We start from the raw sequence: 83,850 nt of genomic DNA, 5'->3' as shown, positions 1-83,850 counted from the left end.
GCCTTGGCGCCGCCGCCGGCGATGGCCGCCTTCACGTCCTTCTCGACGATGCGGCCATGCGGCCCGGAGCCCTGGATGGCACCGAGGTCGAGGCCGGCCTCCTTGGCGAGGCGCTTGGCCAGAGGCGAAGCGAAGATCCGCGCACCGGCCTGGGCCGGAGCCGTTACAGGCGCCGAAGCAGGAGCGGCGGCTGGCGCAGGAGCACTCGAAGCGGCAGGAACCGGAGCAGCAGATGCCTCAGCAGCAGGAGCCTGAGCAGTCGCCTTGGGAGCCGGGGCACCGCCGGCGGCAGCAACCGCCTTGGCGTCCTCGCCCTCGCCGGCAATCACCGCGATGAGTTCGTTGACCGGCACGTCGGCGGTACCCTCCGGCACCACGATCTTGGCCAGCACGCCCTCGTCGACGGCCTCGACTTCCATCGTCGCCTTATCGGTCTCGATTTCGGCCAGCACGTCACCGGACTTGATGGTGTCGCCTTCCTTCTTCAACCATTTGGCCAGGTTGCCCTTCTCCATCGTGGGAGACAGAGCCGGCATCAATACATTCACGGGCATCGGCAACTCCTCAGCGATAGAGAACGGCTTTGGCCGCTCCGACGACTTCGGCCACGCTCGGCAGAGCCAGCTTTTCGAGGTTGGCGGCATAAGGCATCGGCACGTCCTTGCCCGAGACGCGCAGGACCGGCGCGTCGAGATAGTCGAAGGCCTGCTCGTTGACGCGGGCCGCGATCTCCGACCCCACGCCCGACTGCTGCCAGCCCTCCTCGACCACCACGCAGCGGCCCGTCTTCTGCACCGAGGCGATCACCGTGGCGGTGTCGAGCGGGCGCAGCGAGCGCATGTCGATGATCTCGGCATCGATCCCCTCACCCGCCAGCGCCTCGGCCGCCTTCAGCACATAGGTCATGCCGATCGACCAGGCGACCAGGGTGATGTCCTTGCCCGGCTTGACCACCTTGGCCTTGCCGATCGGCAGGACGAAGTCGTCGAGCTTGGGCACGGGATGGCTGTGGCCGTAGAGGATCTCGTTCTCGAGGAAGATCACCGGATTGGGATCGCGGATGGCGGCCTTGAGCAGGCCCTTGGCATCGGCGGCCGAATAGGGCGCCACCACCTTCAGGCCGGGCACATGCGAATACCACGAACCGTAGTCCTGGCTGTGCTGGGCACCCACGCGCGCCGCGGCGCCGTTGGGGCCGCGGAACACGATCGGGCAGCCCATCTGGCCGCCGGACATATAGAGCGTCTTGGCGGCGGAATTGATGAGGTGGTCGATCGCCTGCATGGCGAAGTTGAAGGTCATGAACTCCACGATCGGCCGCAGGCCCGTCATGGCCGCGCCGACGGCAATGCCGGCGAAGCCATGTTCGGTGATCGGCGTATCGACCACGCGGCGGGCGCTGAACTCCTGCAGCAACCCTTGCGTGATCTTGTAGGCGCCCTGATATTCGGCGACTTCCTCGCCGATCACGAACACGCTCTCGTCGCGACGCATTTCCTCGGCCATCGCGTCGCGCAACGCTTCGCGCACGGTCTGGGTGACGAATTCGGTGCCGGCCGGAACCTCCCCGGAAGCGTCGTGGGCATCCACCGGTGCTGGAGCCGACTGCGCCACGGCGGGTGCGGCGATGGCGGGAGCCGCCACGGGCGCGGCGGCCGGCTGGGCCGGTGCCGAGGCTGCCGGGGCGGCGGCTTCGCCTTCACCCTGGATGAAGGCGATCTTGGTGTTCACGGCGACATTGTCGGTGCCTTCGGGCACCAGGATCTGGGTGAGCACGCCCTCATCGACGGCTTCGACTTCCATCGTCGCCTTGTCCGTCTCGATCTCGGCGATCACGTCGCCGGACTTGATGGTATCGCCTTCCTTTTTGAGCCATTTGGAGAGCTTGCCCTGCTCCATGGTGGGAGAGAGGGCCGGCATCAGGATATCAGGCATGGGTGCCTCGAAGTCTGGAGAATGGGATTTACGCGAGCAGGCCGGGACGGCCGACCGTCACTTCAGGACGTCGGTCCACAGCTCCGAGGGATCGGGCTCGGGATCGTTGGTGGCGAAATCGGCGGAATCGTTGACGATGTCGCGGATCTCGGAATCGATCTTCTTCAATTCTTCCTCGCTGATGCCGTGCTCGCCGAGCAGGCGTGCGCGGCTCTGCTCGATCGGATCATGCTCGGTCCGCATCTTCTGGACTTCGTCCTTCGTGCGGTACTTCGCCGGGTCCGACATCGAGTGGCCGCGATAGCGGTAGGTCAGCATCTCCAGGATATAGGGGCCCTTGCCGGAGCGGGCATATTCGATCGCCTTCTGGCCCGCCGCATAGATGGCGCGCACATCCATGCCGTCGACCTGCTCGCCGGGGATGTTGAAGGACAGGCCGCGACGGGAGAAATCGGTCTGGGCCGAGGCGCGGTTGACCGAGGTGCCCATGGCATATTTGTTGTTCTCGATCACATAGACGACCGGCAGCTTCCACAGGGCCGCCATGTTGAAGCTCTCATAGACCTGGCCCTGATTGGCGGCGCCGTCGCCGAAATAGGTCAGGCTCACCTTGCCGTCGGAGCGATAGGCATTGGCAAAGGCCAGGCCCGTGCCAAGCGACACCTGGCCGCCGACGATGCCATGCCCGCCATAGAAGGCCTTCTCCACCGAGAACATGTGCATGGAGCCGCCCTTGCCGTGCGAATAGCCGCCCCGGCGTCCCGTCAGCTCGGCCATGACGCCGCGGGGAGCCATGCCGGCCGCGATCATGTGCCCATGGTCACGATAGCCGGTAATGACCTGGTCGCCTTCGCGCGAAGCCATCTGCAGCCCGACCACGACGGCCTCCTGCCCTATATAGAGATGGCAGAAACCACCGATCAGGCCCATGCCGTACATCTGCCCCGCCTTCTCCTCGAAGCGGCGGATCAGCAGCATCTCGCGATAAGCGTTGAGCTCCTGTTCGCGGGAGAACGACGATGCCGTCTTGGTTGCCCCCGCTGCCTTGCCCGAGCGGGCGGCAGTCTTCGAAGCCTTGCTAGCGGTAGCAGCGGCCTTTGCGGCTGTAGCGGCCATGAACCCTCCGATTATTGGTGGCTAAGCTGAGGAAGTGCTAGCGCATCCAATATCAAAAAGCGAGAGCCACACCCAAATGCTGCAGTGCAACATATTGAACATGCAACACAATTATGAATTAACTTAAATTCAGTTCATTCAATAATGAACTCAATTCCTGTTATTCTTTTACACATTTTCGTCAAACTTCGGGACGGACAAATAGCCGCCGCGAAACAGAAATCGATTTAGCGGCGGGAAGCCGCAACAAGTGGAAAGCCGCCTCTACTTGGTCAGCAAGACTACTTCGTCATTGGGGTGAACGAGGCCCAGCACGTCACGCGCTTTCTCGTCCAGCATGTCCGGATCGATCGCCTGCGACCTGAGCAGGTTCACACGCCGATCGAGAGCAGCATGCTCCTTCTGCAACAGAACCAGTTCGTTGCCCAGATCCTGCTTCTGCTGGTCGAATTGGTGCTGTGCCTGGATGCCATGCTCGCCATTGAAGGCCTGATAGGAGAAATAAGCGATGGCTGCGGCCGCTCCCGCCAGGAGCGCGAGCTGGTTCAGGATGGCGCGGATGCGTGTGCGAATGACCATGAGGGCATGGTTAAGTCCGGATGGTTGATATTCCGTTGACGCCGCTTGCTGCAGCGCAAAATCTACGGCGTTTCGTCCCCTTCCGCATGCTGGGCCGGCAGGACCGCCATGCAAAAATGCGGCCCAAATAAAAAGCCGGGGAGCGGAAGCCCCCCGGCTTTCGTTTTTACATCGCGTGAATCGGCCTCAGGCGAGTGCCTTCAGGGCAGCGCGGCCGCCATAGAGCGCCTGGGTGCCAAGGGCCTCTTCGATGCGCAGGAGCTGGTTGTACTTGGCCGTACGATCCGAGCGGGCCAGCGAGCCCGTCTTGATCTGCCCGCAATTGGTGGCGACGGCGAGGTCGGCGATGGTGGAATCCTCGGTCTCGCCGGAGCGGTGTGACATCACGGCGCGATAGCCGGCCTTGTGGGCCATTTCCACGGCGGCGAGCGTCTCGGTCAGGGTGCCGATCTGGTTGACCTTGACCAGGATCGCATTGCCCAGGCCCTTCTTGATGCCCATGGACAGGCGCTCGGTGTTGGTCACGAACAAGTCGTCGCCGACGAGCTGCACCTTGGAGCCTACCTTGTCGGTGAGCAGCTTCCAGCCCTCGAAATCGTCCTCGGACAGCCCGTCTTCGATCGACACGATCGGATAGTCCGCCGTCAGCTGGGCGAGATAGTCCGCCTGTTCTGCGATGGAGCGCTTCACGCCCTCGCCGCTGTAATCATAGACGCCGTCCTTGAAGAACTCGGTGGCGGCGCAGTCGAGGGCGAGCATCACGTCCTCGCCCGGCTTGTAGCCGGCCTTCTCGATGGCGCTCATCACGAAATCGAGCGCAGCCTTGGCCGACGGCAGGTTGGGGGCGAAACCGCCCTCATCGCCGACATTGGTGTTGTGGCCGGCATCCTTCAGGCCCTTCTTCAGGGTGTGGAAGATCTCGGCACCCATGCGCAGGCCTTCGGCGAAGGTCGGAGCACCGACCGGCATCACCATGAATTCCTGGAAGTCGATGGGATTGTCGGCATGCACGCCGCCATTGACGATGTTCATCATCGGCACCGGCAGGACGCGCGCGGCGGGACCGCCGACATAGCGCCACAGCGGCAGGCCAGCCGACTGGGCCGCCGCCTTGGCGACGGCGAGGGAGACGCCGAGAATGGCGTTAGCGCCGAGACGCGACTTGTTCGGCGTGCCGTCGAGATCGATCATGGCCTGGTCGATCTGGATCTGGTCTTCGGCGTCCAGACCGCCGAGCGCCTCATAGATTTCGCCATTCACGGCTTCGACCGCCTTTTCGACGCCCTTGCCGCCATAGCGCTTGCCGCCATCGCGCAACTCGACCGCCTCATGTGCACCGGTCGAGGCACCGGAAGGCACGGCCGCACGGCCCGTCGAACCGTCCTCCAGCAAGACATCGACCTCGACCGTCGGATTGCCACGGCTGTCCAGAATTTCGCGGGCGATGATGTCGCTGATGGCGGTCATGGGGCTGCTCCTGTTTGCGATGACGGATTGTTCGTCGCGCTCATAGCGGATGAACGGCCATGGCGAAAGAGCAAAACAACGTCACCAAACTGCCATCTCAGACACGCGCGGCCTTGGACGGCAATAGACGGGCCTGTACTTCGTCGAGCATTTCCTGCCGCGTCGGTGTCATACCGCCTGCAGCTTCGGCTACCTTATGCATGAGATCGATCAGATCCTTGCGCTCGTCTGCCGCAAGCTGTTTGTCGAAGAGCGGCGCCAATTCACGGACAGCACCGAGAAGCTCGGGGTGTTGCGGGCGACATATTCCGCAAAGGTGCGATGTTCGACCAGCTTATCGCCATAACCGAACACAGTGCGGGCGGCTTCGTCGATCAGCTTTTCCGCAGCTGGCAGCACAGCGTGATCGACGCTGCCCAGCTTGATCAGCAGGGCGAGAGCGCCATCGCGCGCTTCCGTTACGGAGCGCACCGCCGCCTTTGCTTCCGCATCCCGAGCCCGCTGCAAGCGTCGCTGGCGCGCCGCCGCGCTGAAATAGGAGGCGATGACTTCATGCCCGTCAAAGCGGATCAGCCAAAAGACGAACCAGCCCATGAAGGCACTCAGGATCAAAGCAATGACCGGCATAGTATTCCCCAGCGTTAGTATGAAGGTCTTGCCACGAAATAGTCACATTGTCACGACAGCCGACATTGAGCCGCGCAAAGCATGTTCGCGCAGGAACACCTGTTTGCGCTCACAGCCTGTTTCGGCCTGCCTTCATGATCCTTGTCGATGACGGCAAATCGCAAAATGCCCTGGGAAACAGCTTGCATGGCTGTTGAAAATCGCCGATTGGCGAGCCGATTATCCGCGCATGGGAGACAGACATGCCCAGTTTCGACCCTTCCACGCTGCAGCTTGGCAGCGAAAGCAAGATCCCCGCCTCGCCCGAGGAAGCCCGGCTCGACAGAGTTCCCAATCCGCAGGCCGATACGCTCTATCTCGCCCGCTTCACTTGTCCTGAATTCACCTCGTTGTGCCCGGTGACGGGGCAGCCCGATTTCGCCCATCTCGTCATCGACTATGCGCCGAAGGACTGGCTGGTCGAGTCCAAGTCGCTCAAGCTCTATCTCACCAGCTTCCGCAATCACGGAGCCTTCCACGAGGATTGCACCGTGGCCGTCGGCCGCCGCCTCGTCGAACTGTTGGAGCCGCGCTGGCTGCGCATAGGCGGTTATTGGTATCCGCGCGGCGGCATTCCCATCGACGTGTTCTGGCAGACCGGCAAGCCGCCCGAAGAACTCTGGCTGCCCGACCAGGGCGTACCGACCTATCGCGGCCGGGGCTGAATCCGGGGCCGCCGGCCCGTCGGCCGGCTCTTCCTCGCAGGCAAGCACCGCGTTTCCAAGAGCCGACCGGGAGGCCGGAGGCCCGGCCCCTCAGCCCTTGGCGATCGCGTCGAACTGCTTCAGGCGTGCCAGCAGCGCCTCGAGCTGGTCGAGCGGCACCATGTTGGGACCGTCGGACGGCGCGTGATCGGGATCCTGGTGGGTCTCGATGAAGACAGCGGCCACACCGACTGCCACGGCGGCGCGGGCGAGCACCGGCACGAATTCGCGCTGGCCACCGGTCGAGGTCCCCTGCCCGCCCGGCTGCTGCACCGAATGGGTGGCATCAAACACCACCGGCGCACCGATCTGCTCGGCCATGATCGGCAGCGCGCGCATGTCGGTCACCAGCGTATTGTAGCCAAAGGAGGCGCCGCGCTCGGTCACCAGCACGTTGGGATTGCCGGCCTCGGTGATCTTGGCGACGACGTTCTTCATGTCCCACGGCGCCAGGAACTGCCCCTTCTTGACGTTGACGACCCGGCCGGTACGGGCGGCCGCCACCAGGAGATCGGTCTGGCGCGAGAGGAAGGCTGGAATCTGCAGCACGTCGACGACCTCGGCGACCTTGGCGCATTGGTCGTTCTCATGGACGTCGGTAATGACGGGCACGCCGAACTTCTCGCGGATCTCAGCAAAGATCGGCAACGCCTTGTCCAGGCCGACGCCGCGAGCCCCCTTGGCCGAGGTGCGGTTGGCCTTGTCGAAAGAGCTCTTGTAGATCAGGCCCATGCCGAGCCTGTCGGTGATCGCCTTGATGCCGGTCGCCATTTCCATGGCGTGGTCGCGGCTCTCCATCTGGCAGGGGCCTGCGATCACGGTGAGCGGCAGCGCGTTACCGATGCGGAGCTTGCCAAGGGAAACGACGGAGTGGGCGACGGTCATGGGCGATCCTGGAACTGAGAGGTCATGCCGGAGATAAGGCTGCAGGCGCGCGAAGGCAAGTTCGACTCCCCTCGTGGAGCGGTTCTCTCTCCGCTCAGGCCCTGAGCTCTTCGAAAATCAGGGCTGTGCCGAAATTGTCGGCGGCCGCTACTGCCAGGTGCTTGCGATGGCGGACGAAGGGGATGCCTGCCTGATCGAGGCGGGCAGCCATGCCATCGAGGGGCGCCGTCACCTTGAAAGCGGCAAGGCGCGGACCATCGGCCAGCGATAGCGTCGGCTCAAGGCCGAGCACGTCACGGTAGCAGTCGGGCGACATTGCCTCCACCGTCCCGCGGGGCGTGACGATCGCCATGTTCCGGGCGCTGGCGCAGACCGCCCTCGATCCGGTGAAGGCTTCGAAGAAGGGCACGGTTGCCGCCGGTTCGGCGGCCAGCATGACGATGCCTCCAAGCTTGACGGTCCCGTTTGCATGGCGCTGGAAGTCGGGATTCCAGAAATTCTGCGGCTCGTGCTGCTGCGTGGCAAAAAAGCCTGACGCCGGCATGGCTGCGTCGGCGGCGAAGGCGAGCGTGAAGGCGACGCGGACCTCCGAACCATCCGGCCGCCTCGCCTGGCGTTCGAAAAAGAACGGCTCGAAACCACCGATACCGGCCTCGTCGAAGGCCAGCCTGTCGGCAGCGGCATCCTGCGCCTCGACCACCAGCATGGCGAAGCCGTCGCCATAGCGATCAAGATAATCTCGGGAGAAGGTGGCAAAACGCGAGCGATCGGCCCAGACAGCATCGGTGATGCCTTCGCTGCCGACCGTGATCAGCTCCAGGAAAGTGCCCGGGAACTGCACCACATGGTTCTCGGTGCCCCAGGGGTGGCGGTTGCGGGCGCCGACCGTGAAGCCAAGCGCCCGGTAATGCGAGGCAGCGGCCTCGAGGTCGCGAACGGCAAGAACGAGATGGTCGAGACCGCGTGACATGGCGCAACTCCGGATGGGGAGCGGGTCTTCAGACCCGCTTGGAAACGAACCGGCCCATCAGGCGGGTCTGAAGACCCGCCCCCCCGATCACACCAGGCGGCTCTGTTCGACGGCGGCCGCGATGAAGCTCGAGAACAAGGGATGCGGCTCGAAGGGACGCGACTTCAGTTCGGGATGGTACTGCACGCCGATGAACCAGGGGTGGTCGGCATATTCGATCGTCTCCGGCAGCAGGCCGTCCGGCGAGGTGCCGCAGAACACCATGCCCTTGTCTTCCAGGCGCTCGCGATAGCTCATATTCACTTCGTAGCGATGGCGATGGCGCTCGGAGATCGAGACATTGTCATAGATACCGGCGATCTTGGAGCCCGGCTTCAGCGTCGCCTGATAGGCGCCGAGCCGCATGGTGCCGCCGAGATCGCCGCCCTGAGCGCGCTGCTCGAGTTCGTTGCCCTTCATCCACTCCGTCATCAGGCCGACGACCGGCTCCTTCGTTGCGCCGAACTCGGTCGAATTGGCATTCTTGATGCCGGCGAGCGAACGGGCGCCCTCGATCACCGCCATCTGCATGCCGAAGCAGATGCCGAAATAAGGCACCTTGCGCTCGCGGGCGAAGGTCACCGCCTTGATCTTGCCCTCGGCGCCGCGCTGGCCGAAGCCACCGGGCACCAGGATGCCATGGACGTGCTCCAGATGCGGAGCCGGATCATCCTGCTCGAAGATCTCGCTCTCGATCCAGTCCAGCTTGACCTTGACGCCATTGGCGATGCCGCCATGGGTCAGCGCCTCGGTAAGCGACTTATAGGCATCCTTCAGGCCGGTATATTTGCCGACGATGGCGATGGTAACCTCGCCCTCGGGATTGTGGATGGTCTGGGAGATCTTGCGCCAGCGCGACAGGTCCGGCTTGGGCGCATCCTCGATGCCAAAGGCGGCCAGCACCTCGGTGTCCAGCCCCTGCTCGTGATAGGCGATCGGCACGTCATAGATCGACGCGACGTCGCGCGCCTCGATCACCGCGGTCTCGCGCACATTGCAGAACAGAGCAAGCTTGCGGCGCTCTTCCTTGGGGATCTCCCGGTCGGAACGGCAGAGCAGAATGTCGGGCTGGATGCCGATCGAGCGCAGTTCGGCCACCGAATGCTGCGTCGGCTTGGTCTTGAGCTCGCCGGCCGAGGGAATGAAGGGCAGCAGCGTCAGATGGGTGTAGATGCAGGCGCCGCGCGGCAAATCGGACTTGATCTGACGGATCGCCTCGAAGAAGGGCAGCCCCTCGATGTCGCCGACGGTGCCGCCGATCTCGACCAGCACGAAATCCACGCCGTCATTGCCCTTGAGGACGAAGTCCTTGATGGCATTGGTCACATGCGGGATGACCTGGATGGTGGCGCCGAGATAGTCGCCGCGCCGTTCCTTGGTGATGATGTCGAGATAGATCCGGCCTGTGGTGATGTTGTCGTCCTTGGAGGCCGGACGCCCGGTGAAGCGCTCGTAATGGCCAAGGTCGAGGTCGGTTTCGGCCCCGTCGTCGGTGACGAAGACCTCGCCATGCTCATACGGGCTCATCGTGCCCGGATCGACATTGAGATAGGGATCGAGTTTGCGAAGGCGGACTTTGTAGCCGCGCGCCTGCAAGAGGGCGCCGAGGGCGGCTGAAGCCAACCCTTTTCCAAGCGAGGAGACCACGCCGCCGGTGATGAAAATGTACCGCGTCATGGACCCCCACTTAGACAAAAACACAATGATTCGACGAGCGGGCAATCGCTGCCCGCAGGATTATTTTCAAGTGACGCAAAGCGTTTTGCGATTTGGTGGAATCACCAAGAATCGCAAAGACGCGTCGGAACAATGAGTTAGAGCAAATAAGCGTTCGAGCTTGAACGCGCTTTGCTCTAGGACGCTACAGTCCCAAGCCCGACAATCACGCTGCCGGGCTGTTCATTACGGCTTGGCCGGTGCAGCCGGTTCGCCACCGCCCTGCAGCTGGTCGAACACCGATCCGCCATTGGACGGGGCCGGAGCCGGAGCCGCCGGTGCGGGCTGGGCAGGCGTGGCCGGCTGGCTGGTCGGCGCGGCCGGACGATATTGGTCGAGCAGCGAACCACCCGGACGGCTCTGCTGATTGGCAAGAATCGTCAAGAGCAGGCTGGTGATGAAGAAGGCAGCCGCGAGGCCCGCCGTCGTCCGCGTCAGCAGATTCGCCTGGCCGCGTCCGGTCATGAAACCGCCCGAGCCGCCGCCGATGCCGAGCCCCCCGCCTTCGGAGCGCTGCAACAGCACCACAACAACAAGGGCCAGGACCACCATCAGGTGGATCGAGATGAGAACGGTTTGCATGGACTGATCCGGAAAGAATTCGGGCGCGTTCCTACACGAAGCGAGGGCCGCTGACTACCCCTGTCATATGGGAAGCTGGCATGAGTTGCGCCAGCCCCCCGTTCTTGAAGCTCAGGCGGGCTACCTGGCGGCGACAAACGCCTCGTGCTCGCGCACGAGTTCGCCCGACAGCGCCTTGGCAATCAGGGTCCGTGTCTCCGGGATACCGTAGATCGCCGCAAAGGAGCCGAAGCGCGGACCGCGCTGCTCGCCCAGGAGAATGCGATAGAGCGTGTTGAACCACTCCAACGAGACGCCGGGGCGCTCGGGCGTGGCGCCCTTGGCCTTGAAGTCCTGATAGGGCGGCAAGCTGCGGCCGACATCATAGACCTTGTCCTGTATCATCGCCGCATCGGCATCGGCCGGCAGCTCGCCGAGGGCGTCGGACAGCGCCATGAGGGCGGCGCGCTCGGCGTCATCAGGCACCGAATACTGCTTGGCCGGCTTCACGAAGTCCCGGAAATAGCGGATCGCGTACTCGACCAGCCTGTCGAGCTGCGGGTGGGTCTGCGGCGATGCGTCCGGCGCATGGCGGCGCAGGAAGCCCCACAGCACGTCCTTGTTCTCCGCATTGGCGACGGCAACCAGATTGAGCAGCAGCGCGAAATTGATCGTAGTCCGCGCGCCTTCCTGGCCGATCGTCTCTGGGGCCGGTGGATTTCCGCCGTGAATATGCCAAACCGGGTTGCCGAGCTGGTTCTTGGCATCCTGTCGCCCGAATCCGCCCAGAAACTGCAGATACTCGTCGACGGCTCGCGGAATGACGTCGAAATGCAGCTTCTTGGCCGAGCGTGGCGACTGGTACATGTACAATGCCAGGCTCTCCGGCGTGGCATAGGTCAGCCATTCGTCGATGGTCAGGCCGTTGCCCTTCGACTTCGAGATCTTCTGGCCGTGCTGGTCGAGGAAGAGCTCGTAGACATAGTGCTCCGGGGCGGTACCGCCGAGGATCTCGCAAATGGCATCATAAACAGGCGCGTTGGTCTGGTGGTCCTTGCCGAACATCTCGAAGTCGACATCGAGCGCCGCCCAGCGCGCGCCGAAATCCGGCTTCCATTGCAGCTTCACCTTGCCGCCGGTGACCGGCAGCGTCTTGTCGACACCGTCCTCATCGGTGAAGGTAATGGTACCCGCCTTGGCATTCACATCCTTGAGCGGCACATAGAGCACCCGCCCGCTGCTCGGAGAGATCGGCAGGAACGGCGAATAGGTCGCCTGCCGCTCCTCGCCGAGGGTCGGCAGCATGACGGCCATGATCTCGTCGTACTTTTCGGCAGCCTTCAGCAGCACGGCATCGAGCTTGCCGGATGCGTAATATTCCGTCGCGCTGGCGAATTCGTAGTCGAACCCGAACGTATCGAGGAAGCGGCGGAGCATGGCGTTGTTGTGATCGCCGAAGCTCTTGTAGTCGCCGCCAAACGGGTTGGGAACACGGGTCAGCGGCATCTGCAAATAGGGCTTGAGCGCTTCGGGATCCGGCACATTGTCCGGGATCTTGCGCATGCCGTCCATATCGTCGGAGAAGCAGAGCAGCCGGGTCGGGACGCGATCTTCCGTCAGCAGGCGAAACGCATTGCGCACCATGGTGGTCCGCGCGACCTCGCCGAAGGTGCCGATATGCGGCAGGCCCGAGGGACCATAGCCGGTCTCGAACAGGACCTCTTTCTTGTCGCCGGACCGCTTCTGCAGACGGGCGACGAGCTTCCTCGCCTCCTCGAATGGCCAGGCGGCGGAGACATTGGCGGCCGCGACGAGCTCGGCCGGATAGAGATTTGACATGTTCGATCCGATTTTTTCTGCTGCTTGTGGAGGGGAAGCCAGGCGGCGTGCGAGACGGCTTGATTTCCCTCGACCGCAAGCGGAAGGCACAGCCATATTCAGGCTGGGCCGCAGCGTCAATCTTGGCGCGAGCAAATGATCGATCGAGGGGCTTCATGACGCCGCTTCTGGACTATCTGACAGCCGCTCTCGTCACCCTGCTCGTGGTGGTCGATCCGCCCGGCCTCGGCCCGATCTTCCTGGGTGTCACGCGCGGCATGAACAAGGAGCAGCAGCATTCGGTCGGCTGGCGCGCCAGCGTGATCGGCTTCGGCGTGCTCGCCTTCTTCGCCATTGCCGGCGAACCCTTCCTCAGGCTGCTCGGCATCACCACCCCGGCCTTCCGCATCGCCGGTGGCCTCCTGCTATTCGCTATCGCCTATGAAATGGTGTTCGACCGCTCCAACGTTCGCAAAAACGAAACCGCGGAGACCGCCATCACCAAGGATTTCATCTCCAATGTCGCCGCCTTTCCGCTGGCGATCCCGCTGATCGCCGGCCCCGGCGCCATCACCGCTGTGATGCTGCTCTCCGCCCAGGCCCATGGCGAGCCCGCCAAATTCGCCTCGCTGTTTCTCGTCATCGCCTTCGTCACGGCCTGCTGCTACGTCTCGTTCCGGCTGGCAGGGGTGATCAACAAGCTCCTCGGGATCACCGGCAATGTCGTGCTGACACGGCTTCTCGGCATCGTGTTGTCGGCCCTGGCGGTACAGTTCATCGTCGACGGGGTCAGGGCGATCGTGGCCGGATAGCGGGCCCGCAGCGCGTTCGGCTTCTTTTCCGTCACCGGGGCGGCGTGATGATCGCGCTTCCTGACGCGCCCGACAGCAAAACGCCGGCCACAGGACGTGACCGGCGCTTCGGATAGCCTGTCGATGGGCCTCGTCCGATTTCAGAACGGGATGTCGTCATCCATGTCGGCCGAGGAGAACTTGCTCGAGCCGGCCGGTGCCGGGCGACGTTCCATCGGGCTCGACGAGCCGAAATCGTTGCCCTGATAGTCCCGGCCGCCATCGCCCTGCCCGCCGCCACGCGAATCCAGGAGGGTCATCTCGCCGCGATAGCGCTGCAGCACGATCTCGGTGGAATATTTCTCCACGCCCGAGGCATCGTTGTATTTGCGGGTCTGGAGCTGGCCCTCGAGATAAACCTTGGAGCCCTTCTTCAGATATTGCTCTGCGATGCGCGCCAGCCCTTCATTGAAGATGACCACGCTGTGCCACTCGGTCTTCTCCTTGCGCTCGCCGGTGGCCTTGTCACGCCAGCTCTCCGTCGTGGCAATACGCAGGTTGACAACCGGTTCGCCCGAATTGAGCCGCCGCACTTCCGGATCGCGGCCGAGATTACCGACCAGAATGACCTTGTTCACCGAGCCCGACATCGAGGCTTCCTTCCTTCGCTTCACAGCCTGCCGGCCTAACCGGCCCGCACGCCCCATGGCGCCCCGAGGGGCGCCTCCATCATTCCTGCTCTAGCATGCTCCCGGCGCCGCACCCGCAAGGGATTTGGCTTCATGCACAATTAGTTTGTTCCACATTTGTTCGCACAATGCAAGCGCCTGACCTTAACTATCCGCTTACCAAACCGCGCCAAAGGCCCTGCCATGTCGAACTTGGCCATTTCGCCTCGAATCATGTGGGAATCTGCAGTATCCGGCCAAGAAAACCTTGCCTTTGCCCGATAACTTGCCCAACAAGCAGGTCGAAAATCCGAGCCGCGCTTTCCGTCATCGCTCTTTCGCCACATTGGGCGTGCAGGGGAGCCGCACACTTCAATTCTTAGTTCCATACGAGGGCAGCAACATGGCAGGACCAGGACAACAGCGCGAAGCGAGCGACGGGGCCAACACGGTAGCGGCTCTGGGTTTGCGGCGCGCCGCTTTGCGCGGCATGCTCGCTTCCCCGATCATCGATGCCGACGACCAGAAGGGCCTGCGCGACGAACTCGTCGCCGAACTGCGCTCCATCGCCAATTCGATCTCCCGCGCTCCCGCCAAGAACGCGGTCGAGCTCTGCGCCAAGCTCGACGTGCTCGGTGAGGAATATCGTCCCGACGGCGACAGCGGTTCCATTCGCGAACTGATCGCCTCGATCCGCCGCGACGTCGTCAGCCTGACCGGCCGCCCTGCGGCCCAGGAGCGCGCCTCCTTCCAGACGATCCGCCCGCTGCACAATGCCCGCGCCGCCGAAACGACCCAGCAGCCGGCTGCGGCCGAAGCAGCTGGCGAAGCCAAGGCTGACTAAGCCTTTCTTCGTCGCCGGAAACATCGCCCCCGCGGAGCGATCCGCGGGGGTTTTTCTTTGACTTCCGCCCTCCCCCTCTGGAACTGCCGGGAGCAAGGCGCGTCCGGTCGATTTCGCCTCGTGGCGCAACGCCTCGCCCCAAACGAAAGGGGCAGGCTCGCGCCTGCCCCTTCATCACATCGGCATCCGGACCGACAAGCGCCCTTATTGAGCGTTGTCGCCCTCGCCTTCGTCGTCGCTGCTGCCGCCTTCGTCGCCACCACCGGCACCGCCGCCGCTGCCAGCGCTGAGCACCTGGCCGTTGACGCTCACCGCCTTGGTCGCCGCGTCGAAATCGACATCCCAGACAGCCTTGCCGTCAGCACCGGTCTTGGCCAGTCCCTTGATCAGGGCGATGCCCATCAGGGCCGATTCCTTGTTGGGAACCTGCGCGGCGTTCACGGCCGCGATGATCTGGTCGAGATTGGTGGCCGAAATCGTCACCTTGCCCTTCTGGCTCGGCATGACGCTCATCTTGCCTTCAGCGCTCACGGCGCCGGCCGGGGCGGTGAAGGTGCTGGGCGCCAGGGTCACATGCGGCTGTCCGGCCATGAAGAGGGCCAGGAATTGCGGCGTCAGCTCGTTGGGGATCGGCGGATCCTTGCTCGCATCGAAATTCTCGATCGCCAGCTTGGTGATGGCCTCGAGATCGACGCCCTCGAACTTCACATCGATATTGCCCTGGCCCGGAACCAGCGGAGCCACCCAGCCTGGGATGACCGGAGACTGCGGCAGCACCAGCCCATCATATTTAATGTCGATGCCGTAGGAGGCATCCTTGACCGCACCGGTCATGCCGACGCCGTAGCTGAGGCTGCCAAGCTTGACCGGACCGACAGGCGTGTCGATGGTGACTTCATTCAGCTTGGTGGTGCCGGACAGGTTGTTCCACAGCGGCAGGGCTGCAGTCAGCTTCTGCTTGATCTCGGCCTGCTTGGCGATCAGTTCCTTGGGATCCTTGGAATTGGCGGCCATGCCAATGAATTCCAGCACCGTGGAAAGCTGGAAATTGTCGATCTTGCCATCGGTGGTCAGCGACTTGGCCGCGACCTTGATGGTCAGGGGCTTGGTCTTGCCGACGATGTTCTCGACGAAATCGGTGGCCGAACCGGTGGTGCTGACGTCGACGCCCCCACCGCTGCCGGCGGCTCCGGTCAGCTTGGAGGTGATCGCGCCCATGCTCGCGGTCACGGTGCTCTCCGCATCGTCCATGTCCATCGACATCGAGGCGCAGGTCGCTTCATAGCTCGAGAAGGTCGAGATCTTGGGATCGAACACGCCCGTCGACTTGCAAGGCGCCGTAACCTTCATCGCGAAAGGCTTGTCACCCTGGGTGCCGCTGAAATTGTAGTTGATCGGCGAATCGCTGGTCACCGCATAGGTGCCGTCCGAATTGGGCGTGGCCAGATAGGTGATCGGATCGAAGCTCGCAGTGACGCCGGCTCCCTTGAGCTGGGCCAGGGTGGAGCTGAGGTCGAGCTTCACGGCATAGGCACTGCCCTGCGGGGTGATCGACAGGATGCCCTTCTCGAAAAGGCCGCTGCCGAGCGTCTTGGCGAGGCTGTCCTGCAGTTGCTTGGCGCCATCCGCCGATACGCCCTGCGCAAAGGCGGGAGCGCTCAGCAGCGTCGCGGCCAGCAGCGTGCTCCGAAAAGCCAGCCTGGCGGCGGGACTGCGGCGTTTCATGCGAAGAAGTTGCATGGAGTTTCCTTCAGTGGGTGGTAAGCCGTTTCGCGGCGCACTCTTAACGCATAATCATGAGGTGCGCACGCCTGGGTCGATGAAAGAGCGGTGGACGTTCAGAACCGGCTTTGAACCGGTACAGCAGCACTAGGCCCCGTCGCGATCGGAAACGAGGTGCCGAAACGCACATGACACATTCGATAGTCTCCGTGACGGGAGCGTTTATCACGCTGCAGGTGGATCATCCTGAGGCTGTTATGGATTATGGATGAGGCAACGGACAGTTCCGCACGTCACAAACCTTCCTCGATACAGACAACGACGCGCGAGCGCCGCCGAGTAGCCATGCGGCGGTCACCACCCAGGGTAGCATCCTAGCACCAGCCCTCAATCGATACATGACAAGAGGTCAAAAAAACGGCGAGAACCGCGATTGCCAGCATGAAACGTTTACGGTTTCGCAGCATTATGCGATGAAAACAAAAGTGCCCTCGGTAATGGTTCGGTGTTAGACCTACATCGCTGCCGTCCGAAAAAATGGAAGCGACAATGACAATTCTGAAGATCCTCACCGCCGTTTTCGTCCTGGCCGGCCTGGCAGCCTGCGCCAGCGACTATGGTCAGGCCGACCGCCGTCCGGCTTACGTCGTCGGTCCGGATACGCCGTTCCCGCGCTGAGCCCTGCGGCCGTAACAAACGCCTTGCCGGTCATTCGTACGGGTCGAGGTTGTTCATCTATGGCGCTGTAAAATTCGGGCTACAGCCCCTATCAGGTTTTTCAGCCTGCACGAACGCCCTGCCGATCCGGTAGGGTTTTCTTTTGGTAGAAGCATCAGCCCGGCACGTTTTTCCCCAACACAGTGAAGCTCATCAGCAACCGCGCCCCTTCTGATCAAGACATGGGGTGGTGCAGCACCATGGGTACGTCCGCTGCTTGAGAGAGGCCCCCGACGGGAAGGATCCTGAGCCAAACTTGGCGCAGCCACGGCGAGGAGCTGCCCGCCAGCCTCTCAAAAGAAAAAACCCGGCGCGCATCGACGGCCGGGTATTCAGTTACATGACAATGAGTACGCCGGTCAGAAGGGGGACTGCCGACCGTCGCACTGAATTATCGGACGAGCCGGCAGGAAGCTGCAACCGGTGGACACGGGCGGCACAGGGATTGTGGAAAGACAACAAAGGACTGGCAGCACGCGATCGCCTGGCGCCCCCATACCAAGGTATGGATTGTTGGGAACCGAGCCGGTCTCTACGATCCAAGGGCTTCTTTGGAAATGGAAGCTGGAGGCCCGGGTCTTTAATCAGACAGCCCCCCAGCCCTAAGCCGGGCCTCCTATTTTACCTCCCCCTCATCAAGCCGATCCGGTCAAGCCAGCGTGCCAATTCAGCGGCGCTCGCTGCTCCGGCAGGCTGTCTAGGTCCCACGAACCAAAGGCGATCTCACCGAGCCCAACCTTGTTCCCGGTGAAGCGAATCCTTTTCGTCGGCCAAAGAAAACCCGACGCTGTCGGACGCCGGGCCAAGGTGGTTGCCTGCGGCACCTTATTGCACCGCAAGGTGAATTGTGGAGGTTCGGCATAATTCGAACGTGATATTGCACCGCACGGACAGTGGCGCCCTTGCCCCTCCGGAACCCGAGGTACCTTGGGCACCATATACCTTCGGTTGAGTGGGCGGCAAATGCCACAATCTGAACAAGAAGTGATAGCACCTGACTTCGAGGGAGGAATTGGGGGGCGTCATGGAGAACCACATGCGCTTCATTCGCAATACCTCAACCCTGACAAAGGCCCTGTCCGCCGCCCTCCTTGGCGCTTCCCTGTTCGCGACTCCCGTTCTCGCCAACAATGGCAAGGGAGGTGGTGACGGTGGTGGCAATGGCGGTGGCCACGGTAATGGGAATGGTTCGGCTCATTCCTCCAGCGCCTCTGCTGGAGACAGCGACCAGGGAAGCACATCAGACCTTTCGGCAAGCCAGCTTGGTAAGTTGAACGGCTTTCTTCATGCTTCGCCATCTGCTCTCAAGCATGCGTCGCCGAAGTCGGCTATCGGGAAGGTCGTGGCCTATGGCGGCTTGCTGGAGGGCTATCTTTCTCCCCAGCAGGGCACGACGGCTCCGACCCTCGCTCAACTGGCGGCAGCCCTTGCGGCAGCGACCAACAAGCCTCTCACTCCGGCTGTGATCGAAGCTATAAACGCCAAACTGGCCGCGACCAGTCCGACGTTGGCCACGGCAATTTCCGGATATAGCGGCGGCGCATCCGGCCTGGCCAAGGATATTTCCAACGCGGCGTAGCACACGCCGCACTCGATAAGTCAGCGTGCCAATTCACCATCGGTCGCTGGCTCCAGCCCGGTCGGGCGCCATTCAAACACCCGATCGGGCTACCCAAAGAAAAACCGCAGCGATGACAAGCAGGCAAATTGGGCTGTCGCGCAAGGCAGTCTGAGGGGCTTCTGAAACAAAGGCCGGTTGCCAGGCCAATACAGACATGAATGCCGGGATCTTCCGTTCTTGCCCGCCAGAGGCAGCCTTCCACAATGCGGGCCGCCCATTCAACCCATCCGGGAAGATGGCGCAATATCGACGTCGATGAGGGAAGTGGCGGAGACGCAGGGATTCGAACCCTGGATACCCTTGTGGGGTATGCTCATTTAGCAAACGAGTGCCTTCAGCCTCTCGGCCACGTCTCCATTGCCACCCGGATAGACAATCCCGGTCTGGCAATCAAGGTAAAATCGCAACCACCCCCAAGCTTTGTGACGGACACCGTCACGGACGCGGCCCAGCGTCCCGCACGGCAGGGCATGGCGGGAGAACAAGCCGACCTTGGATGTCGCAGGCGATCTTGCGATGGGCGAGTTCGCGAGATTGCAAATCGGCTCGATGAAGCGCCTGGGACGAGCCAGCATTTCCACTGACACGCAGTTTGTTCTAGGAAGCGTCAAGGAGAGACAGCATGAACAGCACTGCCAAGTCCCAAGCCGCCATTCCCAGCTCCGCGATCACGCCCAGCCGAGATATCGAGCGCCTGCTCGAGATCATGGCGGCCTTGAGAACTCCCCGCACCGGCTGCCCCTGGGACCTCGAGCAGGATTTTGCCAGCATCGCCCCCTATACGATCGAAGAGGCCTATGAGGTGGCCGATGCCATCCAGCGTGGCGACATGGCCGATCTCACCGACGAGCTCGGCGACCTCCTGCTGCAGGTGGTTTTTCATGCCCAGATGGCGCGCGAAGAAGGTCTGTTCGATTTCGGCAGTGTCGTCGAGGCGATCACCACCAAGCTGATCCGCCGCCACCCGCATGTCTTCGGCGAGGCCAGGAACCTGCCGCCGGCTGAGGTGAAGAAACTCTGGGCTGAGATCAAGGCGCAGGAAAAAGCCGAACGCGCCCGCCGTCATCCCCCAGCCGGCCCGGAAAGCGCCCTCGAAGGCGTGCCTGCCGCCATGCCGGCGCTGACGCGAGCCGTCAAGCTTCAAGAGAAAGCGGGCAAGGTGGGCTTCGACTGGAACGACATCCGCATGGTGCTTGCCAAGGTACGCGAAGAAGCGGACGAGATCGAAGCCGCACTCGATGAAGGGGCCGACAAGGACGCACTGACGGCGGAAATCGGCGATCTGCTTTTCGCCGTCGCCAACATCGCCCGCCATGCCCATGTCGATGCGGAAGGCGCCCTGCGTGGTGCCAATGCCAAGTTCGAGAGGCGCTTTCACTTCATCGAAGCCCGCTTGAGCGAGAAGGGCACGACACCGGCCCAGTCGAGCCTGGACGAGATGGATGGCTTGTGGAACGAGGCCAAGCGAGCCGGGCTGTAACCCCCTCTCCTTCTCCCGTGAGCATCGCTTTCCCAGCGAGTTCGATGGCACTTCCAGCCGTCGCACAGCCTCGCTGGCCGTGCGCGGCATTCCGTGCGACAACCCCGGACGCACCCGCATTCCTCGTCCCGCGTGATCCGCCATGTCGTCCAGCCTCCCCCCTGCCGATGCATCCGCCGCCCTCAGCGTGGAGGAACGGCGCGAGGCCATCGTCAATCTGGTGCGTCAGCACGGCTTCGTCGGCGTCGAAATGCTGGCCAGTCGATTCGGCGTTACCGTCCAGACCATCCGGCGTGATCTCAACGATCTGAGCGGCGAAGGACGGCTGGCCCGCTATCGCGGCGGCGGCGGCCTGCCTTCGAGCGTCGCCAATATCGACTACAGCGCTCGCCAGATCATGAACCAGGCGGAAAAGGAGCAGATCGCCAAGCTGGTGGCGCGTCACGTCCCCGATCACGCTTCCATCTTCATGAATATCGGCACCACCACGGAGGCCGTGGCCGCCGCGTTGATCCACCATCAGGATCTGCGGGTGATCACCAACAATCTCAACGTGGCGACGATTCTCTCGCGGCACACCGATTTCGAGATCACCATCACCGGCGGCTCCGTGCGCAACCGGGATGGCGGCGTGCTCGGCCCGGCCTGCGTGGACATGATCAGCCAGTTCCGAGTCGATATCGGCATCATCGGCATCAGCGGCATCGACAGCGACGGCACACTGCTCGATTTCGACTATGACGAGATTCGCGCCGCCCAGACCATCCTGCGCAACGCCCGCAAGACCTATCTCGTCACCGACCACACCAAGTTCCAGCGCAGACCCCTGCTGCGCATGGCGTCGATCACCGAAGTGAGCGCCGTCTTCGTCGACCAGACTCCCCCTCAGGCACTTGCCGAATTGCTGGCGAGCAGCGGCACGGAGCTTCACATCGCCAACCTCTGATTGCGCAACACCGCCTCGACGAGAATTGTGACACTGTTTGTCACCTAAAATTCGCCGCCACGTCATTTTCGAATCCCTGCATTCCGAAAATGACGCATTGAAGCGCAAGCGACATTCTACATCTATGCTCGGCTCATCTTTCTCGCCGCCCCGCAAAATCGCGTTACCATGGTACCGCGATTTATAAAACCACCAAATAACCCCAGTGTTTTCGACGAACCGACGACTGGTTCATTCATGTTGCAGCGCAACCTGGGTGCCTGCAATGTCGTTTCTGAATAAATCAACCTCGACCAAAAATGTTCGTTTCTATGAAAACGAAAGAAAAAACTTTCTGTTGCGAAAACAAGAAAGCGCGACAACATTGCCGCCGAAACAAGCGCCTTCATCAATGAAGGATCGAAATACAGGGAGACGGAACGCCATGGTCCACGCCACCTCGCCATGCTCGACCGCCGTCCCCGCCACTGCCCTGCCGCGGAGTGACACCCCATGAATCAACAGGCTTCCGCAAATGAGATTTTCGACGTCTTCGTGATCGGCGGGGGCGTCAATGGATGCGGCATTGCCAGGGACGCCGTTGGTCGTGGCTATTCTGTGTATCTGGCCGAGATGAACGATCTGGCCAGCGGCACGTCGTCCAAGGCTACCAAGCTGATCCATGGCGGCCTGCGCTATCTCGAATATTACGAGTTCCGCCTGGTGCGGGAAGCCCTCACCGAACGTGAGATCGTCTGGCACAACGCACCCCATCTCGTCCACCCGCTGCGTTTCGTGCTGCCCTATTTCAAGGGCCTGCGGCCAGCCTGGATGCTGCGGATCGGCCTGTTCCTCTACGATTATATCGGCGGCCGCAAGAAGTTGCCGCCCACCCGGACGCTCGATCTGCGGCGCGACGAAGCCGGCAAATCGCTGAAGCCGATCTTCTCGAAAGCTTTCGAATATTCCGACTGCTGGGTGAACGATGCCCGCTTCGTGGCCCTCAATGCCCGCGATGCCGCCGACCGCGGCGCCATCGTCCGCACTCGCTGCAAGGTCGTCTCGGCGCGCCGCGACGCCGGCCTGTGGCACATCCGGCTGCGGGACCAGATCAATGGCACGGAAAACGAGGTCACGGCCCGTCTCCTCGTCAACGCCGCCGGTCCCTGGGTCGACACCGTGCTGGCGGATGTCGTCGCGCACAAGGAGCCGAACCAGGTGCGCCTGGTCCAGGGCAGCCACATCATCGTGCCCAAGCTCTTCGACCACGACCGCTGCTACATCTTCCAGAACCCGGACGGGCGCATCATCTTCGCCATTCCCTATGAAGATGAATTCACCCTGATCGGCACGACCGACCAGGACTACAAGGATGATCCGGCCAAGGTCGCGATCACGTCCGGCGAGACGGAGTATCTGTGCAAGGCGGCAAGCGAGTATTTCGCCAAGGAAATCAAGCCAGCCGACATCGTCTGGACCTATTCCGGCGTGCGGCCTCTCTATGACGATCACGCCACCGCCGCCCAGGCAGCCACCCGCGACTATGTCATCAAGGAAGAGTTGATCGACGGCGCGCCGCTGATCAACATCTTCGGCGGCAAGATCACCACCTATCGCCGCCTGTCGGAATCGATCCTCGAGCATATCGAGAAGACCTTGGGTGCCAAGGGCAAGCCCTGGACCGCCGATGCCCCCCTGCCGGGCGGTGACATGCCCAATGCCGATCTCGATGCCTTCATCCGCTCGCTGATGGCGCGCAAACCCTTCCTGTCCCCCGCCCTCGCCCGGCGCCTGGCCAAGGCTTACGGTACGCGCGCCTTCAAGTTCCTGGACAGCGCCAACGGCATGGCCGATCTCGGCCGGGATTTCGGCATGGGCCTCACCGCTGCCGAGATCGACTATCTCGTCGACCAGGAATGGGCCGTGACCGCCGAGGACATCCTCTGGCGCCGCTCCAAGCTTGGCCTGCATCTGCCGCCCGAGGCGGCCGGTGACATCTCCGCCTATCTCGCCGCCAGGCAGAAGGCGCCCGTTCCCCACTGAACTCGTTCCCAGATCCAACCGGACTGCAAGAACATATCGAGGAGGAAAGCATGACCAAATATGTCGGGTCCATCGACCAAGGCACGACCAGTACCCGCTTCATCATCTTCGACCGGCGCGGTGAAATCATCTCCGTCGACCAGAAGGAACACGAGCAGATCTATCCCAAGCCCGGCTGGGTCGAGCATGATCCCGCCGAGATCTGGCGCAACACCCAGAGCGTGATCGCCGGTGCCCTGAAGAAGAAGGGACTGACCACGGCCAACCTGGTCTCCGTGGGCATCACCAACCAGCGCGAGACGGCAGTCCTGTGGAACCGCAAGACCGGCGCAGCCGTGCACAACGCTCTGGTCTGGATGGACACCCGTACCGACAAGCTCGTGGCCAAATTCGCCAAGGAGGGCGGCCAGGATCGCCTGCGCGCCAAGACCGGCCTGCCGCTTGCCACCTATTTCTCCGGCCTGAAGCTGCGCTGGCTGCTCGACAACGTTCCCGGCGCCCAGAAGGCGGCCGAGGCCGGTGACCTTCTCTTCGGCAATCTCGACACCTGGCTGGTGTGGAACCTGACCGGCGGCACCAAGGGCGGCCTGCACCTGACCGACGTCACCAACGCCTCGCGTACCCAGATGATGGACCTGGAGACGCTGGACTGGGATGCCGACATTCTCAACCTGTTCGATATTCCGCGCGCCTGCCTGCCGCAGATCCGCTCTTCCAGCGAAGTCTATGGCACCTGCACGGGCGTGCTGGCTGACGTTCCGGTGGCCGGCATTCTCGGCGACCAGCAGGCAGCCCTGTTCGGCCAGGCCTGCCTGCAGCCGGGCGAAGCCAAGAACACCTACGGCACCGGTTGCTTCATGCTGATGAACACCGGCGACAAGCCCTTCCACTCCACGGCCGGCCTGCTGACCACGCTCGGCTACAAGCTCGGCGACAACAAGCCCATCTACGCCCTGGAAGGCTCGATCGCCATCGCCGGTGCGCTGGTGCAATGGCTGCGCGACAACCTCAATCTGGTGAAGACCGCGCCGGAGATCGAGGCCCTCGCCAATACCGTGAAGGACAATGGCGACGTCTATTTCGTGCCGGCCTTCTCCGGCCTCTACGCGCCGCACTGGAAGGAAAGCGCCCGCGGCGTGATCGCCGGCCTGACGCGCTTCGCCAACAAGGGCCATATCGCGCGTGCCGCCCTGGAGGCGACCGCCTATCAGACCCGCGAAGTGCTCGATGCCATGACCAAGGATTCGGGCGTGCAGATCAAGGAATTGCGGACCGACGGCGGCATGGTCGTCAACGAGCTGCTGATGCAGTTCCAGTCCGACATCCTCAACGTTCCCGTGGTGCGCCCCAAGGTCATCGAGACGACCGCCCTCGGCTCGGCCTACGCGGCCGGCCTGGCGACGGGGTACTGGAACTCCACCAAGGACATCTCGGAAAACTGGGGCGTCGACAAGCGCTGGCACCCGATGATGAAGGAAGAGCAGCGCAGCAAGCTCTTCAGCGCCTGGAACAAGGCCGTCAGCCGCTCGCTCGACTGGGCCGTCTGACCATCACGAACCAAGCAGGGCCGCACCCGGGGGGTGACGGCCCCACAACACAGGGAAGAAAAACATGGCAGTTGGGTTTGTTGGTGAGCTGATGGGCACGGCCACGCTCATCCTGTTCGGGGACGGTGTCGTGGCCAACGTATTGCTGGCCAAGAACAAGGGCCAGAATTCGGGCTGGATCGTCATCACCGCCGGCTGGGCTTTCGCGGTGCTCTGCGGCGTGCTCGTCGCCGTCGCGGCGGGTGCCCCGGGTCATCTCAATCCGGCGGTGACCCTGGCCTTCGCGACCGCGACCGGCGATTGGAGCAATGTCGTCCCGTTCATCGCGGCCCAGTTCATCGGCGCCTTCATCGGAGCCATCCTGGTGTGGCTCGCGCATCTGCTGCACTGGGGTGAGACCGAAGACCAGGGCCTCAAGCTCGCGGTGTTCTGCACCGGCCCCGCCATCCGCAACTACGGCGCCAATCTGGTGACGGAAATCATCGGCGGCTTCGCCCTGCTCTTCGTCGTCGCCGCCATCGGTTCGAAGGGCGTGGCGACGCCGGGCTATCTCGCGCCTTTCATCGTCGGCATGGTGGTCTGGGGCATCGGCGTCTCGCTCGGTGGTCCCACCGGCTATGCCATCAATCCTGCCCGTGACCTCGGCCCGCGCATTGCTCACGCCGTGCTGCCGATCGCCGGCAAGGGCGGTTCGGACTGGGGCTATTCCTGGGTGCCGGTCGTCGGCCCGGTGATCGGCGGCATCGTCGCCCTCATGCTGGCGAAGGCGACGGGCATGATGTAACGGGCATGCCCGCAAGAGACCAAGATGCCCCACTCTTGAAAATGGCCGGCTCGTCCGGCCATTTTTATTGCTGTTACCGCCGTTGTCGCGTCGAGCCCGACGTGACAGTTATACCAATGGTCATGAGCCGGCCCGTCGGATTGTTTTCGGAGCAAGACAGCGATGAAACGCATCCTGATCACCGGCATGTCCGGAACCGGCAAGACGTCCGTGATCCGCGAATTGCTCGCCCGTGGCCACCAAGCCCATGACCTCGATACGCCGGAATGGTCGCATTGGGTTCCGGCCGCCCCGGGAGATAACCTGACACCCGGCCAGGGCGAGGACTGGGTCTGGCAACTCGACAAGGTCGAGGGCCTGCTGTCGCGATCACCCCCCGGGCCTTTCTTCGTCAGCGGCTGTGCCGAGAATATGGCTGAGGTCTTTCCCTTGATCGATGCCATCGTCCTGCTCTCGGCTCCCCTTCCCACCATCATGGCGCGGCTCGCCGCCCGAACGGGTTGGGGCTATGGCCATGCCGAGGAAGAGCGTCGCAAGGTCGCCGAACTGATCATGGCGGTCGAGCCGCTCCTGCGCCGTTCGGCCGATTTCGAGATCGACACCCGTCAATCGGTGCAAGCAACCGTCGACGCGCTATTTCGGTTTATCGGATCTCGCTGACGTCTGTGCTGCCATCCGCGATAACGGCGCCATCACGCCCATCCCCGTACCGTGGAGAAACGATCGCATGCGGGGGGCTGCCATGTCACGTATGGGCGTTGTCAGGACGGAGCGATCAGGCGCGCGGCATGCCGGGAGCCGAGCAAGCCTGTGCGCCGTCGTTTTCGGCCTTGCAATGGCTGCAGGAGCGGCCGAAGCCGCACCGGCCATCCAGTGGGAAGTTGCCAATCGCTTTCCCCTGTTTCGCAATGAGGACCATTTCCGTGCCCTCGCCGGCCTCTATGCCGGCCTGCCCTTGGCCGATCGCCAGAACCAGCCCGTGATGGCGCTCGAGGTCGAACTGGAAAAGCGCGCCGATGCCAGGCAACTCGGCAAGGCTTTCGGCGATCCCGCGACGATCTGGCGTTTCGGCTGGGCCTCGGCCCTTGCCCGCAGCACTTGCTTCAGCGCCACCAATCGCGGGCATTGGGGCTGCAAGCTGGCCAATGGCGAGGACTATGTCGGCGCCCGCAAGAGCGACATCCTCGCAAGCATCACCGAAGCCCCTGCGGGTCGCCAGTGCCAATGGCTGGTCAATGGCTCGGTGGCCGCTACGGCAGCTTGCGACACTGCGCAGATACGCCTGACCGACATCCCCATCGGCACCGCCTTCACCCTGGCCGTCAAGGCCGACGGCTCGGCCCTGGCCGAAGCGCCGGACCAGACGATCCGACCGATCACCATCCTCGGCATGGGTGATTCCTTCGCCTCCGGCGAGGGGAACCCCGACAAGGCCGCGGTGCTCGGCACCGACGTCAACAATTTCCAGGAATCGTCGCATCTGCCGGGTGAATCGGGATGGCGTGGCAGGCTGCGCCTCTACCCCCTCCGCTACAAGCACAATTTCGACAAGAGCTTCGGGATCGGTGCCCTGTGGATCAACCAGCAATGCCATCGCTCGCTCTATTCGCACCAGCTCAAGGCGGCCCTGGCGCTCGCACTGGAAGCGCCACATGCGAGCGTGACCTATCTGGGCTATGGCTGCACCGGCGCCGAAGTCTTCGAGGGCCTGCTCGGCTACTGGGTCGCCCGCGACGACGTCCCCAAGGACAGGCCGGGCAAAGCCGGGCAGTACGATGCCTCGCCGCAGGTCATGCGGGCCTTGCGTGACCTCTGTCCCCTGCCCCTCACGGGCTATAATCGCTTCTCGCCGCCGGCGCATTTTTCCTGGGACATAGATCTCAAGCGCTGCGCTGCCTTCAAGCGCAAACCCGACATCCTCCTGCTCAGCATCGGCGGGAACGATATCGGCTTTTCCCGGGTCATAGCCGGCGAGGCCCTGGCCGCCAGCAGCAATTTCCTGTCGCTTAGACGAACCGCCGAAAGGCTTTGGATCAAGGGGGCCGGTCCCATCACCTTTCAGGATGCCACGGCTGCGGAGAGTTCGCTGGCCGAGCGCTATCGCGTCCTGGCCCAGGCCTTCGAACGGCTCCTGGGCCTGACGGCCTCCCAGGTCATCCAGACCGGCTACCCGCAAATGCTGCACACGGGTAGCGGCACCTGTCCGCATGCCCCCAGCGGCGAAGCCGGAACGGCCGGAATGGATCTTCACGAGATCTTCCGGATCAACAAGCCGACCACGGGCCCGGAATCGGTCACCTTCGTCGACGGTCTCAACGCCAAGATCCCGACCCTGGTCGGATGGCAGGTGGTCAGCGACTTCGCTGCAGCCTTCAAGGGCCACGCCTTGTGCCAGCCTGGCATGGCAGACGGCAGCAATGCCCCGGACGGGCTTCGCTTTCCGATCAGCAATCCAACCGGAGAACGCTGGACGCCGTTTTCGCCGCCGGCCTGGCAGGCCTATCGCCCGCGGCAACGCTGGTTTGTCACACCGAACGATGCCTTTCTCGCCGCCAATACCATGCGTACGCTGGCGGGCAGTGGCGGCGATCCGCACATGAACGGTCGCGCCCAGCCAGTGCTGGCCGCCACCCTCAGCGGCTCCTTCCATCCCAATGCGCTTGGTCAGGCGGCCATGGGGGACGGGGTACTGAAGGCTCTGCGCCAGAAGCTGGGATTGCCCGCACCCACCGCCCCAGCGCCGTAGCGACCGCCCGTGCCGAAAGGGCAATCTCGAACGGGCTCCAAGATTAACCATGTCGCGAGAATGCCGGCCGCCTGGTGATCTCCCCGAAGATCAGGAAAAACGCTCGTTTTCCTCTCGATCGACGTCATTTCGGCCAGTAAAACGACCTTGAACACTATCAGAGCGAATCGCAATTAATATATTGGGCCAAATCTTGTCTGACTGGGCCTTGCTTCCGTCCGATTCAAGACCAAAAGTTAATTTTCAGTAAATGAGCCATTCATCGTAGCGTAGCGTAAGGATGCTCAACCATGAAGAGACTTCCGGGTCTGATCCTGATCACCGGCCTTGCCGTCAGCACGGCCTCCTGCAGTTCGAGCCCGGCCGGGCGAGCCTTCAACGGCGCCCTGATCGGCGGCACCAGCGGCGCCATCGTCGGCAGTCTCGTCGCTCGCCAGCCGACCACCGGCGCGCTGGTCGGTGGTGCCATCGGAGCAACCACCGGCGCTGTCGTCGGTCTCGTCACGACGCCGGAGCCCGCCCGAACCAGCTGGTTCTGAAGTCCAGCGCTCCAAGCCCCAAGGAAGCAGGGTCCGTTGCGCCAGACGGACAGCCAGGGCAACGCCGACTGGCTCCAGTTCACCTCTCGATTTGACGCTCGACACCGCCAAGCGCCATAGTCGTGCTGTCGTCGCACGCCGTGTGTGGAGGGCCTTCGATGTCGAGACCGGTCGCGGGTTCGGCGGGAACCATCATTCTGACGATCTGCCTGGCTCTACCGGCGCTCTCGTCGGAGCTGGCGCCGTGGCCCCCTCGCGATCCCGGACAGCCCGAAACGAACGTCGCCATGACGAGGGGCTGGATCACCACCTTGCGAGAAATCCGTGACTTCGCCAGCCTGCAGAAGGCGGCCGGCTCCGGTGGCAAGCTTCTTGCCGTCGAAACCGATCTGGAAACACCCCGAGCAATCTATGGCTGGAAGGGACTGGACGGCCGCGGGCAGATGAAGGTCTTTCTCTATCGCACCGGAGATTTCGGTATCACCGCCACGCCTGCAGACGGGGCGGGTGACATCACCATGAACAACTCGGGGGCCTTCGTCTGCCCTTCCTGCTCGCCGCCGGTCGATGCCTGCGGGCGGCGTCCCTCATGGGTGTCGCACAGTGTCCATTGGGATGGATCCGATTGCCATTGCACTATCACCGGTCCGCAGACATTGCGGCCTGGCCCGTGTTGAAGGCAGGTTCGGACTAGGCAAAACCCGCAACCAGGATGAGCTCCCGGCTACCCGCCTCTACGGGCTGACGATCCCAATCGCCGTACCAGATCTGGCGAGAAAATCCGGCCTTCTCGGCAAGAGCAGAAATCGTCGCCTGGGACGCGAAGCGCAAGGTGCTGCGGCTGGAGACCTCCGTTCCATCATCGAAGCGATAGATGGAACGAAAAGATACCAGCTCGCCCTGTTTCTCGATATCGACATGCGCCGTTTCGGTGGCCCCCGCCACGGAACTCCCCACCAGCGGCTTCGCCCATTCTTCCCAGATCCGCGCGTCGGGATTGCGCGTCTCGAACGCGAAGCGCCCGCCCGGCGACAGCCTTTGTTTCACGGCCCGCAGGAAGGCCAGCGTGGTCTCGTCGTCGAGCAGAACCTGGAACGCGTGCCCGGTCATCACGGCGAGGTCGAAACTTCCCTGGACCTCTCCGACCAGTCCGTGAACCCACCGCACCAGTTGCCCCTGCGGACGCGACCGTGCCACGTCCAGCATGGCTGCGGCCGGGTCGACAGCGGTGACTGCATGCCCCTGCCGGGCAAAGGCTGTCGCCATCATCCCGGTTCCGCATCCGATATCGAGGATGGCGAGCGCCGGTCTACCTGCCAAGGCGAGGTAGAAGTCGCTGTCCGGTCCCCACGGGTTCTGCATGTCGTAGAGATCCACCAGGCGCGGATCGGTGTAATGCGCACTCAGCTCATTCAACGGCTGCGATCCCGAACCGCCGCCTGACCTGGTCGGCGCGTTCCGGGGCCACGCGCACGGAGACATGGGTGACGCCATCCTCGTCGGTCTCGCGGGCCAGCACGTCGGTGTTGGCATGCAGCCAGGCAAGGCCTGCTCCATCCGCGGGAGGGATGTCGATGGCGAGTGTCAGCCGTCCGGCGGCAACCACCGCCTCGACCCGGTCGAGCAGCGCCGGCAGCCCTTCCCCGGTCACGGCCGAGACCACCACGGGCCGATTCCCGCCTTCGCGCCGGGAGGCCGTCAGCAACGCGTCGCGCGCCGGCTCTTCGAGGAGATCGACCTTGTTCCAGACCTCGATCACCGTCTGCCTCGTCCCCTCCTCGATGCCGAGGCTGTGCAGGATGGAGCGCACGTCGCCCGCCTGGGCTTCGGTGTCGCCATGGGAGATGTCGCGCACATGCAGGATGACATCCGCCTCCAACACCTCTTCCAGCGTGGCGCGGAAGGCCGCCACCAGCATGGTCGGCAATTCGGAGATGAACCCCACCGTATCGGACAGGATAGCCTTGGTGCCATGCGGCAGCTTGAGTGCCCGTAGCGTCGGATCCAGCGTGGCGAACAGCATGTCCTCGGCCAGCACCTCGGCGCGGGTCAGCCGGTTGAACAGGGTCGACTTGCCGGCATTGGTATAGCCGACGAGCGCCACGATCGGATAAGGCACCTTGCGCCGGCTGATGCGATGCAGGGAACGGGTGCGTTTCACCTGCTCGAGCTCGCGCTCCAGCTTCACGATGCGATCCTGCAGCAGGCGCCTGTCGGATTCGATCTGGGTTTCACCCGGACCGCCGAGGAAGCCGCCGCCGCCGCGCTGGCGTTCGAGATGGGTCCAGGATCGGACCAGGCGACCCTTCTGATAGTTGAGATGGGCGAGCTCGACCTGCAGCGTACCTTCCTTGGTGCGCGCGCGCCGGCCGAAGATTTCGAGGATGAGGCCGGTGCGGTCGATCACCTTGGCGCCCCAGGCCTTTTCCAGATTGCGCTGCTGCACGGGCGACAGGGCGCAATCCATCAGCACGAGGGTGATATCCTCAGCCTCGACGACCGCCTTGATCTCCTCGACCTTGCCTTTGCCGATATAGGTCGAGGGCCTGATTTCGCCGAGCGCGACCACGACGGCACCGACCACATTGAGATCGATGGCGCCAGCAAGGCCGACGGCCTCTTCGAGCTTGGCTTCGGGTGATCGCACGAAGTCGTTCTCGCTCCGGCGCGACAGCACCGGGGCGACGACATAAGTTCTTGTGCCGGAAGCAACTTCCAGCTCATGCGCATCGATGCGATGCGCCGGATCCTTGAGAGTATTTGCTGTCAAACGTCAACTTTCGGGCGGGGTTGCCCCCGCCACCGCCGGTACGGCAAGAATCAAAGCTTGTCCGCGCCCTCGATCTCACCGCCTTCGAAGAGTTGGACGGGATGGCCCGGCATGATCGTCGAAATCGCGTGCTTGTAGACCAGCTGGGAATGACCGTCGCGGCGCAAAAGCACGCAAAAATTGTCAAACCAGGTCACAACGCCTTGCAACTTCACACCATTCACCAGGAAGATCGTGAGCGGGATCTTGTTCTTGCGGACATTGTTGAGAAACGTGTCCTGTAGATTTTGGGTGCGCTCCGCCGCCATAATACCCCCGAAACTCCTTGACCGCGGTTGGTCCGCGGACATTCACAAGCAAAATCAGCCAACGCTGACGCGCCTGCCTTTCATGCAATCATCCTACATAGTCGACGGGGATGCTGCGTCGCGCAAGCAAAAGTTTGCAATCGCCACGCGTCATTCCGCCCAATCTGTCGGAATGATCGCAGATGGGCCCCAAGCCATCATCTGTCAAGCAACAATGGTATACCATAAACTAAAGTGAATGCTCGGCCACCTCATGGAACCGTGCGCGCAAACGCGTGGTGAGAGCCCCCGGCTTACCGTCACCGATCACCGTATCGTCAATACGCACGACCGGCATGATCAATGCCGTCGCCGCGGTCACGAAGGCTTCCTTCGCGGCCTTGGCTTCCGCCAGCGTGAAGGGCCGTTCGCTGATCAGCAGATTATCGCGCCGGGCGAGGTCCAACAGCGTGGTTCGGGTCACGCCCCGCAGAATGCCGCTCTCGGCCGGGCGGGTCAGCAGCGTATTTTCGCGGGTGATGATCCAGGCATTGCTGGCCGCCCCCTCGGTGACATAGCCGTCCTTGTCGACGAACCAGGCCTCCTTGGCGCCGCGCTCCTTGGCCCGTTGCCGTGCCAGCGCATTGGGCAAAAGGCCCGTGGACTTGATGTCGACCCGTTCCCAGCGATTATCCGGCAGGCTGATTACCGAAATGCCGTTGGCAGCACCCGCCTCGGCCTTGCTGCGGTCGACGGAACGGGCGGTCACCACCAAAGTAGGCGGCGTATCAGCTGCCGGAAACACGAAATCGCGTCTGGCCGCTCCGCGCGTGACCTGGAGATAGACTAGGCCGTCGCGGACACGGTTGCGCCGGACGGTCTCGCGCAGGATCACCTTGAGCGCCCCCTCCCCGACAGGCATGCCGATGCCCAGCTCCGAGAGGGACCGCTTGAGCCGGGCAAGATGCCGGGTCTCGTCGATGAGCCGGCCGCCGAAAACCTCGCAGACCTCATAGACCCCGTCGGCAAACTGGAAGCCACGATCCTCGACATGCACGCAGGCGTCGCGCAGCGGCACATAGACCCCGTTCACATAGGCGGTGCGGCTCATGATGGCCTCAGGCAAGCTTCGACCGGGATTGGGCGGCAAGGGCTGCCGCCAAGACTCGGCCAAGATTTGGCAACCCAGACGGTGTGCCGCAGATTGAGGCCAGTGACAACCCGCGATCAGCCGTCACGCCAGCCAGAAGGGCGCGCCCTGGGCAAAACGCTTCCAGAGCTTGTGCAGCGAACCGGCAGCGACTTCCTTGTCGCGAGCCTGCCAGCCGGTGACCAGGCCGGCGCCACGATGCAGGGCGGCATCCTGCGCTTCGTCCGTGAGCACGGCCAGCAGACCGCCCGTCGTCGCCGCATCATTGGCCAGACCGAGCCCTTCCTGGAGGTCAGCCAGCCGGGCAAGATAACGCTGCGCCTCTTCCTTGGTGTCAAAGACACCCCGGAAGAACTCGGCACCGTAACGCAGCTTCTTGAGCACGAGCCGCAACTCATGCTGAGCCACCGGCTCAAGCCGCCTGAAATGCTTTCCCCCTTTCAGGGCACGGCGATGCAGCCGTTCCAGCGCCTGGCGAGCGAATTGCTCGGCGGTCTCCGCCAGGATGCCAAGCGAGCCGCTGGCGATATCATTGCGCCAGGCGCGCCTTTCGACGGTGCGCCCGAGCGTCAGCAGGAAACGGTTGTAGCGGGCACCGGCGAACAGTTCGCGCAGATGCTGATAGCCATGCAGCCGCCTCGGCTCGACATGAGCCCGCATCGCCGCAAAGGCCTTCTCGTCGGGGCAATGTGTCTCGATGCCGGGAATGGTATCCACCACCAGCACGTCCCAATTGCGCACGGGCCCGAGCGTCGACGCCAGCCACTTGGCCTCCACCGCCAGCAGCGCGAGCGTCGGTGAGCCGATCTGGCGCTGGAGAATCGAAATGGCGGTGCGCATGCGTCGCAACGCCACCCGCATCTGGTGCACACCTTCCGGCGTCCTGCCCTCCTCCACCACGGCCTGATTGGCGACCATGTGGCGCTGGCAGTCACCGAGCAGCTTGGCGACGATCTCGTCGACATTGTCGGCGGCGCCGATGCTGCCCTTGGCAGCCCGCACGCCCTCGGCCGGCGGATCATAGGCGAGCTTATAGCCACGATCGGCCTTGGCCAGCGTACCTACGCGAAGGGGCGCGACATCGAGCAGGGCCAGGGCGACGTCATAGAGGGCACCCGCGTCTCCGCCCTTGAGCTCCAGTTCGAGCTCGCTGATGGCCTCGCGGCGCTCACCGGCCCGAATCTCACCCTGATCGAAGGCAAGTTCCAGTTTGGCGGCCGGCAGGTCGAGCGCCTGGATACGCCGGCGGAACTTGGTGACGAAGACGGCCTCGAGCACGCCGTTGCCGACGCCGTCCATGCCGATCTCCAGGGCTTCGGGCGGCAAGAGGGCCAGATCCGGCTCCAGGCTCGGTACGGGCACTTCCCATTCATGGCGCGCCAGGGGATTGGTGCCGTCGGCCGGGCGTTTGAGCGTCTGGATAAAGCTCTTGCCGCTCTTGCGTACCCTGAGGGCGATCTTGTTGCGATAGAGCTGGCGATCGGGCGTATCGTAATAGGCGTTCTCGAAATTGCGAAAGACGCCGCGATTGCGGGCATGCTGGGCAATGACGGGAACCGCAGCGAGAGAATCGAAGCTGTCGGCGGGGGCCAGCAGCTTGAGTTCGATTTCCCGATTGGCAGCCGGGGCCGGCAAGGTCGGTGCGGGCACTGCCGGTGCGGGTCTACTGCCTGTTTCCACGTCTTTACTCCGAGCAATGTCGTCACCGGACCGACGCGCCCGTTTTGATGACGATTTGATGACGAAGTGGAGCTATGGCAGATCAAATTGTCACATACTACCGCCCGGCAAGCCCTGAAACACGCATCACCGTGGACAAATGTGGTTCAAATCATTTCCCGCGCCAGCGATGTGAATGACCAGAGCCTGCAATGCGGGGGCTGCCGTTCGCATTCGACGGGGTACCAGGCCCCGCCCGTCAACCGGTCCAGCCGCCGTCGATGATGTGGATCTGTCCCGTCGTATAGGTAGCACCGGCGAGGTAGACGACGAGATCGGCAATCTCCTCGGGCTGACCGATTCGGCCGATCGGCTGGCGCGCGACGAAAGCGGCACGCGCCGCCTCATAGTCGCCGGTTGCCTCCAGCCTTTCGCGCAGGGAGGGGCTTTCGACTGTCCCGGGGGCGATGGCGTTGCAGCGTATGCCCTTGCTCACATAGTCCGCCGCCACCGATTTGGTGATGCCGACCACTGCGGACTTCGAGGCCTGGTAGGCAAAACGGTTGGGGATTCCCTTCACCGACGAAGCCACCGAAGACATGTTGATGATGCTGCCGTCGCCGCGCTGCAGCATATGCGGCAGGAAGGCCTTGATCATGCGGAACATCGCGGTGACGTTGAGATCGAAAGCGAAATTCCAGTCCTTCTCCGTGCAATCGAGAATGGTGCCGGCGTGGACGACGCCGGCGCAGTTGAAGAGAATGTCGGCCTGGGGTCCATGACGTTCGGCAAAGGCGGCGATCGCCTCCGGTGACAGCACGTCCATCCGTTCGACGGCGATGCCTTCAACCCCGGCGAGATCGGCCAGCTTGTCTTCGGCAATGTCGGTGGCCACCACCTGTGCGCCGGCGCGGGCCAGCGCTATCGCCGAGGCGCGGCCGATCCCCTGGGCGGCCGCGGTGACAAGGGCTGTCTTGCCCTGTAGGGGTAGCGACATTTCACTCTCCGTCGTCGATCGCCGGCGAACCGGCTCTTTTGCATGTGCTCGGCTTTGCTTGGGGACGCGCCTGCCTGAATGGACCGGCGCCCCTTCCCGATTGATAGCTGCATTTGTATGAATTATTCAAATCGAAGGTCGTCGCAAATCGTCGCGCATCGCCTTGGGAGTATAATCTGACCGGGCCCGGTTGCCCGGGCCATCCCTGTCCCATATGGTCGGCGCCGCATCGAGTTTCTGAGTCTGACAAGGCGGGATTATGTCCGGACAGCGCACTTTTCTTTATGTCGGCGGCCCCACGCGCCCAACGCCATATTACCCAACCCACAACGCCAAGGGCATTTCCGCTTTCTCCTTCGACCAGGCAACCGGTGCCATCACACCTGTCGGACTGATCGAGGGTATCGACAACCCAACCTGGATCGGCGTCGACGCCAAACGCAAGGTGCTGCATGTCAACAGCGAGGTGTTCGGCTGGAACGAGGGCACGGTTTCGGCCTATGCCATCGACCCCGCGGACGGCACGCTGAGCTATATCAACAAACAGCCGACCCTGGGCAGCATCGCCGCCTTTAACAGCCATGACCGCAACGCCAATTTCCTGCTCGTCGCCAATTACAGCCTGACCGCGGAAGGCGAACTGCCCAACAAGGCCATCGCGGTGTTGCCGATCCGCGAGGATGGCGGGCTGAAAGCAGCCGTCAGCGACGCCACCCATGCCGGCACGGGACCGGATCCGGAGCGCCAAGAGCGCCCTCACCCCCATTGCGTCCGCGTCACGCCCGATAACCGCTATATCGTGGTTGCCGATCTCGGGCTCGACCTGCTGGTGGTCTATCGCTTCGATGCCCAGACCGGTGCGATCACCCGCGCCGGAGCCGCCTCCGTCCCAGCCGGGGCCGGTCCGCGCCATTTCGTCTTCCATCCGCGCGGCAATCTGCTCTATGTCGCCAACGAGCTCGACTCCACCGTATCCTCCTTCGCCTTCGAGGCGGACCAGGCCAAGCTCACCTTGGTCAGCACGATTTCGGCACTGCCCGAATCAGCCGGATCGGGCAGCTTCTGCTCGGAAATCGCGATTTCGGCCGATGGCGCCTATCTCTATGTCGGCAATCGCGGCCACGACACGATCGGCGTCATCGCCCTCGACAGCGAAGGCGGCATGGTGCTGGAGCACAACGTACCCTGCGGCGGGCAGTTTCCCCGCCATTTCGCCATCGACCCTTCGGGCAATTTCCTGGTGGCGGCCAGCCAGAACAGCGACAAGCTCGTCGTCTTCGCCGTCAACAAGGAGAGTGGCGAGTTGACCCCGACCGGCACCGAGATCCAGACCGGCACGCCGACCTGCGTGGCCTTCCTCCAGATCGACGAAGCCTGAGGCATTTCCCAAAAGCCGGCATTACGGAGCGCATCGCCCTTTGCGATGCCTCCGCAGCCCCTGGAAGCAAGACGTGGGCGACAAGCTTCTCATTCTCGATGTGGGCTCCACCGCGCTCAAGGCGGTACTGTACGACCGCACCGGCACGGCCGTGGCCTCGGCGACACGGCCTCTGACCACGCAGACCCTCTCGGACGGGTCCGTCGAGCAGGATGCGCGCCAATGGTGGACCGCCGCTCAGGCGGCGGTGAGCGAGCTGCCTTTCCGGTCCGATGTCTGTGCGATCGGCCTGGCCGGTTCGATGCAGAACCTCATCGCCCTTTCCCCGACGGGCGAGCCCATTGGCCCGGCGATACTCTATTCCGATCGCCGGCTCGACCAGCATGAAGTGGCGGCCCTGCGCGACCGGCTTCCCGGAGATTACGGCCAGCGCACCGGCAATCATCTTGATCCTGCCCATCCTATCCTCAAGCTGATGCGGCTCGAGCGCTTCCTTCCAGGCTCGCCGCTCGACGCCGTCACCGGTTTTCTCTTCGGGGCCAAGGATGCCGTGATCAAGCGTCTCACCGGGCGTAGCGTCATCGATCCCACCACTGCGACGACGACCGGGCTCTACAACATCGTCAGCGGCGCCTGGGATGAAACCCTGCTGGCGGCAGCCGGCGTCAAAGCCGCGCAAATGCCGAAAATCCTGGCTGCAGACGCAATCGTCGGCCCGCTTGCCGCTGAAAGCGCCGTCGCCCTCGGCCTGCCACGTGACATCCCAGTCTACAATGGCGCCGGCGATGGCGCGGCCGCAACCTGGGGTGCCTTCGCCGATGCACCCAACACGGCCTATGCCTATATCGGCACGACCGGCTGGGTCGCCGGCACCATGGATATTGCCGATGCCCGCCCGCCGCGCGACAGCTATACTCTGGCCGACCCCGTCGAGGGCAGCCGCGCGATCGTCATCACGCCCTTCCTGTGCGCGGGCGCGGCGCTCGATTGGCTGAGCGAGATCACATCCCTGCCGGTGGAGACGCTGCTCGATCACGCCTCGGCTGGTGGCGCCGCCTCCCATCCGCTGTTCCTGCCTTATCTCTTCGGCGAGCGTTCGCCCTTCGAGGATCGCGCGGTTCGCGGTGCTTTCCTCGGCCTTGATCGCGGTCACGGGCCGGGTGCTCTGTGCCGGGCCGTGCTCGAAGGTATCGCCTTTGCCATCCGCCACAATCTGGAAGCCGCCGGCCTGCCGCGCCAGCCGTTGACGGTGATCGGCGGTGGCGCCCGCAGCCCGTTGCAGCAACGCTTCCTCGCCGAAGTGCTGAACCGGCCCGTGATTGCGCCGGCTGCCAGCCAGGAGATGCCGGCGCTCGGCATTTATCGCATGCTCGCCCCCAGGCTTGGCTTCGAGCCGGTGCAGCAATTGACGGGCAGTGTCACGGTCGAGCCTCATCCTTCTCGCGCGGAAGCCGCGGAACGGCGCTATCACAGCTATCGTGCCGCATCGGATTTCGCGCGCGAACTGCCGCGGACTATGCCATAGCAACGCAAAGAAACTGCCCGGGAGATCCGACCCGGGTCGAAGCTATCGGGGGATCCACGTGAAGATCGGTGTTTCAATCTTGGCCATGACCTTGGCCAGCGTCGTCGCGAACGCGGCCCAGGCCGAGGATATCGCCGTATTGACGCCCTATATCAGCTCGGTCGCGACCAACGAGATCGTCGAAACCTTCAAGAAGGATGCCGCCGGCAAGGGCTGGAACGTCAATGTCGTCGATACCCGCGGTGACCTTCAGCAGCTGGCAAGCCGGGTCGAGGACGTCACCAATGCCGGCGTGAAAGCCGTCGTCCTGGTCAGCGTCGATCCCAAGCAGATCGCCGACCAGGTCGCCGCCGCGGCGGCCAAGAAGATTCCCGTCTTCGCCCTCGACGGCGCCCTGGCGCCCGGTGTGACCGCCAGCATCGCCACCGACAATTTCGCCCTCGGCACCATCCTGTCGGACAAGCTGTTCAAGCAGCTGGGCGGCAAGGGCAATATCGTCAAGTTCTACTATTCGGCCCATCCCGGCGTGCATCAGCGCGAACTCGCCCTCGACAAGGCGCTGGCCGCCAATCCGGGCATCAAGGTGATCGCCGAGCATTATGTGAAGGTCCCCGGACCGATCGACGATTCACGCCTGGCCATGGAAACCTTCATCCGCCAGCACGGCACCAAGATCGACGGCGTCTGGGCCGCCTGGGACGAGCCGGCGATCGGGGCTCTCCTCGCCCAGCAGAGCGATGCGCCCGATTCCAGGATGGTGATCGCCGGCATCGACGGCAATCCGCAGGCCGTCGACCTGATCAAGCAATGCACCGACCTGGTCGCGACCGTGCGCCAGGACTTTCCGGGGATCGCCCATAGCGCCGTGACCGAAATCGCCAATGTGCTGGAGGGCAAGCCCATCAGCAAACAGGAAATCCAGGTCGAGGCCAAGGTCGTCGACCGGGCAAGCCTGGGCGTGACGTGTCCGCAATGAGCCAGCCCTCCGGCCGCGCTGTTCCGCGGCTCGAGATCACCGGCCTGAAGAAACATTTCGGCGGCGTACATGCCCTCGATGGCGTCGACATCAACGTCAAGCCGGGACGCATCCATGCCCTGCTGGGCGAGAACGGCGCCGGCAAGTCGAGCCTGCTCAAATGCCTGTCGGGCGTGTATCAGCCCGATGGTGGTACGATGCAGCTCGACGGCGCGCTCCATGCTCCGCGTGATCCCAGGGCGGCGGAGACCGCGGGTCTGCGCTTCGTGCATCAGGAACTCAACCTGGTACCGGGTTTCACCGCGGCCGAGAACGCCTTTGTCGGCCGGCGCTACCCGCGCCGTTTCGGCCTGATCAACCGGCAGGCCATGCAACGCCGCCTGGCGGCTGTCCGCGACAGGCTCGGCATCGCCCTGCCGCTAGACGTCCCGGTACGCCATCTCTCGGTGGGCCAGTGCCAGCTGGTCGAGATCTTGCGGGCCTTGATGGACGAGGCGCGCATCCTGGTGCTGGACGAACCCACGGCCTCCTTGAGCGAAAGCGAAGCCGCGATCCTGAGAAAGGTGGTCGTCACTCTCGCGCAGGCGGGATGCGCCGTGATCTTCGTCTCCCATCGCATGGAGGAGGTCTTCGAGCTCGCGCAGGACTATACGGTATTGCGCAACGGCGTCACCGTCGGCCAAGGCCTGATCGCCGAAACCACGCCCGACGCCGTCGTGGCGATGATGGCCGGTGACGCCCAACTCCGCGACGCCCTTCCGCCTGCGGCCAGGCGAGCCGAAAAGCTGCTCGAGCTCGACGGCTTTTCCCCCTCGCCCCGGCACGGCTCCCTGCAATTGAGCGCCCATGGCGGCGAAATCATCGGCTTGTACGGCATCGTCGGCAGCGGGCGCTCCAGCCTGCTGAAGGCGCTCTGGGGCGCGATGCCGCGGGCGAGCGGCAGGCTATCTCTGGCCGGGCGGCCCTTGCCGCCGGCCGGCATCCCCTCCCGGCTTCGGGCAAGAGTCGCGTTTGCGCCGGAGGACCGCCGCGGCAGCGGCCTGGTGATCAACCACTCCATCCTGGACAATGCCACCCTCCCCCATCTTTCCGATGGTCGGGCCGTGGCCGGCCTGCCCCTCCTGTCCTGGCCGACCTTGCGACGCAAGGCCAGCGCGATGCTGGATCGGCTTGCCGTCCGCTATGGCCGCCTCGCCGACCGCATCGCCACTCTCTCCGGCGGCAATCAGCAAAAGATCTTGATCGGACGATGGTTCAGGCCGGGCCTGCGCCTCTTCCTGCTGGACGAACCGACGCGGGGCGTCGACGTCCGTTCCAAGGCCGAGATCCACGCCCTTTGCCGCGAGCTCGCCGGCGACGGCACGCTGATCCTGTTCGCCACCAGCGACATCGAGGAACTGTTCGCGCTGGCCGGGCGCATCGTGGTGATGGCCAAGGGCGAGATCGCACTGGACGCTCCGGCCGCCGGCTTGACCCGCCAGCAGGTGCTCGCGGCGACCTTTCGCACGGCAAGACCGCATCGGGACTCCCGGAGGACAGCTTGAACTTTACCGCCCGCTACGGCACGCTTCTCGGCCTTTTCGTCATCGTCGGGGTTTTCTCGGCCCTTTCGCCGGGTTCCTTCGCCCAGGCCTCCAATCTGATCAACATCACCCAGCAATCCTCGCTGCTCGCCATCGTGGCTCTCGGCGCGACCTGCGTGATGGTGCTGTCGGAATTCGACCTCTCGGTCGGGGCAGTGGTGTCCTGGGCCGGGATCCTGGCCGTCAGCCTGTTCGCGCAAGGCTGGGGCATTCCGGCCACCATTCTTGCCACGCTGGTGTCGTCGGCGGTCGTCGGCTGCGTCAGCGGCTATCTCGTCTCGCGCCTGAGGGTGCCGAGCTTCATCGCCACCCTCGCCATCGGCACGGTGGTCGGCGGCTTCACCTTCTGGATCAGCGACGGCGCCACGCTGTTCGGCAATATTCCACCGACCTTCCGCGACCTCGGGCGCGGCACGCTGGCAGGCGTGCCGGTACTGACGCTGTGGGCCATCGCCATGACGGCCATCTGCGTCATCCTGCTGGATTTCACCGAGCCCGGCCGGCGCATGGCGGCCATTGGCGGCAACCGTGAAGCGGCTCGCCTCACCGGCGTTCCGATCGTGCGCAGCACGGTGCTCGGCTTTGCGATCTGCACGCTGTTCGCCGGGCTTGTCGGCCTCCTATTGGCGGCGAGGCTGGGCAGCGCCCATCCGACCGGCGGCAATGGCTTCCTGCTCCAGGCCTATGCCGCCGCCTTTCTCGGCATGACGGCTTTTCGTGGCGGCGACGCCAACGCCCTCGGCACTCTGCTGGGTGCTGTGATCATCGCCGTGGTGGCGAATGGCCTCACCATCCTCGGCGTGCCCAACTACATGCAGGATATCCTGACCGGCCTGATCATTCTGGCGGCCGTGCTGGTGCGCAATGTCGGGCGGCTGCGAGATTAGAAATAATGCAGTTCCCTGAATGGGTAACGCCCGATTTGTCATAGCCGGGCTTGACCCGGCTATCCAGAAACCACGGCAAAAAGAAGCTGGATTGCCGGGTCAAGCCCGGCAATGACAAACCTCACCTGCGCTTGGCTGACGCTGCCGCGTTCAGGCTCCCGCATCTGCCTTGAAATGGGGGCTTTCGAAGCCGAGCTTACGCAGACCGGCCTGGATCTCCGGAACGCGCATGAACAGGTTCCAGATCAGGCCGGTGCGATAGTTCTCGATCATCACGATGATCGGGCCCTGGTCGATCGACAGGAAGGTGTCGGCGAACCAGTCCCGTTCCTCGCTGAAGGCATCGACGAAGCCGAAGCGCCCCCAGACCTTGTCGCCATATTTTGCGAGGAAGTGGCGCAGCGCCGCCATGGCTTCCCTGGGCGCATAGGGAAAGCTCGACAAGGCGGCCGTCGGGCTGATCACGCCATTGTCTTCGCTCGGCTGATGGGCGGCATAGCCGTCAGGATCATCGCTCGCCGTCAGCCCCCAGCAATCGGGGCCATAGCCCTTGTGGCCATGCGGATTGAGTACGCAATGGCGATGGTTGATCATCGTATGGGCCACGTTCTGCTGCCAGTAATCGGCGTAGCGGTCCTTCAGGCCGCGAGGATCGAGTCCCAGGAAGGAATAATGCGCCCAGAACAGCGGCCCGCCGCGATCAGGGCCCAGCGGCAGTTCGATGTCGTAATAGCTGCGCGGCGCCCCGAAATCCTTGCTGGCCGCGAAGCCACGATGATAGGCGGCGGGATCGATGGGATAGCGCGGCGCCGATACCGCCATCACATAGGCGATCAGGCACTCGTTCCAGCCATGGATGTCATGGTCGAGCACGAAGCCGTTATTGGGGCTCCAGTGCCAATAGAGCGCGTGGCGCCCCTGCGTATACCAGTTCCATTCGATCTCGCCCCATAGCCCGGTGATGCGCTGGCGCAATCTGGCCTCGGTGGGGGTGTCGGCATCGAAATATTCGCGGGCGCAGAGCAGGCCCTGGAACAGGAAAGCGGTTTCGACCAGGTCGCCGCCATCATCCTTGCGGCTGAAGGGCCAGACCTTGCCGGTCTCGCCATGCATGAAATGCGAATAGGCGCCATGGAAACAGGTGGTCGGCTCGATGACGTCGATGATCCTGGTCAGCCGTTCCAGGCCCTCGGCGCGGGTGATCCAGCCTCGTTCCATCGCCACGATCATGGCCATGATGCCGAAACCCGTCCCGCCAATCGCCACCAGGTCGTTGGGCGTATCCATCGTGCGGGTGGTACGGTCGCGGGCCATGCCGCTCACCGGCTCCGCTCCCTCCCAGAAGAAACGGAAGGTCTGGCGCTGCACGGCTTCCAGCAGTTCCTCGTTGGGCAGGTTGACGAGATCGGCGGCCTTGTAGAGCCCAGCCGGTTCAGTCTTGGCCATGCCCTTATCCACCTTCTCCGCCGCGATCTTCTTGTCGCCCTTGGAGAGCTTCTTCTTGCCGGCCTTGTCCTTTGCCATCGTCCCGACTTTCACCCGTTGCAAGCCATGAGGGCTGCCTGATCGATCTTTAGATAGACGCTTCAACAGAAGCGAACATTTATTTGAAAAGTATGGTCTTTTTATACACTGCCTTTGGATTCGTCCGCCTCATCCCGATCCGGTTTCTCTGATGCGCGGTCCGCTTGTGTCCTGTCGTTGAGAAGCCGAAGAGTACGTGGAAAGAAGCTGGCCTTGGAGCCGGGCCGGCCGATATGGACGATGGTGGATTTGCCAAGATCCTTTTCGAAAATGGCGAAAACCTTGTCGCGTGTTCCCTCATCCAGACCTTCCAGGGCTTCGTCGATGACGATCCAGGTCGGCTGCTGCAGAGCGAGGCGGGCAAAAGCCACCGTCTGCTGTTCCTCGTCGGCGAGGTCCTTGTCCCAGCGCACATTGCGGTCGAGGTCATCGGCCAGATGACCAAGCCCCACGGCGGACAGAGCGTGTTCGAAATCGGCCTGCTCGAACTTGGCCACCGGCTGCGGATAGGACAGGATCTGCCGCAACGTGCCCTGGGGCAGATAGGGACGACGCGGCATGAAGGTGACCTGCCCTCCCTTGGGAATGCTGACCTGACCTGAGCCGAAAGGCCACAGCCCGGCCAGAGTACGAAAGAGCAGAGTCTTGTTCGCCCCGGCCTCGCTGACGATCAAGACCCGCTCGCCGGGTTGGATCTGGACATGGTCTTCGTTGAGGCGGCTGTGCCCGCTCGAAGCCTCGATCACCAGATCATCGAGGCGGATGCCGTCATTGTCGGTCTCAGCGAACTTGATATGGCTGGCTTCCGTCTGTTGCGCGTCGATAGTGGTAACGGCCGAGCGGAAATTGGCGACACGCAGCAGCGTCGCCCGCCAATCGGCGATGTTGTTGAAGTTGTCGACCGGCCAACGCAATTGGGCCTGCACGAGATTGAACGCGGCCACCGCGGCCATCAGCCCGCCAAAGGTCAGATTGCCGGCGAGATAGATCGGTGCGGCCACCAGGATCGGTGCCAGATTGGTGAACCAGCCGTAGCCGGCAGTCACCCAGGTCAGCCTCGTGGTAGTGGTGACCAGGCGGCGCATCGCCAGCAAGACCGCACGTAAATCGAGATTGAGCTGGCGTTCTTCGTCTTTCTCACCGTTGTTGAGAGAGATCGCATCGACATGTTCGCTTACCCGAACCAACGAAAAGCGGAACTCGGCTTCGCGGGCATAGCGGTCGGCATTGAGTCCTACCAAGGAAGCACCGACGTGCCACGACATCAGCGACCCTGTCGCCGAGAACAAGATTGCCGCCCAGACCAAGTAACCCGGTATGGAGAAGGTATAGCCTTGGAATTGGAAGTTAAAGCCATCGGATACGATCCATAGGGCCGGAATGAAGATTGCCAGATAGATCAATGCCGAGAACAGGCCAATAGCCAGATCGGTCGACAATTCCGTAAGGTGGCGTGCATCCTCATGCAAACGCTGGTCTGGGTTGACGCCGATCTTACTAGAGTTGGACAAACGGAATGCCCTGCGCGGCAGCATCCATTGGCCGATGAGATCTTCGACCAATCCCTGTCTCAATTTCAGCTTGATCATCATGCCGAGCCAAGTCTGGCTGACATTGAGGACCAAAAGGCCGCCGGCAATGGCAATGAAGACCAGGATCTGCTGAACGAATTGGGCGATGTCCTTACGCGTTAGCGCGTCGTAAAAAGGCTGATTCCAGGCAATCAACAGTCGCTGGAAATAGGCCGAGGTGATGAGCACGGTGAAGACACCAACACCCAGCATGAACAGCTGGTTGCGATGGGGCGAGGAAACGAAGGCGCGGGCCATCATGTTGAGCTGCAACAGCAGCCCGCCCATCGACTGCTCAGACTGCCCAGGCTTGTCCGGCTCGTTGCTCGGCGCTTCGGCAGGCTTCCCGCCGGATTGTGCAACCATGAATCACTCTCCGTCTCGACTATAGCCGGTCATCTGGCAGAGTCATCCTCAAGGGTAAGCGAGTAACGCGTACGACAGCCGGCACGATGCGTGAGTGCGCATGTTTATGCGCCTTTGTGCGTTTCCACCCTTGCATTCCCCCCGCTCAAGGGACATAAGCGGCCTGTTCATCGGATCCAGCCTGCCATGGAAACTTCCATCCTTCTCGATGCCGGCCTCATCCCTGCCGAGCGGCAGCGTCTTCTCCTGCAGCGCATCGAACAGGACGGCCGCATCGCCTCTGTCCAGGCGGCACTGGATTTCGCGGTGTCGGAGGACACCATTCGCCGTGACCTCAAGGAACTTGCCGATGCCGGCCTGATCGAGCGCGTGCATGGCGGCGCCCTGCGCAAGTCTCGCGCCTCACACCGATTTGATCGGCGCCTGATCAGCAACGAGGCGCAGAAGAAGCAATTGGCGGCCTATGCCCTGCGTTTCGTCGAACCGGGGATGGTCGTCCTGCTCGACCAGAGCACCAGCAATCTGATGCTGGCGCGCCAGCTTCCGGTCGAGGCCGGCCTCACCGTGATTACCCCCTCGCCCGACATCGCCGTCGCCGCGCTCGATCGCGGCATCGGCAAGCTGGTGCTGATCGGCGGGCAGGTCGACACCCAGTCGCGCAGCGCCAGCGGCGCCGGCGCGCTGGAGCAGGTCGCCTATCTCAAGCCCGATCTGTGTTTCCTGGGCGCCTGCGCCGTCGACCTGATCGAGGGCGTGACCGTGGTCGATCATGACGACGCCCATCTCAAGCGCGCCATGGTCGCCGCCTCACGCTCGACGATGGCTTTGGTCACTGCCGAGAAGCTCGACACACGCTCGGCCTATCAGGTCATGCCCTTCGCTCGCCTCGATCGCATGGTCACCGAGAATGCGAGCTCGAACACCATCCTGCAGCGCTACAGCGAAAGTGGCGTGGAGATCCATCTTGTCTGAAACATCCTCTTATCGGCCCGGCTGGCGGGTCTGGCACCCGACGGCGTCGACCTTCTACGTCAATGGCGCTCTCTATGGTGTCTGGGCTACGCAGATCCCTCTCGCCAAGGAGCGGCTGGGGCTCGATCCCATCGTGCTGAGCATCGTCCTGCTGATGCTCGGGGCCGGGGCCGTGCTCGCCATGGCCGGCAGCGGCTGGATCATCCAGCGCCTCGGCACCGCGGCTCTCATCCGGCTGAGCGGCGTGATTTTCCTGGCCCTGCTGCCCGCCATCCCCCTCATGCCGGACGTCTGGCTGCTCTCCGGCATCGTTTTCCTGTTCGGCGCCAGCGGCGGCTGCATGGATGTGGCGATGAATGCCGATGCCGCCAGGATCGAGAAGCAGGTCGGCCGCCCCTATATGTCTTCATTCCACGGCATGTGGAGTCTGGGCGGATTGACCGGGGCTGGCATCGCCACCCTGATGCTCCGCTGGACCGACGGCGCTTCCCAGGCGCTCATCGTGACGGTGGCACTGGCCGTCATCTTTGCCTGGGGGCAGAGAGGCCTCGCTCCCGGCAAGGTCGCTGCAACTGCCGACGCCGGCACCGGCAAATCACCTTCCCTGCGCCCGGCTTTCCTCGCGGTCGTGGTCGGCCTGATGGCCGCGCTCGCCTTCAGCGGAGAGGGCGTGGTGCTGGACTGGGCCGCCGTCTTCCTGCGCGAACAATTGGGAGCCGGCCAGGAATTGGCCAATGTCGGCTATGCCGTCTTCGCCGGAGCGATGGCAAGCGTGCGCTTCCTAGGCGACCCCATCCGCCGTCACGTCGATGGCGTTCATCTGGTGCGAGGCGGCTGTCTGCTCGCCTTGATCGGGCTCCTGATGGGACCGCTTTCGGGCAATGTCTATGTCGCCATCCTCGGCTACGGCCTGACCGGCATCGGCTTTGCGAATGTGGTGCCGGTCCTGTTCAGCACCGCCGGGGCCATGCCGCGCCCGGAAGTGCAGATCGCAACGGTGTCGACCATGGGTTATGCTGGCCTGCTGGCGGCGCCGCCCTTGCTCGGAACCGTTGCCCATGTGTCGACGCTTGCCGGCATCTTCTACGTCGCAGCGGTGTTCACCGTGATCATTGCGTTGCTGGCGCCGGTCTGTGCCCCACGCGGTGCTTCGGGACGCGCGGCTACAGAAGCGGGCTGACCAGCCGCGCCAGATTTTCGGCGACCTTGCGGATCCAGGGGCGTCGGCGCCATCTGTCCAGTTCCATCCGGTCGCTGCCCGCGATGTAGTCATCCTGCATGCGTCGCAATTGCAGCGTGACCTCGCGGTCGTAGATCACCACCGTGACCTCCGAGTTCAGCACGAAGGAACGCATGTCCATGTTGCTCGAGCCGATCAGGGCGACGTCGGTGTCCACCGAGACATTCTTGGCATGCAGGAACTTGTCGCGGAAAAGGTGGATGCTCACGCCGGCAGCCAGCAATCCGCCATAATAGGACTGCTGGGCGAAACGCACGAGGCGGTGATCCGAAATCTTGGGAACGACCAGATGCACGGCGACGCCGCGCAGCACGGCGATCTGCATCGCCTTGTGAACGGCCTCGCTGGGAATGAAATAGGGCGTGACGATCACCACGCGCTGCAGGGCAGAATGGATGGCGGTGACGATCAGGCTTTCGATCCCTCCCACCCGATAGTCTGGCCCGCTGGGCAGGACCTGCATCGCCAGGGTACCGCAGGCCGGCGTCGGCGACATCACGCTGTCGAGCGGCAGCGCTTCCTCCGTCTCCAGGAACCAGTCGGCGATGAAGACGGCCTGCAATTCCAGCACCACCGGCCCTTCCAGGCGCAACATCAGTTCCTGGTTCGAGATGTCGAGCACCGTGCGGGCCGCAATGATGTTCTGAGACCCTGCATAGCCCACCCGCCCGTCCATCACCGCAATCTTGCGGTGGTTGCGCAGGTCCGCCCGCGCCGACTTGCGCCGAAAGAAAGTGACCGGAAGGATGGGATGGGCCTCGACACCATAATCGGCAAGCGTCGTCAGCACGCTGCGTGCCCATGGCCGAGAGCCGATCGCATCGATGAGCACGCGGCATTTCACGCCACGCGCCTGGGCACGACCGAGGGCTTGCATCACCTTCTGCCCCACTTCGTCGTCCGCGAAGATGTAGAACAGCAAGTGGACATGATGCTGGGCAGCGTCGATATCGGAGACCAGCCGATCGATCATCCGCGAATAATCGCCGAGGAAATCCACTCTCGCGCCATCGACGACCGGCAGCTTGCCCACTCTTTCGATCAGCACCGCTGCACGGGTGAAGCGCCGCGGCAGCCGCTCGCGTGAAACGTCGGTCAGTTCGCGAACCTTTTCGGCGGACAGGCTCAGGATGTCAGGAAGGCGCTCGAAACGCTTGCGCCGCCAGCGTGGATAGGTGGCCCGCCCGATCAGGAGGTAGAGCAGCAGGGCCGGCCAGGGCAGGAACATCACCAGCAGCAGCCAGCTGCGCGCCGCATCCGAATTGCGCCGGAACGGCACCACCACGATCATGACGAGGCGAACCGCCCATTCGGAATAGAAATAGGCCCACGCCAACACGCTCAAACCCGGCAAGGTCAGATCGGAGAACGACAAGGCGGGCCTTTCCATGAAAAAACCCACGCAGCGGGCTGCGTGGGTGTGACTTGCGTCAGATGGCGATCCTCAAAGCGTTCTTCGATCTGACGAAATCGTCAAGCATCGCAAAGACGCGTCCAAACGAGGAGCTAGAGCAAAGTACGTTTTCGTGAAAACGCGCTTTTCTCCGAGGGATCTCACCCCTTACGGGCACTGCACGCGGCGATACCGCACGTTGCCGTAGTAATCATAGTAACGACGGGTGCAAGCACGCGGCGTGGTTTCGGCACCGACGATGGCACCGGCAGCACCGCCGAGCACGCCGCCGACGATGGCGCCGCCGGCCGAACGGGTGGCCAGGCCACCGATCAGCGCACCGCCGCCGGCACCGATGGCAGCGCCACCGAGCGCGCGGTCACCGCGCGAATATTCCGAGCAGCCCGCGAGCAAAAGCCCTGCAGCTGCTACGATCAAAAGCTTCTTCATGGGAGATCCTCCGTGGATGCCGATCCGTATCGATCATATACAGATACAACCGAGAGCAAAGCCCGATTCTTACATCATGCACACCATGAACCGGAGATGAATGACTACGTAAGGACAGCTCGTGCTTCAGATGCCATCGCTTTCTGCCAAAGCCGGAGCATTTCACTGCCGACTCAACCGAAATGACGCATGTCACCGACATACAAACTTCTACGGCGAAGACAAGTTCCCTTCCGTGTACCGGTGCCTTTCCGAAGGGATCGCGCGGGCGATGAACAATCCTTCTCTCGCAGGTGCGAAAAGGCCGCTTGCGCCGGGGCGCCATGACGATTAAGCGGGATATCCTGAAGCAAAGCGCGTTTGAGCGGAAACGCTCTTTGCTCTAGAGGCAGTTACCCAGGCGCGTCTTTGCGATTCTTGGCGCCCCGCAAATCGCAAAACGCTGTAGGATCTAGTTTGTTTGGAGCGACAAGCGATGGAAGCGCTCTTCATCGGCCATGCCTATATCGACGTGACCTTCGTTGCGGATGACATGCCGCGCGGCGATGAAAAGTCGGTTGCCAAGGACTATGCCGTGGCTTTCGGCGGCAACGCCACGACGGCCGCTTTCTGCTGCGCCAAGCTTGGCGTGATCCCCGACCTGATCACCACCAATTCGAACGACTGGCTCGGCCGCATGTTCATGGACATGGCGGCGAAATACGGCATCTCCGTCCATCCTCGCAAGGTCAAGCGCTCATCGCTCTCCTTCATCATGCCCAAGGATGGCAAGCGCGCCATCGTGCGTGCGCGTGACGACGACTACCTGCATCCCTATCCGCATCTCAATCTGGGCAATTGCCGCGCCCTGCATCTCGACGGGCATCTGGCCGATGCCGCGCTCTACTATGCCAAGGAATTCCGCAAGCTCGGGCGCCTGGTTTCGCTCGATGGCGGCGGCCTGCGCTCCAACACCGACGAATTGCTCAACTATGTCGATGTCGCCGTGGTGGCCGAGCGCCTGTGCGAGCAGATGAACCTGACCGAGACCGAGATGCTCGACTATCTCAAGGGCAAGGGCTGCAAGATCGCCGGGGTGACCGCCGGCGAGCGCGGCATGCTGTGGTATGACGAGAGCGGCAAGGTCCAGCGCCTGCCGGCCCTCAACGTGCCGAAGGCCTCGGTGGTGGATACCAACGGCGCCGGCGACATCTTCCACGGCGCCTATATGTACTCCTATCTCAGCCGCCCGCTGTCGCGCTGGGAGGAACATTTCCGCTTCGCGCGCGGCGCCTCCACCCACGCGATCCAGTTTCTCGGCAACGAAGCCAAGCTGCCCACCCGGGCGGACGTGGAGTCCATCGAAACGCGCTTCCAGCCCGTCGCCGCATCCTGATTGCCTTTGTGAGCCGGCGGGTCGTCATGGCCCACACCGGCCCATCCCGACGAGCCCTTCGCCATGGCCGGCTATGTCGCCCTCCTCTACAGCATCGTACTGACGCCACAGCGGCGGGTCGTGATGGAGGAATTGCGCGCGATCGCCACCGGATGCGGCTTTGATCGTGCACGCACTCTGGCCTCGACCGGCAATCTCGTCTTCGAGGCGCCTGAACAGGACATCGCCGTCCTCGAAGCCCGGCTGGAGGCCGGCTTCCTCGGCCATTACGGCAAACATGTCGACATCATCGTGCGCAGCGCCGAGAACTGGCGGAGCACCGTTGCCGGCAACCCATTCCCGGCCGAGGCCGAACGCGACGGCGGCCTTGTCATCGCCCGCCTGATGCGAGCCCCGCTCGGCGAGGACATCCTGGTCAAGCTGGAACGCTATTGCGATAGGGGCGAACGCCTTGCCCTGGTCGGCGGCGATCTCTGGATCGCCTTCGCCGGGCGCCCGAGCGAAAGTCGCCTTGCCGGCGCCCTTTCCACCAAGCGGCTCGGCATCGGCACTGCGCGCAACTGGAACACCATACGCGGCCTCGGCCAGATGCTGGCCTGAAGCGGGACGCCGGGAGCTGTTTCGATCCCGGCGCTTCGGTTTCAGCCTTGTGCGGCCTGCGCCTCTGCCACGGCCACCGCCGTCATGTTGACCACGCCGCGCACGGTCACGGCACGGTTGAGGATATGGGCCGGCTTGGCGGCGCCGATCAGGATCGGACCGACGGGCAGGGCATCCGCCAGCATGCGAGTAAGCTGGAAGGCGATGTTGGCCGCATCCAGATTGGGCATCACCAGCACATTAGCCTCGCCCCGAAGCCGCGAGGAACTCAGCTTGAGGTCACGCAGGCTTTCCGACAGCGCCGTGTCCGCCTGCATCTCGCCGTCTGCCTCCAGATCGGGACGCTGCTCGACCAGGAGTTCCAGGGCCCTGCGCATCTTGCGGGCCGCGCCGGTGTCGTAAGAACCGAAATCGGAATGCGACAGCAGGGCGATCTTCGGGTCGATGCCGAAGCGGCGGACATGCTCGGCGGCCAGGATGGCCATTTCGGCGATCTCTTCCGCGCAGGGATCGGGCTTGACCTGTGTGTCGCAGATGAAGAAGGCGCCCTTGGCGGTCAGCACCAGGGAAAGAGCCGAATAGTCGCGCACACCGGGCGCCAGGCCGATGATCTGCCGGACATAGCGCAGATGGCGCATATAGGCCCCTTCGAGCCCGCAGATCATCGCATCGGCATCGCCGCGATGCAGGGCCAGGGCGGCGATCACCGATGTATTCGAGCGCACGATGGTGCGCGCCGTATCCTGGGTGACGCCGCCGCGCCCGGCCAGGTGGTGGTAGAGCGACCAGTAATCCTTGTAGCGCGGATCGTCGGCCGGATCGATCACCTCGAAATCATGCCCCGGCTTGATCGTCAGGCCGAAACGCTGGATACGGGTCTCGATCACGGAGGGACGCCCGATCAGGATGGGCCGGGCGAGCCCCTCTTCCAGTACCACCTGGGCGGCACGCAGCACGCGCTCGTCCTCGCCTTCGGCATAGACCACGCGTTTGGGATCGGCCTTGGCGGCAGCGAACAGCGGCTTCATCACGAAGCCGGAGCGGAAGACGAAGCGAGTCAGGCTCTCGGCATAGGCTTCCAGGTCGGTGATCGGGCGGGTCGCGACGCCGGTTTCCTGGGCGGCCCGCGCGACGGCAGGAGCGATGCGCAGGATCAGGCGCGGATCGAAGGGCGAAGGAATGAGGGAATCGGCGCCGAAGCGGCGGCTTTCGCCACCATAGGCACGGGCGACCACATCCGACGGCGTCTCACGGGCGAGCGCCGCAATCGCCTCGACGGCCGCGTGCTTCATCTCCTCGTTGATGGTGGTGGCCCCGCAATCCAGGGCGCCACGGAAGATGTAGGGAAAGCACAGGACGTTGTTGACCTGGTTCGGGAAGTCCGAGCGGCCGGTACAGATCATGGCATCCGGGCGGGTCGCCTTGGCCAGTTCCGGCATGATCTCCGGAAATGGATTGGCGAGCGCCATGATCAGCGGATTATGCGCCATGCGCGCGATCATCTCCGGCTTGAGCACGCCGCCCGCGGACAGGCCGAGGAAGATATCGGCTCCCTCGATGATGTCGTTGAGGGTGCGCGCTTCGGTCTCCTGGGCGTAGACGTCCTTCCAGGGGTCCATCAGTTCGGTGCGGCCCTTATAGACCACGCCCTTGATGTCGGAGATGAAGATGTTCTCGCGCTTGGCGCCCAGCGAGACCAGGAGGTTGAGGCAGGCAAGTGCCGCCGCGCCGGCCCCCGACGCCACGATCTTGACGTCGGCTATCGACTTGCCGGCCAATTCGAGGCCGTTGCGGACGGCGGCGCCGACGATGATGGCCGTGCCATGCTGGTCGTCGTGGAAGACCGGGATCTCCATGCGCTCGCGCAGCAGGCGCTCGACCTCGAAGCACTCGGGCGCCTTGATGTCTTCCAGGTTGATGCCTCCGAAAGTCGGCTCGAGCGCCGCGACCACGGTGACGATCTCCTCGATCGACTTGGAGGCGATCTCGATGTCGAAGACGTCGATGCCCGCGAACTTCTTGAACAGGACGGCCTTGCCTTCCATTACCGGCTTGGAGGCGAGCGGGCCGATATCGCCGAGGCCGAGCACGGCGGTGCCGTTGGAGACGACGGCCACGAGATTGGAGCGGGCCGTCAGGTTGGCGGCCTCGAGCGGATCGGCGTGGATGGCCTCGCAGGCCGCCGCCACGCCGGGAGAATAGGCCAGGGCGAGGTCGCGCTGGTTGCCGAGCGGCTTGGTCGCCTGGATCTCCAGTTTTCCCGGCTTGGGATAGCGGTGGTAGATCAGTGCCCCGGTCCGCAGATCCTCGGACATGGTCGAGGAGTTCGTAGGGGCTGCCGAGCCGGCCTGGACATCTGACATTGCGTTTCCCGTCCTGTTGGCTAGGGCAAGGCGCATTCGTCGAACGCTGCTTTGCTCTAACGCCTTGTTTCAATGCGTCGTTGCGATTCTCGGTAGTCCCCTCAAATCGTAAAACGCTCTGGTCCGGGGCCTTGCGCGGCCCCGGCTTTCTCCGTTTTAGCGCATGCCATTACGGCCGCCAGCCCCGAGACTGTTATTTTTCCTGGACGTTCAGACGAATATGAAGTTCGCGCAACTGCTTGGGCGTCGCTTCCGAGGGGGCACCCATCAGGATGTCTTCGGCGCGCTGGTTCATCGGGAATAGCGAGATCTCGCGCAGATTCTGTTCACCCGCCAGCAACATGACGATGCGATCGACGCCGGCCGCCATGCCGCCATGCGGCGGAGCGCCATACTGGAAAGCCCGGTACATGCCGCCGAAGCGCTCGATCACCGTCTCCTCGCCATAGCCGGCAATCTCGAAGGCCTTCACCATCGCTTCCGGCTTGTGGTTGCGGATGCCGCCGGAGGCAATTTCAAAGCCGTTGCAGGCGATATCGTACTGATAGGCCTTCAGCGTCAGCGGGTCCTGGGTGTTGAGCGCATCGAGGCCGCCCTGCGGCATGGAGAAGGGGTTGTGCGAGAAATCGACCTTCTTCTCGTCCTCGTTCCACTCGAACATCGGGAAGTCGACGATCCAGGCGAGCTCGAAACGGCTCTCGTCCACCAGCTTGAGGTCGGTGCCCACCTTGGTGCGGGCGGCGCCGGCAAACTTGTAGAACTTGTTCGGATCGCCCGCGACGAAGAAGGCGGCATCGCCGGCCTTCAGGCCGAGCTGCAGCCGGATCGCCTCGGCCCGTTCCGGGCCGATATTGTTGGCGATCGGTCCGCGCGCGCCGATGCCTTCGGCATTGGGATCGGCCTGCTTCGTCGTCTCGTCGGTCGCCTTGTCGAAGAACAGGATGTAGCCCAGGCCCGGCTGCCCTTCGCTCTGCGCCCAGGAATTCATGCGGTCGGCGAAGGTGCGCTGGCCACCGCCCGGTCCGGGGATGGCCCAGACCTGGTTGGCCGGGTCTTCGAGCATGCGCGCGAAGACCTTGAAGTTCGAGCCGCGGAAATGCTCGGAAACCTCCTGCATGATCAGCGGGTTGCGCAGGTCCGGCTTGTCGGAACCATATTTGCGCAGCGCCTCCGCATAGGGAATGCGCGGCCAGCCCTTGGTGACGCTCTTGCCCTTGCCGAACTCCTCGAAGATGCCGGTGATCACCGGCTCGACGGCAGCGAAGACGTCTTCCTGGGTGACGAAACTCATTTCGAGGTCGAGCTGGTAGAATTCGCCCGGCAGGCGGTCGGCGCGCGGGTCCTCGTCGCGGAAGCAGGGAGCGATCTGGAAGTAGCGGTCGAAGCCCGCCATCATCAACAGCTGCTTATATTGCTGAGGCGCCTGCGGCAGAGCGTAGAACTTGCCGGGATGGATACGCGAGGGCACCAGGAAGTCGCGCGCGCCTTCCGGCGAGGAGGCCGTCAGGATCGGCGTCTGGAACTCGTTGAAGCCAGCCGCCTTCATGCGCGTACGCATGCCATCCACCACCTTGCCGCGCAGCATGATGTTGTTGTGGATGCGCTCGCGCCTCAGATCCAGGAAGCGGTATTTCAGGCGCGTCTCTTCCGGATAGTCCTGGTCACCGAACACGGGCAGCGGCAGTTCGGCCGCCTGTCCCAGCACCTCGATCTCGGTGACGTAGACTTCCACCAGGCCCGTGGGCATCTCGTGGTTCTCGGTGCCTTCGGGGCGCTTGCGCAGCTTGCCGTCCACGCGCACGACCCATTCCGAGCGCAGGGTCTCCGCCACCTTGAAGGCCGGCGAATCCGGATCGACCACGCACTGGGTCAGGCCGTAATGGTCGCGCAGGTCGATGAACAGCAGGCCACCATGGTCGCGGATGCGGTGGCACCAGCCGGAAAGCCGCACGTCCTGCCCGACATGGTCGAGGCGAAGATCAGCACAGGTGTGAGAGCGATAACGGTGCATAGGCGTGTCTTTCCGGACAAAGTGTTTTGCGATCGGACGGTATCACCGAGAATCGCAAAGACGCGTCAAACCAAGGTGCCAGAGTATAAGTGCGTTTTCGCCGAAACGCGCCTTGCTCTGGAGTTTGAGGTCATAGACCCCAACGCCACCGCCGCCGTCAAGGAGCAGCTTGACTTGTCCGGGCCAAACAAGGCCCTGAACATGCATTTAAGGCCGAAATCCTTGCCTTGTGGCGCCGTGTGCCCGATAAGCATATTCATGCCACAATCCTCCAGTTCCCCAGTCGCCATCATCACCACAACCCCGGACCTCGCCGCAGCCTGCTCTCGCCTCGCCGCACATGAGTTCGTTACCGTCGATACCGAGTTCCTGCGTGAGACCACCTTTTGGCCCAAGCTCTGCGTCGTGCAGGTTGCCAGCCGCGAGGAGGCTGTGGTCATCGACGCCCTGGCCGAGGGGCTAGACCTTGCTCCCCTGTTCGAGCTGCTGCGCAACGAGAAGGTGCTGAAGGTCTTCCACGCCGCCCGGCAGGACATCGAGATCGTCTGGCATCTCGCCGGCTTCATTCCCGCGCCGCTGTTCGACACGCAGGTCGCCGCCATGGTGCTGGGCTATGGCGACTCCATTGCCTATGACCAATTGGTCCAGCGCATCACCAACGCCCATATCGACAAGTCGTCCCGTTTCACGGACTGGTCGAAGCGCCCCCTCACCCAGGCCCAGATCAATTACGCCGTCTCGGACGTCACCCATTTGCGCGACGTCTACCTCAAGCTTGCGGCGTCGCTCGAGAAAAGAAAGAGGAGCCATTGGGTCGGCGACGAAATGTCTGTCCTGACTTCGCCGGATACCTATCGGCAGGCCCCGGAGGACGCCTGGCGGCGGGTAAGCGGACGCGTGCGCAAGCCGCGCGATCTTGCCGTGCTGGTCGAGGTGGCAGCTTGGCGCGAGCGCGAGGCCCAGTCGAAGAACGTGCCGCGTTCGCGCGTGCTCAAGGACGACGCCATCACCGAAGTCGCTCTGCAGGCCCCGGACACGCCGGAGAAGCTGGCCGGTATCCGCATGATTCCGAAGGGATGGGAACGCTCCCGCCCCGGCCTCGACCTGATCGAAGCGGTGAAGGCCGGTCTGGCTCGAGACCCAGCGAGCCTGCCACGCCAGGCACCGCCGCGGATCGCCAGCAATGGCGCCGGCGCGACGGTGGAACTGCTCAAGGTGCTGCTGAAGATGGTGGCTGAAAGCCAGGGCGTCGCCGCCAAGGTGATCGCCACCACCGACGATCTCGACATGATCGCAGACAGCGACACAGCCGATGTCCCGGCCCTGCATGGCTGGCGCCGCGAACTGTTCGGCGAGAAGGCGCTCGCCCTCAAGCACGGCAAGCTGGCGCTGGCGATCGAACGCGGCAAGGTCGCGGCAATTAGCCGATAGCTGGCTGTAATTGACTTGCGCTATGAGCCGGGTGAAGGCTGGGCGAATCGTTCGATGCGCCGGGCCTTTGGACGCATCGCAAGCAGGAGTATGAGCATAAAATGAAGGTCGCGGTTCTCGGCAGCGGCGTGATCGGAGTGACCTCCGCCTATTATCTGGCGAAGGCCGGACATGAAGTCGTCGTGCTGGATCGCCAGCCCGGCCCAGCTCTCGAGACCAGTTTCGCCAATGCCGGCGAGGTTTCCCCCGGCTATGCCTCGCCTTGGGCGGCTCCCGGCATTCCGCAAAAGGCGATCAAGTGGCTGTTGATGAAGCATGCCCCGCTGATCCTGCGCCCCCGTCCCGATCCGGCGATGGTCGCCTGGGTCTGGCGCATGCTGCTCAACTGCACCTCCGAGCGCTATGCCATCAACAAGAGCCGCATGGTTCGCCTGGCCGAATATAGCCGAGACAAGCTGATCGAACTGAGGGCCGCCACCGGCATCCGCTATGACGAGCGCATGCAGGGTACCCTGCAGCTCTTCCGTACCCAGAAGCAGCTCGACGGCATCGGCAAGGATGTCGAGGTGCTCAAGCGCGATGGTGTCCCCTTCGAGGTCCTCGATGCGGATGGCTGCATCGGCGCCGAACCGGCTCTTGCCCATGTCCGTTCCCTGATCCGCGGCGGCTTGCGCCTGCCCAATGACGAGACCGGCGACTGCTACAAGTTCACCGGCGCGTTGGCTCAGCTCGCCGAAACGCTCGGCGTGCGCTTTCGCTATGGCGTCGAGATCAAGCGGCTCGTCTTCGCCGGCGACAAGATCGAAGGCGTCGAGACCAGCACAGGCGTCGAGAAAGCCGACGCCTACATTGCGGCTTTCGGCAGCTACACACCCGGTTTCGTCGCGCCGCTCGGCCTCAAGGTGCCGGTCTACCCGGTCAAGGGCTATTCGCTCACCATTCCGATCGTCGACGAGAGCCGGGCGCCGGTCTCCACCATCATGGACGAGACCTACAAGATCGCGATCACCCGGCTCGGTGATCGCATCCGTGTCGGTGGCATGGCCGAAATTTCGGGCTTCAGCAAGGACCTGCCGCCGGCCCGCCGTGACACGCTGGCCCAGTCGGTAAGCGACCTCTTCGGCGGTTCGGGCAATCTGGCCGCCGCGAGCTTCTGGTCGGGCCTGCGTCCGATGACGCCGGACGGCACGCCGGTGATCGGCCGCACGCGTTACAAGAACCTGCTGCTCAACACCGGCCATGGCACATTGGGCTGGACCATGGCCTGCGGCTCCGGCCGTGTGATGGCCGATATCGTCAGCGGCAAGAAGCCGGAGATCGACGTCTCGGACCTCGGGTTGAACCGCTACGGGGCCTGAACGTTCCGGTCCTTCATCCCGGCAGAGGCCACACCCCACTGGCTGCAGACAGCGGGGTGTGGCCTTTGCCAACCTGTCTCCCCTATTCCGCCGCGACCGTGACAGTCTCCGCCGGATCGAGGATCCGGATCACGGCCTCGCGACCGATCAGGCGCCCGAGCGCCTTCATGCGGGCGTTGAGGCGTTCGCCCACCAGCCCCTCCAGGTCGCGGGGCACATCGAGCAGCAGTTTGCCATGACTGACATAGAGCGGCGCGCGCGGTAGCACGCCCGGCATCGAGGCGGACAGGATGTAGCCTACCCGCATCAGCCCCCCGAGGATGCGCGCCCGGTCGAGGATGCGCGCGGTGGCGATCTCACGGATGCGGGGAGACAGTTCCTCCTCGTTCAGGCCGACATGGCGGAAATAGTTCGCTACCGCCATATAGGCGCGACCACGATGATCGACGCCGACAAAGGCGGCGTGGGCAATGATGTTGAGGCTCTGCTCGCCACGATAATCGGGGTGGGCGCGCCAGCCGATATCGGCCACCAGGCAGGCCGCATGGCGCTGGCGTTTCTCGTCGGCCGTCTCGTCGAGGTGGGTCGATGCCATGAAGCGGTCGCCCCAGCGCACCAGTTCCTCGCCGTGCCGCGGCGAGCGCGAACGCAGGATGTTGAGTTCGCTGGCTGCGGTGATCAGGGGATCGAGCTTGCGGCTCTCCTCGTCGAGCAGCGAATAGAGCAGGCCTTCACGCACGCCCTGGGCCGAGATCACCACATCGCGCGGCTTGCCGGCCTTGATGACCTCGCTCATCACCGCCGCGCCATAGGCGAGCAGCGGCAGGCGCCCGGTCGAAACCGTGTCCTTGCCGATCAAAGTGGTGTTGTCGACCCGCATGATCAGCTTGCAGAAATCGAGCATCTCCCGCGCCGGCACGCTGTAGCCATGCATGATGTGCAGGGGATAGCCGAGCTGCATCATGTGCAGCTTGGCAAGCGAACGCCAGGTACCGCCGACCGCATAGAAGGTGCGGTCCTTCAGATGTTTCAGCGGGTCCGCCTTGGCGAGCTTTTCCTGGGCGATCTTCGACGCCTTGCGCACCGACTGGCCGGAGGTGTCCTGCAAGGCAAGCCCGCCGAGCGGTGTCGTCATGCCCGCGCCGGCGCGATGGCCGTGCACCTCGATCAGTTCGAGCGAACCACCGCCCATGTCGCCGACCACGCCGTCCGGCATGTGGAAACCCGAGATCACGCCATAGGCCGACAGGCGCGCCTCGCGCTTGCCGGACAGCACTTCGATCTCCGCACGGCAGATCGCCGTGGCGCGGGCGATGAACTCCTCGCCGTCCTCGGCATCGCGCGCCGCCGCCGTCGCCAGGACGTAGAGGTCCTTCACGCCCATGGTGTCGCATAGGGCGCGGAAGCGGATGAGCGCCGCATAGGCCTTGGCGACGGCTGCGGGATCGAGGCGCTTGGTGGTCATCACGCCACGGCCGAGGCCGCACAGCACCTTCTCGTTGAAGACGGCCGTCGGCGCGCGCGTCAGCCCCTCATAGACCACCAGACGAACCGAGTTTGAGCCAATGTCGATCGTCGCGATCGGCGGCCCCTGGCAGATGCGCCCCTGCGCGAAACCGGGCTGTCCCGGGCTCGGCCCCGCCAGGTCGGCGGCCTGGACATGGGGCAGCGTGTCAGCGTCTGCGGCTGAGGAGCGTTCGGGGAGAGTTGTGTTCAAGAGATTTGCCTCGTCCCGATAGGCTGGGATTGGTCATGAAATATTTGTGGGCGTTGAAGGGCTCTTCGTCAGGCTGCGGGACTATGCGTTCCGCAGTTCCGTCGGGCAAGATGCTCCAGCTCTGTTGATTGTCGATAAGATTGGCGATCATGATCTGATCGAGCACCTGCTCGTGCACCGTCGGGTTGAGGATAGGGCAGAGCGCTTCGACGCGGCGGTCGAGATTGCGTTCCATCAGATCGGCCGAGGAGATGTAGACGGCCGCCTTCTGGTGCGGCAGGCCATGGCCATTGCCGAACGCATAGATGCGGCCATGCTCGAGGAAGCGGCCGACGATCGACTTGACGCGGATGTTCTCCGACAGGCCGGGAACGCCCGGCCTGAGGCAGCAGATGCCGCGCACCACCAGATCGACCTGCACACCCGCCTGGCTGGCTGCATAGAGCGCATCGATGATCATGGTGTCGACCAGCGAGTTGCATTTGCACCAGATGGCGCCCGGCCGGCCAGCCTTGGCGTGCTCGATCTCGGCATTGATGTGGTCGAGGATGCGCTGCTTGAGCGAGACGGGCGAAACCGCCATGCGCTCCAGCGCCGCCGGCTCGGCATAGCCTGTGATGAAGTTGAAGATGCGCGAGACGTCGCGCGCGATCACCGGATCGGCGGTGAAGAAGGACAGATCCGTGTAGATGCGCGCGGTGATGGGATGGTAGTTGCCGGTGCCGACATGGCAATAGGACACGAGCTGGCCCATCTCGCGCCGCACTACCAGCGAGAGCTTGGCGTGGGTCTTCAGCTCGATGAAGCCGAACACCACCTGCACGCCGGCGCGTTCGAGATCGCGGGCCCAGCGTATGTTGGCTTCCTCGTCGAAGCGTGCCTTCAGTTCCACCAGCGCCGTGACCGATTTTCCGGCCTCGGCGGCCTCGGCCAACGCCTTGACGATCGGACTGTTGGAGGAGGTTCTGTACAGCGTCTGCTTGATGGCGACCACGTTCGGGTCGCGCGCTGCCTGGTTGAGGAACTGCACCACGACATCGAAAGATTCGTAGGGGTGGTGCACCAGGATGTCCTTCTGCCGGATGGCGGCGAAGGCATCGGCCCCATGATCGCGGATACGCTCAGGCGAGCGCGGCGAATAGGGCTTGAATTTGAGGTCCGGACGATCGAGCCCGACGAGTTGCGACAATTCGTTGAGGGCGAGCATGCCCTCGACGCGAAATACCGCGTCGTCGGCGACGTCGAGTTCCTCTGTCACGAATTGGCGGATGCTGTCGGGCATGCCGGCCTCGATCTCGAGGCGGATCACCACGCCGCGCCGGCGCTGCTTGAGCGCCGTCTCGAACAGCAGCACCAGGTCTTCCGCCTCTTCCTCGACTTCGAGATCGGAGTCGCGGATGACCCGGAAGGAGCCCTGCCCCTTCACGGTATAGCCGGGGAACAGTTTGGCGATGAACAGCACCGCCAGATTTTCCAGCGTGATGTAGCGGGCCGCCCCGGTTTCGGCGAAGTCCGGCAGGCGGATGAAGCGCTCGACCTTGTGGGGCGCACGGATCAGGGCGTTCAGCATGCGCCCGTCGCTCATGCGCTTGAGCTGCAGGGCGATGGTGAAGCCGAGATTGGGAATGAACGGGAACGGGTGGGCCGGATCGACGGCGAGCGGGGTGAGGATCGGGAAGATGTAGCTGAGGAAATAATCGTCCAGCCACGCGCGCTCGGCCTTGGAAAGGTCGCGCGGCTCGGTGATCACGATGCCCTCGAGCAGCAGGTCGTCGCGCAATTCGGTCCAGCGTTTCTGCTGGTCGGTGGCGAGCTTGGACACGGCCTCGCCGATCTTGACGAGCTGTTCGGCCGGCGACAGGCCGTCTGGACTGCGCGCCGTGACGTCTTCGCGCACCTGGCCGATCAGGCCGGCGACGCGCACCATGAAGAACTCGTCGAGATTGCTGGCCGAGATCGACAGGAATCGCAGCTGCTCGAGCAGGGGATGGCTCTTGTTGGACGCCTCTTCCAGCACGCGGCGATTGAATTGCAGCCAGGAAATCTCACGATTGATGAAGCGGTCCGGGCTGACGCGCAGCGCGATCGAGTCTTGAGAGGGAGCCACGTCACGTGCCGCCTCCCGCATCTCATCGCCTTGCATCGCGCTCTCCACCGTCTGTGCCGTGCTGGTCATGGTCGTCAATGCCGCTCGCTATGTCCCGGGCTGCTGTTCCCCATCCCGCCGGTCGGAATCGCCGTCCGCCATGGGGAAGCCTGCTTAGGCCGCCTATATGACAATGCTGTCACATAAAATGGCTGCGCTGGGGAAAATTCGCAAAACTTCGCCCCGTCGCCTGTGGAACCGTCGCTGGCTGCTCAATGAACTGGACCCGGGCGGAGGAGCGTAAGCGCGACCTGATCGCGATCACTCCTCGTCGAATGGCGACGCCAGCACTTCCTTCAGAAGTTCGGCCGCGAGTGCCCGCGTGATCCGGCGGCCGCGTGACAGGCCTTCGCGATCGAGCACGGCAACCACCTGGCGCGCTGCGGCGAAGGAGCGCTCGATGCGCCGAACGAGGAAGTCGACCAGGCTGGAATCGACGATGAGCTGCCGGTCGAGGAAGAGCTTCACCAGCAGCATGCGGAAGAGATCGTCGTCCGGCGTGGCGATGGTCAGGGCCGGCATGGCCCGCAGGCGCGAGATGAGGTCGGGAAGCACAAGACCCCAGCGCTCGGGGGGTTCGTGAGCGGTGATCAGCAGGGAGGCGCCCGCCTCGCCGGCGAGGTTGAGCAGATGGAAAAGCGCCGTCTCGTCGATGCCACGCCCGGCATCTTCGATCACCACCGCCTTGTGTGAGACCAGCACGGGGACATTGTCGTCCCGCAGCGCCTCGCCCGTCAGCGTGACCGCGCCTGCGGCTTCGGACCAGATCGCCGCCAGATGGCTCTTGCCCGAGCCGCTCGGGCCGATCAGCAGGGCACGACGGGACGGCCAGTCCGGCCAACGTTCGATGAAGGCATAGGCGGCCTCATTGGACGGCGAGACCAGGAAATCCTCGCGGGCGAACGAGGCCCGCAGCGGCAGATCGAGCGCCAATTGGCGGGGAAGGGTCACGACGAAGGGTCCGATGGCAGCACCTCGGCCTGAGCCTGGCCGACATGGCCGGTATAATACTGGCTGGCGAGGTAGCGCGACAGGGCAAAGCGCACCAGGACGCCGATCGCCGCCGCCACCGGCACGGCAACCAGCAGGCCGATGAAGCCGAACAGGCTGCCGGCGGCCAGCAGGGCGAACATCAGCCAGACCGGATGCAGCCCGACCGAACCGCCGACCAAGCGTGGCGAGAGCACATAGCCTTCGAGAATCTGCCCTGCCACGAAGACCAGGGCGGCATAGACCGGCAAATGCCAATCTGGCCAGACCTGGACCAGTGCCACGCTGACGCTGACCACGAAACCAAGGATGGAACCGACATAAGGGATAAAGGAGGCCAGACCGGTGCACAGCCCGATGAGGAAGCCGAAGCTGACACCGAGAAAGGTCAGGCAGGAGCCGTAGAACAGACCGAGCAGGAAGCAGACCGTCGCCTGGCCGCGCACGAAGCCGGCGATGGCGGCATCGATGTCGCGGAAGATGCCGCGGATGGCGTCGGCATGGTCACGCGGCAGCCAGCTGTCGACACGCGCTACCATATGATCCCAGTCGAGCAGGATGTAGAAAGCCACCACCGGCGTGACGATCAGGATGCTGACCACCCCGATGACAGCCTGGCTGCCCGACCAGAGCGAGGAGACGAAGGTGGCAAGGACCTGGGCCCCCTGCCCGACATAGTCGCCGAGCGACTTCTGGATGTCCTGCAGCCGTTCGGTAAGCAAGCCCCCGAGCCAGCTCTGGTTGAGTTCGCCCAGAATGCGCTGCATGGAGGCCACGATGCTCGGCAGCCTCTCGCGCAAGCCGTTGAACTGCTCGCCCAGCATCGGCACCAGCAGGAGGATCGCCAGCACGATGAGGAAGATGAAGCCGAGCAGAATCAGGGAGGCGGCTGCCCAACGGGGCAGTCCCAGCCTCTCAAGCCTGTCGGCGACGGGATCGAGGAAATACGCGATCGCCAGGCCGGCGACAAAGGGCCATACCATGCCCTGGAGTAGCCAGATCAGCGCGATGAACAGGGCCAACGCACCGAGCCAGAAGAATACCTGCCGTTGGAGGCTCATCCATTCGCTCCTGAAGCTCGATCCACACCGTTCTCCCCGGCCAAGCAAGCCTCGTCCGGGACGGCTGAGATGGCGGATGGCCTTCCGCGGCCGGAATATTCATCCGGCCATATGGTTGAGCCACTGGCGCAGATAGGCGGCAGCCGAGGCAATGGTCAAGAGCGTGACCAGGATGGAACCCACTTCGATCAGGAAAGGAAAAGGCCATCCAGTGCCCTTGGCGAACAGCACGAGCGCCACAAAAGCGATCTGTACCGCGGTGTTGAGCTTGGAAAGCATCAGCGGCGCGATCTGTACCGGCTGGCTCATGACCCAGGACACCAGCACGGCGCCGATGATCATGAAATCGCGGAAGACGGCGAGGATAACCAGCCAGGCAGGCACCACACCGACGATCCCCAGCGTGACGAAGATCGAAACCAGCAGGGCCTTGTCCGCCAGCGGGTCGAGCACGGCCCCCAATTCGCTGCGCATGTCGAAGCGCTTGGCGATGAAGCCATCGACGCCATCGGAAACGCCGGCAACCAGGAAGGTGACGAACGCCCAGCCCCATGCCCCCGAGGTGATGCACAGCACCGCCAGCGGCACCAGGCAAAAACGCAGGATGGTGATCAGATTCGGTATCGTCATGATCGGATCGTAGCAAACCACGAGAGGGCAGGCACGTCGGGGCGGATTCGCCGGCATCCTCTGCGGTTGTCTGGCAGGTCGGGCGACCCGACGGTGACGTCGGGCATCGCCGTGACACGTCCAAACAAGGCGTCAGAGCACCACCACCGTGGTGCCGACCCCCACCCGCTGGTAGAGGTCCATTACATCCGGGTTGGCCATGCGAATGCAACCGGAGGACACCGCCCGGCCGATGGTATTCGGCTCATTGGTGCCGTGAATGCGATAGAGCGTGGACCCCAGATAGAGCGCACGCGCCCCCAGCGGATTGTTGAGGCCGCCCTCCATATGATCGGGCAGTTCGGGACGGCGGGCGATCATTTCCTTGGGCGGCGTCCAGCTCGGCCATTCAGCCTTGCGGCTGATGGTTTCGGTACCTTTCCAGGTGAAGCCCTGTTTGCCGACGCCGATGCCATACCGGAGCGCCGTGCCGTCCTCCTGCACGAGATAGAGCCGCTTCTCCTTGGTCGAGATCACGATGGTGCCGGGGCTGTAGCCCGAGAACGGCACCACCGTGCGCGGGATCGGGGACTGCGCCAGCATGGCCTGGCCATCGTCCTTGGTACCGGAATCGAGATTGGGCGAGATGCTGTTCGGATCGATCGAGGCCTGGCGCTGCGGGCGCCGGCCTGGCGTCACATCGCCATCCTGGTCGCCATAATAGCCATAGGGATCCTCTTGATAGTCGTAAGGCTCCTCGAAGTTCCGATCCGCCCGGTAGGTCGGCTGGGGATCCCGCCACTGGCGCGGACGGGAGACGCCATCGTCCTGATAATAGCCGTCGTCCGGAGGATAGCCCCACTCCTGGGCCTGGGCCGTCCCCCCGATCACCAGGAGGGCAAGGACGGGTAAAAGTGCTTTTCTTGCAATCGTCATGTCGAGAACCACACGTCCCGGAAGAACGCCCGGGGTTGCGCCCTGCAGGGCAATGCAAGGCAAGATGGCTGCGACAATCCCGGAAACGGCGGGCGTAATTGTGGCAATGGCAGCGGCAGAAAGTCGCTATTTTTTAACCCTTTGTTCAGCATGCATTCAGATCGGGTTGACTGTCCTTGCGGAAAGGGATCCCATGTCCTCCGCCGTGAGTTCCTCATTCAAAGCCACTTCCTTGCCGTGAGGGCAGCGCATCATGAGCCTTGCCACGGTTCCGATATCCGCCCTGGCCGTTTCGCTTCCCGACGAGGCAGCCGCGCAGGCATGGAACGGCTTTCTCGAATTTCGCTCTTCCCAGGAAGCGGCGGCGGCCCGTCCCGCGCATATGCTGGGCGAAGGCGGCAAGGACGATTGGGTCCACGCTCTGCATTGGAAAAAGCCGCGGGCTACGGTCGACCCGATCGGTTGCTTCCTGCTGCGCGACGTCGAGGTCTGGCGTCCCGGCATCCTCGTCCATGGCGGCCAGGTCATCGACGATGCCAATCTGTCGACCAACATCGCCTTGTCCATGGCCCGCACCGACACGAATTTTGCCTCGCGTTTCAGCGAGACGGCGGCCAGACCCATAGACCGTCCCGCTCTCGTCGTAGCCGGCCCGGGATATACCATCTGGGGCCATTGGCTGGTCGAATTCCTGCCGCGGATACCCATTGCCAGCCAGTTCCTGGCATCGCTGCGTGAAGAATGGGTCATCCCGCTGCCCCATGACACGCCGTCCTGGGTCGAGGATTTGCTGCTGTCGGCCTGCAACGTGCCTCGGGAAGCAATCCTGCGTTACACACCGGGACGGGAGCGCCTGCTCTTCGCACGCGCGGTGGTACCGACATTCTGCTTCTCCGGCGAATATACTTTCCACCCCTATCTGCGTGAATTCTACCGGTCGCTGGTACCGGCTTCGGCGCCGGCCCACCGGCGCCTCTGCCTTTCGCGAGGCGGTCCCGGCCCCTCGGCCAATCGGCCTTTCAGGCAGCGTGACTTCTTTGAGCAGCAGGCCAGGCGACGCGGTTTCGACGTCATCCGTCCCGAGGAACTGAACCTGTCCGACCAGATTGCAACGTTGTCGCAGGCCAGCGCCCTCATCGGCGAATATGGCTCGGCCCTGCATGGCTCGGTCTTTGCCGGGCCGGGCACCGTCGTCGGCTGTATCGGGCATTGGAACGCCGTCCAGATGCGCTTGAGCGACGTGCTGGAGCAACAAGGGGTCTACCTGACTCGCGGATGCCTTTGGCCCAGCGCCGACAGGCCGATGTCCATCGACACGAGCCCGGACGACATCGAGAGCTTTCTCGATCGCGTGACATCGCTGCTGGACTGAGTGTCCGGCGCTCGAATGTCCGTCCTGGCGACGTGACGTGATCCCGTCAAATCGCAAAGCGCCCCAGAAACAGCCGCCCCACTGCTACTTGCCCGTGAACCGATTGTTCTTGGGAAAGCCCTTGGGTGGCAGGCGCCCGGCGTCGGCTCGATTGCCAGTCCATTCGACCAGGTCGGTGACGGTCCAGGTCCGGTCCGAGGAATCACTCCAGGTCAGTCCCTGCGCCTTGTCGAACACACGCACGTCGGAAAGTCCGCCGTCCTTGTATTTCTGTAGCCTGACGCCCCTGCCCCGCGACATCTCGGTGATCTGGTGCAACGGGAAGACCAGCATCTTGCGATTCTCGCCGATCACGGCGACCGTGTCGCCGATGGCGGGCACGATCAGCTTGGCTTCCGCCGGCGCATCGACATTCAGCACCGACTTGCCCTTGCGGGTATTGGCCAGGATATCGTCCTCGGGCACCAGGAAGCCGCGTCCGTCGGTCGCCGCAATCAGCAACCGTCGCCCGCCCTGATAGGCGAACACGTCGACCACGTCGGCCCCCTCGTCGATATCGACCATCAGGCGGATCGGCTCGCCCATGCTGCGGCCCCCCGGGAGCTTGGAAGCCTCCAGCGTGTAGACCTTGCCATTGGTGGCGAGGATGAGGAGCCGGGCCGTCGTCTCGGACTGGAAGCCGAGCTTGAGCCGGTCGTCGGCCTTGAAGCTGAGGCCCGAGAGATCACTGAGATGGCCCTTCTGGGCCCGGATCCAGCCTTTTTCGGAAACGATCACGGTGATCGGCTCACGCTCGACCATCGCCTCGGCCACCGCCGACAGATCGATGGTGCCTGCCTTCGAGGCATCGATGTCGGTACGGCGCTTGCCGAGCGGCGTGTCCGGGCCGAACTTCTTGGCGACTTCGCTGACCTGCCAGCCCACCGTCTTCCATTGCAGCGCCTCGGAGGCGAGCAGCTTCTCGATGCCGGCCTTCTCCTTGGCGAGATCGTCGTGTTCGCGCTTGAGTTCCATCTCCTCGAGCTTGCGCAGATTGCGCAGGCGCATGTTGAGGATCGCCTCGGCCTGCACGTCGGTCAGGTCGAAGGCCTTGATCAATTCGTCCTTCGGCTCATCCTCGTAGCGGATGATGCGGATCACCTCGTCGAGATTGAGGTAGGCGATGATATAGCCGGCCAGGACCTCCATGCGCCTTTCCACGGCGGCGAGGCGGAACTTGGAGCGCCGGATCAGCACGTTACGGCGATGGCTCAGCCATTGCTGCAGCGCTTCGCCCAGCGAGAGCACGCGCGGCACCTGGCCATCGACCAGCACGTTCATGTTGAGGGAAATCCGGCTTTCGAGCTCGGAGAGCTTGAACAGCGATTCCATCAGCACGGCTTCGTCGACATTGCGCGACTTCGGCTCGATGACGATGCGCACATCCTCGGCCGATTCATCGCGTACGTCGCCGACCAGCGGCAGCTTGCGCTCCTCGAGGAGCTCGGCAAGCTTTTCGATCAGGCGGCCCTTCTGCACCAGCCAGGGAATCTCGGTGATCACGATCACCCAGGTTCCCCGCCCCAGATCCTCCTTGTGCCAGCGTGCCCGCACGCGAAAGCCGCCGCGGCCAGTGCGGTAGCTTTCCTGCATCGAGCCGGCGCTTTCGACGCAGATGCCGCCGGTGGGAAAATCCGGCCCCTTGACGAATTGCAGGAGGTCGGCGGTCGAAGCCTGGGGATTGTCGATCAGATGCAGCGCCGCCTGGCAGAGCTCATAGGCATTATGCGGGGGAATCGAGGTGGCCATGCCCACCGCGATGCCCTGTACGCCATTGGCGAGCAGATTGGGGAAGGCGCCGGGCATCACCACCGGCTCCTCGTCCTCGCCATTATAGGTGGCGCGGAAGTCCACCGCGTCCTCGTTGATCCCTTCCAGGATCAGGGTGGCGACCTCGGTCAGGCGCGCTTCGGTGTAACGGTAGGCGGCGGCATTGTCGCCGTCGATATTGCCGAAATTGCCCTGCCCGTCCACCAGCGGATAACGCTGGGCGAAATCCTGCGCCAGGCGCACCAGCGCGTCGTAGACGGCCTGGTCGCCATGCGGGTGGAACTTACCGATGACATCGCCCACCACGCGAGCGCATTTCTTGAAGGCCTGGTCGGGATCGAGGCGCAGCAGGCGCATGGCATGCAGGATGCGCCGATGCACCGGCTTCAGGCCGTCGCGCGCATCCGGCAGGGCTCGTTGCGTGATTGTCGAGAGTGCATAGGCAAGGTAGCGCTGCTCGAGCTCGGCGCGCAGATTGACCGTCCTGACTCCATCGCCTTCCGGCGGATCGTCCATCTCATCCATGCGGTTGACTTACCGAAAATGCCTGATTCGGAGCAAGTCGTAGACCTTATGATACAGGGCCAATCCCCCGATCACGTGCTATTGTAGTGTCATTCAGGACTCCATCCTGTTCGGTCTCGCTGGAGTCCCCATATCCTTATTGGTTCCAGTGGCGTATTTCTTGGGTCAGGAATGCATCATGTTTCAGAGTTTGCCGTGGCGAGGTCAGGGTAACGTGGCGGAATTGTCTCCGCCTCCGCAGAACGAAATCGTCAAGCCGCCGCGCCCCGTTCTGGGGCTTGCGCTCGGTGGCGGTGCCGCACGAGGGTTCGCCCATATCGGCGTGATCCGCGTGCTGGTGGAAGCGGGCTACGACATCGACGTGATCGCGGGTACGTCGATCGGAGCGGTGGTCGGTGGCTGCTACATTGCCGGCAGGCTCGACGATATCGAGGACTGGGCCCGCAGTCTCACCAAGCGCCGGGTCCTCAATTTTCTCGATCTGAATTTCGGCGGCAGCGGCCTGATGTCCGGCACCAAGCTGGCCCTGCTCCTGCAGAATGGCCTGGACGGCGTGCAGATCGAAAGTCTGCGCATTCCCTTCGTCGCGATCGCCACCGAAATCGGGCCGGGCCATGAGATCTGGCTGACGCGCGGCAATCTGGTCACCGCCATGCGCGCCTCCTATGCCCTGCCCGGCATTTTCGAGCCTGTCCGCATCGGCGGGCGCTGGCTGATGGACGGTGCCTTGGTTAATCCCGTGCCCGTCTCCGCCGCGCGCGCCCTCGGCGCCCGGGCGGTAATCGCCGTCAATCTCAATGGCGAACTGACAGGCCGCGGCGGCGTCATCCATACATTCGGGGCCACCTCGATGGAAATGGACGACCCACCCGTGCCCAAGCGCAATGGTTTCGGTGCCGCCACCTCGATGGTCCGGCGTCGCTTCGGTTTCGCCAGATCGCGCGAAACGCGCCAACGCCGCAACTCGCCCGGCATCCACACGGTGATGATGGAGGCCTTCAACATCACCCAGGACCGCATCTCCCGCTCGCGGCTGGCCGGCGACCCGCCCGATGTCTCGATCGGGCCGCGCCTCGGCCGCATCTCGCCCTTCGACTTCCATCGCGCCGCCGAGGCCATCGACATGGGTGCCGAAGCCGCCTTGAAGTCCCTAGACGACATCAAGGAGACCATGGAAGCGCTGGCATAGCGCCCTCCATCCCGCACAAGCTTCTGGATCTCAACGCGACGCCTGGAGGACGGTCGTCGTCATCAGGGTGCGATCAACCCGTTGACGCCGGGACGGGACAGATGCAGCAGTTGATAGATGGTTCCTGCCTCTTCAGGCGGCTCGCACGCCCACAGTTGAAAGACCACCAGCGTCCAATCCGTGGGGTCGACCGCGAGGGTCGACAGGCAGCTCCCATCCCTGGCCGCTTCGAGAGCCAAGCGCTCGCGCGCTTGCGCAATGTCGCCGGCCGGATCGATCTCGGCCTCCATCCCCTGCTCTCGAAGCGTCGCAAAACGTGCCTCTGACAGGGATTCCGGGCCGGACAGACACGAGACCCCGGCCCAGCGCCGTACCGACGGACGGCCGAAGGCGGAGACGAGGCCGGCAAAGCCCCCGCCTTCCCACAGGAAGCGGCCCATGCCTTCAGGCGCGGCCCACAGATAGAAGGGGGCATATTGGTTGACGGCCGCGCCGTGAACACCTTTTTCCCGGATCAGATAGGCCTTGAGTCCCAGCCCCGGAAAATTGTCGAGCAGCGGGCCCTTGCTGGCCACCCGGGCGCGGATGATCGCCATGTCGTAATCGGCCGGCAAGGTGATGGCATAATGCATCGCTTCCATTCGAAACTCCTCACACCGGTTCGTGCCACTGCACGGCGCGGCCATCCTGCACGGCCTGGACGCTGACATAGACGAAGGCATCGGCTTCGCCCGCGCCATGCCAATGCAACTCGCCGGGCGCGAACCAGACCGCATCGCCGGGGTCGAGTTCGATGATCGGGCCATTGCGCTGCTGCGCAAGGCCACTGCCGCTCACCGCGAGCAGCAATTGTCCACGGGGATGGCTGTGCCAATGGGTGCGCACACCCGGATCCAGCGTGGCGCGCATGGCCGTGGGCTCGCCATCCCGCACACCCGCGATCAGATGCTGCACCCGGAAGGGCGCGGACGCGATACCCGCCGGTGCAGTCTCTATCGCCTCGCCGGCCCGGATCACGGTCATCTCGTCGGGAAGGCCCGGCCCGCTCATGCCGGCACCTCTTCCACCATCTGGGTGAGGCCATTGCTGAAGGACCAGCCGTCGCGCTCGGTGGTGGTGACGACGATCATGATGTCGTCGGGCCGAAGTCCCGGCGCCTGTGTGAGCAGTTCCACCACGCGCCGGTAGAATTGCTGCTTCACCGTCGTGCTGCGCGGGCGCCCGGCCGTGATGGCGATCAGCACGAAATCGTCGGAACGCTCACCGCTGAAATAGCCGCGATCGTAGACCAGCGCCTCCGGATCGAGCTGTTCGATGATCTGGAAACGGTCGGCCAGTGGAACCTCGAAGGCTTCGACCAGGGCGCGATGCAGATTATCCGACAGGGCGCGGAGATAATCAGGGGATTTCCCCTTGCGGAGTGAAATACGGGCGAAAGGCATGACGGATGTCCTCAACGCCAAGGCCTGCTGCCTTGACCCCTCCATCATGTCACTGCATATTCATCCTGAAAATCAGGAAATATTTGATGATACATCCTGAAAATCGGGACAATTTTCATGCGGCTGGTCAATTTCGACATCGATGTCCTGCGCAGCTTCGTTACAGGCATCGAACTGGGCAGCTATGCCCGCGCCGCGGAGCATCTCAGCCGGTCCACTTCCGCGGTCAGCGCCCAGCTCAAGAAGCTGGAAGAACAAGCGGGCACCGCCTTGTTCCGCCGGGCCGGCCGCGGCCTGGCGCTCACCGAGGCGGGTGAAACGCTGCTGACCTATGCGCGCCGCCTGCTCGCCCTCAATGACGAGGCGGTCTCGGCCCTGAGCGGAGCAGATCTTGCCGGCCATGTGCGCTTCGGCGTGCAGGAAGATCTGGGAGAGACGCTGCTACCGCAAATCCTCGGCCGTTTCGCGCGGGCCCATCCGAGGACGCGCATCGAAACCCGCCTTGCCCGCAATGCCGATCTGCTGAAACGCATCGCCAGTGCCGAGCTCGACCTCGCCATCGCCTGGGGAGACCAGACGAGGCAGGCTCCAGCCGCCATGGCCGGCGAGCATCTCGCCGATATCGCCATGCGTTGGATCGGCCTTCGTGATGGCCTGTCCGGGCAGCGCTTCGGCGACCGGCTGACGAAGCGGGATGAACCTTTGCCGCTGGTGATGTTCGAGGCCCCTTGCCTGTTCCGCAGCGTCGCAACCGAGGTGCTCGACCGCGCCGGCATTGCCTGGCGCATCGCGGTGACCAGCACCAGTCTCGCCGGTCTCTGGGCGGCGATCTCAAGCGGACTGGGCGTGACCCTGCGCACCGAGATCGGCCTGCCGAGCCATCTTGCCGTGCTTGGCGAGGAAAGCGGCCTGCCGGCGCGATTGCCGACACTGCCGCTGCTGCTGCATCGCACGCAGGCTCAGCACAATGCGGCCACGGACCGGCTGAGCGAGATCATGCGGGAGAGCCTGACCCAGCCTCTCCTGCCCAAAAAGATCGCCTGACGCTTTCGGAGCAAAGCGCGTCCACACCGAACGCTCTTTGACCGGACTTTTCGTTCCATCGTGCCGCGCAATCAGCCACGGCGTCCGCTCATAAACTACTTTAAGATCAGGCCGTAATATATTCACGCATCGCCTTGGCTTCCGCCTCCATTTCGGCCAGGCGGAACTTCACCACGTCACCGATCGAGACGATGCCGACCGGCAGGCCATTTTCGACCACCGGCATGTGACGGAACTTGCCGGCCGTCATCCTCTCCATGATGTGGGGAATGGTATCCTGCTCATGAACGGTCTCGACCTTGGCCGTCATATGCTTGGATACGGGATGGTCGAACCCCTCGGCCGAGGCCTTGGCGAGCGCGCGCACGATATCGCGCTCGGACAGGATGCCGGCGATGCTGCCGTTCTTGTTGGTGATCAACACCGCGCCGATGCGCTTTTCGGCGAGCGTCCGGGAAGCGTCGGCAATGGTTGCGTCCGGCGACAGAGTGACGATGTCGCGGCCCTTGCCCTTCAGGATCTGTGCAACGGTCATGGGTACTCTCCTCAGACTGAACGTGCGCCTGCAGCGTCTTGATCTTGGGGGAGAATCCCGACAAGGGACGACCAGCCCCGCCTATGATGATGGCGTCTGCACGCCCATCGCGCAAGGGGCTGGTTCAAATGCAACCATTTGGTGAATCGATTTACGGATTGGACCCTCAGGAGCCCGAGCCGGCTTTCAGAATGAACTCGACCAGAGCCCTGCGCCGATCGGCATCGTCCATTCCGGCATAGATCATCCGGGTGCCCGGCACCACCGCCTGCGGTGCCGCGATGAAGCCATCGAGGGTGGCGGCGTCCCAGGTCAACCCGCTCGCCTGCATGGCCGGCGAGAAGGGATAGCCCGGCAGCGTGCCGGCCTTGCGGCCCGCGAGCCCCTGCAGGATCGGTCCGGTCGCCGAACGGGCCCCGCGGCCGATCTGGTGGCAGTGGGCGCAGGGTTCGAACACCGGGGCGAAGGTCGCTTCCGGCGGGCGGATATCGGCAATCGCCTGGGCAGGCGACGGGGGCGGAGCAACCTCGCCGACCGAGCGCAAGGCAATGAAAGTCCCGACCGCGACACCACCGAGTGCCGCGGCCAGGCCGAACCAGACAATCCTGCTCACGAGGCGAGCGCGCGGCGCATCTTGTCCAGCGCCTCCTCACGGGGCGCCTGATAGTCGATCAGCGTCACCAGTTCGCCCTTGGCGTTCATCATGTAGACGGCCGTCGAATGATCGAAGGTATAGCCGTCCCCTTCCCCCACCTTCTTGGCGTAGACGCGGAACTTCTTGATGATGTCGGCCACCTGCTCGGGCGTGCCGGTGGCGGCGGTGATGCGCGGATCGAAGCTCTCCAGATAGGTCTTGAGCAGTTGCGGCGTATCGCGGGCCGGGTCCACGGAAACGAAGACGACGTTGAACTTGTCCCCATCCGGCCCCAGCGCCTTCAATCTGTCCGTCATGTCAGTCAAGGTCGTCGGACAGGCATCGGGACAATTGGTGTAGCCGAAGAAATAAGCGGTGGGCTTGCCCAGGAAAGTGGCCTGTGTCACCGGCTTGCCGTCCTGATTGGTCAGGCTGAAATCACCACCGATGAAGCTGGACTGGGCCGTCGGTTTACCGCCCATGCTTTGCAGGGCCAGCACGCCCGCGGCCGCCAGTACGGCGAGCAGCGCCACGAGAACCACCAGTTGGAGACGACTGGATTTGAGGGTCATGAACACCTCCCGCCTCAATGGTTGCTGTGGTCGGCTTCGGCCGGCTGCTTGGCACCGATGGCCTCGACCTTGAACTTCACCGGCACCGTGCCGGCTTTCTCGAACACCAGCGTGCCGTCGATGGACTGGTTGGGCTTGAGCTGCTGCTTGAGCCCGGTGAACATCAGATGGAAGGATGACGGGCTGAGTTCAACCTTGCCATGGGCCGGAATCTCAAGCCCGCCCTCGACGGGCGCCATCTTCATGACGCCATCCTGGTTCGACATCTGGTGGATCGAAAAGCCGGAGGAAACCGAGAAGCTGCCGCCGATCAGCTTGTCGGGCTGATCGCCGGTGTTCTCGATGACGGTATAGCCGCCTGCCACCGGTGCCCCCTGCGGCGTGGCCCTGGTCCAGGGATGGGCGATCTGGAGCGTGCCGGCTTTGTAGTCATGGGCGAAGGCGGCAGTGGCGAGCGCGGAGGCGAGCGCGAGAGCACCGAAAAACGGGACGAGTTTCATGGAAAACCTGAACGGAATCGAGCAGCCTTGCACAGGCTGCGGGGAAGGAAGGGTGAAGGCGGTGAACCGTTCAGCCTGTCGGCGGTCCGCGTGGCCAGGCAGGCCTGCGATCCTGCCGGATCGTCGCGAAAAAGTCCTGTGAGGCGCGCAGCCTGACGATCCGCGGAAAGCGGACGATGCTGGCGACCGCCAAGACCTGCGGCAGAGCCGGCGCCAGGCGAAGTGCACACTGATCACAGGAATGGCCGCCATGGGCCTTGCCGCCGGCATCCGCATCGCCGAACTGGCAGACGGTGACGACCGTGCCGGCGATGACGACGGTCGCGCTGCCTCCCCGCTCCTCCTCGCTCGCGAGCGAACCGCCCATGCCGTTGAGCATCAGCCCAAGGGCAAGCAAGGCGGCCAGGCATTGCCGCAGCAATGAGAGATGGCGGGACAGGACCATGGCCGCATATGCAGCCGAGCCACTGCCGAAAGTCAAGGCGGCGCCATGGCGCATGGAATCGCCTGGGGCAAAGCGTGTTCGAGCATGAACGCGTTTGCTCCAACGCCCTGTTCCCATGCGTCTTTGCAATTCCCGGTGATGCCACCAAATCGAAAAATGCTTCAGGGAGCGCCGGTCCGCAGACCCGCCGAAACAAAAATGCCGGCCTTCTCAACTCCATCTCTCGATGGGGCTGGGAAGGCCGGCAGTCGTCAAAGATCTCCGGAGCCAGGCGCGTTCTTTAGAAACGCTTCCCAGTTCCACCTCCTCGCTTCGACAAGCCTCTGCGTGTCTTGGTGGGCCTCACCAAGTCGCAAAGGCTCTAGTCGTCGCGATAGACGCGCTCACGGCGCTCGTGCCGCTCCTGGGCTTCCAGCGACAAGGTCGCGATCGGCCTGGCATCGAGACGCTTGAGCGAGATCGGTTCACCCGTTTCCTCGCAAAAGCCGTAGGACCCGTCCTCGATGCGGGCAAGGGCCGCCTCGATCTTGGAGATCAGCTTGCGCTGGCGATCCCGGGCCCGCAATTCGATGGCACGATCCGTTTCCGAAGAGGCACGATCGGCTAGATCGGGGTGGTTCTCGTTCTCGGCCTGCAGATTGGCGATGGTATCCTGCGCTTCGCGCAGGATGTCGAGCTTCCAGGCATTGAGCTTGCGCCGGAAATAGTCCCGCTGACGCTCGTTCATGAAAGGCTCGTCGTCAGTCGGCCGATAATTGGTATCTACACTCAATGAAGTCATGTAAGAATCCCAACACTCCGCTACTGGGCGAGAGGTCTATAGTCTCAGTGACGCGCCACGACAATGCTCTTCGTTGTCACCGATTCGTTGAAAACGATAAAGTTGTGCACATGGCTTAGCCGGCCGTGTCCTCCTTGCTCTTTAGAATGAGGCCTCCGGCGACGTCCGTCACGCCCGGCCTCGGCAAGGCGTCGAAGGGCATCGGCCTGCTCGCCATCATGGCCGCAAGCCCGAGACGCGCGGTCAGGATGCCGTTCAGGACGCCTTCCCCCAGTTTGGCCGATATACGCGAGGCCAGGCCGTGGCCGAGCGCCTGGCTGATGAGGGAATCACCGGCAGCCATGCCGCCGGTGATGGCGAGATTGCCGAGCGCATGGCGCAGGAGGCGCATCATGCCGAGGCCGCCCGGACGCCCGCCATAGAGGGTCGCGAGCCGCCGGATCACGCGCAGCGTCTCCGCGCCCACGAAAAACATGTCGACCAGGGCACGCGGGCTGACGGCGGTGACCAGCGACACCCGCTTGGCCGCATCAGCGATGATCCGCTGGGCTTCGGCATCGAGCGGTCCCATCAGTTCGCGCTCGGTGACCCTGATCAGATCGGCGCCGTCGACGATATCGCCGGCGGCCGCCTCCACCGCCGCGCGGGCCCTGGCCATGCGCGGGTTGGCGGCATAGAGCTTGACGAGATCGCGCGACAGACCGCGCGCTGCATCGCGGTCATCCTTGGCAATGGCCAGCAACGCCCTGTCGTGCAGATGCTCGATGCGCGACAGCCGCATCAGGCCGATGACTTCCCGGATGGCAATGACAGCGAAAGCCAGAACCGCCAACCCCGTCAGGGCGGCGCCGAGCCAGCCGAGCCAGCCGGCATAGGAAAAGAGGTCGTCGATCAGCTTGGTCAGCGACAGGCCGACGGCGAGAGAGACCAGTCCGCCCACGGCCGACCAGAACAAGGTGCCCCAGCGCGAACGGCGCGGCCGCTGCGGCGCGACTTCGGCAGCCTCTTGCTCGAAGGCCTCCGGTTCAGGCGTCACCACCACATGGCCGCGCCGCATCGCCGCCGCCACCGGCGTATCGGCCATCACCACATTGGGATCGTTGAGGCGGAAGGCACGCGGCTTGCGGGGTTCCGTATTCATTCGCTCACGCCAGTTTGTCGCCGATCAGGAATTCGAGCGCCCGGTCCAGGCGAATATGGGGAAAGATCTGCCCGTCTTCCAGTCTGGGCGGACGGAAGCGGATGAAACGGTAATCGACCCCGCCTTCCCGGAGGTTTTCGAGGCCGTTGAAGCCGGAACCCGAGAACACGGCATTGGGATCTTCGGGCAGTTCGCCCGGGAACACGGCGATCTCGGCCTCACCATCGAAGACCTCGTCCCCCGAGCGCTCGCCGGCCATGGGCGTACCGATGATGCAAGGCAGGTTCTCGCGCCCCTGCTTGACACTGGCCTCCCTGGTGGCGCGGATGGAGGCGAGCGCCACCACATCCACGCTGGCGCCCGAAAAGGCCGCGCGCCCGATCGCCCCATCCGCCATCTTGCGTAGGATCGCCTCGAGACGGTCATGGCTGGCGTGATGCAGATGATCGGCCTTGGTCGCGGCGAACAGGATCTTCTGGATGCGCGGCCGGAAGATCGCCGACCACCAGCTGTTCGCGCCCACGCGAAAGGCCGACAGCACCGAAGTCAGCGCGGTTTCTAGATCATGCACAGCCTGGGGGCCGGCATTGAGGGCGGACAGTGCGTCGACCAGCACGATCTGGCGGTCGAGCCGGGCAAAGTGATGCGTGAAGAAGGGACGCACGATCTTGTGCTTATAAGCCTCGAAGCGCCGCTCCATCATGGCATGCAAGGAGCCGGACCTGATATCCCCCGCCTTGGAGAGATCGAGCGGCGCGAAGGTCAGGGCCGGCGACCCTTCCAGATCGCCCGGCAGCAGGAAGCGTCCCGGCGGCAGGGTCGAGAGGGCGAAACGCTCGTCGCGTCCGGCCTTGAGATAGGCGGTGAACAGCGCGGCAGCCTCGCGCGCCAGGGCCTCGTTTTCGGGAGCCGCCGGATCGAGCCTGGCCAGCATTTCGTGCCAGGGGCCGGCAATGGCCAGGCGCGATCCCTCGCGGCTGGCGGCGATCGTCTGCGCCGACCACTCGGCATAGCTCATGTTGAGCAGAGGCAGGTCGAGCAGCCATTCGCCGGGATAGTCGACGATATCGAGGGTCAGGCGCGACATGCCGGCGGCAAAGCGCCGGTTCGACTGGAAATCGATGACCAGGCGCAGTTCCGAGATCTGGCGCGTCGAATCGGGCCAGCGCCGGGCCGGGCCGGCCAGATCGGCCAGATGAACCTCGTAGTCGAAGCGCGGCACGGTGTCGTCAGGCTGCGGCGACAGCGAGGAGCCGGCAATGCGGCCCTCGGCCTGGGCACGGAAGACCGGCAGGCGCCCTCCCTCGACCAGGGCCTGCACCAGGGCGGTGATGAATACAGTCTTGCCGGCGCGCGAAAGGCCAGTGACGCCGAGGCGGACCGTCGGATTGAAGCTCGACGCGGCAAAACCCGCCAAACTCTTGGCCGCGATCAGCGCTTCGTCGAACACGGACATCCAGGAGGAGGCTTGTGGCGGCATGGTCCGCATCACTTAAGGGCAAGCGCGGCAAAATTCCAGCATGTCGGCGAAAACGCTGCATGCGTGACGGTAAAGGGGCGGACGTCTCGCCCGCACCTTGGGTACATCGTGTCACGACACCACGTTGCGCACGAAGCGCACGATGCCCTGCCCGGCATTGACGTAGCTATAGGATTGCGAACTGTCGAAGATCAGGAAATCACCGGCCGCGACGACCTCACCGCCGCCGGCCGTCTCGACGATCAGCACGCCCTCGACGACATAGAGCATTTCGCGCCAGCCCTCGGCATCCGGCAGCGCGTCATAGCGATCGCCGGGCCCCAGGCTCCAGGTCCAGAGTTCGGCCGCTCGCCGCGCCGGTGCCGCTCCCAGAAAGGTGGCACGGCTGTCGGGATGCATCCCACGCCAGCCAAGCTGATCGACACGCTGGTTGCCGGCCTGGCCTGGATCGCGGACGATCGCCCCGAAGTCCACCCCCAACACACCGGCCAGCCGGTCGAGATTGGCCAGGGAGATGTTGGCGTCTCCCGCCTCCACTGCCACGATCAGCCTCCGACTGAGGCCGCTGGCCTCCGCCAGCGCCGCCTGGCTCATGCCTGCCTCGGCGCGCAGACGCCTGACATTGGCCCCGACATGGACGAGTACATCCGCCATTCCACTCTCATCCCTTGACTGCGCAATATAATGCACATATGGATGAGCAATATAATGCGCAACAGGCAAGGCGGCAATCGGTCATGAAGATTCGCAATTTCGGCGTCGAGATCTGGATGAACGGGTATGAGAACCATTGTTCGCACAATCTGGCGGAGACCTGCGTCGAATCGCTGACGATCGCGCAATTGCTCGAGATTGCCGGCAAGCCCCAGAGCGCGCTCGATGATCTGCTGGCGATGAAGATGACCTATGGTGCCATCGAGGGCAGCGACCGCCTGCGGGCTGCCATCGCGGCGACCTATGCCCGCCAGAAAATCGAGAACATCGTGGTGGCCCATGGCGCGATCGGTGCCAATGCCCTCGTGCACGAAACCCTGGTCGAGCCGGGTGACCGCGTGATCTCGGTGCTGCCGACCTACCAGCAGCATTACTCCATTCCCGCCAGCTACGGCGCCGACGTGCAGATCCTCAAACTGCGCGAGGAGAACGGCTTCCTACCCGATCTCGAAGAACTGCGCCGCCTCGCTTTGCCCGGCACCAAGCTGATCGCCATCAACAATCCCAACAATCCGACGGGTGCGCTGATGGACGAAGCCTTCCTCGGCGAGATCGCTGCCATCGCCCGCGCCTGCGGCGCCTATGTGCTGTGCGACGAGGTCTATCGCGGCATAGACCAGGAAGGCGACGGCTTCACTGCTTCCATGGCGGATCTCTATGAGAAGGGCATCAGCACCGCCAGTATGTCCAAGGCCTATTCGCTCGCGGGCCTGCGCCTTGGCTGGATCGCGGGTCCCGTGGATCTGATCCACGCCGTCTCCATCCATCGCGACTACAACACCATCAGCGTCGGCATGATCGACGATCATTTCGCCACCATGGCGCTGGAGAACCGCGACAAGGTCCTGGCGCGCAGCCGTTCGATCGTGCGCGGCAACCTCGCCATCCTCGATGCCTGGGTCAAGGACGAGCCACGGATCAGCTATATCAAGCCCCGCTCCGGCACCACGGCCCTCTTGAAATACGACCTTCCCATCGCTTCGGAAGCGTTCTGCATCCGCCTGCTGGAGCGCACCGGCGTGCTGTTCACGCCCGGCAGTGCCATGGAAATGGAGGGATATCTGCGTATCGGCTATGCCAATGGCAGCACTGTCCTGCGCGAGGGCCTGGCCCGCGTAAGCCAATTCCTGAAAGAGTTCGACTAACGCCCTGTTATACAGGGCACTATCGGCATTTTTTCTACCGGCGCCGCAGCGTCTCGACCCGTGCCTGCGCGCTACTGCGCCGGGCAGCCTCAGCCACCTCCCTGGAGACGATGGTCTGCCCGATTGGCGCTATGGCGATGCCGGCGAGCTTGAGGTGCTGGATGCCGAAGGGAATGCCGATAATGGTGACGAAGCAGAACAGCGCCGAGCAGACATGGCCGATCGCCAGCCACAGGCCGGCGAAGACGAACCAGATCACATTCCCGATCAGGCCGAGGCCGCCGGTACCGATATCGTCTCTCTGATAGAGTTCGCGCCGGCTGATCGCCTCGCGCCCGAACGGAAAGAAGCAGAAATTCGAGATCGTCAGGCAGGCCCGCCCCCAGGGGATGCCGACGATGGTGATGAAGGCCAGCAGGCCGAGCAGAAACCAGGCGATCCCCAGGAAGATGCCGCCGAAGACGAACCAGATCAGGTTTCCGATCAATCGCATCAGCGGCTCCTTCCAATCATCTGCATGAGCACGGCAATCAGCCCAAAACGGGTGCTAGCGGTCCAGCATCTTCGGCGAGAGGAACAAGGCCAGCGTCGCCTGATGGCCGGCGATGCCGGCCCAATCATCGAGTTCGAAGTCGAGAACGGCAAGGGCAGCGGTCGGAAATTTGCCGCTGAGCGGATCGGCTGCCGTCCCCGCCCCCCGTGTCAGGAAGGCCGCGACCTGTTCCAGGCCGGGATTGTGGCCGACGATCAGCAGGGTCTGCACCTCGGGTGCCACCGCCCGGATGACGCGCAGTATCGTTTCCGGCGGTGCCTCGTAGATCGCCCGCTCGAAATGCAGCGTGTGCGGCCCCAGGCTGCCCTCGATCAGGGCCAGCGTCTCGCGCGTGCGGCGTGCGGTCGAGGCGATCACATGGTCGGGCTGCAGACCGCGGCGGGCGATCTCCCTTCCCATGCGCGGGGCGTCCCGCTGCCCCCGCGGCGCAAGGGGACGCTCGTGATCGGAAACGCCAGCGGGATAGTCGGATTTCGCGTGCCGCAGCAATATCAGGCGCTTCATCAATCGATCACTTAGAGTTCTTCGACAAAGCAATGATTTCAGGTCGATATTCGAAATGCATGGTGTCGTAATGGTACCATTTTCCACCCCAGATGAAACCGTGCTTTTCGAAAACCTCGACAATCTCCATCGGGATACGGTTTTTGTAGGAAACCTTGTCCGTCTCCTTCTTGGCCCCGCCCCAGCGCCAATAATCGGTGAATTTCACATTGATGTCGATCGCCGCGGCATAGGCGTGCATGCTCATGCGCGACGTGCCGGCGATCACGCGGCAATTGAAGGTCCCGGCCGAAGGCTTGAGATAGACGTAGAATTTAGCCGGGAGGGCTTCGAGATCGCGCGAGACGGCCTCCAGCCGATCGGCAACGCCATTGGCGGTGGCCACGCGCAGCGTGCCGCCTCCCAAACCAGGGAGCCACTGAATGGTCTTGAGCTTGACCTGCCCCTTCGTGCAATCGCCATACATGGCATCGAACAGCGCCTGGTTGCGAGCGCGGCCAGGATCGTCCGCCGGCGTGGCCGGCTGCTTGTAATGGGCCCCGAGCGTATAGGGCATCACGAACATGTCGCGGATATCGGCCTTCTCGATACGCTGCTGCGGCGTCTTGTTGGCAGCGCCGTCGGAAAGCGCGATATGCTGGCCATTCTTCAGAATGAGATCCTTGGCGTCGTAGCCCGCGATGAAATCAGGATAGGCCGCCACCAGAGCATCCAGGGTGGGATCGGCCATCGCCGCCGATGCAAAAGCCATCGACAGAGCGAGGGCCAGCGTTCCGGTCCGAACGACATTCCTCATTGACCGGCCTCGGCGCGCTGGATCAGGGCGACATTGGCTTTTTCGACGGCGCTGAGTTCGACATTCCAGGTCCAGGGACGATACCAGGAGAATTGGGAGAAATAGGCGCGCAATTGCGTGTCCTTCATATAGCGGCCGCGGCGCGCATAGATCTCGTTGCGGGCCAGCCGCAACTGCTGCCCCGACAGGCCCGAAATATCGTTCCAGTTCAATCGCCTGCTCCCCGAATCCGGCAAGATGAATTCGACCTGGTTGTTGCGGGGTGCGGGCGTGGGTTCCGCCGGCTCGATCGCCGCCTGCTGTTGGAATTCAGGCTGCGGCTGGGGCTCCACGACGGGCTGGGGCGTCGGTTGAGGCGTGACCTGAGGTTCCACCGTTATCGCCTTGACCGGTTGCGGTGTCTCGACCTTTCCGGCCATGGCGAAGGAACCGATGATGGCCTCGTTCACCCAGGGGGTCTG

77 protein-coding genes and 1 tRNA gene are annotated in these 83,850 nt (G+C 63.6%); 29 read left to right on the top strand and 49 right to left on the bottom strand.

The features are described from left to right. The 6 genes from QM672_RS22800 to QM672_RS22775 form a co-directional block, all read right to left on the bottom strand. Positions 1-554, bottom strand: a 554-nt coding sequence (locus QM672_RS22800; protein WP_415085310.1) for a biotin/lipoyl-containing protein, incomplete at its 3' end; no start/stop codon positions are given. A 10-nt stretch (positions 555-564) separates the two neighbouring features. Then, positions 565-1,935: a pyruvate dehydrogenase complex E1 component subunit beta gene (locus tag QM672_RS22795; RefSeq protein WP_415085308.1), complete on the bottom strand. Its 1,371-nt coding sequence runs from the start codon at positions 1,933-1,935 to the stop codon at positions 565-567. Between the two features lie 57 nt (positions 1,936-1,992). Further along, the gene (gene pdhA / locus QM672_RS22790) at positions 1,993-3,051 is read right to left on the bottom strand and encodes a pyruvate dehydrogenase (acetyl-transferring) E1 component subunit alpha (protein WP_311938146.1); all 1,059 of its coding nucleotides are present in this window, start codon (positions 3,049-3,051) and stop codon (positions 1,993-1,995) included. Positions 3,052-3,315: 264 nt separating this feature from the next. After that, complete coding sequence (locus tag QM672_RS22785; protein WP_068290812.1) at positions 3,316-3,630, bottom strand: FtsB family cell division protein; 315 nt, start codon at positions 3,628-3,630, stop codon at positions 3,316-3,318. A 186-nt stretch (positions 3,631-3,816) separates the two neighbouring features. Next, on the bottom strand, positions 3,817-5,097 hold the full coding sequence (gene eno, locus QM672_RS22780; protein ID WP_311938143.1) for a phosphopyruvate hydratase: 1,281 nt from the start codon (positions 5,095-5,097) through the stop codon (positions 3,817-3,819). Positions 5,098-5,307: 210 nt separating this feature from the next. Further along, positions 5,308-5,691, bottom strand: a complete 384-nt coding sequence (locus QM672_RS22775; RefSeq protein WP_415085305.1) for a hypothetical protein — start codon at positions 5,689-5,691, stop codon at positions 5,308-5,310. A 275-nt stretch (positions 5,692-5,966) separates the two neighbouring features. Between QM672_RS22775 and queF the strand changes: the two genes are divergently transcribed. Beyond that, positions 5,967-6,428 carry a preQ(1) synthase gene (gene queF / locus QM672_RS22770; RefSeq protein WP_068290819.1) on the top strand — a complete coding sequence of 154 codons (462 nt, stop codon included), beginning with the start codon at positions 5,967-5,969 and terminating at the stop codon, positions 6,426-6,428. Positions 6,429-6,518: 90 nt separating this feature from the next. Here the strand turns inward: queF and kdsA are convergent, their stop codons facing one another. From kdsA to QM672_RS22745, 5 genes are all read right to left on the bottom strand, one after another. Then, on the bottom strand, positions 6,519-7,352 hold the full coding sequence (gene kdsA, locus QM672_RS22765; RefSeq protein ID WP_311938139.1) for a 3-deoxy-8-phosphooctulonate synthase: 834 nt from the start codon (positions 7,350-7,352) through the stop codon (positions 6,519-6,521). 94 nt (positions 7,353-7,446) lie between these two features. Then, complete coding sequence (locus tag QM672_RS22760; protein WP_415085302.1) at positions 7,447-8,322, bottom strand: VOC family protein; 876 nt, start codon at positions 8,320-8,322, stop codon at positions 7,447-7,449. An 87-nt stretch (positions 8,323-8,409) separates the two neighbouring features. Further along, complete coding sequence (locus QM672_RS22755) at positions 8,410-10,038, bottom strand: CTP synthase (RefSeq protein WP_311938135.1); 1,629 nt, start codon at positions 10,036-10,038, stop codon at positions 8,410-8,412. Between the two features lie 225 nt (positions 10,039-10,263). Next, complete coding sequence (secG, locus tag QM672_RS22750) at positions 10,264-10,659, bottom strand: preprotein translocase subunit SecG (protein ID WP_311938133.1); 396 nt, start codon at positions 10,657-10,659, stop codon at positions 10,264-10,266. A 120-nt stretch (positions 10,660-10,779) separates the two neighbouring features. Continuing rightward, complete coding sequence (locus QM672_RS22745; RefSeq protein WP_415085299.1) at positions 10,780-12,477, bottom strand: lysine--tRNA ligase; 1,698 nt, start codon at positions 12,475-12,477, stop codon at positions 10,780-10,782. 155 nt (positions 12,478-12,632) lie between these two features. Here QM672_RS22745 and QM672_RS22740 point away from each other — a divergent pair, with 155 nt between their 5' ends. Further along, a complete protein-coding gene (locus QM672_RS22740) occupies positions 12,633-13,268 on the top strand; it encodes a MarC family protein (protein ID WP_068290829.1) in 636 nt (211 codons plus the stop codon). 140 nt (positions 13,269-13,408) lie between these two features. On the opposite strand, the gene ssb is transcribed toward QM672_RS22740, so the two are convergent. Beyond that, positions 13,409-13,897 carry a single-stranded DNA-binding protein gene (ssb, locus tag QM672_RS22735; protein ID WP_068290831.1) on the bottom strand — a complete coding sequence of 163 codons (489 nt, stop codon included), beginning with the start codon at positions 13,895-13,897 and terminating at the stop codon, positions 13,409-13,411. 421 nt (positions 13,898-14,318) lie between these two features. Between ssb and QM672_RS22730 the strand changes: the two genes are divergently transcribed. Then, a complete protein-coding gene (locus QM672_RS22730; RefSeq protein WP_311938128.1) occupies positions 14,319-14,759 on the top strand; it encodes a hypothetical protein in 441 nt (146 codons plus the stop codon). Positions 14,760-14,963: 204 nt separating this feature from the next. Here QM672_RS22730 and QM672_RS22725 read toward each other — a convergent pair whose 3' ends face one another. After that, positions 14,964-16,499 (bottom strand): hypothetical protein, encoded by a 1,536-nt coding sequence (locus QM672_RS22725; RefSeq protein ID WP_311938126.1) that lies wholly within the window; start codon positions 16,497-16,499, stop codon positions 14,964-14,966. Positions 16,500-17,030: 531 nt separating this feature from the next. Between QM672_RS22725 and QM672_RS22720 the strand changes: the two genes are divergently transcribed. Both QM672_RS22720 and QM672_RS22715 read left to right on the top strand, forming a co-directional pair. Then, positions 17,031-17,159 (top strand): YgdI/YgdR family lipoprotein, encoded by a 129-nt coding sequence (locus QM672_RS22720; RefSeq protein WP_245197435.1) that lies wholly within the window; start codon positions 17,031-17,033, stop codon positions 17,157-17,159. Positions 17,160-18,234: 1,075 nt separating this feature from the next. Next, a complete protein-coding gene (locus QM672_RS22715; protein ID WP_311938124.1) occupies positions 18,235-18,777 on the top strand; it encodes a hypothetical protein in 543 nt (180 codons plus the stop codon). 307 nt (positions 18,778-19,084) lie between these two features. On the opposite strand, the gene QM672_RS22710 is transcribed toward QM672_RS22715, so the two are convergent. Beyond that, positions 19,085-19,175 (bottom strand) — tRNA-Ser (locus QM672_RS22710). A gap of 311 nt (positions 19,176-19,486) precedes the next feature. Between QM672_RS22710 and mazG the strand changes: the two genes are divergently transcribed. The 9 genes from mazG to QM672_RS22665 all read left to right on the top strand — a co-directional run bounded on the left by mazG (position 19,487) and on the right by QM672_RS22665 (position 29,560). Further along, positions 19,487-20,299, top strand: coding sequence for a nucleoside triphosphate pyrophosphohydrolase (mazG, locus tag QM672_RS22705; protein ID WP_367623414.1), 813 nt, complete (start codon positions 19,487-19,489; stop codon positions 20,297-20,299). 142 nt (positions 20,300-20,441) lie between these two features. Continuing rightward, complete coding sequence (locus QM672_RS22700) at positions 20,442-21,245, top strand: DeoR/GlpR family DNA-binding transcription regulator (RefSeq protein ID WP_311938122.1); 804 nt, start codon at positions 20,442-20,444, stop codon at positions 21,243-21,245. A gap of 492 nt (positions 21,246-21,737) precedes the next feature. Continuing rightward, positions 21,738-23,267: a glycerol-3-phosphate dehydrogenase gene (gene glpD, locus QM672_RS22695; RefSeq protein WP_415085295.1), complete on the top strand. Its 1,530-nt coding sequence runs from the start codon at positions 21,738-21,740 to the stop codon at positions 23,265-23,267. A gap of 50 nt (positions 23,268-23,317) precedes the next feature. Then, positions 23,318-24,814, top strand: coding sequence for a glycerol kinase GlpK (gene glpK / locus QM672_RS22690; RefSeq protein WP_367622581.1), 1,497 nt, complete (start codon positions 23,318-23,320; stop codon positions 24,812-24,814). Positions 24,815-24,878: 64 nt separating this feature from the next. Beyond that, a complete protein-coding gene (locus tag QM672_RS22685) occupies positions 24,879-25,598 on the top strand; it encodes an MIP/aquaporin family protein (protein WP_311938115.1) in 720 nt (239 codons plus the stop codon). Between the two features lie 162 nt (positions 25,599-25,760). After that, positions 25,761-26,258, top strand: coding sequence for an AAA family ATPase (locus QM672_RS22680; RefSeq protein WP_415085294.1), 498 nt, complete (start codon positions 25,761-25,763; stop codon positions 26,256-26,258). 175 nt (positions 26,259-26,433) lie between these two features. Beyond that, entirely contained in the window at positions 26,434-28,344 is a 1,911-nt protein-coding gene (locus tag QM672_RS22675; RefSeq protein ID WP_415085293.1) for a hypothetical protein, read from the top strand. Positions 28,345-28,634: 290 nt separating this feature from the next. After that, a complete protein-coding gene (locus QM672_RS22670) occupies positions 28,635-28,883 on the top strand; it encodes a YMGG-like glycine zipper-containing protein (RefSeq protein WP_105862915.1) in 249 nt (82 codons plus the stop codon). Between the two features lie 158 nt (positions 28,884-29,041). Beyond that, complete coding sequence (locus QM672_RS22665; RefSeq protein WP_415085291.1) at positions 29,042-29,560, top strand: hypothetical protein; 519 nt, start codon at positions 29,042-29,044, stop codon at positions 29,558-29,560. A 13-nt stretch (positions 29,561-29,573) separates the two neighbouring features. Here the strand turns inward: QM672_RS22665 and QM672_RS22660 are convergent, their stop codons facing one another. The 6 genes from QM672_RS22660 to QM672_RS22635 all read right to left on the bottom strand — a co-directional run bounded on the left by QM672_RS22660 (position 29,574) and on the right by QM672_RS22635 (position 35,746). Then, a complete protein-coding gene (locus QM672_RS22660) occupies positions 29,574-30,299 on the bottom strand; it encodes a class I SAM-dependent methyltransferase (protein WP_415085289.1) in 726 nt (241 codons plus the stop codon). Then, complete coding sequence (gene hflX / locus QM672_RS22655; RefSeq protein WP_415085287.1) at positions 30,292-31,653, bottom strand: GTPase HflX; 1,362 nt, start codon at positions 31,651-31,653, stop codon at positions 30,292-30,294. Before hflX ends, QM672_RS22660 begins: the two co-directional genes overlap by 8 nt. Before the next feature lie 50 nt (positions 31,654-31,703). After that, a complete protein-coding gene (gene hfq, locus QM672_RS22650; RefSeq protein WP_068290859.1) occupies positions 31,704-31,961 on the bottom strand; it encodes an RNA chaperone Hfq in 258 nt (85 codons plus the stop codon). A gap of 229 nt (positions 31,962-32,190) precedes the next feature. After that, positions 32,191-33,051, bottom strand: coding sequence for a D-amino-acid transaminase (locus QM672_RS22645; protein ID WP_415085285.1), 861 nt, complete (start codon positions 33,049-33,051; stop codon positions 32,191-32,193). Positions 33,052-33,174: 123 nt separating this feature from the next. Further along, positions 33,175-34,770 carry a CHAD domain-containing protein gene (locus QM672_RS22640; protein WP_394309257.1) on the bottom strand — a complete coding sequence of 532 codons (1,596 nt, stop codon included), beginning with the start codon at positions 34,768-34,770 and terminating at the stop codon, positions 33,175-33,177. A 238-nt stretch (positions 34,771-35,008) separates the two neighbouring features. Next, the gene (locus QM672_RS22635; RefSeq protein ID WP_415085282.1) at positions 35,009-35,746 is read right to left on the bottom strand and encodes an SDR family oxidoreductase; all 738 of its coding nucleotides are present in this window, start codon (positions 35,744-35,746) and stop codon (positions 35,009-35,011) included. 259 nt (positions 35,747-36,005) lie between these two features. On the opposite strand from QM672_RS22635, the gene QM672_RS22630 reads away from it, so the two are divergent. The 5 genes from QM672_RS22630 to QM672_RS22610 all read left to right on the top strand — a co-directional run bounded on the left by QM672_RS22630 (position 36,006) and on the right by QM672_RS22610 (position 42,095). Continuing rightward, a complete protein-coding gene (locus QM672_RS22630) occupies positions 36,006-37,124 on the top strand; it encodes a lactonase family protein (protein WP_311938097.1) in 1,119 nt (372 codons plus the stop codon). Positions 37,125-37,197: 73 nt separating this feature from the next. Next, positions 37,198-38,649, top strand: a complete 1,452-nt coding sequence (locus tag QM672_RS22625; RefSeq protein WP_415085280.1) for a xylulokinase — start codon at positions 37,198-37,200, stop codon at positions 38,647-38,649. 85 nt (positions 38,650-38,734) lie between these two features. Beyond that, positions 38,735-39,625 (top strand): sugar ABC transporter substrate-binding protein, encoded by an 891-nt coding sequence (locus QM672_RS22620; RefSeq protein ID WP_415085314.1) that lies wholly within the window; start codon positions 38,735-38,737, stop codon positions 39,623-39,625. Next, complete coding sequence (locus QM672_RS22615; protein ID WP_415085278.1) at positions 39,622-41,169, top strand: sugar ABC transporter ATP-binding protein; 1,548 nt, start codon at positions 39,622-39,624, stop codon at positions 41,167-41,169. Before QM672_RS22620 ends, QM672_RS22615 begins: the two co-directional genes overlap by 4 nt. Beyond that, positions 41,166-42,095 (top strand): ABC transporter permease, encoded by a 930-nt coding sequence (locus QM672_RS22610; protein ID WP_415085276.1) that lies wholly within the window; start codon positions 41,166-41,168, stop codon positions 42,093-42,095. Before QM672_RS22615 ends, QM672_RS22610 begins: the two co-directional genes overlap by 4 nt. Before the next feature lie 150 nt (positions 42,096-42,245). On the opposite strand, the gene QM672_RS22605 is transcribed toward QM672_RS22610, so the two are convergent. Both QM672_RS22605 and QM672_RS22600 read right to left on the bottom strand, forming a co-directional pair. Next, positions 42,246-43,619, bottom strand: a complete 1,374-nt coding sequence (locus QM672_RS22605; RefSeq protein ID WP_415085274.1) for a glucoamylase family protein — start codon at positions 43,617-43,619, stop codon at positions 42,246-42,248. 101 nt (positions 43,620-43,720) lie between these two features. Continuing rightward, complete coding sequence (locus QM672_RS22600; RefSeq protein ID WP_415085272.1) at positions 43,721-45,556, bottom strand: ABC transporter ATP-binding protein/permease; 1,836 nt, start codon at positions 45,554-45,556, stop codon at positions 43,721-43,723. Between the two features lie 186 nt (positions 45,557-45,742). On the opposite strand from QM672_RS22600, the gene QM672_RS22595 reads away from it, so the two are divergent. Together QM672_RS22595 and QM672_RS22590 are read left to right on the top strand one after the other, a co-directional pair. After that, positions 45,743-46,528 (top strand): DeoR/GlpR family DNA-binding transcription regulator, encoded by a 786-nt coding sequence (locus QM672_RS22595; RefSeq protein WP_415085270.1) that lies wholly within the window; start codon positions 45,743-45,745, stop codon positions 46,526-46,528. Continuing rightward, positions 46,521-47,708, top strand: coding sequence for an MFS transporter (locus tag QM672_RS22590; protein ID WP_311938081.1), 1,188 nt, complete (start codon positions 46,521-46,523; stop codon positions 47,706-47,708). Before QM672_RS22595 ends, QM672_RS22590 begins: the two co-directional genes overlap by 8 nt. Here the strand turns inward: QM672_RS22590 and cls are convergent. Both cls and QM672_RS22580 read right to left on the bottom strand, forming a co-directional pair. Then, positions 47,692-49,143 (bottom strand): cardiolipin synthase, encoded by a 1,452-nt coding sequence (gene cls, locus QM672_RS22585; RefSeq protein ID WP_415085267.1) that lies wholly within the window; start codon positions 49,141-49,143, stop codon positions 47,692-47,694. The two genes, QM672_RS22590 and cls, sit on opposite strands and share 17 nt — an antisense overlap. A 186-nt stretch (positions 49,144-49,329) precedes the next feature. After that, entirely contained in the window at positions 49,330-49,611 is a 282-nt protein-coding gene (locus QM672_RS22580) for a bacteriocin (protein WP_105862901.1), read from the bottom strand. A 475-nt stretch (positions 49,612-50,086) separates the two neighbouring features. Between QM672_RS22580 and QM672_RS22575 the strand changes: the two genes are divergently transcribed. Then, a complete protein-coding gene (locus QM672_RS22575; protein WP_311938077.1) occupies positions 50,087-50,986 on the top strand; it encodes a sugar kinase in 900 nt (299 codons plus the stop codon). 63 nt (positions 50,987-51,049) lie between these two features. Then, positions 51,050-51,586 (top strand): DUF1697 domain-containing protein, encoded by a 537-nt coding sequence (locus tag QM672_RS22570; RefSeq protein ID WP_415085265.1) that lies wholly within the window; start codon positions 51,050-51,052, stop codon positions 51,584-51,586. A gap of 41 nt (positions 51,587-51,627) precedes the next feature. Here the strand turns inward: QM672_RS22570 and QM672_RS22565 are convergent, their stop codons facing one another. Beyond that, positions 51,628-53,949, bottom strand: coding sequence for an NADP-dependent malic enzyme (locus QM672_RS22565; RefSeq protein ID WP_415085263.1), 2,322 nt, complete (start codon positions 53,947-53,949; stop codon positions 51,628-51,630). A 193-nt stretch (positions 53,950-54,142) separates the two neighbouring features. Beyond that, positions 54,143-55,960, bottom strand: coding sequence for an aspartate--tRNA ligase (aspS, locus tag QM672_RS22560; protein ID WP_367622565.1), 1,818 nt, complete (start codon positions 55,958-55,960; stop codon positions 54,143-54,145). A gap of 258 nt (positions 55,961-56,218) precedes the next feature. Here aspS and rnd point away from each other — a divergent pair, with 258 nt between their 5' ends. Both rnd and QM672_RS22550 read left to right on the top strand, forming a co-directional pair. Further along, positions 56,219-57,391 (top strand): ribonuclease D, encoded by a 1,173-nt coding sequence (gene rnd / locus QM672_RS22555; RefSeq protein ID WP_311938068.1) that lies wholly within the window; start codon positions 56,219-56,221, stop codon positions 57,389-57,391. Between the two features lie 101 nt (positions 57,392-57,492). Continuing rightward, a complete protein-coding gene (locus QM672_RS22550; protein ID WP_415085260.1) occupies positions 57,493-58,749 on the top strand; it encodes a D-amino acid dehydrogenase in 1,257 nt (418 codons plus the stop codon). Between the two features lie 82 nt (positions 58,750-58,831). Here QM672_RS22550 and QM672_RS22545 read toward each other — a convergent pair whose 3' ends face one another. The 6 genes from QM672_RS22545 to QM672_RS22520 form a co-directional block, all read right to left on the bottom strand. Then, complete coding sequence (locus QM672_RS22545) at positions 58,832-60,349, bottom strand: Ppx/GppA family phosphatase (protein ID WP_415085312.1); 1,518 nt, start codon at positions 60,347-60,349, stop codon at positions 58,832-58,834. Between the two features lie 73 nt (positions 60,350-60,422). Continuing rightward, the gene (locus QM672_RS22540) at positions 60,423-62,594 is read right to left on the bottom strand and encodes an RNA degradosome polyphosphate kinase (protein ID WP_311938495.1); all 2,172 of its coding nucleotides are present in this window, start codon (positions 62,592-62,594) and stop codon (positions 60,423-60,425) included. Positions 62,595-62,873: 279 nt separating this feature from the next. Continuing rightward, a complete protein-coding gene (locus tag QM672_RS22535) occupies positions 62,874-63,563 on the bottom strand; it encodes a hypothetical protein (RefSeq protein WP_415085258.1) in 690 nt (229 codons plus the stop codon). Next, positions 63,560-64,663 (bottom strand): AI-2E family transporter, encoded by a 1,104-nt coding sequence (locus tag QM672_RS22530; RefSeq protein ID WP_415085256.1) that lies wholly within the window; start codon positions 64,661-64,663, stop codon positions 63,560-63,562. Before QM672_RS22530 ends, QM672_RS22535 begins: the two co-directional genes overlap by 4 nt. Positions 64,664-64,762: 99 nt before the next feature. Continuing rightward, positions 64,763-65,293 (bottom strand): CDP-alcohol phosphatidyltransferase family protein, encoded by a 531-nt coding sequence (locus QM672_RS22525; protein WP_311938057.1) that lies wholly within the window; start codon positions 65,291-65,293, stop codon positions 64,763-64,765. Between the two features lie 132 nt (positions 65,294-65,425). Beyond that, the gene (locus QM672_RS22520) at positions 65,426-65,971 is read right to left on the bottom strand and encodes a L,D-transpeptidase (RefSeq protein WP_376717695.1); all 546 of its coding nucleotides are present in this window, start codon (positions 65,969-65,971) and stop codon (positions 65,426-65,428) included. 490 nt (positions 65,972-66,461) lie between these two features. Between QM672_RS22520 and QM672_RS22515 the strand changes: the two genes are divergently transcribed. Beyond that, entirely contained in the window at positions 66,462-67,580 is a 1,119-nt protein-coding gene (locus tag QM672_RS22515) for a glycosyltransferase family 61 protein (protein ID WP_415085253.1), read from the top strand. 84 nt (positions 67,581-67,664) lie between these two features. Here the strand turns inward: QM672_RS22515 and parC are convergent, their stop codons facing one another. After that, positions 67,665-69,914 (bottom strand): DNA topoisomerase IV subunit A, encoded by a 2,250-nt coding sequence (parC, locus tag QM672_RS22510; RefSeq protein WP_415085251.1) that lies wholly within the window; start codon positions 69,912-69,914, stop codon positions 67,665-67,667. A 178-nt stretch (positions 69,915-70,092) separates the two neighbouring features. Between parC and QM672_RS22505 the strand changes: the two genes are divergently transcribed. Continuing rightward, positions 70,093-71,103, top strand: a complete 1,011-nt coding sequence (locus tag QM672_RS22505) for a patatin-like phospholipase family protein (RefSeq protein WP_311938049.1) — start codon at positions 70,093-70,095, stop codon at positions 71,101-71,103. A 62-nt stretch (positions 71,104-71,165) separates the two neighbouring features. Here the strand turns inward: QM672_RS22505 and QM672_RS22500 are convergent, their stop codons facing one another. Genes QM672_RS22500 through QM672_RS22490 form a run of 3 tightly spaced genes read right to left on the bottom strand, consistent with a single transcriptional unit; the run spans position 71,166 to position 72,545 of the window. After that, positions 71,166-71,744 carry a DUF4865 family protein gene (locus QM672_RS22500; protein ID WP_415085249.1) on the bottom strand — a complete coding sequence of 193 codons (579 nt, stop codon included), beginning with the start codon at positions 71,742-71,744 and terminating at the stop codon, positions 71,166-71,168. Positions 71,745-71,754: 10 nt separating this feature from the next. Continuing rightward, complete coding sequence (locus tag QM672_RS22495; protein WP_311938046.1) at positions 71,755-72,153, bottom strand: cupin domain-containing protein; 399 nt, start codon at positions 72,151-72,153, stop codon at positions 71,755-71,757. Then, positions 72,150-72,545: a tautomerase family protein gene (locus tag QM672_RS22490; protein ID WP_311938045.1), complete on the bottom strand. Its 396-nt coding sequence runs from the start codon at positions 72,543-72,545 to the stop codon at positions 72,150-72,152. The genes QM672_RS22495 and QM672_RS22490 overlap by 4 nt, the downstream gene beginning before the upstream one ends. Positions 72,546-72,662: 117 nt before the next feature. Here QM672_RS22490 and QM672_RS22485 point away from each other — a divergent pair, with 117 nt between their 5' ends. Then, a complete protein-coding gene (locus QM672_RS22485) occupies positions 72,663-73,589 on the top strand; it encodes a LysR substrate-binding domain-containing protein (RefSeq protein WP_311938043.1) in 927 nt (308 codons plus the stop codon). Between the two features lie 106 nt (positions 73,590-73,695). On the opposite strand, the gene QM672_RS22480 is transcribed toward QM672_RS22485, so the two are convergent. The 9 genes from QM672_RS22480 to QM672_RS22440 all read right to left on the bottom strand — a co-directional run bounded on the left by QM672_RS22480 (position 73,696) and on the right by QM672_RS22440 (position 80,331). After that, the gene (locus tag QM672_RS22480; RefSeq protein WP_311938041.1) at positions 73,696-74,124 is read right to left on the bottom strand and encodes a CBS domain-containing protein; all 429 of its coding nucleotides are present in this window, start codon (positions 74,122-74,124) and stop codon (positions 73,696-73,698) included. 166 nt (positions 74,125-74,290) lie between these two features. Then, complete coding sequence (locus QM672_RS22475) at positions 74,291-74,737, bottom strand: c-type cytochrome (RefSeq protein WP_311938040.1); 447 nt, start codon at positions 74,735-74,737, stop codon at positions 74,291-74,293. Beyond that, a complete protein-coding gene (locus QM672_RS22470; RefSeq protein WP_311938038.1) occupies positions 74,734-75,330 on the bottom strand; it encodes an SCO family protein in 597 nt (198 codons plus the stop codon). The genes QM672_RS22475 and QM672_RS22470 overlap by 4 nt, the downstream gene beginning before the upstream one ends. Before the next feature lie 14 nt (positions 75,331-75,344). Then, positions 75,345-75,830, bottom strand: a complete 486-nt coding sequence (locus QM672_RS22465) for a copper chaperone PCu(A)C (RefSeq protein ID WP_415085245.1) — start codon at positions 75,828-75,830, stop codon at positions 75,345-75,347. A gap of 70 nt (positions 75,831-75,900) precedes the next feature. Then, positions 75,901-76,329 carry a hypothetical protein gene (locus tag QM672_RS22460; protein ID WP_415085243.1) on the bottom strand — a complete coding sequence of 143 codons (429 nt, stop codon included), beginning with the start codon at positions 76,327-76,329 and terminating at the stop codon, positions 75,901-75,903. Positions 76,330-76,636: 307 nt separating this feature from the next. Further along, positions 76,637-77,056 (bottom strand): RNA polymerase-binding protein DksA, encoded by a 420-nt coding sequence (gene dksA, locus QM672_RS22455; protein WP_068290966.1) that lies wholly within the window; start codon positions 77,054-77,056, stop codon positions 76,637-76,639. A gap of 115 nt (positions 77,057-77,171) precedes the next feature. Beyond that, positions 77,172-78,197, bottom strand: a complete 1,026-nt coding sequence (locus QM672_RS22450; protein ID WP_415085240.1) for a YcjF family protein — start codon at positions 78,195-78,197, stop codon at positions 77,172-77,174. 4 nt (positions 78,198-78,201) lie between these two features. Then, entirely contained in the window at positions 78,202-79,677 is a 1,476-nt protein-coding gene (locus QM672_RS22445; RefSeq protein ID WP_415085238.1) for a YcjX family protein, read from the bottom strand. Positions 79,678-79,788: 111 nt separating this feature from the next. Then, positions 79,789-80,331, bottom strand: coding sequence for an XRE family transcriptional regulator (locus QM672_RS22440; protein ID WP_311938026.1), 543 nt, complete (start codon positions 80,329-80,331; stop codon positions 79,789-79,791). An 83-nt stretch (positions 80,332-80,414) separates the two neighbouring features. On the opposite strand from QM672_RS22440, the gene QM672_RS22435 reads away from it, so the two are divergent. Next, positions 80,415-81,536 (top strand): aminotransferase, encoded by a 1,122-nt coding sequence (locus QM672_RS22435; RefSeq protein WP_367622552.1) that lies wholly within the window; start codon positions 80,415-80,417, stop codon positions 81,534-81,536. Positions 81,537-81,570: 34 nt separating this feature from the next. Here QM672_RS22435 and QM672_RS22430 read toward each other — a convergent pair whose 3' ends face one another. From QM672_RS22430 to QM672_RS22415, 4 genes are all read right to left on the bottom strand, one after another. Beyond that, entirely contained in the window at positions 81,571-82,029 is a 459-nt protein-coding gene (locus tag QM672_RS22430) for a YccF domain-containing protein (protein ID WP_394309309.1), read from the bottom strand. 54 nt (positions 82,030-82,083) lie between these two features. Then, complete coding sequence (locus QM672_RS22425) at positions 82,084-82,593, bottom strand: SixA phosphatase family protein (RefSeq protein WP_415085235.1); 510 nt, start codon at positions 82,591-82,593, stop codon at positions 82,084-82,086. Between the two features lie 7 nt (positions 82,594-82,600). Then, positions 82,601-83,389 carry a M15 family metallopeptidase gene (locus QM672_RS22420; protein ID WP_415085233.1) on the bottom strand — a complete coding sequence of 263 codons (789 nt, stop codon included), beginning with the start codon at positions 83,387-83,389 and terminating at the stop codon, positions 82,601-82,603. Then, positions 83,386-83,850: YARHG domain-containing protein (locus tag QM672_RS22415; RefSeq protein WP_415085231.1), on the bottom strand; the 465-nt coding region annotated here is incomplete at its 5' end. The genes QM672_RS22415 and QM672_RS22420, both read right to left, overlap by 4 nt.

This window comes from Labrys sp. (in: a-proteobacteria) (genome assembly GCF_047605565.1).
GTDB lineage: Bacteria > Pseudomonadota > Alphaproteobacteria > Rhizobiales > Labraceae > Labrys > Labrys neptuniae.
The sequence above is the reverse complement of the archived record's forward strand: the minus strand, read 5'-3'. Positions and strand labels throughout refer to the sequence as shown.

Excerpts from the sequence above, each read along its gene's own strand:
- QM672_RS22680 (WP_415085294.1), top strand. The coding sequence starts at position 25,761 with ATGAAACGCATCCTGATCACCGGCATGTCCGGAACCGGCAAGACGTCC.
- QM672_RS22730 (WP_311938128.1), top strand. The coding sequence starts at position 14,319 with ATGGCAGGACCAGGACAACAGCGCGAAGCGAGCGACGGGGCCAACACG.
- QM672_RS22715 (WP_311938124.1), top strand. The coding sequence starts at position 18,235 with ATGCGCTTCATTCGCAATACCTCAACCCTGACAAAGGCCCTGTCCGCC.
- aspS (WP_367622565.1), bottom strand. The coding sequence starts at position 55,960 with ATGCACCGTTATCGCTCTCACACCTGTGCTGATCTTCGCCTCGACCAT.
- parC (WP_415085251.1), bottom strand. The coding sequence starts at position 69,914 with ATGGATGAGATGGACGATCCGCCGGAAGGCGATGGAGTCAGGACGGTC.
- QM672_RS22530 (WP_415085256.1), bottom strand. The coding sequence starts at position 64,663 with ATGAGCCTCCAACGGCAGGTATTCTTCTGGCTCGGTGCGTTGGCCCTG.
- QM672_RS22725 (WP_311938126.1), bottom strand. The coding sequence starts at position 16,499 with ATGCAACTTCTTCGCATGAAACGCCGCAGTCCCGCCGCCAGGCTGGCT.
- QM672_RS22525 (WP_311938057.1), bottom strand. The coding sequence starts at position 65,293 with ATGACGATACCGAATCTGATCACCATCCTGCGTTTTTGCCTGGTGCCG.
- QM672_RS22670 (WP_105862915.1), top strand. The coding sequence starts at position 28,635 with ATGAAGAGACTTCCGGGTCTGATCCTGATCACCGGCCTTGCCGTCAGC.
- eno (WP_311938143.1), bottom strand. The coding sequence starts at position 5,097 with ATGACCGCCATCAGCGACATCATCGCCCGCGAAATTCTGGACAGCCGT.
- ssb (WP_068290831.1), bottom strand. The coding sequence starts at position 13,897 with ATGTCGGGCTCGGTGAACAAGGTCATTCTGGTCGGTAATCTCGGCCGC.
- QM672_RS22675 (WP_415085293.1), top strand. The coding sequence starts at position 26,434 with ATGGCTGCAGGAGCGGCCGAAGCCGCACCGGCCATCCAGTGGGAAGTT.
- QM672_RS22490 (WP_311938045.1), bottom strand. The coding sequence starts at position 72,545 with ATGCCTTTCGCCCGTATTTCACTCCGCAAGGGGAAATCCCCTGATTAT.
- secG (WP_311938133.1), bottom strand. The coding sequence starts at position 10,659 with ATGCAAACCGTTCTCATCTCGATCCACCTGATGGTGGTCCTGGCCCTT.
- QM672_RS22740 (WP_068290829.1), top strand. The coding sequence starts at position 12,633 with ATGACGCCGCTTCTGGACTATCTGACAGCCGCTCTCGTCACCCTGCTC.
- QM672_RS22760 (WP_415085302.1), bottom strand. The coding sequence starts at position 8,322 with ATGTCACGCGGTCTCGACCATCTCGTTCTTGCCGTTCGCGACCTCGAG.
- QM672_RS22620 (WP_415085314.1), top strand. The coding sequence starts at position 38,735 with ATGACCTTGGCCAGCGTCGTCGCGAACGCGGCCCAGGCCGAGGATATC.
- QM672_RS22480 (WP_311938041.1), bottom strand. The coding sequence starts at position 74,124 with ATGACCGTTGCACAGATCCTGAAGGGCAAGGGCCGCGACATCGTCACT.
- QM672_RS22635 (WP_415085282.1), bottom strand. The coding sequence starts at position 35,746 with ATGTCGCTACCCCTACAGGGCAAGACAGCCCTTGTCACCGCGGCCGCC.
- QM672_RS22755 (WP_311938135.1), bottom strand. The coding sequence starts at position 10,038 with ATGACGCGGTACATTTTCATCACCGGCGGCGTGGTCTCCTCGCTTGGA.
- QM672_RS22700 (WP_311938122.1), top strand. The coding sequence starts at position 20,442 with ATGTCGTCCAGCCTCCCCCCTGCCGATGCATCCGCCGCCCTCAGCGTG.
- glpK (WP_367622581.1), top strand. The coding sequence starts at position 23,318 with ATGACCAAATATGTCGGGTCCATCGACCAAGGCACGACCAGTACCCGC.
- QM672_RS22605 (WP_415085274.1), bottom strand. The coding sequence starts at position 43,619 with ATGGCAAAGGACAAGGCCGGCAAGAAGAAGCTCTCCAAGGGCGACAAG.
- QM672_RS22445 (WP_415085238.1), bottom strand. The coding sequence starts at position 79,677 with ATGCCGCCACAAGCCTCCTCCTGGATGTCCGTGTTCGACGAAGCGCTG.
- rnd (WP_311938068.1), top strand. The coding sequence starts at position 56,219 with ATGCCACAATCCTCCAGTTCCCCAGTCGCCATCATCACCACAACCCCG.
- QM672_RS22470 (WP_311938038.1), bottom strand. The coding sequence starts at position 75,330 with ATGACCCTCAAATCCAGTCGTCTCCAACTGGTGGTTCTCGTGGCGCTG.
- QM672_RS22540 (WP_311938495.1), bottom strand. The coding sequence starts at position 62,594 with ATGCGGGAGGCGGCACGTGACGTGGCTCCCTCTCAAGACTCGATCGCG.
- QM672_RS22420 (WP_415085233.1), bottom strand. The coding sequence starts at position 83,389 with ATGAGGAATGTCGTTCGGACCGGAACGCTGGCCCTCGCTCTGTCGATG.
- QM672_RS22440 (WP_311938026.1), bottom strand. The coding sequence starts at position 80,331 with ATGGCGGATGTACTCGTCCATGTCGGGGCCAATGTCAGGCGTCTGCGC.
- QM672_RS22785 (WP_068290812.1), bottom strand. The coding sequence starts at position 3,630 with ATGGTCATTCGCACACGCATCCGCGCCATCCTGAACCAGCTCGCGCTC.
- QM672_RS22745 (WP_415085299.1), bottom strand. The coding sequence starts at position 12,477 with ATGTCAAATCTCTATCCGGCCGAGCTCGTCGCGGCCGCCAATGTCTCC.
- QM672_RS22425 (WP_415085235.1), bottom strand. The coding sequence starts at position 82,593 with ATGAAGCGCCTGATATTGCTGCGGCACGCGAAATCCGACTATCCCGCT.
- QM672_RS22775 (WP_415085305.1), bottom strand. The coding sequence starts at position 5,691 with ATGGGCTGGTTCGTCTTTTGGCTGATCCGCTTTGACGGGCATGAAGTC.
- QM672_RS22500 (WP_415085249.1), bottom strand. The coding sequence starts at position 71,744 with ATGGAAGCGATGCATTATGCCATCACCTTGCCGGCCGATTACGACATG.
- QM672_RS22550 (WP_415085260.1), top strand. The coding sequence starts at position 57,493 with ATGAAGGTCGCGGTTCTCGGCAGCGGCGTGATCGGAGTGACCTCCGCC.
- pdhA (WP_311938146.1), bottom strand. The coding sequence starts at position 3,051 with ATGGCCGCTACAGCCGCAAAGGCCGCTGCTACCGCTAGCAAGGCTTCG.
- dksA (WP_068290966.1), bottom strand. The coding sequence starts at position 77,056 with ATGACTTCATTGAGTGTAGATACCAATTATCGGCCGACTGACGACGAG.
- QM672_RS22580 (WP_105862901.1), bottom strand. The coding sequence starts at position 49,611 with ATGAAGAAGCTTTTGATCGTAGCAGCTGCAGGGCTTTTGCTCGCGGGC.
- QM672_RS22435 (WP_367622552.1), top strand. The coding sequence starts at position 80,415 with ATGAAGATTCGCAATTTCGGCGTCGAGATCTGGATGAACGGGTATGAG.
- QM672_RS22645 (WP_415085285.1), bottom strand. The coding sequence starts at position 33,051 with ATGAGCCGCACCGCCTATGTGAACGGGGTCTATGTGCCGCTGCGCGAC.
- QM672_RS22460 (WP_415085243.1), bottom strand. The coding sequence starts at position 76,329 with ATGCGCCATGGCGCCGCCTTGACTTTCGGCAGTGGCTCGGCTGCATAT.
- QM672_RS22485 (WP_311938043.1), top strand. The coding sequence starts at position 72,663 with ATGCGGCTGGTCAATTTCGACATCGATGTCCTGCGCAGCTTCGTTACA.
- QM672_RS22495 (WP_311938046.1), bottom strand. The coding sequence starts at position 72,153 with ATGAGCGGGCCGGGCCTTCCCGACGAGATGACCGTGATCCGGGCCGGC.
- QM672_RS22615 (WP_415085278.1), top strand. The coding sequence starts at position 39,622 with ATGAGCCAGCCCTCCGGCCGCGCTGTTCCGCGGCTCGAGATCACCGGC.
- queF (WP_068290819.1), top strand. The coding sequence starts at position 5,967 with ATGCCCAGTTTCGACCCTTCCACGCTGCAGCTTGGCAGCGAAAGCAAG.
- glpD (WP_415085295.1), top strand. The coding sequence starts at position 21,738 with ATGAATCAACAGGCTTCCGCAAATGAGATTTTCGACGTCTTCGTGATC.
- QM672_RS22505 (WP_311938049.1), top strand. The coding sequence starts at position 70,093 with ATGTTTCAGAGTTTGCCGTGGCGAGGTCAGGGTAACGTGGCGGAATTG.
- QM672_RS22565 (WP_415085263.1), bottom strand. The coding sequence starts at position 53,949 with ATGTCAGATGTCCAGGCCGGCTCGGCAGCCCCTACGAACTCCTCGACC.
- QM672_RS22665 (WP_415085291.1), top strand. The coding sequence starts at position 29,042 with ATGTCGAGACCGGTCGCGGGTTCGGCGGGAACCATCATTCTGACGATC.
- QM672_RS22450 (WP_415085240.1), bottom strand. The coding sequence starts at position 78,197 with ATGAATACGGAACCCCGCAAGCCGCGTGCCTTCCGCCTCAACGATCCC.
- kdsA (WP_311938139.1), bottom strand. The coding sequence starts at position 7,352 with ATGACCGTCGCCCACTCCGTCGTTTCCCTTGGCAAGCTCCGCATCGGT.
- QM672_RS22465 (WP_415085245.1), bottom strand. The coding sequence starts at position 75,830 with ATGAAACTCGTCCCGTTTTTCGGTGCTCTCGCGCTCGCCTCCGCGCTC.
- hfq (WP_068290859.1), bottom strand. The coding sequence starts at position 31,961 with ATGGCGGCGGAGCGCACCCAAAATCTACAGGACACGTTTCTCAACAAT.
- QM672_RS22430 (WP_394309309.1), bottom strand. The coding sequence starts at position 82,029 with ATGCGATTGATCGGAAACCTGATCTGGTTCGTCTTCGGCGGCATCTTC.
- QM672_RS22795 (WP_415085308.1), bottom strand. The coding sequence starts at position 1,935 with ATGCCTGATATCCTGATGCCGGCCCTCTCTCCCACCATGGAGCAGGGC.
- QM672_RS22630 (WP_311938097.1), top strand. The coding sequence starts at position 36,006 with ATGTCCGGACAGCGCACTTTTCTTTATGTCGGCGGCCCCACGCGCCCA.
- QM672_RS22515 (WP_415085253.1), top strand. The coding sequence starts at position 66,462 with ATGAGCCTTGCCACGGTTCCGATATCCGCCCTGGCCGTTTCGCTTCCC.
- QM672_RS22720 (WP_245197435.1), top strand. The coding sequence starts at position 17,031 with ATGACAATTCTGAAGATCCTCACCGCCGTTTTCGTCCTGGCCGGCCTG.
- QM672_RS22570 (WP_415085265.1), top strand. The coding sequence starts at position 51,050 with ATGGCCGGCTATGTCGCCCTCCTCTACAGCATCGTACTGACGCCACAG.
- QM672_RS22685 (WP_311938115.1), top strand. The coding sequence starts at position 24,879 with ATGGCAGTTGGGTTTGTTGGTGAGCTGATGGGCACGGCCACGCTCATC.
- QM672_RS22595 (WP_415085270.1), top strand. The coding sequence starts at position 45,743 with ATGGAAACTTCCATCCTTCTCGATGCCGGCCTCATCCCTGCCGAGCGG.
- QM672_RS22600 (WP_415085272.1), bottom strand. The coding sequence starts at position 45,556 with ATGGTTGCACAATCCGGCGGGAAGCCTGCCGAAGCGCCGAGCAACGAG.
- QM672_RS22575 (WP_311938077.1), top strand. The coding sequence starts at position 50,087 with ATGGAAGCGCTCTTCATCGGCCATGCCTATATCGACGTGACCTTCGTT.